The organism is Desulfitobacterium sp. (assembly GCF_034927245.1).
GTDB lineage: Bacteria > Bacillota > Desulfitobacteriia > Desulfitobacteriales > Desulfitobacteriaceae > Desulfitobacterium_A.
This window is the reverse complement of record NZ_JAYFQK010000049.1, coordinates 1-102549: the sequence shown is the minus strand read 5'-3', so window position 1 is coordinate 102549 and position 102549 is coordinate 1. Positions and strand designations below refer to the sequence as shown.

The 102549-nt window shown below is 45.1% G+C and carries 91 protein-coding genes, 1 riboswitch and 3 other annotated features; of the genes, 80 read left to right on the top strand and 11 right to left on the bottom strand.

Annotated features, from left to right (window positions below; translation table 11 throughout):
• Positions 1-405 precede the first annotated feature (405 nt).
• The 6 genes from tig (at position 406) to VB077_RS12115 (ending at position 9535) form a co-directional block, all read left to right on the top strand.
• Complete coding sequence (tig, locus tag VB077_RS12140; protein ID WP_323415511.1) at positions 406-1695, top strand: trigger factor; 1290 nt, start codon at positions 406-408, stop codon at positions 1693-1695.
• Between the two features lie 40 nt (positions 1696-1735).
• Positions 1736-3001 carry an ATP-dependent Clp protease ATP-binding subunit ClpX gene (clpX, locus tag VB077_RS12135; RefSeq protein ID WP_323415510.1) on the top strand — a complete coding sequence of 422 codons (1266 nt, stop codon included), beginning with the start codon at positions 1736-1738 and terminating at the stop codon, positions 2999-3001.
• A 396-nt stretch (positions 3002-3397) separates the two neighbouring features.
• A complete protein-coding gene (gene lonB / locus VB077_RS12130; RefSeq protein ID WP_323415509.1) occupies positions 3398-5128 on the top strand; it encodes an ATP-dependent protease LonB in 1731 nt (576 codons plus the stop codon).
• 78 nt (positions 5129-5206) lie between these two features.
• Positions 5207-7618, top strand: coding sequence for an endopeptidase La (gene lon, locus VB077_RS12125; RefSeq protein WP_323415508.1), 2412 nt, complete (start codon positions 5207-5209; stop codon positions 7616-7618).
• A gap of 66 nt (positions 7619-7684) precedes the next feature.
• Positions 7685-8287 carry a ribosome biogenesis GTP-binding protein YihA/YsxC gene (gene yihA / locus VB077_RS12120; RefSeq protein WP_323415507.1) on the top strand — a complete coding sequence of 201 codons (603 nt, stop codon included), beginning with the start codon at positions 7685-7687 and terminating at the stop codon, positions 8285-8287.
• 255 nt (positions 8288-8542) lie between these two features.
• Entirely contained in the window at positions 8543-9535 is a 993-nt protein-coding gene (locus VB077_RS12115; protein ID WP_323415506.1) for a sodium:calcium antiporter, read from the top strand.
• Here the strand turns inward: VB077_RS12115 and VB077_RS12110 are convergent.
• Complete coding sequence (locus tag VB077_RS12110; protein WP_323415505.1) at positions 9522-10382, bottom strand: DMT family transporter; 861 nt, start codon at positions 10380-10382, stop codon at positions 9522-9524. The two genes, VB077_RS12115 and VB077_RS12110, sit on opposite strands and share 14 nt — an antisense overlap.
• A 208-nt stretch (positions 10383-10590) precedes the next feature.
• Complete coding sequence (locus tag VB077_RS12105) at positions 10591-11310, bottom strand: LysM peptidoglycan-binding domain-containing protein (RefSeq protein ID WP_323415504.1); 720 nt, start codon at positions 11308-11310, stop codon at positions 10591-10593.
• A 156-nt stretch (positions 11311-11466) separates the two neighbouring features.
• Here VB077_RS12105 and VB077_RS12100 point away from each other — a divergent pair, with 156 nt between their 5' ends.
• Positions 11467-12168: a TIGR04086 family membrane protein gene (locus VB077_RS12100; RefSeq protein WP_323415503.1), complete on the top strand. Its 702-nt coding sequence runs from the start codon at positions 11467-11469 to the stop codon at positions 12166-12168.
• Between the two features lie 66 nt (positions 12169-12234).
• On the top strand, positions 12235-13632 hold the full coding sequence (locus VB077_RS12095; RefSeq protein ID WP_323415502.1) for an FMN-binding glutamate synthase family protein: 1398 nt from the start codon (positions 12235-12237) through the stop codon (positions 13630-13632).
• A gap of 94 nt (positions 13633-13726) precedes the next feature.
• Here VB077_RS12095 and VB077_RS12090 read toward each other — a convergent pair whose 3' ends face one another.
• Complete coding sequence (locus VB077_RS12090) at positions 13727-15061, bottom strand: HAMP domain-containing methyl-accepting chemotaxis protein (protein ID WP_323415501.1); 1335 nt, start codon at positions 15059-15061, stop codon at positions 13727-13729.
• A 302-nt stretch (positions 15062-15363) separates the two neighbouring features.
• Positions 15364-15587, top strand: a binding site (T-box leader).
• Positions 15588-15621: 34 nt separating this feature from the next.
• On the opposite strand from VB077_RS12090, the gene VB077_RS12085 reads away from it, so the two are divergent.
• The 38 genes from VB077_RS12085 to yhbY all read left to right on the top strand — a co-directional run bounded on the left by VB077_RS12085 (position 15622) and on the right by yhbY (position 63235).
• A complete protein-coding gene (locus VB077_RS12085; protein WP_323415500.1) occupies positions 15622-18261 on the top strand; it encodes a valine--tRNA ligase in 2640 nt (879 codons plus the stop codon).
• Positions 18262-18309: 48 nt separating this feature from the next.
• The gene (locus VB077_RS12080; RefSeq protein WP_323415499.1) at positions 18310-19653 is read left to right on the top strand and encodes a folylpolyglutamate synthase/dihydrofolate synthase family protein; all 1344 of its coding nucleotides are present in this window, start codon (positions 18310-18312) and stop codon (positions 19651-19653) included.
• A gap of 134 nt (positions 19654-19787) precedes the next feature.
• Positions 19788-20414: a DUF47 domain-containing protein gene (locus VB077_RS12075; RefSeq protein ID WP_323415498.1), complete on the top strand. Its 627-nt coding sequence runs from the start codon at positions 19788-19790 to the stop codon at positions 20412-20414.
• Complete coding sequence (locus VB077_RS12070; RefSeq protein WP_323415497.1) at positions 20407-21414, top strand: anion permease; 1008 nt, start codon at positions 20407-20409, stop codon at positions 21412-21414. The genes VB077_RS12075 and VB077_RS12070 overlap by 8 nt, the downstream gene beginning before the upstream one ends.
• A 278-nt stretch (positions 21415-21692) precedes the next feature.
• Positions 21693-22379: an SPOR domain-containing protein gene (locus VB077_RS12065; protein ID WP_323415496.1), complete on the top strand. Its 687-nt coding sequence runs from the start codon at positions 21693-21695 to the stop codon at positions 22377-22379.
• A gap of 115 nt (positions 22380-22494) precedes the next feature.
• Positions 22495-23127 (top strand): redox-sensing transcriptional repressor Rex, encoded by a 633-nt coding sequence (locus tag VB077_RS12060; protein ID WP_323415495.1) that lies wholly within the window; start codon positions 22495-22497, stop codon positions 23125-23127.
• A 161-nt stretch (positions 23128-23288) separates the two neighbouring features.
• Positions 23289-23552: a DUF4321 domain-containing protein gene (locus tag VB077_RS12055; protein ID WP_323415494.1), complete on the top strand. Its 264-nt coding sequence runs from the start codon at positions 23289-23291 to the stop codon at positions 23550-23552.
• A gap of 1 nt (position 23553) precedes the next feature.
• Positions 23554-24210, top strand: a complete 657-nt coding sequence (locus tag VB077_RS12050; protein WP_323415493.1) for a Maf family protein — start codon at positions 23554-23556, stop codon at positions 24208-24210.
• Positions 24161-24844, top strand: coding sequence for a RadC family protein (gene radC / locus VB077_RS12045; RefSeq protein WP_323415492.1), 684 nt, complete (start codon positions 24161-24163; stop codon positions 24842-24844). Before VB077_RS12050 ends, radC begins: the two co-directional genes overlap by 50 nt.
• A 124-nt stretch (positions 24845-24968) precedes the next feature.
• Positions 24969-25985, top strand: a complete 1017-nt coding sequence (locus VB077_RS12040) for a rod shape-determining protein (RefSeq protein WP_323415491.1) — start codon at positions 24969-24971, stop codon at positions 25983-25985.
• Positions 25986-26007: 22 nt separating this feature from the next.
• The gene (mreC, locus tag VB077_RS12035) at positions 26008-26877 is read left to right on the top strand and encodes a rod shape-determining protein MreC (protein WP_323415490.1); all 870 of its coding nucleotides are present in this window, start codon (positions 26008-26010) and stop codon (positions 26875-26877) included.
• Between the two features lies 1 nt (position 26878).
• A complete protein-coding gene (gene mreD, locus VB077_RS12030; RefSeq protein ID WP_323415489.1) occupies positions 26879-27385 on the top strand; it encodes a rod shape-determining protein MreD in 507 nt (168 codons plus the stop codon).
• Positions 27386-27679: 294 nt separating this feature from the next.
• Positions 27680-29758, top strand: coding sequence for a penicillin-binding protein 2 (mrdA, locus tag VB077_RS12025; protein ID WP_323415488.1), 2079 nt, complete (start codon positions 27680-27682; stop codon positions 29756-29758).
• A 134-nt stretch (positions 29759-29892) separates the two neighbouring features.
• Positions 29893-30573: a septum site-determining protein MinC gene (minC, locus tag VB077_RS12020; protein WP_323415487.1), complete on the top strand. Its 681-nt coding sequence runs from the start codon at positions 29893-29895 to the stop codon at positions 30571-30573.
• Positions 30574-30626: 53 nt separating this feature from the next.
• On the top strand, positions 30627-31421 hold the full coding sequence (minD, locus tag VB077_RS12015) for a septum site-determining protein MinD (RefSeq protein WP_323415486.1): 795 nt from the start codon (positions 30627-30629) through the stop codon (positions 31419-31421).
• A 29-nt stretch (positions 31422-31450) separates the two neighbouring features.
• On the top strand, positions 31451-31741 hold the full coding sequence (gene minE, locus VB077_RS12010) for a cell division topological specificity factor MinE (RefSeq protein WP_323415485.1): 291 nt from the start codon (positions 31451-31453) through the stop codon (positions 31739-31741).
• Positions 31742-31811: 70 nt separating this feature from the next.
• The gene (gene rodA, locus VB077_RS12005; protein ID WP_323415484.1) at positions 31812-32975 is read left to right on the top strand and encodes a rod shape-determining protein RodA; all 1164 of its coding nucleotides are present in this window, start codon (positions 31812-31814) and stop codon (positions 32973-32975) included.
• A 294-nt stretch (positions 32976-33269) separates the two neighbouring features.
• On the top strand, positions 33270-34025 hold the full coding sequence (locus tag VB077_RS12000; RefSeq protein WP_323415483.1) for a murein hydrolase activator EnvC family protein: 756 nt from the start codon (positions 33270-33272) through the stop codon (positions 34023-34025).
• A gap of 93 nt (positions 34026-34118) precedes the next feature.
• Positions 34119-34994 carry a M50 family metallopeptidase gene (locus tag VB077_RS11995; RefSeq protein ID WP_323415482.1) on the top strand — a complete coding sequence of 292 codons (876 nt, stop codon included), beginning with the start codon at positions 34119-34121 and terminating at the stop codon, positions 34992-34994.
• A gap of 96 nt (positions 34995-35090) precedes the next feature.
• On the top strand, positions 35091-36947 hold the full coding sequence (locus VB077_RS11990; RefSeq protein WP_323415481.1) for a TIGR03960 family B12-binding radical SAM protein: 1857 nt from the start codon (positions 35091-35093) through the stop codon (positions 36945-36947).
• Positions 36944-37660, top strand: a complete 717-nt coding sequence (locus tag VB077_RS11985; protein ID WP_323415480.1) for a TIGR03936 family radical SAM-associated protein — start codon at positions 36944-36946, stop codon at positions 37658-37660. The genes VB077_RS11990 and VB077_RS11985 overlap by 4 nt, the downstream gene beginning before the upstream one ends.
• A gap of 10 nt (positions 37661-37670) precedes the next feature.
• Positions 37671-38912, top strand: a complete 1242-nt coding sequence (locus VB077_RS11980; RefSeq protein ID WP_323415479.1) for an Rne/Rng family ribonuclease — start codon at positions 37671-37673, stop codon at positions 38910-38912.
• A 600-nt stretch (positions 38913-39512) separates the two neighbouring features.
• The gene (locus VB077_RS11975; protein ID WP_323415478.1) at positions 39513-40787 is read left to right on the top strand and encodes a serpin family protein; all 1275 of its coding nucleotides are present in this window, start codon (positions 39513-39515) and stop codon (positions 40785-40787) included.
• Positions 40788-41044: 257 nt separating this feature from the next.
• Positions 41045-42196 (top strand): isochorismate synthase, encoded by a 1152-nt coding sequence (locus tag VB077_RS11970; RefSeq protein WP_323415477.1) that lies wholly within the window; start codon positions 41045-41047, stop codon positions 42194-42196.
• Positions 42197-42214: 18 nt separating this feature from the next.
• The gene (gene menD, locus VB077_RS11965) at positions 42215-43900 is read left to right on the top strand and encodes a 2-succinyl-5-enolpyruvyl-6-hydroxy-3-cyclohexene-1-carboxylic-acid synthase (RefSeq protein WP_323415476.1); all 1686 of its coding nucleotides are present in this window, start codon (positions 42215-42217) and stop codon (positions 43898-43900) included.
• A 10-nt stretch (positions 43901-43910) separates the two neighbouring features.
• On the top strand, positions 43911-44723 hold the full coding sequence (gene menH, locus VB077_RS11960; RefSeq protein WP_323415475.1) for a 2-succinyl-6-hydroxy-2,4-cyclohexadiene-1-carboxylate synthase: 813 nt from the start codon (positions 43911-43913) through the stop codon (positions 44721-44723).
• Positions 44720-45565, top strand: a complete 846-nt coding sequence (gene menB / locus VB077_RS11955) for a 1,4-dihydroxy-2-naphthoyl-CoA synthase (RefSeq protein WP_416337057.1) — start codon at positions 44720-44722, stop codon at positions 45563-45565. Before menH ends, menB begins: the two co-directional genes overlap by 4 nt.
• A 772-nt stretch (positions 45566-46337) precedes the next feature.
• Positions 46338-47693 carry an o-succinylbenzoate--CoA ligase gene (menE, locus tag VB077_RS11950; RefSeq protein WP_323415473.1) on the top strand — a complete coding sequence of 452 codons (1356 nt, stop codon included), beginning with the start codon at positions 46338-46340 and terminating at the stop codon, positions 47691-47693.
• Positions 47683-48789, top strand: a complete 1107-nt coding sequence (menC, locus tag VB077_RS11945; protein ID WP_323415472.1) for an o-succinylbenzoate synthase — start codon at positions 47683-47685, stop codon at positions 48787-48789. The genes menE and menC overlap by 11 nt, the downstream gene beginning before the upstream one ends.
• A 119-nt stretch (positions 48790-48908) precedes the next feature.
• A complete protein-coding gene (locus VB077_RS11940; RefSeq protein WP_323415471.1) occupies positions 48909-57443 on the top strand; it encodes a GH36-type glycosyl hydrolase domain-containing protein in 8535 nt (2844 codons plus the stop codon).
• Positions 57444-57513: 70 nt separating this feature from the next.
• Positions 57514-57591, top strand: a sequence feature (ribosomal protein L21 leader region).
• 11 nt (positions 57592-57602) lie between these two features.
• Positions 57603-57914: a 50S ribosomal protein L21 gene (gene rplU / locus VB077_RS11935; RefSeq protein WP_323415470.1), complete on the top strand. Its 312-nt coding sequence runs from the start codon at positions 57603-57605 to the stop codon at positions 57912-57914.
• A gap of 1 nt (position 57915) precedes the next feature.
• Positions 57916-58272: a ribosomal-processing cysteine protease Prp gene (locus VB077_RS11930; RefSeq protein ID WP_323415469.1), complete on the top strand. Its 357-nt coding sequence runs from the start codon at positions 57916-57918 to the stop codon at positions 58270-58272.
• Positions 58266-58562 carry a 50S ribosomal protein L27 gene (rpmA, locus tag VB077_RS11925; RefSeq protein ID WP_323415468.1) on the top strand — a complete coding sequence of 99 codons (297 nt, stop codon included), beginning with the start codon at positions 58266-58268 and terminating at the stop codon, positions 58560-58562. Before VB077_RS11930 ends, rpmA begins: the two co-directional genes overlap by 7 nt.
• A gap of 80 nt (positions 58563-58642) precedes the next feature.
• Complete coding sequence (locus VB077_RS11920; RefSeq protein ID WP_323415467.1) at positions 58643-59164, top strand: Spo0B domain-containing protein; 522 nt, start codon at positions 58643-58645, stop codon at positions 59162-59164.
• Between the two features lie 15 nt (positions 59165-59179).
• Complete coding sequence (gene obgE / locus VB077_RS11915) at positions 59180-60454, top strand: GTPase ObgE (RefSeq protein ID WP_323415466.1); 1275 nt, start codon at positions 59180-59182, stop codon at positions 60452-60454.
• A 51-nt stretch (positions 60455-60505) separates the two neighbouring features.
• Positions 60506-61726, top strand: a complete 1221-nt coding sequence (locus VB077_RS11910) for an efflux RND transporter periplasmic adaptor subunit (RefSeq protein WP_323415465.1) — start codon at positions 60506-60508, stop codon at positions 61724-61726.
• Complete coding sequence (locus VB077_RS11905) at positions 61723-62925, top strand: ABC transporter permease (RefSeq protein ID WP_323415464.1); 1203 nt, start codon at positions 61723-61725, stop codon at positions 62923-62925. The genes VB077_RS11910 and VB077_RS11905 overlap by 4 nt, the downstream gene beginning before the upstream one ends.
• Positions 62926-62944: 19 nt before the next feature.
• A complete protein-coding gene (gene yhbY, locus VB077_RS11900) occupies positions 62945-63235 on the top strand; it encodes a ribosome assembly RNA-binding protein YhbY (protein WP_323415463.1) in 291 nt (96 codons plus the stop codon).
• 124 nt (positions 63236-63359) lie between these two features.
• On the opposite strand, the gene VB077_RS11895 is transcribed toward yhbY, so the two are convergent.
• Positions 63360-63494, bottom strand: a complete 135-nt coding sequence (locus VB077_RS11895) for a cyclic lactone autoinducer peptide (RefSeq protein ID WP_323415462.1) — start codon at positions 63492-63494, stop codon at positions 63360-63362.
• A gap of 247 nt (positions 63495-63741) precedes the next feature.
• Here VB077_RS11895 and VB077_RS11890 point away from each other — a divergent pair, with 247 nt between their 5' ends.
• The 13 genes from VB077_RS11890 (at position 63742) to holA (ending at position 77881) form a co-directional block, all read left to right on the top strand.
• Entirely contained in the window at positions 63742-64467 is a 726-nt protein-coding gene (locus VB077_RS11890) for a LytTR family DNA-binding domain-containing protein (protein WP_323415461.1), read from the top strand.
• On the top strand, positions 64468-64923 hold the full coding sequence (locus tag VB077_RS11885) for a hypothetical protein (RefSeq protein ID WP_323415460.1): 456 nt from the start codon (positions 64468-64470) through the stop codon (positions 64921-64923).
• 12 nt (positions 64924-64935) lie between these two features.
• Positions 64936-65793, top strand: coding sequence for a sensor histidine kinase (locus tag VB077_RS11880; protein ID WP_323415459.1), 858 nt, complete (start codon positions 64936-64938; stop codon positions 65791-65793).
• Positions 65794-65799: 6 nt separating this feature from the next.
• Positions 65800-66390 (top strand): accessory gene regulator B family protein, encoded by a 591-nt coding sequence (locus VB077_RS11875; RefSeq protein ID WP_323415458.1) that lies wholly within the window; start codon positions 65800-65802, stop codon positions 66388-66390.
• A gap of 193 nt (positions 66391-66583) precedes the next feature.
• The gene (gene nadD, locus VB077_RS11870) at positions 66584-67219 is read left to right on the top strand and encodes a nicotinate-nucleotide adenylyltransferase (protein ID WP_323415457.1); all 636 of its coding nucleotides are present in this window, start codon (positions 66584-66586) and stop codon (positions 67217-67219) included.
• Positions 67220-67308: 89 nt separating this feature from the next.
• Positions 67309-67563, top strand: a complete 255-nt coding sequence (locus VB077_RS11865) for an RNA-binding protein (protein ID WP_323415456.1) — start codon at positions 67309-67311, stop codon at positions 67561-67563.
• A gap of 110 nt (positions 67564-67673) precedes the next feature.
• On the top strand, positions 67674-68234 hold the full coding sequence (gene yqeK, locus VB077_RS11860) for a bis(5'-nucleosyl)-tetraphosphatase (symmetrical) YqeK (protein ID WP_323415512.1): 561 nt from the start codon (positions 67674-67676) through the stop codon (positions 68232-68234).
• A 1-nt stretch (position 68235) separates the two neighbouring features.
• Positions 68236-68580 (top strand): ribosome silencing factor, encoded by a 345-nt coding sequence (rsfS, locus tag VB077_RS11855; RefSeq protein WP_323415455.1) that lies wholly within the window; start codon positions 68236-68238, stop codon positions 68578-68580.
• A gap of 80 nt (positions 68581-68660) precedes the next feature.
• Positions 68661-68860 (top strand) — a binding site (T-box leader).
• A 53-nt stretch (positions 68861-68913) separates the two neighbouring features.
• Positions 68914-71400 carry a leucine--tRNA ligase gene (leuS, locus tag VB077_RS11850; RefSeq protein ID WP_323415454.1) on the top strand — a complete coding sequence of 829 codons (2487 nt, stop codon included), beginning with the start codon at positions 68914-68916 and terminating at the stop codon, positions 71398-71400.
• 191 nt (positions 71401-71591) lie between these two features.
• The gene (locus tag VB077_RS11845; RefSeq protein WP_323415453.1) at positions 71592-72242 is read left to right on the top strand and encodes a helix-hairpin-helix domain-containing protein; all 651 of its coding nucleotides are present in this window, start codon (positions 71592-71594) and stop codon (positions 72240-72242) included.
• On the top strand, positions 72239-74800 hold the full coding sequence (locus VB077_RS11840; protein ID WP_323415452.1) for a DNA internalization-related competence protein ComEC/Rec2: 2562 nt from the start codon (positions 72239-72241) through the stop codon (positions 74798-74800). Before VB077_RS11845 ends, VB077_RS11840 begins: the two co-directional genes overlap by 4 nt.
• Before the next feature lie 72 nt (positions 74801-74872).
• A riboswitch (Lysine riboswitch) is annotated at positions 74873-75056 on the top strand.
• A gap of 95 nt (positions 75057-75151) precedes the next feature.
• Positions 75152-76606: an amino acid permease gene (locus tag VB077_RS11835; RefSeq protein ID WP_323415451.1), complete on the top strand. Its 1455-nt coding sequence runs from the start codon at positions 75152-75154 to the stop codon at positions 76604-76606.
• 276 nt (positions 76607-76882) lie between these two features.
• Positions 76883-77881 carry a DNA polymerase III subunit delta gene (holA, locus tag VB077_RS11830; RefSeq protein WP_323415450.1) on the top strand — a complete coding sequence of 333 codons (999 nt, stop codon included), beginning with the start codon at positions 76883-76885 and terminating at the stop codon, positions 77879-77881.
• An 89-nt stretch (positions 77882-77970) separates the two neighbouring features.
• Here the strand turns inward: holA and VB077_RS11825 are convergent, their stop codons facing one another.
• The 3 genes from VB077_RS11825 to rpsT form a co-directional block, all read right to left on the bottom strand.
• Positions 77971-78309: a type II toxin-antitoxin system RelE/ParE family toxin gene (locus tag VB077_RS11825; protein ID WP_323415449.1), complete on the bottom strand. Its 339-nt coding sequence runs from the start codon at positions 78307-78309 to the stop codon at positions 77971-77973.
• A gap of 3 nt (positions 78310-78312) precedes the next feature.
• The gene (locus tag VB077_RS11820) at positions 78313-78609 is read right to left on the bottom strand and encodes a type II toxin-antitoxin system RelB/DinJ family antitoxin (protein ID WP_323415448.1); all 297 of its coding nucleotides are present in this window, start codon (positions 78607-78609) and stop codon (positions 78313-78315) included.
• Between the two features lie 269 nt (positions 78610-78878).
• Positions 78879-79151, bottom strand: coding sequence for a 30S ribosomal protein S20 (gene rpsT, locus VB077_RS11815; protein ID WP_323415447.1), 273 nt, complete (start codon positions 79149-79151; stop codon positions 78879-78881).
• Positions 79152-79394: 243 nt separating this feature from the next.
• On the opposite strand from rpsT, the gene VB077_RS11810 reads away from it, so the two are divergent.
• From VB077_RS11810 to lepA, 6 genes are all read left to right on the top strand, one after another.
• On the top strand, positions 79395-79727 hold the full coding sequence (locus VB077_RS11810; RefSeq protein ID WP_323415446.1) for a phage holin family protein: 333 nt from the start codon (positions 79395-79397) through the stop codon (positions 79725-79727).
• A 69-nt stretch (positions 79728-79796) separates the two neighbouring features.
• Positions 79797-80891, top strand: a complete 1095-nt coding sequence (gene spoIIP / locus VB077_RS11805; protein ID WP_323415445.1) for a stage II sporulation protein P — start codon at positions 79797-79799, stop codon at positions 80889-80891.
• A 93-nt stretch (positions 80892-80984) separates the two neighbouring features.
• Positions 80985-82547: a murein biosynthesis integral membrane protein MurJ gene (gene murJ / locus VB077_RS11800; protein WP_323415444.1), complete on the top strand. Its 1563-nt coding sequence runs from the start codon at positions 80985-80987 to the stop codon at positions 82545-82547.
• A 104-nt stretch (positions 82548-82651) separates the two neighbouring features.
• Positions 82652-82843 carry a hypothetical protein gene (locus tag VB077_RS11795; RefSeq protein WP_323415443.1) on the top strand — a complete coding sequence of 64 codons (192 nt, stop codon included), beginning with the start codon at positions 82652-82654 and terminating at the stop codon, positions 82841-82843.
• Positions 82844-82867: 24 nt separating this feature from the next.
• The gene (locus VB077_RS11790) at positions 82868-83020 is read left to right on the top strand and encodes a hypothetical protein (RefSeq protein WP_323415442.1); all 153 of its coding nucleotides are present in this window, start codon (positions 82868-82870) and stop codon (positions 83018-83020) included.
• 162 nt (positions 83021-83182) lie between these two features.
• The gene (lepA, locus tag VB077_RS11785) at positions 83183-84988 is read left to right on the top strand and encodes a translation elongation factor 4 (RefSeq protein ID WP_323415441.1); all 1806 of its coding nucleotides are present in this window, start codon (positions 83183-83185) and stop codon (positions 84986-84988) included.
• Between the two features lie 56 nt (positions 84989-85044).
• Here the strand turns inward: lepA and VB077_RS11780 are convergent, their stop codons facing one another.
• The gene (locus tag VB077_RS11780; protein WP_323415440.1) at positions 85045-85176 is read right to left on the bottom strand and encodes a hypothetical protein; all 132 of its coding nucleotides are present in this window, start codon (positions 85174-85176) and stop codon (positions 85045-85047) included.
• A gap of 722 nt (positions 85177-85898) precedes the next feature.
• On the opposite strand from VB077_RS11780, the gene hemW reads away from it, so the two are divergent.
• The 15 genes from hemW to VB077_RS11705 all read left to right on the top strand — a co-directional run bounded on the left by hemW (position 85899) and on the right by VB077_RS11705 (position 100696).
• The gene (gene hemW / locus VB077_RS11775) at positions 85899-87053 is read left to right on the top strand and encodes a radical SAM family heme chaperone HemW (protein WP_323415439.1); all 1155 of its coding nucleotides are present in this window, start codon (positions 85899-85901) and stop codon (positions 87051-87053) included.
• Positions 87054-87192: 139 nt separating this feature from the next.
• Positions 87193-88230 (top strand): heat-inducible transcriptional repressor HrcA, encoded by a 1038-nt coding sequence (gene hrcA / locus VB077_RS11770; RefSeq protein WP_323415438.1) that lies wholly within the window; start codon positions 87193-87195, stop codon positions 88228-88230.
• A gap of 18 nt (positions 88231-88248) precedes the next feature.
• The gene (grpE, locus tag VB077_RS11765) at positions 88249-88875 is read left to right on the top strand and encodes a nucleotide exchange factor GrpE (RefSeq protein ID WP_323415437.1); all 627 of its coding nucleotides are present in this window, start codon (positions 88249-88251) and stop codon (positions 88873-88875) included.
• Between the two features lie 26 nt (positions 88876-88901).
• Positions 88902-90761, top strand: coding sequence for a molecular chaperone DnaK (gene dnaK, locus VB077_RS11760; RefSeq protein ID WP_323415436.1), 1860 nt, complete (start codon positions 88902-88904; stop codon positions 90759-90761).
• A gap of 137 nt (positions 90762-90898) precedes the next feature.
• A complete protein-coding gene (gene dnaJ / locus VB077_RS11755; RefSeq protein ID WP_323415435.1) occupies positions 90899-92038 on the top strand; it encodes a molecular chaperone DnaJ in 1140 nt (379 codons plus the stop codon).
• Positions 92039-92105: 67 nt separating this feature from the next.
• Positions 92106-93047 carry a 50S ribosomal protein L11 methyltransferase gene (gene prmA / locus VB077_RS11750; protein WP_323415434.1) on the top strand — a complete coding sequence of 314 codons (942 nt, stop codon included), beginning with the start codon at positions 92106-92108 and terminating at the stop codon, positions 93045-93047.
• Positions 93034-93771 (top strand): 16S rRNA (uracil(1498)-N(3))-methyltransferase, encoded by a 738-nt coding sequence (locus tag VB077_RS11745; protein WP_323415433.1) that lies wholly within the window; start codon positions 93034-93036, stop codon positions 93769-93771. Before prmA ends, VB077_RS11745 begins: the two co-directional genes overlap by 14 nt.
• A gap of 534 nt (positions 93772-94305) precedes the next feature.
• Positions 94306-96207: a DEAD/DEAH box helicase gene (locus VB077_RS11740; RefSeq protein ID WP_323415432.1), complete on the top strand. Its 1902-nt coding sequence runs from the start codon at positions 94306-94308 to the stop codon at positions 96205-96207.
• A gap of 28 nt (positions 96208-96235) precedes the next feature.
• Positions 96236-96568, top strand: coding sequence for a hypothetical protein (locus VB077_RS11735; protein WP_323415431.1), 333 nt, complete (start codon positions 96236-96238; stop codon positions 96566-96568).
• A 309-nt stretch (positions 96569-96877) separates the two neighbouring features.
• Positions 96878-98209: a tRNA (N(6)-L-threonylcarbamoyladenosine(37)-C(2))-methylthiotransferase MtaB gene (gene mtaB / locus VB077_RS11730; RefSeq protein WP_323415430.1), complete on the top strand. Its 1332-nt coding sequence runs from the start codon at positions 96878-96880 to the stop codon at positions 98207-98209.
• A gap of 103 nt (positions 98210-98312) precedes the next feature.
• Positions 98313-98657 carry a histidine triad nucleotide-binding protein gene (locus VB077_RS11725; protein WP_323415429.1) on the top strand — a complete coding sequence of 115 codons (345 nt, stop codon included), beginning with the start codon at positions 98313-98315 and terminating at the stop codon, positions 98655-98657.
• 113 nt (positions 98658-98770) lie between these two features.
• Positions 98771-98947, top strand: a complete 177-nt coding sequence (rpsU, locus tag VB077_RS11720) for a 30S ribosomal protein S21 (RefSeq protein ID WP_006715885.1) — start codon at positions 98771-98773, stop codon at positions 98945-98947.
• Positions 98948-98961: 14 nt separating this feature from the next.
• A complete protein-coding gene (locus VB077_RS11715; RefSeq protein ID WP_323415428.1) occupies positions 98962-99414 on the top strand; it encodes a GatB/YqeY domain-containing protein in 453 nt (150 codons plus the stop codon).
• 128 nt (positions 99415-99542) lie between these two features.
• The gene (locus tag VB077_RS11710) at positions 99543-99998 is read left to right on the top strand and encodes a YbaK/EbsC family protein (protein ID WP_323415427.1); all 456 of its coding nucleotides are present in this window, start codon (positions 99543-99545) and stop codon (positions 99996-99998) included.
• Positions 99999-100084: 86 nt separating this feature from the next.
• A complete protein-coding gene (locus VB077_RS11705) occupies positions 100085-100696 on the top strand; it encodes an SGNH/GDSL hydrolase family protein (protein ID WP_323415426.1) in 612 nt (203 codons plus the stop codon).
• 117 nt (positions 100697-100813) lie between these two features.
• Here the strand turns inward: VB077_RS11705 and VB077_RS11700 are convergent, their stop codons facing one another.
• The 3 genes from VB077_RS11700 to VB077_RS11690 all read right to left on the bottom strand — a co-directional run bounded on the left by VB077_RS11700 (position 100814) and on the right by VB077_RS11690 (position 102452).
• The gene (locus VB077_RS11700) at positions 100814-101683 is read right to left on the bottom strand and encodes a pentapeptide repeat-containing protein (protein WP_323415425.1); all 870 of its coding nucleotides are present in this window, start codon (positions 101681-101683) and stop codon (positions 100814-100816) included.
• Positions 101684-101828: 145 nt separating this feature from the next.
• Positions 101829-102059, bottom strand: a complete 231-nt coding sequence (locus tag VB077_RS11695; RefSeq protein WP_323415424.1) for a helix-turn-helix transcriptional regulator — start codon at positions 102057-102059, stop codon at positions 101829-101831.
• Positions 102060-102452 (bottom strand): DUF6442 family protein, encoded by a 393-nt coding sequence (locus VB077_RS11690; protein ID WP_323415423.1) that lies wholly within the window; start codon positions 102450-102452, stop codon positions 102060-102062.
• Between the last annotated feature and the right edge of the window lie 97 nt (positions 102453-102549).

Sequence of the window (102549 nt, the reverse complement as noted above, 5' to 3'; positions counted from 1 at the left end):
TTTTAGGACAATATCGTTTATATTAAGCGAATAAAATGAGTAAACAGGTTTTCAACCGATAAAGTTGGCAGTTTTTAAGAAGTAAAATATTCCAGTGCCTTGGGACATCGGAAAAAATAGCTACAACGCAAAAAGCTCATCGAGCGTAATCCCTTGATTTTCCTAAGGTTGTCTGATAGAATGGTCAGGTAAATTTATGACTCGAAGGCTGCTTTTACGGGGATTAAGAATAACTTTGACGAAAAACGTCGAGTTTGTTCTTGGAAGATTCCGGTAAGAATAGAAAAGTCCCATGGGTTCAAGAAAATCTATATTTAATAACGCCTGATGTAACTGCTCTTCGCCGGACACCGGACAAAGGCGGCTTACATATATATTTAAAGGAAGTTTTAAGGGGGAGCATGCATGTCTGCTAAGATGGAGAAAATAGAGAAGAATACGGTTGAACTTGAAATCACCGTAGAATCTAAAAAGTTCAGTGCTGCAATCGCGAATCAAGCCAAAGTCCTGGCTAAAAAAGTCAATGTTCCTGGATTCCGTAAAGGAAAAGCACCACGCGCGATTATTGAGCGTTATGTAGGAACCCAAGCGCTATACAGTGAAGCTGTCGATGATTTAATCGGACCCGCATACACTGAAGCAGTAAATGAGACTGAAATTCAACCGGTTGACCGCCCGGCAATCGATCTCGTTCAAATGGAAGAGGGAAAAGATCTTATTTTCAAAGCTAAAGTAACCGTTAAACCCGAAGTTGAACTCGGCGAGTATAAAGGTTTGAAAATCGAGAAAAGTGCGGTTACCATAACGGATGAAGATGTAGAAAATGATCTTAAGCGTAAGCAGGAGCAGTATGCGAAGGTGCTGACCCTTGAAGAAGAGGGTACGGCCGTTGAAAATAAGGATACTGTGACCATGGATTTTGCGGGATCTGTAGACGGGGTTGCGTTTGAAGGCGGAACAGCTGAGGGCTATGAATTAACCGTAGGTTCCGGAACATTCATTCCCGGATTTGAGGATCAATTAATTGGCGCCCAAATCGGTAAAGAAGTGGATGTAAACGTGACGTTCCCTGAAGAATATCATGTTGAAGATCTTAAAGGTAAAGAAGCCCTGTTTAAAGTAACTGTGCATAAGATAAACAGGAAAGAGCTTGCGCCGATAGATGACGAGTTTGTAAAAGATGTCAGCGATTTTGAAACTTTAGATGAATTGAAAGCGGACATTAGTGACAAACTGATGAAAGCGGCAGAACAAAATGCTGAGAATGAGTATCGCAATGCGATCATTGCCAAGGCTGTTGAAAATGCGAGCATTGAGATTCCGGAAGTGATGATTGATTCGCGCATTGATACTATGGTCAAAGAACTGGAACAAAATCTTTCTTATCAAGGATTGGATTTAGAAACATACTACCATTTCCTTGGTACCTCTGAGAAGGAAATGAGAGAGAAATTCCGTGTACAAGCGGCGGAAAATGTCAAAACTGAGCTTGTTATCGAAGCTATCGGTAAGGTAGAAGGAATTCAGGTTGCTGAGGACGAAGTAAATGCAGCATTAGAAAAACTCGCTGAACGTTATCAAACCCCAGCTGAAAACTTAAAGCAGGCCCTCATTGCTCGTGGAGAACTCAATCTGTATGCTCAAAGTCTTATCTCTGAGAAAACAGTTGATTTCTTGGTTGAGCAAAATGCTTAATCAACGTGTAAGGGACAGCCTGCGGTAGAGAGGTGAGAGGATGGCAAAGTACAATGATGAGAAAAATCAACTCAAGTGCTCATTCTGTGGTAAAACTCAAGATCAAGTCAAGAAGCTAGTTGCTGGTCCCGGCGTATATATTTGTGACGAGTGTATTGAACTCTGCAATGAGATCATTGAGGAAGAACTTAATGAAGATTTGGGAGTTGAAATCGGAGACATACCTAAACCAAAGGAAATCCGAGCTATACTTGATCAATATGTCATAGGACAAGATGAAGCGAAAAAGGCCCTGTCTGTTGCTGTTTATAACCACTATAAACGGATCAACTTAGGGATGAAGATTGATGATGTTGAACTTCAAAAGTCCAATATTATCATGATGGGACCGACTGGATCGGGTAAAACACTTCTAGCCTCAACTCTGGCCAAAGTTCTTAATGTCCCCTTTGCCATTGCGGATGCGACATCCTTGACGGAAGCAGGATATGTGGGTGAGGATGTTGAAAATATTCTCTTAAAATTGATTCAAGCTGCTGACTACGATGTCGAGAGGGCTGAAAAAGGGATTGTTTATATCGACGAGATCGATAAAATTGCGCGCAAATCGGAAAATCCTTCAATCACTCGTGATGTTTCCGGTGAAGGTGTGCAGCAAGCTCTTTTGAAGATCCTTGAAGGTACGGTAGCGAGTGTTCCACCCCAAGGCGGCCGCAAACATCCCCATCAAGAATTTATCCAGCTTGATACGACGAATATTCTTTTTATTGTCGGCGGAGCTTTTGATGGGATTGAGAAAATCATTCAAAGCCGGATCGGGAAAAAGGTCATGGGCTTTGGGGCTGAAATCCAGAAAAAGAGCGATTTGAAGATTGGTGATACTCTTAAAGAGATTCTTCCCGGTGACCTTCTTAAATATGGTCTGATTCCGGAATTCGTGGGTCGATTACCGATTATCGTGACCCTCGATGCTCTCGATGAGGATGCACTTGTTCGTATTCTGACCGAGCCTAAAAATGCTTTAGTCAAGCAATATGAGAAGCTGCTGGAACTCGATGGCGTTTCTTTGGAGTTCAAGAATGAGGCTTTGACTTCGATCGCCGAAGAAGCGATTCGGAGAAATACCGGAGCCCGCGGTCTGCGTGCGATTGTGGAAGAGATCATGCTAAACGTGATGTATGATATTCCTTCCCGTACGGATGTGACCAAGTGTGTGATCACACAGGACGTCATTCTTAAGAAAGAGGAACCTTTCTTAGTGACGGCTGATAAGGCCAAAAAGGGTAAAAAAGAAGAAACAGCGTAAGCAGCGCTTGCGCCCGAATTATAAAAAAGGCAGTCTGCAATTTGCGACTGCCTTTTTTCAATGGACTTAAAAGACCCGAAAGCGTAGTTTCGCGCATAGAAGTGAACGATTCGCGGAGGGACGTGCAGGTGAACAAAGCTTTCGTAGCGTAGCGCAGCCAGTGGTTCACATCAGGTATTGCCCAGAGGTTTGGCTGAGCTGCTACGAAGGCAAGTGAACCAGTCCCGGAGCGCCAGAGTGAACGGATATGCGCGAAACTACTCGACCATAGACCATAGGTTTTACGACAGTCTCATTAAAATTTATTCTTAATCTATTGTTTCCGAATTCCTTTCTTGGGCAATACTAGAAAAAGTAAGAGTATGCAGTATTTGTGCAGGAGGGAAGTTTGGATTTATGGTCGGATTAAGTGGAGTTGTAATGATCGTACAGCTCATTTTCGCAATTGTTATTGGTTTATATTTTTGGGGAATGCTCAAAACTCAGCAGGGCAACAAAGTTTCGGTAGAACGTGAATCGCGCAAGGAGTTAGAGAAGCTTGAGAAGATGCGCAAGATACATTTGACCACACCCCTTGCGGAGAAAACCCGACCGCAGCACTTCAGCGACATTGTAGGTCAGCAGGAGGGCATAAAGGCTTTGCAAGCAGCGCTTTGCGGTCCTAATCCTCAGCATATCCTGGTTTACGGTCCCCCCGGAATAGGCAAGACGGCAGCAGCAAGGTTAGTTCTAGAAGAGGCGAAGAAAAACCCGCTTTCTCCCTTTAAAGAGTTTTCCAAGTTTGTCGAGATTGATGGTGCGACAGCCCGTTTTGATGAGAGGGGCATCGCCGACCCCTTGATCGGCTCGGTCCATGATCCGATTTACCAGGGAGCGGGGGCCATGGGGATAGCCGGAATCCCCCAACCTAAACCAGGCGCCGTAACGAAAGCCCATGGGGGAATTCTTTTTATCGATGAAGTTGGAGAGCTTCATCCGATCCAAATCAATAAATTATTAAAAGTGTTGGAAGATCGGAAAGTTATTTTAGAGAGCGCTTATTACAGCTCTGAAGATACTAATATCCCCGCCCATATTCATGATATCTTTCAGAAGGGGCTGCCTGCCGATTTTCGCCTGGTCGGTGCGACAACGCGGAGTCCGGAGGAAATACCACCCGCGATTCGTTCACGGTGTATGGAAATTTATTTTCGCGCCCTGCTTCCTGAAGAAATCGGGGCAATAGCCCGGGGAGCAGCTGCCAAAATGGAGATTCCGATCACTGAGGGCGCAGTCGAGGTCACGAAACAATATGCCACGAACGGCCGGGAAGCGGTCAATATTGTTCAGCTTGCAGCAGGGGTAGCTCAAACGGATAAGCTGTTTGAGATTAACGCGGCAACAGTTGAGTGGGTGGTTAATTCCGGGCATTATATGCCCCGTCCGGAACGGAAAGTTCCGACTGAAGCAGAAATTGGAGTGGTTAACGGCTTAGCTGTTTATGGACCGGATATGGGGATGCTCCTCGAATTGGAAGTGACAGCTCAACCCGTTTCCCAGGGAACCGGAGCGCTGCTTGTGACGGGAATCGTTGAGGAAGAAGAGCAAGGAAGTTCAACGAAAAAAATTCGGCGTAAGAGCATGGCACGCAGTTCGGTGGAAAATGTCCTAACCGTGCTTCGCCGTCAGTTAGGCATTGATTTTCGGAACTATGATATCCATGTTAATTTCCCCGGGGGGGTGCCCCTGGATGGGCCTTCTGCCGGAGTTGCCATTGCGTCGGCTGTTGTTTCGGCAATTCGTAAACAACGTGTCGATAATTACTTAGCGATGACAGGCGAATTATCGATCAGAGGTGCGGTAAAGCCGGTAGGGGGAATTGTAGCGAAGATTGAAGCGGCACATCAAGCGGGTTGCCGAAGAGTTTTTATTCCTAAGGAGAACTGGCAGGAGCGTTTCCAAACATTTGCTAAGGGTTTTCAGGTGATTCCGGTGGAAAGCTTATCCGAGGTTTTAAAAGGGGCTTTCTTATCAGAACCAGGTCGGGATAATATCGAGATCCAGCCCCCTATTGAAGAAATCCTGGCTCGACTAGAAATCAATTCAGTTCCGTCGGCAAATTTGCCTGAGCGGGGGCAAACATGTTAGAATAGTTCAATAAAGAAAATAGCACACTATTTTAGTGTGCTTTCACTTTTTAAGTCTATAGTCCATGGGAGGGATTGGATGAGTAATGAGAGAGAGTTGCCCTTACTTCCGTTAAGGGGTATTTTAGTTTTTCCATATATGGTTATACATTTGGATGTTGGCCGTGAACGTTCGATGGCCGCAGTGGAACAGGCCATGCTTGAAGATCGGAAAATTCTCCTTTCGGCACAAAAGGAAACTGAAATCGATTCGCCGCTTCCGGAGGATATTTTTACCATCGGTACGGTGGCAGAAATTAAGCAGCTGCTTAAACTCCCCGGCGGGACGATGCGGGTGTTGGTTGAAGGGTTGAATCGGGGAAGGCTCACCGAGTTCGTTGCCGAGGAACCCTACTTTAAAGTCCGTGTCGAAGATGTCGAAGAAGACATCACATCAGTGACACCGGAGATTGAAGCGCTGACTCATGGCGTCATTCATCAGTTTGAAGAATATGCCAATCTGAGCAAAAAGGTCCCTCAGGATACGTTGGGGACGGTGCTTGGAATGGAGGAACCCGGAAGGCTTGCGGATATTATTGCTTCCCATTTGAGCCTGAAGATTGCCGATAAACAATCAATCTTAGAGGCCCAAGGGGTTGCTGAACGGCTGGAACGCTTGACAGAGATTATTATGCGGGAAATCGAAATCCTCGAACTCGAGCGTCGGATCGGTCTGCGTGTTCGCAAGCAGATGGAAAAAGCGCAGAAGGAATATTACTTGCGCGAACAAATGAAGGCGATTCAAAAAGAGCTTGGTGATAAAGACGAGCGGCAGGCCGAGGTGGAAGAATATCGGCAAAAGATTGCCGAGGCTAAGCTTCCTCCGGACGTTGAAGAAAAAGCGCTGAAGGAGACCGATCGCTTAGAAAAAATGGCCCAGGCTTCTGCGGAAGGAACTGTCGTTCGAACGTATTTAGATTGGATTCTTGCCTTGCCGTGGAGTAAAGTGAGTCGGGATAAAACGGATCTTAACCGTGCCGAGAAAATATTGAATGAGGATCATTATGGTCTTGAAAAAGTCAAAGAGCGGATTCTTGAGTTCTTGGCCATCCGTAAACTTACGCCTAAAATGAAAAGCCCGATTCTTTGTTTCGTAGGGCCTCCGGGTGTAGGAAAAACATCTTTAGCAAAATCTGTGGCAAGAGCCTTGAATCGTCAATTTATCCGGATCTCCTTAGGGGGTGTTCGCGATGAAGCAGAGATTCGGGGACATCGCCGAACCTATATCGGAGCTTTGCCGGGGCGAATTCTTCAGGGAATGCGCACAGCAGGTACGCGCAATCCCGTATTTCTTATGGATGAGATCGATAAAATGGCTTCGGATTATCGGGGAGATCCGGCATCGGCTTTGTTGGAGGTTTTAGACCCGGAACAAAACAACACCTTTTCCGATCATTACCTTGAGGTGCCTTTTGATCTTTCCCAAACCTTGTTTATCATGACGGCCAATACGCTGGATACGATCCCCCGTCCGCTTTTGGATCGGATGGAAGTCATCTCGCTCAGCGGCTATACCGAGGATGAGAAGGTGAATATTGCCCGGAAATATCTGCTGCCTAAGGAATTGAAAATCCATGGGTTGAAGGATAAAATATTAACCGTTCCGGATGAAGCTATTCTTAAACTGGTTCAGGGATATACCCGCGAATCGGGCGTTCGAAATTTAGAACGGGAAATCGCCAATCTCTGTCGGAAAGTCGCGATGCGCTGGGTGAAAAAGGAATGGGAACCTCACCCGCTTAAGGATGCCGATATAGAGGATCTGATCGGTGCACCCCGTTACCATTTCCAAGTTGCCGCACCCGCACCGGAAATCGGAGCAGTAACGGGACTGGCCTATACGCAAGTGGGCGGAGATATTTTAACGATCGAGGTCACGCCGGTTCCCGGAAAGGGTCATTTGACTTTAACCGGAAAGCTCGGAGATGTCATGAAGGAATCGGCCTATGCCGGTTTGACCTTTGTCCGTGCCCATGCTCAGCAGCTGGGAATACCCGAGGATTTCTACGAGAAAGTGGATTTGCACATTCACGTTCCCGAAGGAGCGATTCCTAAGGATGGGCCTTCGGCAGGGGTTACAATGGTTACCGCTATGGCTTCGGCGCTGTCTAAGCGTGCCGTTCGCTCCGACCTGGCCATGACAGGAGAAATAACACTGCGCGGCAATGTTTTGCCGATCGGCGGAGTGAAAGAAAAGGTCCTTGCGGCTCATCGGGCAGGAATAAAGATGATCCTCCTCCCGGAGGAGAACCGCAAAGACTTAGAAGAGGTTCCGGAGACCGTTCGCAAAGACTTGGAGTTCCACTTTGTCAGCCGAATTGAACAAGTCATCAATCTCGCCTTACTCCCGGTAGCTGAGTCGAAAAAGTATTTGGAGAATACATTGTTCCCTTCGATTCTGGGTCAAGGTGAGATCGGGGATCCGCAAGCTGAGGAACATCCGATATCTTGAGCAATGTGCAATCAGTATTCGAAGCACCTAGAAGCATGTAAAGTGTTTCCGGAGGAGAAGATTTAGATGATTATCTATAATGCCGAATATACCGCATCAGCGGTTAATCAGAGTCAATATCCGAAGCATACAGAGCCGGAGATTGCCTTGGCCGGACGTTCAAATGTTGGGAAGTCTTCCCTTATCAATAAGTTTATTAACCGAAAAAACCTTGCACGGACAGGAAATACTCCGGGAAAAACGCAAATGCTTAACTTCTACCATATCAATGATGCGTTTTACTTTGTGGATCTGCCGGGATATGGTTATGCCAAAGTATCAAAAGAAGTGCATAACAAATGGGGAAAAATGATGCAGGAGTATTTCTCCACGCGGGAAAATTTACGTGCAGTTATTCAAATTGTCGATATCCGACATAAGCCGAGTCTGGAAGATCAGGAAATGCAAGGTTTTCTGCGGAATCGGGGAATCCCGGTTCTCGTGGTTGCCACCAAGTCTGATAAGATTGCTCGAGGGCAATGGCCGAAATATTTGAAAGCGATTGCCGAAACTCTCGAACTCCCGGATTGGCACTATATCTTGCCTTACTCCGCGGAAAACGGAGCAGGTGTGGAGGAACTGCATCAAGCGGTTGAAGAAATTTTAGACGAGGTTGCTTCGGAAGAGTAAGCCTCATTAATCCAAAAGAAGTACCAGGGGCTGTTGCAAGACAGTCCCTTTTTCATGTGTACATAATTATGGATTATTGCAAAAGACCTGGAACCACACGACTGACCATAGTTTTTGGGATAGCCCTGATTTTTGATTTTTAGGGCGTAACTTAAGCAAGCGGTGATTTTCCGTATTCTGTTAAGTCGATATTCAGAATATAAATTAAAGTATTGTGTTTAAGCGGATTAAAAATGGAATGGAGGGGCAGGAACGTTGAAAGATGCAGTGATTATGCTCTTGAGCCTGGGGCTCATCCTAGCCTCCGCTGAAGCGTTTACAAATGGTGTGGAATGGTTAGGCAGACGACTGAAACTGGGTGCGGGAGCGGTCGGTAGTATTCTGGCAGCAGTGGGGACGGCTTTACCCGAAACGATGGTCCCAATCATCGCTTTTCTCGGGACTCAAGGAGAAGAAGGTATTACTGAAGTGGGAATCGGGGCAATCCTCGGGGCGCCTTTTATGCTGGTGACTTTAGCTTTTTTTATTTCCGGTTTAGCGGTTTTGATTTTTCGACGGGGTAACCGCCCTTTAAGAATCCAGAGTGAAGTGTTTAAGCGGGATATGACCATTTTCCTTATTACGTATTCGCTGGCGATTTTCTCTTCTTTTTTGCCGTCGCCTTCTCTAAAGTTAGGGGTAGCGGGGATTCTTCCCTTAATCTATCTTATCTATGTTATTGTAACTGTGAAAAAGAGCACAGGTGTTGAAGAGCATGGAGACCTGCCCCCGTTGTATATTGCCCGTCAAACCAGGGAACCTGATCTGTTTCCGATTTTAGGGCAAATTACGTTGGCACTTTTAGGAATTGTCACCGGAGCTCATGGCTTTGTCGATTCGGTTCAATCCGTGGCGCTCATGACCGGAATTCCGGCACTCGTTTTATCGTTGATTATTACGCCGATTGCCACAGAGCTCCCTGAGAAGTTCAACAGTATTATTTGGTTAAGCCGAGGAAAGGATACGTTAGCCATAGGGAATATTACAGGAGCTATGGTTTTTCAAAGCACTGTCATTCCGGCAATCGGGCTGGCCTTAACCCCATGGGAATTAGAGCCTTTGGCTTTATTCAGCGGAATCCTGGCCTTGGCCTCCGGGTTAATTCTTTTGACAAACTACAAGCGTCAAGGTGCAGTCTTTCCGAGTATGTTAATCGTCTGTGGAGGATTTTATCTTTTGTTCATTATGATGGTGATTAATCTTCTTTAGGTCCGCTAAATTCTGCGATCAGCATGCCGATAAGGACAAGAACAGCACCGGCTAATCCGCGCGGGGGCAGAATTTCTCCCGCAAGAAGGAAGGCAAAGACAGCTGAAAAAACGGGTTCAGCCGAGCAGATGAGTGCTGTTTCAGTAGGAGTTGTAAATTGCTGCATCTTTGTTTGAATGAAAAAAGCAAGAGATGTAGCGGGTATGGCTGTTAAAAGGATTCCAAACCAGGCATATGAGGTGAATTGAAGGGACCCAGTTGGGAAAAGGAACGAAAATAGGGTGCTGAGAAGACTTACCGAAAGAATTTGTCCGGCAGCAAGCACGGTCGCATTTTCGGTAGGCGCATACCGGCCGACAAGAAAAATATGGAGTGCGAAAAAGATAGCACAGAATAAGACAATCAAATCCCCTTTATTGAATTGCAAATTATCACCGAGAGACAGCAATGCTAAGCCGACTGTTGCACTGATAATTCCGAGAACTAAGGTTAGGCGGGGGAGTTTACGCGTGGAGAGGACAACAAGAACCGGTACAAGGACGACACTTAAGCCTGTGATAAAGCCGGCATTAGAGGCTGTTGTATATTGCATGCCAATGGTTTGGGTTGCATAACCGCCAAAAAGAATACAGCCTAGAGCGAGTCCCTTGAGAATCCCTGTCCGGGTAAGATGTTGACGTTGAACCCAGACAAATGGGAGTAAGGTTAGAAAGGCAATTGCAAAGCGAATGGCAAGAAAGGGATAGGGTGCTAAATCCTCAGTAGCCCGTTTTACGACGACAAAGGTGCCTCCCCAGACTGCAGTTACGGCAAGCAAGGATAAATTAGCCCAACGACGCTGAATCAATTAAATCGCACTTCCTTTTACTTTAAAAAGCTTAAAATCAAATTTAGAAGCCGTTACTGCTGTAACGGCTTCAATTATTATTATCATTTTCTGTCTACTCTTTTACCAAAGTTGTGATTGAACTCGAACACCGCATTTTCAAGTATACCTGAAATGAAGATTCGAGAAAAGACCCAGTTTTTAGACCCTGATTTTTGCTGAGTTCATATTAGCCTTTCCCGCCCTCCGGTGCTGTCTCCGGGGGAAGGGGCATCTCAGGCCTTAACGGAGCAGTAGGTAAAGGAACGATTTCACAGCCACAGAATCGTTGTTTAGCTTCGGCGAAACAATAATAATGACGCTCTTCATCAGCGGCAATTTGCGTAAGAATGGTCTGTATTTCAGGAATGGGAATCTTTTGAGCGAGGTCACAATAGTGTTGGACAGCCGTTGCTTCATCTTCCATATTATAGTCCAGAATAGCACAAAGTTCTGTCGTATAGTTTAAAAATCGTGCACGCCAATCGACCCAGTGTCCTTTACTAAAGGACCCATATCGGGGATCAACTCCGAGAAAACGCAGTGCCCAGCCAAACTGCTCAAGGTGACGCAATTCATCATAGGCAATCGGGCGAAGGAGTTCGTCAAATTCGGGACGGTCAAGCACGACGGCTTGGTATAAGTAGGTGGTTACGGCTGAAAGCTCCGAGTCCTTGCCTGCATATACATCATAGAGCCACATCGCATAGGTAAAATTGGGTTCGGGAATTTCTCCGGGGATGGGCTGGGTAGTATCTAAGGTGGGTAGCAATAGAACTTGCCCCGGATAAATGCGATCAGGATGTTTGAGATGATTGAGGTTAACAATATCGGACATCTCAACATTGTATGCTTTAGCGATTTTGTAAATTGTATCTCCCGGCTGGACCACGTAACGCGCATAATCCATAGGGTTACATCCTCCCTTCTCAGTTTCACTTTACTATATTCCTAAAGTGCCTAAAGGTGATTGATCAGTTTTCAATAAAAGTTTGCGTTTTTGGCATGAAAGGGACAGGTTGTACGTAAAGATGAGATAGGAAAAAAGAAGAAGGGAGTACGTTCAATGGGAAATATAATTCTTCGGGGGATTAGCTCGGCGCTGGTGGTAACCGTTATTACTCTGCTGGCCGGAATGCTTTGGAGCACTATGGGATATGGTGGACTTAATCCCTCAAGTTTAGTGGATATTGGGCTGGCGGCGAGTTGTCTGGTGGCAGGTTACCGGAGTGGTAAAGAGGGCGGAGTATGGATCTGGGGAGGAGCCTCGGCACTCGGTTATGTCGGTTTGGCTATATTATTGGCCACCCTTTTTTTACCGATTAGCGGATGGGGTGCGGCCCAAATCCTGGCCGAGGGCGGACTCATGGGTGTTCTCGCCGGGGCTGTTGGGGCAGGAAAGGCTTCGGGAAAAAAGACAGGGTGGCAGAGCCCACTATTTTCCTCCCGAGTATCCCGGTGGGGTGCAGACGAGAATAAGTGGGATGTAGGGAATCGGTGGGATAGTTCTGCAGATTATGAAAATAGGGAGAGTATCAATTCCCGGGAAATCAACAATGGTGATGCTCCCGATACGGGCAGTGACGGTGAGTGGGAGGAATGGATGGGCGAAGATTTGCGTCTGAGCGGGGAGAAGAAAGAAAAAACATATAAGCAGTACCGAGATGACAAGGAAAAGGAAAGAGAAAGGGAAAAGGAAAAGGAAAAGGAAAAGGAAAATCGAATCGCACCTGAAAGAAAAAGATGGTGGGAAGAGGATGCATACTGAATATTATTGGCAAAGGGCAGCAGACTAAGAGTGTTAGACAACTTTCGGTAAAGAGAGGGAAGTTCAGTGCAGAACACCCCTGTTTTAATCTTAGTCTGTATTTTTGTAAGCATGATCGGGTTTTCTATTTTGGGTTTGTTGCTATTTTGGTTGGGCAAGCGCTATTTTCGCACCATAGTCCAGCGCCTATTCGGTTTAGTTGTTGGCCGGCTTCTTGAAGATGATTATGCCGAGAATCTGATGGAATTATGGGGTGGGATCCAACGCACCTCTGTTACCCACATTTTGGAGATTAGTCAACGGGCACAATTTGGTAAAATTATAAAGCGCCCTTTGGGTTCGGCTAGAAAATTTCCACATTATGATACCTTGTTGTTTATTCCGGCACAAATGGCGCGTCCGCCGATGGAGATTACGGTGGATATTCCGATGAAGGTGACTCTTGGTCCAAAGGCAGGGCAACCGTTAGCATTGGGGATCCCTTTGATTATTTCGGGGATGGCATATGGCGAAGCCCTGAGTGAAAAGGCGAGAATTGCTTTAGCCCGTGCCGCGAAACAGGTCGGAACAGCTCTGAATTCAGGAGAAGGACCTTTCCTATTAGAAGAGAGGCAGGAAACAGAAAAGTATATATGGCAGGTGAGCAGGAGTCCTTTTGGGAGAAATCCGGAAGCAATTGCTCAGGCAGATATGATTGAAGTCCAAATGGGGCAAGGATCGAGGGTAGGACCGCAGATTATCGAGCCAAAAACAGTAAAAGGAAAAGCACTTAAGCTCATGGGAGTCCCGGAAGACCAGCCGATTGTTATGAGTGCAGTAATACCCGGCATTAACACACCCTGGGATTGGCCAAGCTATGTAGCCGATTTGCGTAAGGAAACCGGGGGAAAGCCGATTGGGTTAAAAATAATGGCAGGGGGCAGATTGGAGGCCGATTTAGCGGTAGCGATTGAAGCGGGATTTGATGTTATCGCGATTGGCGGGGCACAAGGGGCAAGCGCAGGATCCTCTCCCTTGTTATCCGATGACTTCGGACTGCCCAGTATTGCGGCTTTAGTCCGTGCGCATCGTTATTTAGTAGAACAAGGGGTACGCAAAGAGATCAGCCTGATTGCCAGCGGCGGTTATGTTACCCCGGGTGAATGTTTAAAGGCATTAGCCCTGGGGGCAGATGCCGTTTACCTGGGAACGGCACCCCTTTTTGCCTTGGCGCATGGGCAGATCGGGAAGGTTCTGCCCTGGGAACCCTTGACACAGCTTGTCTGGTATGATTCTAAGTATAAGGACCGCTTAGATATTGATAAGGCGGCTCAAAGCGTAACGAATTTGCTGCAATCTTTTGTCCAGGAAATGCAGGAGGGAATCCGTGCCCTCGGGAAAAAATCTCTTACCGAATTAGGTCCCAATGATTTAGTGGCTTTAGATGATTGGACTGCGGAATTAACGGGGGTCAAGAGGATCTAAAAGACAAGGCCGGTGAAAACTTTGCTTGCTTATAAACAAAAAGAGAAGCGATCACGACGATCGCTTCTCTTTCGCTAAGCACTTCTTTGGCAATCTACTCTAATTTAAATCTGCGGGCCGCGCCTTGAAGTTCAAGCGCGGTCGTCGAGAGTTCTTCGCTGGATTGATTGATATCTTCCATGGAAAGCATTTGCTCAGAACTGCTGCTTGCAACTTCTTCGGTTTGAGCCGTTGTTTCTTCGGTAATGGCTGCGACTTGCTCAATTTCAGAAGAGATTTGCTGCGAGCTCACAGCGATTCCTGCGGTTAATTGAGCGACTTCCTGAATTTGTTCATTTACGGTTTGTGTGCCTTCCATAATCCGATTAAATGCTTTTTGGGCTTCCCCGATAGCGAGCGCACCATCCCGAACAACTTCTTTTTCAGCATCCATGCTCATAATTGCTTTATCGAGGTTTGTCTTGATATCTTCGATGATTTGCTCGATCTGAGCACTTGAAATGGTCGATTGCTCAGCCAGCTTACGGACTTCCTCAGCTACGACGCTAAACCCACGACCATGTTCTCCGGCACGGGCTGCTTCAATCGCCGCATTGAGCGCAAGCAGGTTCGTCTGATCGGAGATCGCCTTAATTGATTCAACAATTGTACCAATGACCGCTGATTTTTCACCTAAAGTGGAGATGATTTTCCCAGTTTCATCTACTGTTTGATGGATATGACCCATTTGAGTATTGACCTTTGTCATTGCTAAATCGCCTTCGTTGGCTACTTGTAAAGCTTGACTGGATGCGTTATCCGCAAGTTTGACATTGGTTTCTATCTGGGTTATTCCTTCGGCCATGTCCTGTACTGCGACCATGATGTTCTGCACGCTGTTGGCTTGAGACTGAGAACCCCCGGCAACTTGGTGGATTGCACTGGCGACTTGTTTGGCGGATAGAGCGGTAACTTCAGCCCGTTCGGCCAGCAATCGTGAAGAATCGGCAAAAACATCCGATCCGTGAGAGATATCTCCGACTAAAGTGCGGAAGTTACTCAGCATTGTATTGAGAGATCCGCAAAGCTTTCCGATTTCGTCTTCTTGTTCCATACAGCGTAAGTTTACCGTTAAATCTCCTTCGGCTACCTGTTCGGCAAAAGTAACACCGCGGCGTAAGGGGGTGACGATAAGAAAGGCGATGTAACAGCCGTAAAGAAAAATTACGATACTGACAATTAAGGTTAGCACAAGGATTAAACCGATGTTGTCTGCGATATTACCCTTCCGGACCAGAATGTATACCACAGCACCGGATCCAAGGGTGATCAAGGAGTTAATCCCAAAGGCCAATATCAGTTTGGTAGCTACCCCTAAATTAAACCACCAATGAACTATACGTGAATGCCTGGCAAAGAAATAACTCATACGGTCTAAAAAATCTGCCATATTAGCCTCCCTTATTTATTTAAGTAACAACAATAATAATTATAAGTATAAAGCTTATAAAAATAAATTAAAGATTTTTTATATTTTGTGCGTTCGTTTTTATTTTACCATAGTTTAGAAGTTCTAGAAATACTTTCGGAATCTTTTTGCAGAATTTATAAAATAATTTTATGGTGTTCATAGAATAATTCTATGGTTGGGCTTGCTGAAATTAAGGCTAAAATTAGGTAATATTATTCGTTCGATAGGTTTTCTTTACACAGTCACGGGGAATAGATATAATGTAATATATAATATGATCGTTAAACCCAATGAATGTGAGGAATTGCGGAAATCAACCGAGAAGAGAGAGAGGCTGCTTGCTGGGAGGCTTCTCCGGTTGACGCTTGGGTCGCACAAGAGGGGCAAGGGGGAACATGCAAGTACTCCTTGACGGGTCTGCCCGTTAAAGCAATTCAAGCCAAGACTTTAGAAATGATGAAGTCTTGGGAATATAAGGTGGTACCACGAGCTCTTCGTCCTTTGAGGATGGGGGGCTTTATTTATAGGAAGGTGGATTTATGAGTAAGGAATTAGCTAAAGTTTATGATCCGAAAGATGTAGAAGGGAAATGGTATTCCTACTGGGAAGAGAAAGGATTTTTCCATGCGGAGGCGGATGAATCCAAACCTGCGTTTAGTATTGTTATGCCGCCGCCGAATGTGACGGGGGCCTTGCACCTGGGGCATGCTATTGACGCCACGATTCAGGATATTTTGACTCGGTATAAACGGATGCAAGGGTTTAATACCTTATGGCTTCCCGGGACAGATCATGCAGGAATAGCGACCCAGGCTAAAGTTGAGGAGCAGCTTCGCAAAGAAGGAACGAATAAAGATGAACTCGGGCGGGAAAAGTTCTTAGACCGTGTTTGGGATTGGAAGAAGCAGTACGGCGGAAGAATTACCCAGCAGCTTCGTCGTCTGGGTGCTTCGTGTGACTGGTCCAGGGAGCGTTTTACGATGGATGAGGGCTGTTCCAAGGCCGTTCGCGAAGTGTTTGTCGATCTTTATAAGAAGGGACTTATTTACCGGGGAAATTATATCGTGAACTGGTGTCCCCATTGTCATACCACGATCTCCGATATTGAAGTTGAGCATGTGGATCATGAAGGCCATCTTTGGCATATCAAGTACCCGATTAAAGATAGTGACGAATTTTTAGTGGTGGCGACGACTCGACCGGAGACAATGCTCGGTGATACCGGTGTTGCTGTACACCCGGAGGATGAGCGTTATACGCATTTAGTCGGCAAAAAGGTAATTCTGCCCATAGTCAACCGGGAAATCCCGATCTTTGCGGATGATTATGTGGATCGCGAGTTTGGTACGGGAGCGGTTAAGGTTACCCCAGCCCATGATCCCAATGACTTTGAAATGGGCCTTCGTCATCACTTAGAGCAAATCCGGGTCATGGATAAAGAGGCTCGGATGAATGATAATGCCGGCAAATACCAAGGTATGGATCGGGATGAGGCCCGCAAGGCCATTGTCAAGGAATTGGACGAATTGGGTGTTCTCGTCAAAGTGGAAACCCTTCAGCATGCCGTCGGCGAATGTTATCGCTGCAGCACGGTTATCGAGCCGATGGTCAGTCAACAATGGTTTGTCAAAATGGAGCCGCTGGCCAAGCCGGCCATGGAAGTCGTGCAAAACGGTCGTTTGGAATTTGTTCCGGAGCGTTTTTCAAAGATTTATTTGGGTTGGTTAGAAAATATCAGGGATTGGTGTATTTCCCGTCAGCTTTGGTGGGGACATCGGATTCCGGTTTGGTATTGTGAGGACTGCGGTGTGGAGATTTGTGAGAAAGAAGATCCGACCGTTTGCCCGAAATGCGGTTCAACACATTTGAAGCAAGATCCCGATGTGCTTGATACCTGGTTTTCCTCAGGACTTTGGCCGTTTTCGACAATGGGATGGCCTGAACAAACACCGGAACTCAAGCAATTCTATCCGACCTCTGTTCTGGTCACCGGAAGAGATATTATTTTCTTTTGGGTAGCGCGCATGATCTTTACAGCGCTAGAGTTCATGAAAGAGGTGCCTTTCCCGAAGGTCATGATCCATGGACTGGTACTCGATGCCCAAGGGCGGAAGATGAGCAAGTCTTTAGGCAACGGGGTTGACCCGATTGAAGTCATCGAACAATACGGAGCCGATACGCTGCGGTTTATGCTGATTACCGGCAATACTCCGGGAAATGATTTGCGCTTCCATCCCGAGCGCCTTGATGCGACTCGGAACTTCGCGAATAAGATTTGGAATGCTTCTCGGTTTGTGCAGCTTAATCTTGAAGATTATCAGGAAGGGCCGCGCGGAGAACTGAAGCTTTCCGACCGTTGGATTCTTTCACGTTATGAAGCAACGGTGAGTGCAGTGACAGATGCTCTGGACCGGTTTGATCTTGGGGAGGCGGGACACCTCCTTTATGAATTTATCTGGAGTGAATTCTGTGACTGGTATATTGAACTGGCTAAGGCCCGCCTCTATGATAAGGAACATCCGGAAGCGCGTCATACGGTTCAATCGATTCTTTTCGAAGTGATTGAAGGAACGATGCGTCTCTTGCATCCCTTTATGCCGTTCCTAACGGAAGAGATATGGCATAACCTCCCGGTTCAAGGTGAGAGTATCATGATTCAGACTTGGCCAAAAGTAGGCGGCTATCGAGCAGAAGATGCGGAACAGCAGATGACGCTGGTTATGGATGTCATTAAAGCCGTGCGGAATATTCGAGCAGAAATGAATGTTCAACCGGGTAAAAAAGCAGAGATCATCCTTGTTTCTCCGGCCGCGGATAATCAAAGGGTCTTGGAACGCGGTCAAGGCGACATCATGCATTTAGCAGGCGGTTCGAAAATCGATATTGTTGCAGCATTGGCAGAAAAGCCTGCTCAGGCTGCAAGCGCCGTACTTGAGGGAGTGGAGGTTTATTTACCGCTGCGCGGACTGCTTGATCTGGAGAAGGAGGTTGCCCGGGTCGAGAAGGAAATTGCTCAAGCTCAGCAGGAATTAAAGCGTTTTGAAGGAAAACTGAACAATCCCGGTTTCCTGGCCAAAGCTCCGGAGCAGGTCGTTGCTAAAGAACGGGAAAAACTTGAGGGAACAAAGAGCCGGATCAGTGCCTTAGAAGTTCGTTTGCAGGAACTGCATGAAGCGTAAGCTTAAACTTCATAGACACCGAATGTATGGGGAAAAGAGGGTAAAGTTTTGGATAAAGAGGATGAGAATATAAAAGGACTCCAAGGGGAGCAAGCGTATCAAGCTGCCTTGGATTACCTGATCCATCTGACGAAGTTTGGGATTAACTTAGGGTTAGACCGTATCCAAGCTCTTCTCCAACGCGTAGGCAACCCGGAAAAAGCGTTGCGCGTGATTCATATTGGGGGAACGAACGGCAAGGGTTCAACCAGCATAATGGTAGCTAAGATCCTTGAGGAAGCAGGATTTCGTGTCGGGTTATTTACGTCACCGCATCTTAACGATTATCGCGAACGGATGATGATCAATGGGGAAATGATTCCCAAGCAAGAGCTTGCGCGCTTAGTGGATACCCTTCGTCCTCATCTTGAACATTTGATCCAAGACGGAGTTGAGCATCCGACAGAGTTTGAAGTGAGCACGACTTTAGCATTTTTATACTTTGCTCAACAAAAGGTTGATTTTGCGGTGATTGAAGTTGGGCTGGGCGGAGCTATCGATTCGACAAATGTTGTGCAGCCCTTGATCTCTGTCATTACGAATGTGGGAATGGATCATATGGATCTCTTGGGAAAAACACTTGAAGAAATTGCTGCGGTTAAAGCGGGGATTCTCAAGCCAAACTCGGCGGCGATTACCGCTGCCGAGCGCCCCGAGGCGTTGCGGGTGATTCGGGAACGGGCGAAGGCTCTGAATATTCCGCTTTGGGTTGTCGGAGAGAAGGTCTGCTGGAACAGTCACTGGAGCAGCGAATTGGAACAGGAATTTGATCTAAGCGGCTTACACGGCAATTATCCCCGAATCCGTTTGAGCTTGGTTGGTGCGCACCAAATTAAAAATGCGGCAACAGCAGTCACAGTTTGTGAAGTTTTGCAGTCAAAATATGGCATCAAAATTCCTCGGGAGGCCATTTATGAGGGACTCCGGAAAACGCGTTGGCCGGGTCGGCTTGAAGTGTTGTCATTAGAGCCCACGGTTTTGATTGATGGTGCGCATAATGTGGATGGTGCTCATACGTTAGCCGATGCTTTGCAACTTTTTAAGCACAAACGTTTAATCCTTTGCTTGGGAATGCTTGGCGATAAAGAACGGGAAAAAGTCGCTGAGATCTTGCTCCCCTTTGCCGATGAAGTGATTATTACCAAACCCAATTCTCCACGGGCCGGGAACTGGGAGTACCTGGGGGTGCTGGCAGCTCAAAAGGGATTGCCTGTAACAACAATTGAGTCTCCGACTGCTGCAGTGGTTGAAGGTTATCAGCGATTGAGTTCAGGTGACATGCTCTGTGTAACAGGGTCACTGTATATGATTTCTGAAGCGCGAATGGCTTTGATGGATATTTTTGGTGAATAGCTATCATAATATTTAACATCTTCATCAATTTAGCATAAATTTTTTTAAAAAGTTAACACAGATTTAACAATAAGACGCTAAGATTTTGATAAAATACAACAGGATATTGTCGAAAAGAATATGGAGGTTTAAGTATGCTAGGCATGTCACCAAAAGAAGAGAAGTTTTTTACTTTGTTTCGGCAGTGCACTGATGTTGTCTGTGAGGCTGCACAAAAGATCGAAGTATTTTTCAAACAAGATTTTGTATCAGAGGAAGACGCCGACGCGATTCATGAGCTTGAACACAAAGCAGATGATATAACTACCGAGATCATTGATCGACTTAATTCAACATTTATAACTCCGCTCGACCGTGAAGATATCTATACCTTAGCCCAAGTTTTAGACGATGTTGTCGATCATTCGGAAGGCGCAGTAGAGCGGATGATGCTCTATAAAACGAAAAAACCGTCTATTGGAACGCAGGAGCTTGTAAACCACATTGTGCTGGCGACTTTTGAAATCCAAAAAGCTTTTGCTTCTCTGGACAATATTCATTTCAAAAAAGCAGAAATATTGGCCGCTACCGAAAAGATATATGAATTGGAAAGCGCGGGAGATAGATTATATCGACATGAAGTCGCCCGTTTATTTGAATGCGAGAAAGATGCGATTGAGGTTATCAAGTGGAAGGAAATTTTAGAACACGTGGAAAACACGTTGGATCATTGTGAAACGATTGCCGATCTCCTCAAAGGAGTTGTTTTAAAATATGATTAGTTCTGGGGCGTTGCTCGTTATTGTTGTTTTTTGCGCCCTAGCTTTTGATTACATTAATGGTTTCCATGATACGGCAAATGCTATTGCAACAAGCGTATCGACCCGGGCGTTAACTCCGAAGCGTGCCGTTGTAATGGCTGCTTGTCTTAATTTTGTGGGCGCACTTGTGAGTACAGGCGTAGCGCAAACCATTGCTAAGGATATTGTTTCTCCGGAGTATGTTACTTCAGAGGTTGTCATTGCTGCTTTGATCGGCGCAATTACGTGGAATATAATTACGTGGTATTTCGCAATTCCGAGCAGCTCATCACATGCCATTATCGGCGGCATGATGGGAGCGGGGGCCGCATATGCCGGATTTGGAGTTTTGCATTGGGGCGGACTTACGAAGATTGTCCTGGCTCTTCTTATCTCTCCCATTATCGGTATTATTCTTGGTTTTATAATAATGAAGACCCTTTTCTTTTTGTTTAGAAATGTATCCCCTTCAAAGGTCAATCATGGTTTTCGGAAAATGCAAGTCCTTTCAGCTGCACTGCTTTCCTATAATCATGGATCAAATGATGCTCAAAAGTCGATGGGTATTATTACTCTGGCCCTTGTCGCCGCCGGTCTTCAGGATCCGGCCAATCTTAATCCCCAGCTTTGGGTTAAGATTGCCTGTGCGCTTGCGATGGCAGCCGGAACGTCTGTTGGCGGATGGAAGATTATTCGAACGATGGGAGCTAAGATTTTCAAGCTTGAACCGATCAATGGCTTTGCCGCAGATTTAAGTTCTTCTATTGTAATTTGGGTGGCGACTGCTTTCCCCGGTTTACATCTTCCTGTCTCAACAACGCATGTTGTTTCCGGTTCTATCATGGGAGTCGGAAGCGCCAAACGGGTTTCGGCTGTGCGCTGGGGAATAGCTCAGCAAATGCTTACAGCATGGGTTATTACTATTCCGACTTCCGCTTTGATAGCTGCAATCATATTTAAAATCATTTCGTTGGTTATCTAAAGTCATCGAATGAAATTCAATATTTTTTAAAATATAACCTTTGAAGGGGCTGTCGCAAGACAGCCCCGTTTTCGCGCGCACATAATTATGGACTATTGCCAAAGACCCGAAACTACACGACCATAGGTTTAGCAACAGCCCCTTGTCTTTTTCACAGTCCGCATGACGATAAGTTAAGGCATTGAGGTATGATCCCTTTTTTCCAAGCATAAAATTGATTTATAAGGGTTGTCCGACGACACTATTAATAGGTTGGATTAAAATAGGGAGGCTGGGGCATGAGGGCGGGAGTGCATTGGAAAATCGGGGGACCGGTTCTGATCGGATTGGCTATTCTTGTATGGATGATGGGTTATCTTGGCAATACTTACATTAGAATACTAACCGAACCCCAAACGAATGTTTCACAAGCTGCAGCCGATTCTTCAAAAGTTGAGGAACTACAGGTTACTTTGGACGGACTTGATTTTTGGATATGTCAAGTCGGTGTTTTTCAAGCAGAGGAAAATGCGAAATCAGAAAAGAGTCGTTTAGAGAAACTAGGCTGGGAAACACAAATTGTGGGTCAAAATCCTTGGACAGTAGCAATTGGGTATGCTCATGAACAAGGTGAGCTGAATTCATTACGGGAAGGGCTTAAGGAAGGTGGCGTGGTAAATGTAGTAAAGCATTTCGTCGTACCGGGACAGGCTTATAAAATTTCAGGCAGTGGAGCTGAACAAACAGCCCAGATTCTTCTCCATGTCCAGAATTTTCTTAAGACGAAACCGGGTCAACGAGGAGATACATTAAACTTATTAGAAAAAGAAATGCTGACCTCGTGGCCGAAGAAACTTAATCCATTGCAACAAGCGACTGCCCATGTCCTCGAGGCGGAGAAAAATTCGGACTCCGATTCCCAATATCAAGGGCTATTACTTCTATTCTCGGAATATCAGAATACACTAAATTCACTTATAAGATAATATTATAAAGAGAGTTCAAAAAATTGATAGGTAAGACATTTGCCTTTTTTCTGCTTAGTGATATAATTAACTTACTTTAATTTCAAATTAAGATGGTTAGAAACGAGGGATTCTGTTGAAGACATTAAAAATACCAGAAGCTACGATTATTCGTCTCTCGGTATATTCAAGATACTTAACGGAAGTGGATCGGAAAGGTATCATTACAATCTCTTCTGGTGATGTAGCTGAGGGAGTGGGTGTAAGCCCGGCACAGGTCCGAAAAGACTTGGCTTATTTCGGAGAATTTGGTACACGCGGTGTAGGTTACAATGTTAAAGATCTTCATCGGCACATCTTGAAAATTCTGGGACTTGCTCAGGATTGGAGCGTAACGCTTGTCGGTTTAGGGAACTTAGGTTTAGCCTTAACTTCCTACAAGGGTTTTAGAGAACGCGGTTTTGTAATTACGAGTCTGTTTGATAATGATCCTGAAAAGATAGGCACGATCATCAACGGTGTTGAAGTTATGCCGATTGAAAAACTTGAAGAAGTTGTCGTTGCGAATAAGACCCAAATCGGTATTATTGCCGTACCTTCATCTGTAGCTCAAGAAATTGCCGATAAGCTTGTTGCTTCCGGAGTGCAAGCAATTCTCAATTTCGCTCCCGGTGTTCTTAATGTTCCACCTGAAGTTGAACTTAGAAATGTAGACTTGGCCGTTAATCTTGAAGTTCTGACCTTTAACGTCGGAGCCCAAAGGTTATAGGGCGGGGTATTTTCGATAAGCAAACGAATCGAGGGTAAGGCTAAAAAGTCTTACTCTTTTGTTGCACTTCACCCCATAAGGTGCTAAACTTTATATTGATTTGACAACCAGCCAGGAGCTTAGTATCCTGGCTGCGTTGCTATTTGGAAGGGGGGGACAATATGCCGGCAAGTCGTACTAATTCCGGGGTGGGTCGAACCATTATTCTTATCTTCACCGGAGCTGCTCTCGGAACTCTGATTGGTTTTGGCCTTGAAAAGTATGGGATTTTCAGCCCGTTTCTTCGGCCTGCAGTCATTGACTTTCCCTCGCACACCTATTTGGATTTCTTCTTCCTTTCCCTTTCCTTTGGACTCCGCTTAAGCATTAATTTTACCACCATTTTGGGGGCACTCGGTGGGTATTATCTCTCAAGGAAGTGGTAGAATGTTGGTTCTGGCCTCGACATCACCGCGGCGTGCAATGTTGCTTAAAGAAGGGGGCTTTTCATTCGTTCTCCAGAAAGCAGATGTATCAGAAGAACTTCCCTTAAAAATTAAACCCGAGGCTGGGGTTCAAGAATTGGCTTTACGAAAAGCGCTTGCCGGTCAAAAGGCTTGGATAAATTCAGGCGGTTGTGCGGAAGATATTATCCTGGGAGCAGATACAATCGTGGCTATCGATGATCAGATTCTGGGAAAGCCCGCAGACGAAAAGGAAGCCCAAACAATGCTCCAACGGCTGAGTGGACGGCATCATGATGTTTATACAGGGGTAGCGCTGGTGAATGGAACAGGATGCCGGGAAAATACGGCAATCCGAACCCAGGTTTTCTTTCGGCCCATTACCTTAGAAGAGATAAAAGCCTATATTGCCACAGGGGAACCTATGGATAAGGCCGGGGCCTATGCAATACAAGGCGGGGCGAAGGATTTTGTAGAACATTATGAAGGATCTTTGAGCAATGTTATTGGACTGCCTATGGAATATGTGAGTGAGAGACTAAGAGCGTGGGGGATTGAGCAGGAAAATATCACCCTTCGCGAGGTGGAGGATGGATTATCGTCGGTTAAAGGATCTTTCCGAGGATTTATTGCCCCGTGAACGCTTATTTCAGTTTGGTGCGGAGACGCTTTCAAATAAAGAAATCTTAGCTATTCTTTTACGCACAGGTTTAAAAGGAGAGAATGTTCTTGACTTTGCAGAAAGGCTTCTCAGCGAAGCAGGCGGCATAGCAGGATTGGCGCGAATGAGCGTTCATGATTTGACACAACTGCATGGATTGGGGCAGGCAAAAGCAGCAGAGTTAAAAGCAGCCCTTGAACTTGGCAGGCGTTCTGTTTCCGCCGAGCCGATGACTCGCCCGGTTATTAACTCTCCCCAGGATGTCGCCCATCTTGTCATGGAAGAAATGCGTTATCTTGACCGAGAGCATTTTCGAATTGTTAGTTTATCCACGAAAAATCATGTTTTGGGTATCAGTTCGGTTTCGATTGGATCACTTAATTCTTCTCTGGTTCATCCGAGAGAATGTTTCAAAGAGGCGATTCGCCGGAATTCTAATGCCATTATTCTTTTACATAACCACCCAAGCGGAGATCCGACGCCCAGCCGTGAAGATATTGATGTGACAAAGCGGTTAGCTGACGGAGGTAAAATATTGGGAATTGAGGTTTTGGATCACGTGATTATTGGCGATAACCGGTACATAAGCCTTAAAGAACGTGGCATATTATAAAGACATGAAAAGAAGTTGTCCATTATTTGGAGGACAAAGAGCCTACTGAATTAATAATGTTGATACGTAAAGTAATTTGGGTCCCCTTTTTTAGACACGAGAGACGGAAGGAGCTTCTTACATTATGATGTTTGGTAAAGATCTTGGAATTGATTTAGGAACGGCAAATACGTTGGTTCATATTCGCGGTAAAGGAATTGTGATCCGCGAACCCTCTGTTGTAGCAATTGATGTCGAAAAGAAAACTCCGCTGGCCGTTGGGGATAAGGCAAAAGAGATGATCGGCAGGACACCGAGTAATATTGTTGCAATTCGCCCCTTGAAAGATGGCGTGATCTCTGATTTTAATGTCACTCAAAAAATGCTGAAATATTTTATTTCCCGAGCATTAGGTACGGAATCGCCTTTTGCACGCCCTCGAGTCGTGATCTGTGTTCCTTCGGGAGTAACCCCTGTTGAAGAACGGGCGGTTAGAGAAGCGGCCATAGCTGCGGGTGCCAAGGAACCGGTCATTATGGAGGAGCCTATGGCAGCGGCGATCGGAGCAGGTCTGCCGGTCAGCGAACCGACTGGGAATATGATCGTCGACATTGGCGGAGGAACAACTGAAGTCGCTGTGATTTCTTTAGGTGGAATTGTTACAAGCCTATCCATACGAATTGCCGGAGATGAGATGGACGATGCAATCGTTGCCCATATTAAGCGTCATTATAATTTGATGGTGGGATATCGGACGGCTGAGGATATCAAGATGGAAATCGGAGCGGCTTATAAGGCGGAAGCAGGACTTAATTATACTGTGCGCGGTCGAGACCTGCTCACAGGACTGCCCAAGACGATTGAAGTCACCGCAAAAGAAATCCAGGAGGCGCTCCAAGAACCGGTGATGGCGATTGTTGAAGCGGTTAAGTCTTGTTTGGAAAAAACCCCTCCTGAACTGGCGGCTGATATTATGGATCGCGGAATTATGATGGCCGGCGGAGGTTCTTTGCTTAATAATCTGGATGAATTGATTTCCGACGAGACAGGAATGCCTGTTCATCTGGCTGAGGATCCTCTTTCTTGTGTTGCTCTCGGCACCGGAAAGGTTTTAGAGGATCCGGAAGTTCTCCGCAGGATAGCCGCTTTGCAAAAGGCTTAAGGAGAACGGGGAGGAAACCTCGGTGGGGAAAAGAAAAGTTACGGCAACAGGAATCATCGTGCTCATTTTCTTCCTGATTTTGGGCGTGCTGATTAGTATTCGGTTAACAGGGATTGGAAACACTTTTTCCAATCCTGTAGGCAATGCTTTGCACCGGGTGCTAAGCCCTGTTGAAAGTGTCATATTACAAGCGGGTAACGGAATTCGCAATAATACCCGCGCGCTTTGGAATTTCCGAAGTGTGGAAGCAGAAAACGAAGCGCTGAAGAAACGGGTGGAGCAGCTTACAGGGGATAATCTGGAGCTCAAAGAACAGGTATTAGCAGGATTAAGGTACAATGCACTCGATCAGGGCCTTTTTAACAGCCCTACCTTGAGCAAATATGAAAAAAGCGGTGCAAGTATCACAAATCGCAATCCTACGGCTTGGTATCAAACGCTTACCCTAAACAAAGGGAGTAACGACGGGGTTGCAGTAAATAATCCTATAATAGCTCAGTATGGACTGGTGGGTAAGGTTGTCGCGGTTACTCCCAGCACGTGTGAAGTCCTTATGATTACGGATGGAGAAGGAAAAGTAAGCGCCTTGGTGCGTGGCAGCACAGGCAATGCAACCTTTGGCATTGTTGAAGGAACCTATAAACAGACTTCCCGACTTGATGCCAAAGGAAATTTGCAGATGCTGTTTCGCCGTGAAGATAATGTCAATATTGGTGATCTTGTGCTGACTTCAGGGCTGGGAGGGGTTTATCCCAAAGATATTCCGATCGGCAAAGTTGAACAAATTCAACTGGATAGCTCCGGACTTCTAAAAACAGCCTATATCAATCCTTTGGAGGACTTTGATTCTCTGGAAGAGGTTTATATTGTGAAGAAAGCGGAGGGGGAGTAAAATGCGTTATTTATTAATGGCTTTAATGCTTCTCCTCAGCCTGATCTTGCCGGGAACGGCGTTCTATTTTTGGTCCTGGGGTGATATTAAACCCGATCTGATTATGCTTTTCATTATCTATATGGCGTTGCACCATCGCCCTTTGTCCGGAGCGCTTTGGGGTTTAGGTGCCGGTATTATAGAGGATCTTTACATTGGCCGGCATTTCGGCATGTACTCCTTAACTTTGGCAGTTGTTGCCCTTTTAACGGGCTGGCTTGCCCAACGGTGGAATCGCGAAAACCTTCCTTTGATCATTCTCATTGTTTTCTTAGTCACATTTATGGGCCAATTGGTGATCGTATTCTTAAATCTAGGAGCGGGCACAGGGTGGACTTTTTATGCCGCACTAAGGTTAGTCGGCGGCGTTTCGCTTTATAATGCAGTTTTGGTACCGATCACTTATCCCTGGATACATCGCTCGTTTGTGAAGGGATGGCTAAAATACCGCCCCAAGTACGAACGGTAAAGAAGACTTGGTCGGTAGCGAGCAAAGCGAGGTAGCGACCTAGTCGCGCTTACCCTGCCGGACTAACCCGCATGCATCGTAGGGTAAAGTAGACTTGGTAAGTGGCGAGCGGAGCGAAGACAGTTACCTAGTCGCCCTTATCCCGCCGGACTACCCCACATGCATCGTGGGGTAAAGAAGACTTAGTCGGTAGCGAGCAAAGCGAGGTAGCGACCTAGTCGCCCTTATCCTGCCGGACTAACCCACATGCATCGTAGGATAAAGTAGACTTACTTTTTATTATTGGAGGATCTTATGGAAGAGCAAGAGCGCAAACCGTATTTGCATCGGTTAAGGGGTTTAGGTATCGTCGTATTACTGGTTTTCGCAATTCTCGCTTTTAATCTATGGCGGTTACAGATTTCGCAATCATCCTATTATGCAACTATGGCTAAGGGAAATGTGATGCAGCTCGTTACCGTTCCCCCAACGCGCGGGGATATTAAGGATTGTAATGGTACGCTGCTGGCAACGAGTGTTCCCGAATTTGCAATAACCATCGATTGGCTGGATTTACAAAAAGCAAAGAATACGGATTGGAAAGAGGTGGTTCATCGCCTTGCAGGGTATATTCAACCGTATTGGACAAATCAAGCGGAGTCGGTGGATGCCATTACTGAAGACATCTTTGCGATGATCCAAAATCAACAATGGGAGAGATATCGTCCGGTCACTGTCTTATCGAATGTTCCGGAAACGCTGCAAGCGGTTATAACCGAACATCAGGATGAACTCCCGGGAGTAAGTATTGATGCATTGCCTGTGCGTTCTTATCCTCAAAACTTCTTGATGGGACAAGTCTTGGGTTATGTTCGGGAAATCAGTCCTGAGGAGATCCCACAGTTTAATGAGCAGCCTTTAGCGAAACAATACGGCTTTACGTATACCCAAGGAGACCTCGTCGGTAAAATGGGTGTCGAGAAGAGCTATGATTATTGGTTGCGCGGTAAGGAAGGAACTCAGCAGGTTGTCGTGGACAACAGCGCGCGACCGATCAACAAAAAGGTTATCCAACCGGCCGAACCGGGTAAAACGGTGCAACTCACGCTTGACGCCAATCTTCAGCAGACAGTGCAGACCACTTTGGATCAGGTTATAGCCGAGGTTCAAAAGTCGCATGCCGATGCTAAAGCCGGAGCGGCTGTGATGATCGATGTTAAAACAGGCAAAATTTTAGCAATGGCTTCGCGTCCCTATATGAATCCTAATGATTTGATCGGTACGATATCCGAGGACGTCGCCGAGAAGTATTTTAAGAATGAAGCAGATGCGGCTTCCTATAACCGTGCGCTGTCTGGGTTATATCCTCCGGGTTCAACGTATAAAATGTTAACGGCAATGGCTGCTTTAGATTCCAAAGTGGTGACACCTAATGAGTCTTTCCGAGATGTGATGTCTTCACTGGGGTCACCCAGTGTACAGATGCAAGGAACAGAAGAATGGGGCGGCGGATTGGACTTCGGAATGGTCAATATGACGCGCGGACTTGCTCATTCTTCAAATATCTATTTCCAAATTGTCGGACGGCGTGTTTTTGAATCAAACCCCGAGCTCATGAAACAGCTGTCCAATGAGTTTGGCCTAGGGGTAAAAAGCGGGATAGATTTACCGGGCGAAGCCACTGGGATAGCTCCTTCTGCCGAATGGAAAAAGTCGTACTACGGAAAGCTTCGGGATGAAAAATTGAAAGCCATTGATACGAAATACGACCCAAAGATCTCTCAGGCAACAGACGAGAAAACGAAGCAGGACCTTCTCAAGAAAAAAGAAGCAGAAATCAGAGATGTTAATAATTGGTATAATTACGAATCCGACTGGAAGATTTATGATAGCTTTAACAATTCCATCGGCCAAGGGTATAACGTCTATACTCCTCTTCAGTTGGCTAATTATGTGGCGACTATAGTTAATGGGGGAAAGCGGATGCAGCCCTATGTCGTTGATAAGATCCTTGATCCGGTGAGCGGTGAAGTTGTCAGCCAAAACGAACCTAAGGTGTTAAATAACGTCTCAGTATCACCCGAAGATATGGAGACTGTGAAAAAAGGAATGGCTGCCGTAACGAGCGGCGAAGGAACGGCGGCATGGCTTTTCGCCGATGTTCCGGAATTCACAGGAGGGGGAAAAACCGGAACAGCCCAGCTTGGTTCAAAAGATACGATTGCCGGGAACTTATTTAATGGAATGTTTGTGGCCTTTGCTCCTTATGATGATCCGCAAGTAGCATTTGCAGGGGCTGTCGAGTACGGGGGCCATGGCGGTGAAACAGCAGGAGTTGTCGCTAAAGCCGCTTTTATGCAGTATTTTGGATGGAAATCAACTTCGGGTAGATGATCTATGCGGTAAAAATACGAAACGACGCAGAAAAACAAGGAAATTCATCCTTGTTTTTTTTCGTAGGTTAAAGGGTATTTGAACCGTTTTGTAGAACTTATTGAACAAGCATCTTATTGGGCGGGGGATTACCATTGATAGAACACATAGCCTTAAAAGGAACTAGGGATGGATTGGTTTTATATTTGGATCCTGAGGCGGAATTCTCAGTTTTGATGGATGAACTTCAGAAGCTGCTTAGTGATTCAGAACAATTTCTTCAGGGAGCAGCCGTTCGCTGTTACGGGGGAGACAGAAATTTTGCGATTGAGGAAAAAGAAGAATTAGGGCAAGCTCTAACCCAATATGGACTTACTTTAGCGGGTTGGTTAACTGCTGAGCAAGTTTATACCCCGATCCAGAATTCAAATTCTGTTAATATTGAATCGGAGAAAGCCCGAGTTTGGGATGAGGACATGGTTGAAGGTCCTTGTCTTTTTGTTGAACGGACTCTGCGCTCCGGAGCAAGTATTCAATTTGAAGGACATGTCGTTGTCCTTGGAGATGTCAATCCCGGGGCTGAAATAATTGCGACAGGAAATATAGCCGTTATGGGTTCACTTCGTGGGGTTGCTCATGCCGGAGCAACCGGGGAACGCAAAGCAACCGTTAGTGCATACCATCTTGCTCCAACTCAGTTACGGATTGCAGATGTCGTAGCTCGCTCACCGGAAGGAACGGAGGATTGGCGCGGTCCTGAAATTGCAAAAATTAAAGACAATCAGCTCATGGTTGATGGATTACAGATAATCGGGATAAGAGGAAAAGGGAGATAGAACAAGATATTCCGAGTTGATACACGAATAATTTTGGAAAGGTAGGTTTAGCTATGGGAGAAGTTATTGTCGTGACATCGGGAAAGGGAGGAGTTGGTAAAACGACCACCTCGGCCAACATTGGAACGGGTCTTGCGGCTGTGGGACATAAAGTGGTTCTGGTGGATACCGATATCGGTTTACGTAATTTGGATGTAGTAATGGGTCTGGAGAACCGGATCGTTTATGATATTGTCGATGTAACCAGCGGAAACTGCCGTTTGAAGCAAGCTTTAATTAAAGACAAGCGTTTCGAAAATCTTTATCTTTTACCGGCTGCTCAAACAAAGGATAAGTCGGCTGTTAATCAAGACCAGATGAGAGCCTTAGCACAGGAACTCAAGAATGAGTACGATTATGCAATCATCGATTGTCCCGCCGGAATTGAACAAGGCTTCCGCAATGCGATTGCAGGGGCTGACCGTGCCATTGTGGTTACAACACCGGAAGTCAGTGCCGTTCGTGATGCGGATCGGATTATTGGGTTATTGGAAGCCGCAGACCTAAGAAATCCACGCCTTATTATCAATCGGATTCGTCCTGCCATGGTTAAACGCGGGGACATGATGGATATTTCCGATATTATGGATATTTTGGCGATCGATCTCATTGGAGTTGTTCCTGATGATGAAAGCATTGTCATCTCGACAAACCGCGGAGAACCTGCGGTGATCGATTCTTCCTCTCATGCCGGTGAAGCCTATCGTCGCATTACTCGAAGAATCCAAGGGGAAGAAGTACCTCTTATGAACCTTGATGCTCCGGATGGTTTTGTTGACAAGGTAAAAAGATTCTTTGGAATGCATTAGTGTTTGGACGCAGAGAGGAGGAGTTAAGCTTGTTAGAGTTTATTAATAAGATGCTTGGCCGTGAAGATTCTTCCAAAAACATTGCAAAAGAACGCTTACGCCTTGTTCTTGTACATGATCGAGCCAGTATTTCGCCCCAGATGCTGAACAATTTGAAAGAAGATTTAATTAAGGTCATTACAAACTATATGGAAATTGATGAATCTGCTTTGGAGGTTAATCTCAGCCAAGATGATCGTGAGGTTGCTTTAGTTGCGAATATTCCTGTTGTTCGCATGAAGAGGGATTATGCAGCGAATAGGGAAAAAGTTCAGTTATAGACAAGATTTTTAGAATTCTAGTTCCTTATGTTATAATTGAATCAGAGAAATTGACAAAGGGGAACTATTCATGCTTAATCGCCGCACCTTTAAGAATCTCGATTTTTTCTTTGTGTTTATACTTCTGCTTCTTTTGGGTGCTAGCCTAGTCATCTTGAGTACGGCATCCGTAAACTTAGTTGAGTCTCAACCGTATTATTATGTGAAGAACCAGTTGATGTGGATTGTTATAGGTCTTGGTATTGCCATTGCGATCGCTTCCGTCGATTATCAGAAGTTTAGGAAGTTTAGTTGGTGGATCTATGGATTCAACATTGCTTTGCTGCTTGCCGTTTTTGTTTTTGGCAGCTCGGCTAAAGGAGCACAGCGTTGGATTCCGGTGACCGCGGGCTTTAAGATTCAGCCTTCTGAATTTGCCAAGATCTTTATCATCTTAACGTTTGCTGATTTTCTGGCTAAACGACAGGGTAAATTAAACCGCTTTCGGGATTTTATTCCACCCTTTTTATATGTAGCAGTTCCCATGGCGTTGATTTTTAAACAACCTGACCTGGGAACAACCTTAGTCTTTGCGGCGATTTTTGTAGGGATGATGTTTATCGCGGGGGCGAATCCTTGGAAATTTGGCGGACTTTTAGCAGTGGGACTCTTAATTGTTGCTTTCGTTTTATGGCTGCATTTTTCTACAGATTTACCTGGTTTTCTTAAATTTGCAGAAGGTCTTCCTTTGCCGTTCCATGATTATCAGTTGAAACGTTTAACCATCTTTTTGGACCCGATGTCAGATACCTCAGGCGATGGATATCATATTATCCAATCGATCTGGGCCATAGGCTCAGGCGGACTTTGGGGTAAGGGATATCGTGAAGGGACACAGGCTCAGCTCAACTTTTTGCCAGAGCATCATACAGACTTTATCTTTTCTGTAGTTGGAGAAGAGTTCGGATTTATTGGAACGATTACCTTGCTGTTTTTGTTTGCTATGTTCCTTTTGCGAGCCATTAATATCGCTTCAAAATCTCAAGATGCATATGGAATGCTTGTGAGCACCGGAATCGTGAGCATGTATATCTTTCATATTCTTGTCAATGTCGGGATGACTTCCGGTATTATGCCGGTAACGGGGATTCCGCTTCCGTTTATTAGTTATGGCGGAAGTGCGATGTTGACCAATATGATAGGTGTAGGCCTTTTGTTAAGCATTAATATTAGACGACAGCGACTGATGTTTTAGCGCAACTTCCCGCACATCTGTTCACTTAGCGCTCCAGGGCTAGCACATTAGCTTCCGTGGGAGCTCCGCCAAACCTCAGGGACTCGACCAGAAGTGAACCACTGGCTTCGCTACCCCACGAAAGCGTAATGTACCTTACCGCCCTTCCGCGAAATCGTTTACTTCTGTGCGTGAAGTTGCTACGAAGGTTATATATTTAGATAAAAAGAACTGCTTTGCCGATGGCAAGGCAGTTCTTTTTTTCATTCTTTGGCATAAGAATAAGTAAGTGTACGAGCTAAGGGGTGGAAAAGAATGAATCCATTTGAACGCTGGGATGACTGGGAATGGGAACGAGCCGCCCAAGAAGTCGGACGTGAACGCGGAATGAAGTTTGAGGATTGGCCTGTTAAAAGGACGCCTCCAAAACACCCGAATCGAGAAATCCTTCATTCTTGGACAGAAATGCAGAAAAAGGCAGTTTTGTCGGTTGTTTTTTTCCTTTTAATGTTTTTTGCTTCCAAAGGCCAAGATGCTATGTCCCAATTTATCTATTCGGCATATAAGGGAACTATCCAAAACGGGGATTTATATGCTCAAATGAATGATATGGCTAAGGAAGCCTTAGGTATGGGGACTATCGGAAGTAAATCAACTCCGGTCGATGCCGCAATGAAGGGCAAATTTGTTCCTCCAATATCGGGTCCGGTTATGGCCGCTTTTGGGACAATGGATGGAGGGCAGGGCAAGGGAAGTATTCATAACGGAATTGATATCGGGAGTTCGCTGGGTATCCCCGTCGTTTCCCCTTATACCGGGGTTGTGATCGAGGTGGGTGAAGATGCCCAGCTTGGCCGGCTCGTTAAGCTGGACTTTGCCAATGGTTGGATAGCAGTCCTTGCGAATCTAGGCGATGTTAAGGTTCAAAAGGGGCAAGCGATTCAGACGGGGGATATAATTGGTACTGTCGGACTTTCAGCCCCGCTTAAGAAGCCCTGGCTCCATTTTGAGCTGCGTAAAGACGGTAAGCCTGTAAATCCACTGCCTTATCTCGTGCAGACCGCGAAGTAAACCCATTTCAGCATAGCCAAAACATCGGGGATTCTGCCGGTAGGTTTATCCCGCCTGAATTGACGCGTCCGTTCTAACAGAGGGGGGTTCTGTTTGGAAGTTGTAAACATTCGCGGCCTGAGCATCAAAGTTCATCCCACATTTTTATTGGTACTGCTTGCTTATGGAGCCCTGGGGCTGATAACCCAGGCTCTTCTAATCTTTGCCCTTGTTATCGGCCATGAGCTGGCGCATTTGCTGACCGCTAAGGCGTATGGTTTTCAGGTTGTGGGACTGGAATTATTCCCGTTTGGCGGGGCTGCCTATTGTGATGATCTTTTTGAAGGACGAAAAATCGAAGAGAGTATCATGGCTCTTGCGGGACCGGTATTTAACCTCGTACTGATGTTTGCCGCCCAATCCCTACGCTGGCTGGGTTATTGGAACGGTCCGAGCGGGGAGGATTTTGTACGCATCAATTTTTGGCTGGCTGCTTTTAATTTGCTTCCCATTCTTCCCCTCGATGGAGGGCGGGTGGCCAGGGCGCTTTTTTCAGATGCGTTTGGTTTTGTCCGGACAACGAAAGTATTTGCCCGTCTCGGCCAAGTGTTTGGCGGGTTTCTTGTTATAGCGGGGCTGACTCTGCCGGGAAAAGAAAATTCTTTGGGCAGCTTGATTACATTTTTAATCTTAGCGCTCTTTTTTTTATTATCGGGAAAGAAGGAAATAGAATCCGCTCGAATTGTTTTCCTCCGTCAGCTGACCCGCAAAAAGGAGGAACTCCTCCACAAGGGGCTAATGAAAAGTAAAGTTTTAACCGCTTATGCCGAAACCCCGTTGGTGCGAATTGTGGAGGAGCTGACGCCGGATCGCTATGCTTTGATTCATTTACCGGGGAAAGATTTTCAGACGGAGAAAATGTTGACGGAAACGCAGGTCGTTGAGGGAATGCTGCAGTATGGGATCCATTATCCGGTGGGTAAACTGTGATATAGGGGCCAGTTGATGACCGGTCTGACCTGGTATATACGGACAACTTGTGTTATAATATTTAATTACAATGAAACAAGGAGGAACATCTTCAGCATGAGTGATATGACAGCGGCAGAAATACGTGAACAGGTTGAAAGATTCTTGCCGAAAGTTCAAAAGCCAAGCCGCTATTTAGGTTCTGAGTGGAATTCGATTCACAAAGAATGGGAAGAAACAGCAGTCCATATGGTTTTTGCCTTCCCTGATGTTTATGAAGTCGGAATGTCGCATTTAGGTACACGAATTTTATATGCCCTTATTAATTCTAGTGCAAATGCTCTCTGTGAACGGGTTTTCGCTCCTTGGGTAGACATGGAGGAGAAAATGAGGGAAAAGAAGATCCCCCTCTTTACCCTTGAATCTTTTCGTCCACTCCGGGATTTCGATATCATCGGTTTTACCCTGCAATATGAGATGAGTTATTCGAATATCCTGAACATGCTGGATCTTGCGGGAATACCGCTTCGGGCTAAAGATCGCGGACCGGAACACCCTTGGATTATTGCGGGGGGGCCGTGTGCCTTTACTCCGGAACCGATTGCCCCATTTATTGATTTCTTCATGCTGGGTGAAGGAGAAGAGACAGTACCGGAGCTTCTCAAGCTTCTTGAAGAGCAAAAGAAGAATCCGGTGCCGCGTGAAGAGTTCCTCTTAAAGGTTACAAAAATTCAAGGGGTTTATGTCCCGGAATTTTATGATATCTCCTACAAAGAAGATGGACGGATTGAAAAGGTGGTCGCTGATCCGAGATCCCCGGAGACAATCGAAAAGGCGGTCGTTCAAAATCTCGATGATGCCTTCTTCCCCACAAATCCGATCGTACCCTATATGGGAATCGTTCATGACCGAATGATGCTGGAGGTCATGAGAGGATGTTCAAGAGGCTGCCGATTCTGCCAGGCGGGGATGATTTATCGGCCGGTTCGGGAACGTTCTCCGGAAACGCTTTTACGCCAAACGGAAGAAATGGTGAAGGCGACCGGGTATGAAGAAGTTTCATTAACTTCACTTTCTTCGGGAGATTACACATGTGTTCAGCCCTTAATTCACGGGATTCTTGATAAATTCAGTGACGAAAAGGTAAGCGTTTCTCTTCCTTCGTTGAGATTGGATTCTTTTGATGTAGGACTCGCCCAGGAAGTCCAGAAAGTCCGCAAGTCGGGTTTGACGTTTGCTCCCGAAGCGGGGACACAGCGTCTGCGCGATGTAATCAACAAGGGAGTCACTGAGGAAAACCTAATGCAGGCTGCCGAGTCAGCGTTTAAAGCGGGTTGGTCCACGATTAAGCTTTACTTTATGATCGGACTGCCGACGGAGACCCAAGAAGATATCGATGGGATCGCTGTCCTTGCCAAACAAGTGGTTGATCTGGGGACAAAACTGGGAAGACGCAATGTCAAGGTTACGGTTTCAACCAGTTCATTTGTTCCCAAAGGTCATACTCCATTCCAATGGGAACCGCAGGAGGGGATGGCATCCCTTGAACAAAAACAAAGATATCTTAAGGAGAAGCTGAGGGATCGCCGCATAAAATATAATTATCATGATGTTGAAACGAGTTTTTTAGAAGCTGTTTTTGCCAAAGGTGACCGCCGTCTTGCGGATGTTCTTGAATTGGCCTTTAAGAACGGTTGTAAGTTTGATGGCTGGGCCGAACATTTTAAATACGATACCTGGCTGGAGAGTTTCAAGGTCCTGGGAATAGATCCTCACTTCTATGCTAACCGTGCAACGGATTACGATGATGTTCTCCCTTGGGATCACCTGGAGAGCGGCGTAACCAAGCGTTTCTTAATAGCGGAACACCGAAAAGCTTTGCAAGAAGCCAGAACATTGGATTGTAGATATGAAGATTGCACCGGGTGCGGAATTTGCCCGGGCAGAGGGGTTCAGATTGAATTGAAAGGGTGAGTGCCTTGCGGGTAAGAATCGCCTTTACTAAAGTGGAAGATGCAAAATTTATTGCTCATTTAGATTTAGCACGTGTATTTGAACGCTCAATACGTCGGGCCGGAATTCAAATGGCTTATTCTGAGGGGTTTAATCCTCATCCCAAGATCTCCTTTGGTTCGGCTCTAGCCGTCGGTGTTGAAGGGGAACGGGAGTATGTTGATATCGAATTAGCACGGGAGTTGCCGCTTAAGGAAATTCTTGGACGTCTCCAGGAACAGTTGCCGAAAGGGATCCGTTTATTGGAAGGACAGGTCATTGCTCCGGGAACCAAGGCATTAATGGCTATTTTGAATTCTGCGAGTTATCGAATCAGGGTGGCTATGGGCTTGCCTGTAACGCAGGAACGTTTGCAGGAGGCTATAGATTCATGGCTGGCCAGGGAGGAAATCCAATATTCGCGCTACAGCAAAAAGGGACGGGTTGAGAAGAATATTCGTCCTTGGGTTAAGCAATTAGAAGGTCATATCGAAGGTGACGAAGCCGTTTTCGAACTGGAAGTTGAAGTCGGAAATCAAGGCAGTGTGCGTCCTGAAGAAGTGATTGCAAGCCTATGCGATTTAGAGAACCTTCCGCTCGACTTGGATATACTCCGAACGAAACGAACGGGAATTTATGTGAGTTACCAGGGGCATAAGTATTCCCCGATGGAACATGAAGCCTTTGGGAAGTGAGGAAAGTCCCTTGAAAGAGATTATTCTGCAAGGACAGGCCCAACAAATGCGGGCTGCGGTCTTTGAAGAGGGCGAGCTTGTTGAAGTGCATGAAGAGGAAGGTGCCTTTACCCATCTGGTCGGAAATATCTACCGCGGGCGGGTGGAGAATGTCCTTCCCGGAATGCAAGCCGCTTTTGTCGATATTGGCTTAGAGAAAAATGCATTTCTCTATGTTGCTGATGCCGTGCCACCCAGCTTTGAAGATGATCCCAGATCCAAAACGAAACCCTTACCGCGGATTGAGCAGGTTTTAAAGCCGCGTCAGGAGCTTTTGGTGCAGATTACAAAAGAACCTTTCGCAACCAAGGGAGCCCGCATTACAACCAATATAACAATCCCCGGACGCTATACTGTTTTGATGCCCAAAACGGATTATATCGGCGTGTCACGGCGCATCAGCGATGAAGAAGAACGAAATCGCCTGAGAGAACTGGCTAAAAACATCAGCCCGCAAGGAATGGGTGTGATTATTCGTACGCTTGCCGAAGGAGTTGAAGGAAAAGAACTCGAGGACGATCTGAAAAAGCTTCTCGAGCTTTGGTATCATATTATCGAGAAACTACCCCATGCTTCGGTCCCGGGGCTGGTCCATGAGGATGTCGATTTATTATCTCGCATGCTTCGGGAATGGATCGACTCAAAGGTAGAAGCACTGACCGTTAACCAAACTGAGGTTGCGGACGGATTGCGGAATACCCTGCGTAAGCTGGGCCATCCCGCGGCGAATCATGTGCGCTTGGTTTATAAGGAGAATCTTTTTGAGGATTATAGCGTCGATGAGGAAATCCGCAAAGCTTTGCGCCCCAAAGTTTGGCTGAAAAGCGGAGGGTATTTGGTTATCCAACAGACGGAAGCTTTAACGGTAATCGATGTCAATACCGGAAAATATATCGGCAAGAGCTCTCTTGAACATACCGTTTTGCACACAAACTGCGAGGCAGCGGAGGAAATCGCCCGGCAGCTGCGCCTGCGCAACTACGGCGGAATCATTATTATTGATTTTATCGATATGACTTCGGAAGAAGATCAAAAGCAGGTCCTAACGACACTGGAAAAAGCCTGCGCACAGGATAAGGTGAAGTGCCAAATCATGGGGCTGACCCAACTCGGCCTGGTGGAAATGACCCGCAAAAAGGTCGGACAGACCCTGGCCGCGCGTTACGGCAAACCCTGCCCGGTGTGTGAGGGTTTGGGATGGACGCTTAAGTGAATAGATATAGTTATCCCTGCTCTTCCTTATCGATTGGTTTAAAAACAAACGTCCTTATTTCACTTTGTGAGTGTTATAAGGACGTTTGATTTTTTATCCGATGACTAACTGCCACTAAGACCCCCACTTCTAAAGTACGAAAGTATCCAGTGACGAAACCCGGGTGAGGGTTTCGCCCAAGCCGCATACTACAAAGAAAAGCTAATCGGCGCAGGTTACTTTTGCCGAACCGCAAACTACACAGAATAACTTTAGCGGTGAGGATGAGATAAGTGGCGCTAAGTCCCTGGACATAGGAAGCTTGCTTGCTTTGCAAGCTTAGCTGACTTGTCCTCTGTGGGGATAAGTCAACTAAACTTCAGAAACAAGTGCGATAGTTCCACCGGAACTATCGGGAGTCAAAACTCCACCTGAAGTAAGTTTCCTTTATAATGATCAAGAATCTTTTAGCATAGTGAAAAGGAGTAGGAATATTCCCACCAATGGAGAATATTCATCTTAAGTTCAAACGAATTATAGAAATGGAATACGCGGGAGGATTACATTCTTAAGTTTGGTGAATTTTAATTATGGCAAGGGAGTGTGCTAATGGGGATATTTATGAAACGCAAGTTCTCGCTTTTCTTGGTTGTATGTCTGAGTTTGATGCTGATGTTATCAGGATGCACAACGGGTGCGCGAACTGCAAAAGCCGCAGACTTGATGGGAAATATTCAAGCGGCCGAGAGGCCCGACCCGGGGACTCTGCCAGAGGAATTCCGCACGTCTATCCATCATTTTTCGGCGGAACTATTGAAAGCTTCGGCGGATAATACGGGGAATATTCTTGTCTCGCCGGCGTCAGCTTATCTTGCCCTAGCCATGACTTTGAATGGGGCCGATGGTGAAACAAAAACCGCCATGTTAAAAGTGCTTGCGGATCAGGGTTTAACCGTTGATCAAGTCAATCAATCTTGTCGGGATTGGACTGAACTGCTTAAGCAAACGAACAGCAAAACAACGCTGACAATAGCCAATTCTGTTTGGTACGGTCAAGATTTCAAGCCTTATAAACCGTTTCTCCAGGCTAACGCGGATTACTATTCGGCAGATGCTCGACAGCTTGACCTTCAAAATGAAAATACACCGAATATTATCAATGACTGGGTGAAGAAGGCAACCCAGGGAAAAATCAATACAATGGTTCAATCGATTGATCCTAATGTTGCTATGTATCTCCTTAACGCCGTTTATTTTAAGTCAGACTGGCAAACCCCATTTGAAAAGAATGCTACACACCCGCAAAGCTTTAATGCACCAAATGGCCCAGCAGAAGCCTCCTTTATGCATAAAAATGACCCAATGCCGTACTTTGAAGCGGAAAATGCCTCAGGTATTGCTTTGCCTTATGATGACGGACATTTTGCCTTTTTTGCCGTATTGCCTGACGGGCAGATAACACCGCGCGAATGGCTGGCCAATCAGGATCAATCCGTTCTTTACAAGACGATTTCCGAAACTCTCGCTCAAAAGTCTATGACGACAGTCCAACTTGCTTTACCAAAGTTTGAAGCCCGTTATGAAGACGATTTTGTTAATGAACTGACACGGATGGGTATGGCGATTGCTTTTGATCGAAATTACGCCGATTTCTCACAGATGAATGAACAGCACAAAAAGGATCTTTTTATCAGCAAGGTTCTACAGAAAACCTTTATTAGAGTAGATGAGAAGGGGACTGAAGCGGCTGCTGCGACCTCTGTTGAAATGAAAACGCAGGGGGCCCCTGTGTCAGGTAAAAAACTGACGATGGATCGCCCGTTCCTTTACGGAATCATGGATACGCAAACGGGACTGCCGCTTTTCATTGGAATCATGGAAAATCCAACAGTTTAGCTTTGTTAGACCCTTAATTTAGAAAAATAGTTCCAAAGGTGCATCGCTAACTCACTTAAGAGAGTATTGCGATGCACCTTTTCTTTAAATTTTTGATAAAAGTTATAGGAATTCATAAAATATGTGATATACTGAATACCAAGATATGAATTAAGGTTCATATCTTGGAGCTTCGGACAACAAAATCTCAAAATCTCAAGGTCTCAAAGTCTCAAGGCTCAAAGTATAAACTAATAACGAGGAAAAAGGCGAGAAGCATGATTTATCATCGTCAAGAACTGTATCTCAAAAGTCCGCTTTCATTTTGGCAGCATTTTGAACAAGAAGAACGCGTTTGGTTCTATAATCCCCTAAAAAAAGAACTCATCATTGGAGCAAGACGCTTAAGGACGTTTAAAGCAGGGGAAAGCTTACTTCAATTTCCGTATGTCTTTTCGACGCGAAGTTTTTTTCCCATGACTGAGGATCAAAAATGGGCGGGGCTGGGCAATGAAACGATTGCTTTTGAATTTTACTTTGTTAAGAAGGATGGGAAACAAACCTTTTATTACAGCAAAGAAGCAATTGATATTCCGGATAAAGAGTTCACAGCCCAGAAGCATGTTTACGAGATAATGAAGGATGATTACGGTCAGTGGCAAGAGTTATTCAATAATGTGAAACAAGAAATTGTCGCGGGAAAGGTGAAGAAGGTTGTCATTTCCCGAGAAGTAAAGATCGTCTGTGAGACAGACGTATCGATTGCAAGCGCCTTAAATAATCTTATGGAGAAAAATCAGAATTCCTTTATTTTTGCTTACTCCAAAGAGGGTAAAACATTCCTTGGCGCTACTCCGGAAATCTTAGTGCAAAAGGATAACGAACAAATCATCAGTTATGCTTTAGCAGGAACGATTTCAAGAGGGGATAAGGAACACGATGAAAAGCAAAAAGCGGCGCTCTTCAACGATCCGAAAAACCGCCATGAACATCAAATTGTCATAGATTACATAGCCGATGTGATGAGAAGGTATAGCGATGAGGTCAGCATCGGCGAGACAACGATTTTAACGCTTAAAAATCTGCATCATTTGCAAACACGGATTAAAGCCAAAGAAAGCGAAAACTGTGCTTTGACCGAGTGGGTATCCCGCTTGCACCCAACCCCTGCTTTAGGAGGCTATCCCGTCCAAGAAGCGCTGGCCATAATCCGGCGCTTTGAAAAGCATGAACGGGGCTTGTATGCTGCGCCGATCGGCATTATGGATGAGCAGGGAAACGGACTATTTGTCGTGGGCATCCGTTCGGCACTCATTGAAAAGAATAAGGTTTATGCCTACGCAGGATGTGGGATCGTGAACGATTCGGATTGCGAAGAAGAGTATCGGGAGACGGAAAATAAAGTGAGAACGATTGTCGAAAGTCTATAGATTTGAGGGGTGAATGAGATGACCCATTATATTGCGGCGCTAGTCGATGAGCTGAATCAGCTGGGTGTGCGTGAAGTTGTGATTAGTCCGGGGTCTCGTTCAGCCCCGCTGGCGATATTGTTTTGCGAACACGACTTTGAGGTCTATATCAGCATTGATGAACGATCCGCCGGATTCTTTGCCTTAGGGATAGCGAAGGAAAAGGAACGGCCGGTTGTCCTAGTTTGTTCCTCAGGTTCTGCCGTTACCCACTATTGGCCGGCTGTTGTTGAAGCAAAGCATTCCAAAGTTCCCTTGATCATTTTAACCGCAGACCGTCCCCCTGAATTGCGTCAAGTCGGTGCTCCGCAAACCATCGACCAAATCAAAATTTACCATGATTATGTTGTATATTTTGAAGAGCTAGCGCTCCCCGAAGAAAGGGAAGCGATGTACCGGTATGTGCGGACAGTGATGCGCAAGGCTTATGTGAGTGCGATGTCCGGCGAGTATGGGGTAGCGCATATCAATGTTCCCTTACGGGAGCCTTTAGTTCCCGATTTAAGCCAGGTGGATTTCAGTGCAGGCCGTTTAAAATACCCCTTTGAGTGGATGGGGGATGTGAGCCGGTTAACGATAGATGATTCTATTTTTCAGGACAAAAACGGAATCTTGATCTGCGGCGGAGATGCGTATGCGAATTATCATCGTGAGGTTCTGGAATTGGCAGAGCGCTTGAAGGCCCCCGTCCTAGCTGATCCCATTTCTAATTTCCGTAATTACGATCATGAGCAGATCATCGACAGCTATGACGCATTCCTCAAAAATGATGACCTAAAAAAGGAACTGAAACCGGATTACATCATTCATTTTGGGCAGACCCCTGTATCTAAACGTTTACAGCAGTTTCTGGCGATGCATCGGGATGTCTTATATTTTCAAGTCGGAAAAACTTTTCAATACCGTGCTCCTTCTTTAGCGATTAATCGCTATATTGTTGCCGATCCGAAGGCTTTTGCCCATTCGATCGGTGTCCGGAATACGAACGCCCAATACTTACGACGCTGGCAATATTATCAGAAAGAAATGCGCGGGCGGTTGAATCTCGCCCGAGAGGAAGCAGGGTTATTTGAAGGAAGATTGGTTCAAGAGATACAGGATATGCTGCCTGAAGGAGGCCGTTTATGTGTCGCCAATAGTATGGCAATCCGTGATGTCGATTATTTTTTGGAAGCGCGCCGCCAAACGCTGAAAATCCTCTGCAATCGCGGGGCGAATGGTATTGATGGAACGATTTCTACAGCGCTGGGAATTTCTACGAGTGAACATCCGACAGTATTATTGACGGGGGATTTAGCCTTTTTCCATGATTTGAATGGCCTGCTTATCGGGAAAAAACATCACCTCAACCTAGTCATAGTGGTGTTCAATAATGACGGCGGAGCTATTTTCAAATATTTACCCCATAGTGAGAACAAGTACTTTGAGCTTTTGTTTATGACGCCGCATGGTATGGATTTTAGCGGACTGAAGGCTTTATATGATGTAACCTATTTTGAACCCGATAACTATGAGTCCTTTGAGCAGGATTTCCGGAAGGCTTTAACCCTGGCTGGTGTTAAGGTTTTAAATGTGCATATTGATGCCGAAGTCAGTAAAAGACTGCATGATCTTTACACAAGTTTTAAAGATAAAAAAGATAGGAAAGATAAGAAAGAAGCTTAGGAGTAAACAAATGTTTTTTACAATTGAAAACCTCCGGTATGCTGTGACTGTCAAAGGGAGCGGCCGGCCTATCATCTGTTTACACGGCTTTGCTGAAAATTCAACAACTTGGGATCATATTCGATTGGATAACTGCCAAATGGTTTTGGTCGATTTGATCGGCCATGGTTTGAGTGACAAACCCCATTCCCTTGAACCTTATCTTTTGCCAGCGCTGCTTGAACAGCTTCATGCGCTTATTCGGCATTTAGGGTTTGATCAGTATTCCCTGCTCGGTTACTCAATGGGTGGACGTATTGCTCTAGCTTATGCTTTAACCTATCCGCGGGAAGTTCTCCGGCTTATTCTTGAAAGTTCATCCTATGGGTTGGGTGATGTCCAAAGAAAAATTCAGCGCTGTCAGCAGGATGTTTGGCTGGCGAAATCAATCCAAGAAAATGGGATAGAATGGTTTAATGATTACTGGTCCGGGCTTGAACTATTTGCTTCACAAAAAAATCTGCCCCGGGATATATGCGAAAAGATCAAGGAAAGGCGGCTGCAAAATGACCCCCATGCCTTGGCGAATACTCTGCTTGCAACGGGACAAGGCATATATCCATGCTTGCGAAATGAAGTCTCAAAATTAACCATGCCTGTTCTTTATATCAATGGCGAATATGATGAGAAATACCAAAAGGTGGGTCAAGGGTTCGCCAAGTTAAACCCTGGGATCAAGAGAGAAATTATTGTGGGGGCCGGACATAATACGCATATTGAAAACCCTCAGGCCTTTTGTGATGCGGTGCAATCGGATTTAAATTTAATAATTGGAGGGATATGATTATGAAATTTCCATGGAAACCAGCAAACCGTAACTATGAGGATATCCTTTATGAGACGTATGAGGGAATCGCGAAAATCACGATTAACCGACCGGAAGTCCGCAATGCCTTTCGCCCCAAAACCGTCATGGAATTGATCCATGCCTTTACTGTCGCCCGCGAGGACAGTGAAATCGGTGTCATTATATTGACAGGGGCTAATCATGGACAAGGTCAAGAAAAGGAAGCTTTTTGTTCCGGCGGTGATCAGCGCGTTCGGGGAAACGGGGGATATGTTGGTGACGATCAGATTCCCCGGCTGAACGTTTTAGATCTGCAGCGGTTAATACGGGTGATCCCTAAACCGGTAATTGCTATGGTCAATGGCTTTGCTATCGGCGGAGGGCATGTCTTACATATCGTTTGCGATTTAAGCATTGCCTCAGAAAATGCGAAATTCGGTCAAACCGGACCAAAGGTCGGTTCTTTTGATGCAGGTTATGGAGCTGGCTATTTGGCACGCATCATAGGACATAAAAAAGCCCGGGAGATTTGGTATTTATGCCGCCAATACACAGCCCAAGAAGCATTGGACATGGGATTGGTAAACACCGTGGTTCCCTTTGACCAACTTGAGGAAGAAACGGTTAAATGGGCAAAAGAAATTTTGCAGCATTCCCCGACAGCTTTACGCTTCATGAAAGCTGCATTTAATGCCGATACCGATGGTTTAGCCGGTCTGCAGCAATTAGCCGGTGATGCAACTTTGTTATTCTACACAAGTGATGAAGCCAAAGAAGGCCGGGACGCTTATCTTCAAAAGCGTAAGCCCGATTATCAGCAGTTCCCGAAGTTCCCGTGATCGATTCACTGTTGAAGTTTAAGAAGTTTGGGTCGTCCCCTTCAAGGATTCTGGGTCGTGTAGCTTCACGCATATCCGCTTACTTAGCGCTCCAGGGCTAGCAGAGCCTTTTCTCATCCATGAGGGCTCTGCACTAGGCACGTCCATGTGACGTCGGCACCCTTGTTTCCGTGGGAGCTAAGCCAAACCTAAGGGTAATACCTGAAGTGAACCAAGTGGCTTCGCTAACCCTCGGAAACATCGTGTACATAACCACCCTTCCGCAAAAGCGCTCACTTCTATGCGTGAAGCTACGCTCTCGGGAATTTTGAGATGTACTAGCGAAAGGACAAGTGAAACGGTTTCTAAGCGATGGTTTAAAGCAAGGGGATTGTGAATATTGGCAATGGCACACTCCTCTAAACCTAATCCGTTTACTCCCTAGACCCAAAAGAGCCTTTCGTTAGCTATGAAGGCTTTCAAGAGAGTCGTCACCAAACTTGACTTAAACTTGGGGCAGCGGCTTCAGCGGGGCGGCGCATAGGACGTGCGCCGCTGCCAACAGAGGCAGGAGCCGATTTTGGCAGCGATGACACAGGACGTGTCAAGTGTCGCGTGTGCCATGGACGGCGAAAACACGCGACGACCCCTCTCCAAATCCCAAGTTTAAGTCATTAGTTTGGTAGGCGAACGCCTCGCCTGAATAGATAACGAAAGGCCTCTTTCAAAGTCCCCTTTCAAAACAGCCCAAGTAATACGTACATACGATAACTTACAGAAACAGGTGAACATTGTGAACTGGCTTAATCAGCAAGCCCGCCAAAACCCACATAAGAGATTCCTAAATGACCTGACCTTCCAAGAAACGGATCAACGCGTAACCGAGCTGGCGCGCCGCTTATCCAAGTTTGTCAAAGGCGAACGTCGGGTCGCGCTTTATGCCCATAATTCAGTAGCGACAGCCCTTTTTTACCTGGCCTTGCAAGCCTTGGAAATCGAAGTGCTGATGCTCAATACGCGTTTAACCCAAGAGGAAATCTCACAGAAATTAAAAACGTTAAATATCCGTGTCGTATTTTCGGATGATCAGACGTTTATCCCCTTTGATGAAGTGTTGCAAAGTGAGATCGATGAAAATGTTAAGCTAGCGGATGAATATGATCCGGAACACATTGCGGTTATTATGAGCACCAGCGCAACCGGCGGTGAGTTTAAATCAGTCCCCCTGCGCTGGAAACAGTTTTATGCCCATGTCAGGGCTTCTCAACAGCGGCTGGGGGTAACGGAAGAGGATAATTGGCTGCTGGTTCTCCCGATGTACCATATCGGTGGCTTAAGTATTCTGATGCGCAGTTTATATAATGGGACTGGCATTACCTTAATGGAGAAGTTTGACGAGAAACAGACCCTAAAATGGATTGAAGACGGCACTGTCAATATGCTGTCACTGGTCCCCACCATGCTGATGAGGATTATGGATCGAATTCATCACCATCAGTTGAGGATGGTTCTGGTGAGCGGTGAATTTATCCCTAAACCGTTGGTCGAAACATGCTTAGTGAAAGGAATTCCCATTTACAAAAGCTATGGCATGACTGAGACCACAAGTCAATCCACAACGTTTTCCGTATTAGAGTATCCGCAGAAGCTGGAATCCGTCGGCCTGCCTTTGCCGGGTGTTACGATTCGCATCGATAATCCCGATGAAAAGGGAGTCGGTGAAGTTTTAATCCAAAGTCCGATGGTCATGGATGGCTATCTTGGCAAAGCGCCGCTTGAAGGTTTTATCCATACCCAAGATATTGGCTATGTCGATGAGGATGGGTTTCTTTACATTCTGGATCGCCGTAAAAACATCATTATCTCCGGGGGGGAAAATATCTATCCCCAAGAAATTGAAAATGTTTTATATGCGCACCCTGCTGTCTCGGAGTGTGCCATCGTCGGAATGAAGGATAAAAAATGGGGACAGGTTCCGATTTTATTTATTGTTTCCTTATTAGATGATGTGGGGATCCTAGATTATCTATCCGCAAAAATTGCGAAATATAAGCTCCCCCAAAAGATATTTCATCTCGATGAACTCCCTAAGAATGCGACAGGTAAAATACTGAAAAAGAATCTGGTTGAGAAGTATCATGTGGATTAAAAAAATTGAAGTCTTTCATTTGAGCATGCCAATGAAGTTTACCTTTAAGTCTTCCCAGGCCGTTCTTAATCACCGGGAGACGCTCGTGATCAAGGTAATGGATGAGCAGGGAAATGCAGGCTATGGAGAAGTCGTAGCGTTTAATGAACCGTTTTATACGCAGGAAACGCTTCCCGATTCCAAGCAAGTTCTGCTCAATCGCGTTCTTCCCTTGCTCCTGGGAAAAGACATCAAACACCCGTTTGAAATTCACCGATGGATGAATCATCTCAACGCTCCTATGGCCACAGCCGGAGTTGAGAATGCCCTATTGGATTTGTTGGCCAGGCGAGAGCAACTGCCGATTATGAAGACACTTTTTCCTGAGGAGACGAATAAGGTCATCCCAGCCGGCATTGTATTGGGCGATCTGGAGATTACAACACTGTTGGATCAAATCGAGAAGAATCTGCGGGAAGGCTATAGCCGTTTTAAAATAAAGATTAAACCGAATGACGGTTTTGCCAAATTAAAGCGTATCAGGGAAACGTATCCGGACCTAATGTTATTAGCCGATGCCAACCGAAGCTTTGGTCCAAACCAGTTATCCGAACTAAAGGAGATCGATGAATTGGGATTGCTCTGCCTGGAGGAACCTTTAGCTTCCGGTGATTTAGCAGATTATCAAAAACTGCAGGAACAGCTGGCAACGCCTTTATGTTTGGATGAAAGCATTCAAACGATAGACGATTTAAGGAAAGCCATCGAATTAAAAGCGTGTCAAGTGATCAATCTTAAAGTGGGCCGCGTGGGCGGCTTGTATTATGCAAAACAAATGATTGAGATCTGCCGCCGCCATCATATTCGTTATTGGATAGGAAGTATGATGGAAAGCGGTATCTCCAAAATTCTCCATGTTCATTTGGCAAGCCTGAAGGATAATTATATTCCCGGAGATTTATCACCATCCGCACGCTATTTTTCCGAAGATGTGATTCAACCGGAGATTACGGCGGCCAAAGGCCTTATTCATGTCCCTCAAGGAGCGGGCTTAGGGGTAGAAATCAAGGAGAATATTTTAAAGGCGTTTTCGATTGATTATAGGGTTATAGACTAGAAAAGCGAAAAGACTAGAAACGCAAAAAGTAAACTATTCCGTAAAAAATGCATGAAGTTCACTCAAAAGGAGCATAATTCGTAAAGATACGAAAAATATGCAATTTATGGAGTGGACACGTGAAAGTAAAAGAACTAACCTTGAATAATTCCTTACGTGATATTACTTTAAATCGCGATGAGCTTCTTAAGCATGCAGAAGAATTAGCAAAATTACATGCTCATTTAGGTATCGGTAAAAAGAACCGTACTTTACTTCCGCGCGTTTCCAATAATGCCGGATTTTTGAGATTTGCCCATTCTGAAATTACACGTTATGCGCAAAGCACGGATGATATTTTGCCTGCAGGAGAATGGTTTTTAGATAACTATTATCTTCTGAAAGATTTAAAAGGGGAGATCTGTAAGAACTTCCCCAGGAAATACGAACAAAAACTTCCCTGTTTAGCCAGTGGGGATTTCGCCGGATATCCAAGAATCTATGTTTTAATGATCGAACTCATTGAACATAAAGACAGTGAATTCGATAGGGAAGTCATCGAAGATTTTATCAATGCTTATCAAAGTGAGGTTCCTTTATCGAGTGCGGAGATTTGGGCTATCCCGATTATGCTGCGCATTGTTCTTTTAGAGAATATACGCCGCTTAACCGAACAAATTCTCTATACGCAACAAGAACGTGATAAAGCCGAAGCTTGGCTTTATCCTTTTATAAAATCGATACGTTCAGATGAGAAATGGGCCGAGATACTCAGCAAAACGGAGATGCCGACTTATTACTCATCTGCTTTTGCGGAACGCCTTCTCAGAAGAATTCGGGATCTGGGTATGGATGTTTTGCCGGTGACTCAATCCTTGGATAAAGCCGTGAGAAAACAGGATACGACGATGGAAAAGTTGGTGGTATTAGAACATCAACGCCAAGCCATGTGTCAAGTATCCATGGGTCATTGCATTTTAAGTATCCGCTATTTGAACATGGAAAACTGGACTCAATTTTTTGAGCAAATCAGTGTTGTCCATAAGCTGCTAGAAAAGGACCCCAGTGGGATATTTTCGCAAATGGATTTCAATTCGCGTGATAATTATCGACACCACGTAGAAGAGATTGCCCGGCGTTATAGGGTTTCCGAACAGGTTGTCGTCCAGAAAATATTGGAGAACTCAGAAGAGGGAATAAAAACGGGACTTTCGGAGTCCCATGTCGGCTACTACTTGATCAGCTCCGGACGTCAGGAATTAGAAAAAGAGATGGAGAAGGATTGGGGGAAGATTCGGAAAATCCCCTGCAGTATAAGACGTTTTCTCACCCAAAAGCCGAACAGTGCCTACTTTGGGGGCATTATCGTCAGTGTCTTATTACTGGAATATCTATTCTTATTTTTCGAAAGGTTAGCGGGGATCCGCTTAAATGGGGTTATTAGCTTTCTTTTAGCGCTTATGCCCCTTTCCGGTTTAGCTATACCCTTAATCCATGGTATTTTTACCCATGTTATCCCCCCGTTTACCTTTCCCAAACTCGAATTAAAAGAAGGTATTTCTGAGGAACTGCGGACGATGGTTGTCATCCCCACTCTTTTACCGAATGTTGCGCGGGTCAAAGAAATTCTTGAACAGATGGAAGTCTATTTTCTGGCTAACCAAGAGGCCAATCTTTATTTCGCTTTGCTGGGTGACTTCACTGATGCGACAGAGGAAGGACTCCCCACTGATCAGGAAATTATCAGTGCCGGCGAAAAGGGAGTAAGCGGACTCAATGAAAAGTATGGGAAAGAAGTATTCTATTTTTTTCATCGGAAACGTTTATGGAACCCTGCGGAACGTCTTTGGATGGGGTGGGAAAGAAAACGCGGCAAATTGATCGAGTTTAATCGGCTTTTATTAGCGGAAGGCAATACGAGTTATACCGTTCAGGTTGGGGATCTCTCCTTGCTTTCCACCATGAAGTACATCATTACGTTAGATGCCGATACGCAACTGCCCAGAGATACGGCTAAAAAGTTGATTGGGACGATGGCTCACCCCTTAAATAGACCACGGTTAAACGGCGGCGGGGATCGGGTTGTCGAGGGATATGGTGTTCTGCAGCCTCGGATCGGGGTATCCGTTTTAAGTGCCAATACCTCGTTTTTTGCCAAAATCTTTTCCGGAAAAACGGGGATCGACCCCTATACCACCGCAGTCTCCGATATCTATCAGGATTTATTTGGAGAGGGGATCTTTACCGGGAAAGGAATCTATGATCTTAGGGTTTTTCATAAAGTGACCGGTCATATTTTCCCGGAAAATACAATCCTCAGCCATGACCTTATCGAAGGGCTTTATGCAAGAGCAGGTCTTGTAACCGATATTATCTTAGTGGATGGTTATCCGGCAAAATATCATGCTTATATGCGCCGACTGCATCGATGGACAAGAGGGGATTGGCAAATCATTCCCTGGTTATTTAAACCCTTACCGGCTGTTTCAAAGTGGAAGATTATCGATAACTTGCGCCGAAGTTTAGAAGCTCCTTTTCTGGTATTGCTCATTATTTTGGGTTTTGCGATCTCGGGGCATCCATGGTTTTGGGCAGGCTTAGCCGTCATTAGCTTTATCTGGCCGATGTTCATCAATTTATGGGATCGGAAAGTTCTGTCTGGGGAACTAGGGGAACGTTTAATTCAAATATTTTTTCAACTTTCGATGCTGCCTTATCAAGCTTATGTCCAAACAGATGCGATTAGCAGAAGCTTGGTCAGGCAGTTTATCACCCATAAAAGGATGCTGGAGTGGGAAACAGCGGCCGATACAGAGCGCCGGATGGATAACCGTTTCCAAACTTCTTGGAAAATGATGTGGCCGGTTATATTAATGATGATCCTGTTTACGGCCTTAATTTTCATGAGGGGAGTTGATAAAGGGGTTGAATTTTTACCCCTTGTTCTCTTATGGCTTGTTTCACCCTGGCTGGCCTATTATTTTAGCCTGCCGTTAAACGTTAAGGAACAGTCGGTAACGAAAGAGGAGCAACTGGAATTAAGAAAATGGGCCCGCAGGATTTGGACATTTTTTGAACAATTTGTATCCGACGAGGAAAATTGGCTTCCGCCGGACAATATTCAATTCGATCCACCCAATGGTATCGCCCATCGAACTTCACCGACGAATATTGGGTTAGCATTGATCGCGAACCTTGCGGCCCATGATTTCGGATATATCTCCTTGTCAGAGCTGCATAAAAGGGTTGAGGAAACACTCGACACGATCGAGAAATTAGAAAGTTGGAATGGGCATCTTTATAACTGGTATGATACTTTAACCCTTAAACCGCTGCAGCCCTTATATATTTCAACCGTGGACAGCGGCAACCTAGCCGTGTATATGCTGACTTTAAGCAACGGTCTAAAAGAGTTGCTGGATGAGCCTATTGTCGGGAGACAAATACACGGTCTCCGAGATACCTTCGTGATGCTGGATCATTCCGGGGATAAGGGAACAAATTTAGAGTTCTTTGGAAAATCTTTGAATGAACTAAGTGCCCAGTTCGATCTTAAAAACTGGTATCGGTTCTTAAAGCATTGGACACAAAATCTTCCGGAGATAAAATTGCCGGAAGAAGCGCTTTTTTGGTATAGGTCCTTAAAAAAAATGCTCCAATCATTTTTAGATGAATTATTAGAATTCTATCCTTGGTTCGGTTTAGACGATAAAGCAGATGTTGAAGCAGATGCAGAAGAAATTGAAAAATGGTTTTCCGTTTTGTTTAAGGATCAAAGCCCAAGACAGCTCGCCGCAAGTTATACTGCGCTTCTTCAAGAGAACGCATTTCCATTTAGGGAGAGCGCGGAAACGGGCTTGAATCGACTCAACCGGTTGATTAACCGCTCGGAGGACTTACAGAAAAAGCTGCGCGCTAAAGGTTTAGCTGCAGATTTTCGGCCGCTTTTTGATGAGGAAATGCAGCTTTTTTCGATCGGGTATCGTGTTGCGGACAGGGCTTTAGATACATCGTATTATGACCTTCTGGCGTCTGAGGCGCGTCAAGCCAGTTTTTTGGCGATTGCTAAAGGGGATGTACCCCAAAATCATTGGTTTAGACTGGGACGCTCCCTGACAGAGGTTTATGGCCAAAGAAGTCTTGTCTCTTGGAGTGGAACGATGTTTGAATTTTTAATGCCGCTCCTTGTGATGCGCAATTTCCCTTCAACTTTATTCGATGAAACGTATCAGTCGGTGCTGAAAATACAAAAACGCTATGGCAAAGAAAGAAAAGTCCCCTGGGGCATTTCTGAATCCGGTTTTTCTGTCTTTGATGCCCAATTCAATTATCAATATAAGGCTTTCGGGGTACCCGGTTTAGGTTTAAAACGGGGACTTGCCCAAGAGTTGGTTATCTCACCCTACTCAAGCTTTCTGGCCTTGATGGTTTCGCCTCGAGAAGGATTAAAAAATATTCAGGAATTAGAGGGTAACGGATTGACGGGCCGTTACGGTTTATTTGAGGCCATCGACTATACGCGGGAACGGGTTCCTTTGAAAAGGAATTACCGGGTTGTCAAGAGTTATATGGCCCATCACCAGGGCATGAGTTTGCTGGCCCTGACGAATGTTGTCTTTGATCATACATTCCAGAGACGTTTTCATCTTGATCCCTTGATTCAAGCGACAGAACTCCTTTTGCAGGAAAGAGTTCCGGTTCGGAATCCCATGATACCGCCCCCGGAAGAACAACCGGCCAAAGCGGAAGAAAAGGATTCAATTTTCGAAGAGGAGAGACATGTTGTCATACCTAAGGCGGATACGGTTGTTCCGATCACTCATTTTGTGGCCAATGTGAATTATACGGTGATGTTGACCAATTCCGGTTCCGGCTATAGTCGGGTTGGCAATATATTGATCTCGCGCTGGCGCGAAGATGTGACTCGGGATCCTTGGGGGATGTATTTTTATATTCAAAACTTAAATTCGGGTGAGTTTTGGTCGGTAACGCATCAACCCTGCGGAAGTTCAGGGGAAGATTATCGTGTTTGCTATGCGCCCGATAAAATCGAGTTTCATCGTAAGGACGGGAATATCGGAACGTGTACGGAAATCATTGTATCCCCGGAGGATCAGGTGGAGATCCGGCGCATTTCTATAACGAATTATAGTGAATACAGACGTGTGTTGGAAATTACGAGCTATTTTGAAGTCGTTTTAGCCGGAGCCAATGAGGATTTGGCTCATCCGGCCTTCGGCAAGTTATTTGTGGAAACAGAGGTTTATAATCATGCCTTGTTTGCTTCACGGCGCCCCCGGAGCGAAAAACAAGAGCGGTTATGGTTAATGCATAGTGTGGCGACAGATGGAGAGGTCGTTGGGAATTTTCAGTATGAAACCGACCGGGCCCGGTTCATCGGACGAGGGAAAAGCTTAGCGAATCCGGAGGCTTTGAAGCCTAACCAACCGTTATCTAATTCAGTGGGGGCTGTCATCGATCCGATTATGAGCTTACGTCAACGCCTGAGCATACCTCCCGGACAGACGGTTCGTGTATCCTTTTCGACAGGAGTGGGTAAAAAACGAGGGGATGTCGTTCGTCTTGCGGAGAAGTACCGTGAACAAGCGGTTGTAAACCGTGCTTTTGAACTGGCCTTGACCCAGAGTCAGATGGAATTAAAGCATTTGGGCTTAACTCCGATTCAAGCAAATGAGGCCTTAAGTGTCGGAGGACAGCTGCTGTATCTAAATCCCACGCGGCGGAAATATGCGGATATACTCAAGCGTAATCGCAAGGGACAATCATCCCTATGGCCTTATGCGATTTCCGGGGATCTGCCGATCGCTCTCGTTCGTGTGAAAAAAGGGGATGATATAGACCTTGTTCGTCAATTGCTTAAAGTTCATGAATTTTGGCGGTTAAAAGGACTCGCCGTTGATCTGGTCATTTTGAATGAAGACGATAGCAGTTATTTACAGACCTTTCATGAACAGCTGCGCGATTTAATCTCGGTCGGGTATACGAGCGAACGGGTTAATCAATCCGGCGGAATATTTTTGCTGCAAAAGGCTCATCTATCCGCGGAAGAAACGGATCTTATTTTCACGGTGGCCCGAATTGTGTTTACAGGAGGGGAAGGCTCCGCTACCGCCCAAATTAGGAAAAAAGGCAAACTTGCTTTAGAAGACGATCATTTAACCCTACCGAAGAAAAGAATACGTAAGAAGAATGACGGCTTTAGGGCAGTAAACGATGAGGAGCGGGTTAAAAGACACTCAAAAATCAAAGGTCAACTCGTTTATGATAATGGCTATGGAGGATTCAGCAACGACGGCAAAGAGTATATCATTCATTTAGAGGATGAAATAATGACACCCTTACCCTGGATCAATGTCATAGCTAATCCTCAGTTCGGTTTTCAAGTATCGGAATCAGGAGCCGGCTTTACCTGGGCAAAAAATAGCCGGGAAAACAAGCTGACGCCTTGGTCCAATGATCCGATTCTCGATTCTCCGGGGGAAGTACTCTATATTCAAGACCAAGAAAACGGGACATTTTGGTCCCCCACACCGACACCGGTGCGCAGTAAGGAACCGTACACTGTTCGCCATGGGCAGGGTTATAGCATCTTCGAACACTCCTGCCACGGTATTCAACAAGAACTTCGTCTCTATGCCGCTCCGGATAAGCCTCTGAAAATCGTCTGTTTAAAACTGCGAAATGACTCGGGCAGCGGGCGCCGGCTCTCCATCATCTATTATTTGGAATGGGTCTTAGGGGTGGCTCGTGAACTGACGTCGCCCTATATCATTACCGATTTTGATGAAGAGAGAAAAGTATTGTTAGCACGCAATACTTATCAGGAAGAGTTCGCGGATCGAGTCGGTTTTCTTTGCGGCTTGGGTGGCGAAGTCATCGCCTATACCGGAGATCGTACGGAATTTATCGGCCGAAACGGGAGTCTGAGTGAGCCGCAAGCGATGGATTGTGAGCACTTGTCACATTCAGTCGGTGCCGGCTATGATCCTTGTGGAGCGCTTCAATTGCAGCTGACCCTTTTGCCGGGAGAAGAGAAAATGATTGCTTTTCTCTTGGGCGAGGAAGAAAATCAAGAAAGTGTTATTAAACTCTTAGACGAATACGGAAATATAAAGCGCCTTGAGCAAAAATTAGAGGAAGTAAAAACGTTTTGGAATTCGATCCTCGATGTCGTTAAAATTGAAACCCCGGATAAGTCGATGGACCTTTTATTGAACCGATGGCTGCTTTATCAAACGATGGTATGCCGTCTATGGGCCAGATCGGCCCTTTATCAGTCGGGAGGCGCGATTGGTTTCAGGGATCAACTTCAAGATGTGATGGCCATGGTTATTGCTGACCCGGCGTATACAAGAGAGCAAATTAAATTGCACTGTGCGCATCAGTTTTTAGAAGGGGATGTTCAACACTGGTGGCATGCGGAAAAAAGCAAAGGGATTCGGACCAAGTTCTCTGACGATTTACTGTGGCTGCCCTTTGTCTTAACAGATTATCTTGAACATACCCAAGATGATTCGATCCTTGATGAACAAATCGGCTACTTGGAAGATAGACCTTTGGGCGAAGAAGAGGATGAACGTTATTCCATCCCTCGGTTCTCCAATATTAAGGAATCGGTTTATGAGCATTGCCTGAGAGCGATTGAGCGAAGCTTGCGTTTTGGGGAGCATGGGCTGCCCTTAATCGGCAGCGGGGATTGGAATGATGGCTTTAGTCAAATCGGCGTTAAGGGGAAAGGAGAAAGTGTTTGGTTAGGCTGGTTTCTTTTCTCCATATTAAGGCGTTTTGCCGATGTCTGTGAGCGTCGCCATGATGAAGAAATTGCCCGTAAATATCGTGAGACCGCGCTGCAGCTTCAAGAAAACATGGAACGCCATGGCTGGGATGGGGGATGGTATCGTCGAGCATTTTTTGACGATGGAACACCCTTAGGTTCCGCCCAAAATGAAGAATGCCAGATTGACGCCATTGCCCAATCCTGGGCCGTACTTTCCGACGGAGCAAGGCCAAGCCGGGCGAGCGATGCGATGCTGGCTTTAGAACATTATCTATGGAAAAAAGAAGAAGGAATCCTTGCTTTATTAAGCCCTCCGTTTAATCGCTCAAAATTGGAACCGGGATATATTAAAGGCTATGTACCGGGGGTCAGGGAAAACGGAGGACAATATACGCATGCTGCTATTTGGAGCATTTTGGCCTTTGCCAAGTTAGGTGATGGGAATAAGGCTTTCGAATTATTTAAAATGCTCAACCCCATTAATCATGCGCGAACAGAGGGCGAAATCTTGCGTTATAAGACAGAACCTTACGTTATGGCAGCCGATGTGTATGCTGTTTCCCCGCACATGGGCAGAGGGGGATGGACATGGTATACCGGAGCCGCAGGCTGGATGTATCAAGCAGGTTTGGAAGGAATACTCGGATTTCGGCTGCAGGGAGATTTATTAACACTCTGTCCATGTATTCCCAGAGATTGGCCGGGGTATAAGATTCAGTACCGTTATAAATCGTCCGCCTATACGATTCAAGTCGAGAATTTAAGAGGTAAAATGTCCGGAATAGACATGATTCTCTATGATGGGAAATGCTATCCGGAATTTCCGGTAAGATTGATGGACGATGGGAAAACCCACATCATTCAAGTTTCTATGTAATTCGGATAAAGGGCATTTTAGAAATTGACAATTCATAGGGAAAGATGCTAAAATAACTAAATGTGGTGGCTTCTCACCGCAACCGCACGAATCAGGCATTGAACAAGTTTGAAAAAACTGGCCTGCACTGGCGAGTCTAGGCATTGGGAGGTGTAATGAATGTACGCAGTGATTGAAACAGGCGGCAAGCAATTCCGGGCTGAAGAAGGCAATACGCTTTACGTGGAAAAGCTGAACGCGAATGTTGGAGACACAGTAACGATCGACCAAGTTCTTTTAGTGGAAAAGGACGGCGCCGTTAAAGTGGGAACTCCGGTTGTTGATGGTGCCAAAGTTGTGCTTAAGGTGGTTGAACATGGCAAAGGAGAGAAGATTATTGTCTTCAAGTACAAAGCCAAAAAGAACTACCGCCGCAAACAAGGACATCGCCAACCCTACACAAAAGTTCTCGTCGAAGCCATCCAAGCTTAAGATGAAACAAGAAATTCATTTAATGCTTTGGTTGGATGAAGACCGGAGAATTCGGAAATTTGAACTCAGCGGGCATGCAGGATATGCGGAGTATGGACAAGATATTGTCTGTGCTGCTGTTTCTGCACTGAGTATTTCAGCGGTTAACGGTTTGGAGCACTTTCTGCCCGAGCCGCCGAAGGTCGAAGTCAGGGATTCGGACGGTTATCTAACCTGCTCTCTCCCTAAATTAGATACTCAAACCCTGGAACAGGCTCAATGGATACTGAAAACAATGGCTTTAGGGATTGAGGAAATCCAGCAAAGCTATGGTCAGGAATATGTTAAAATCACTCAGAGGAGGTGGACTCCATGTTAAAAATGAACCTGCAACTGTTCGCCCATAAAAAAGGGGTAGGTAGTTCCCGAAATGGTCGTGACAGTGCGGCGCAACGTTTAGGTGTAAAACGCGGAGACGGTCAATTCGTACTCGCAGGCAACATCATCGTTCGTCAACGCGGAACGAAATTCCATCCTGGTAAAAACTGCGGTCTGGGCAAGGATGATACCCTCTTTGCTACGATTGATGGCTATGTAAAATTTGAGCGCAAGGATCGCAAACGTAAACAAGTTAGCATTTATCCTGAGCGCCAGGTTGCTCAAGCTTAATTGACAACAGGTGATAAAAGCCCCTGGGGAATACCCAGGGGCTTTTATGCTACGTGCGCCGGTTAATGGAGGATATAATTATGCATGATGATGAGAGCCTAGATCACATTCTTTTAAAAGAGCAGCTGGAATATTATCGTTTGCTGCGTCATGATTTTCTGAATCACAATCAGGTGGTTATGGGCTATCTGCAGCTGGGAAAAGCGGATAAGGCGCTTAAGTACCTGCGGGTGATGGTTGGCGATTTTGAAGCAGAGCAAATTGCGGCACAAATTCCTCAGGAAACAATAAGTGCGATTATCTTAGGATTGATTGTTTCCTTGCGCAAGGAACAATTCCCGGTCGAATTCTATTTGGATGAGCAGATGAAAACAACTCAGTATTGGGAAGAATTTTGGCGGGAGGAATACGGACAAGCCCTATACGGGTACACTAAAGAGTGTATTCGGAAGCTCTGCGGTGAGTATTGTAATGAGGGCCCTGAACGTTCGGATGTTTTTCTTTACCTGGACGGTGATAAAGGAGTGTTTTGTTATTTAAAAGTCATGCAGGGGGAACAGACGGTTTGGGAAAACCGGCTGGCGCTATGGAAGACGGAATAAAAGGGGATTCGTGGTATGTTTTACGACCAAGCCAAAATTTATGTCAAGGGTGGAGACGGCGGTGCGGGGGCAGTAGCCTTTCGCCGGGAAAAATATGTCCCTGAAGGCGGACCGGCCGGCGGCGATGGGGGCCGGGGCGGAAACGTTATTTTTGTCGCGGATGAAGGACTCAGGACACTCGCCGATTTTCGTTATAAACGTCATTATAAAGCTGACCGAGGAGAGCACGGACAGGGGAAGAATATGCATGGCAAGGGTGCCGAGGATCTTGTTGTGCGCATCCCGGCAGGGACTCTGATCAAGGATCAGGATACGGGAGAGGTTCTTGCAGACTTAACGGAGCACGGTCAGACTGTGGTTGTTGCCAAAGGGGGCCGCGGCGGCCGGGGAAATGCACGCTTCATGAGCAATACCAATAAAGCACCGACATTAGCGGAAAACGGTGAACCGGGTCAAGAACGTTATCTGACTTTAGAGCTGAAGCTTTTGGCCGATGTCGGTCTTGTCGGCTTTCCTAATGTTGGGAAGTCAACCCTTATTTCTCGGGTGTCAGCGGCTAAACCGAAGATTGCCGATTACCATTTTACGACACTGGTGCCTAATCTGGGTGTAGTCGAGCTGGAGGACGGGAATAGCTTTGTTATGGCCGATATCCCGGGGCTGATTGAAGGGGCTCATTCGGGAGCGGGATTAGGTCATGAATATTTACGGCATACGGAGAGGACCCGTTTAATTCTCCATGTCTTGGATATTGCCGGATCGGAAGAACGCGATCCTCTCGAAGATTTTCAAATTATTCAGGAAGAGCTGCGTCAATACTCCCCAGAATTGGCTGAACGTCCGATGTTTGTTGTTGCCAATAAGATGGACATTCCGGGTGCTGAGGAAAATCTAAAACGTCTGCGGGATGAATTGGGAAGTGAAACGGAGATTTTTCCCGTTTCGGCGGCAACGGGTGAGGGACTCAAGCCGTTAGTCTATCGCATCGCCCAAGTATTGCCGGAAATTCCGGCACCGGAGATTTTTATCCGCCGGGATGAACAGCATAAGGTAACCCATGTTGAGCCTGTAGAACGTTTTGCGATTAGCAAAGAAGACGGCGTATTCGTTGTTAGCGGCAAAGAAATTGAAAAGCATGTTAAAATGACTTTATTTGAAAGTGATGAAGGAGTTTACCGTTTTCAGGCGATCTTAAAAACCATGGGTGTGGACGATGCCCTCCGAGCGGAGGGGATTAAAGAAGGGGACAAAGTTAAAATCGCTGAAATGGAGTTTGAGTGGGAGAATTAGAAAAGAGATTTCAAGTTAAATTAGCATAGCGGGTCTAAGGAGGGCACTGGTTTGAGTCGCAAAAAATGGGTCTGGAGTATCGTAGGTTTGGCGATTGTGCTGGGAGTCAGTCTAAGCGCTTGGTGGTTCGGACGAACACCCGGGGGAGTGAAAGTTAAAACCGCGGCGATCGAAAATACCTCAATTCAGCAGGAGGTGTATGCCTCCGGTACGGTTAGCCCTGTTTTGCAGCAGCAGATCACGGTGATGACTCCCGGCAAGGTTAGTAAGGTTTATGTTAACACAGGGGACAAGGTGAAAGTCGGACAATTATTAGTGCAAATGGATACCGCCCTTGCCGATGCCCAAGTGGCTCAAGCCAAAGCCGGGGTCAAGACGGCGGAAGCCAATCTTAGCAGTGCCCAAAAGACCTTAGAATCCTTAAAGAGCGCACAGGCTGTGTCCGGAGCAGCCCAGGCGTCTTTAGCTCAAATGCCAGCTCAACAGGAACCGTCTTCGGTTCCGACATTCGAGATTCCGGTAAACGCATCGGTAAGTCAATCCGAGAATACAAATAAGCTTGGTTCAGACCCTGCGGCTCAGCAAGCCGAGGCCGCCGTTTCTCAGGCTCAAGCCATGCTGCAGCAGGCCCAAGAGGGACTTAAGGTTGCTGAAGCAGCGCGGACTCAAAATGTTTATAAAGCAAGTATTGCGGGAACAGTTCTCGAATTGAACGCCCAAGAGGGAAACATGGCCTCAGTCCAATCCCCCCTGATGGTTATCGGTGATTTAAGTAAACTGCAAGTGCTGTCACAATTAAACGAGGTTGATGCCGGTAAGGTTAAGCTCGGACAAAAGGTGAGTGTCACAAGCAAAGTTCTCAGTGCACCTCTTGCGGGAGCAGTTTCCGAAATTGCCCCTCAAGCGGTGAGCAAGACCAGCCTTCAAGCGGGGAATACCCCGCCCTCAGTGGCGGTCAAAATTGATCTTAACAATGTTCCTGCCGAATTAAAACCCGGCTTTACCGTTGATTTGAATATTGCAACCGCTTCGAAAGAAAACATTTTGGCGATTCCGCAAGAAGCCCTCTTCCAAGAGGGAGGGAAGAGTTTTGTTTTCCGTATCGTGAACAACATTTTGGCAAAAACGCAAGTGAGCCTTGGAATTGCTAATGATACCTTGCAAGAGGTTACTTCAGGTCTGAAGGCGGGCGATTTGGTGGTGCTTAATCCGACAGCCGAGCTGGCGAACGGGTTACCCGTTACCGTGGATACGGGAAGTGGAACGCCATGAATTTTTTCGAAAGCTTTCGCGGCGCTTTGATCAGTTTAAAAGCCAACAAACTTCGGGCAGGTCTTACCATGCTTGGAATTATCATTGGGATTGCCGCAGTCATTACCGTTGTCACGATTGGGATGGGCGGCAAGGCAGCTGTGATGCAGGAACTGGAGAAGACCGGCGTCAATCTGTTTATTATTTATCCCAAGTCGAGTAAACAAAGCAATACATCAGAAGCCGCGAAACTGACGCAGCAAGATGCGGAAAGCTTGAAACGCGCTTTGCCGCAAGTGAAGAGTCTCATTCCCGCAAGTTCTGAATATGGAGCTTTGGAAGTCAATCAAAAAAGTACATCTGCCATTGTTGTGGGAACAACCCCTGAATTCGCTGAGGTCAGGCGCCGGGAAATTGCGATAGGCCGCTTTTTTACAGAGGATGAGATGGCGTCTAATCAACGTGTCGTTGTGATTGATCCCGAAATGGCCAATACCCTTTTTGGTGCCGGAAATCCACTCGGCCAACAGGCCATGATCAATCATGTTCCGTGTCGTGTGATTGGGGTTTTAGCAAAAGATGAATCCACGATGGCCCAGTTTGCACCTATGGAACAGCAGAGCTCTTTTGCTTATATGCCTTGGGGGACCTGGTCTGATATATTTGGAACAAGGCGAGTCGATCAATTTGAGGGGATAACCTATAATAAAGGGGATTTGGAAGGGACAACCCTCTCTGCCCAACGAATTTTAAATCAACGTCACGGGACTACGGATCAATATGAGGTTTTTAATGTCCAGCAGCTGGTCAATGCGGCTGATAAGATTACGAAGATTTTAACCAGTATTATCAGTTTGGTTGCCGGAATTTCTCTTTTAGTGGGGGGAATCGGCATTATGAATATTATGCTGGTGTCCGTGACTGAGCGTACTCGGGAAATAGGCCTGCGTAAGGCGGTTGGAGCCAAGGAACGGGATATCCTGAAACAATTTTTAATCGAAGCCTCCGTTATTTCCTTGATCGGCGGACTTGTAGGGATTGCTTTAGGCTCGATATGCGCTCTTCTGATTGCCAATCTTCTGAAATGGCCGCCTTTATTATCGATACAATCCATTATTACGGCTGTCACGTTTTCAATCGCCGTGGGTATTTTCTTTGGCTTTTATCCGGCTCAAAAAGCGGCAAAACTCGAACCGATGGATGCACTCCGGTATGAATAGAAAGTGAGGAGAGATTTTTGTGTTAACAGGTAAACAAAAACGTTTTCTTCGGGCTATGGGCAATGAAATGGATCCGATTCTTCAAGTGGGCAAAGAGGGAGTCACGGAAGCGGTCGTATCTTCGACAAATGAGGCTTTAGAGGCACGGGAGCTTATTAAAGGCCGCGTCTTGCCAAATAGCCTGGAAGAACCGAAAGCTGCCGCCGAAGATTTAGCCGGCCGCGCGGGAGCGGAATTGGTCCAAGTCATCGGACGGAATTTCTTGCTGTATAAGGAGTCTAAAAATAATCCAACTATCATTTTGCCATAATAAGACCTGCAATAGTCCATTATGTGCACATAAAAATGAAACAAAGAAGTACAGGATATTGGGTTCCTGTACTTCTTTGTTTCATTTTTGTAAAATGTTGTTGCTTATGGTTCTATATTTGCGTTTACTTTTGCAGCTTTTTTAATTCCTCCGGCAATTCCGGCTGATAAAACCATCCTATACATGCCGGGGTTACGATGGAGATTGCTCCAACCATGGCGAGAGCAGTGGCAGCGAATGTCATTAATTTTTTCAACATAATCAACTTCCTTTCTTTTCTTGTGATTGTGTCGATCCTTCTTTTATCTTACTACATTATTAACCTAAAGAGGCAAGAAAGGGAATGAAAGTACCATTTTGAGGAATGAAATTACATAAAATGATCCGTTTCGGTGATTCATGGAAATTTTTATTAAAAAATGTTATAGTAAGAAATAATTAAGATATTTTTGCACTTTATTTTCTATTGATTCTTGAAATTTCTAAGGGAGAAGAAGGTGCATAATTTGTTCGTTGCCATAGTGGAGGACGATCCTTTCTTTAGAAAAGAATTAGTAAGGCAAATCTCCGCTTTTCCGGGTATCGAAATTATGGGTTCCTTTGAGAAAGGTGAGGATTTTTTGCACCTCGTTTACAGGATTGAGCCGGATATTCTTTTTTTAGATGTCGGACTGCCGGGTATTTCCGGAATTCAAGTTGCCAAAAGGATTCGTGAGGATTTTCCTTATATGGATATAATATTTATCACGGCAGACGAGAATTACTTAAGAGATGCCTTTGAAGTTTATGCTTCAGATTATATAAGCAAGCCTCTTAATACTGATCGAGTATATAAAACGATAAAACGAATTGAAGACAAATTGCATTCTGCTAAATCAAAAATTACAATCAAATGTAAAGATTCAATTAGGATTATTAAGCAGGAAGATATTTTCACGGTTGAAGCTTTGGCCAAAAAAACATGGGTTAACTGTGTAAATGATTCTTTTATCTGCCAAGATTCTCTTAAAAAGATGGAAAATCGGTTGGATCAAAAATTGTTTTTTAGGTCTAGTCGGTCCCATATTGTTAATTTAAGTTTAGTCGAATCGATTAAACCTTCGACACGCACATTGTATGAAATATCATTTAAGGGAAAGGAGTATTACGCCTATTTGCAAAAAGAAATCTACCCTGAATTTAGACAGAGACTTAAGAGTATATGTGGTTCCTATAATGAGAAGGGGTGGTAAATGATCATCAGTATTTTTTTATTTTCAATCCCCGAGGCCCTTACTCTTTTTTATTTAGCGTATAGTCTTTTAGGAAAAAAAGCCCCGATGAAGCGCTTAGTGGTTATGAGCGTTATTTTTGGAGTAACAATTTATTTGAACCGGCAAAGCAATGATAACTATATCTTGAGTGTTATTTTTTCTTGTGTATTAAGTATCTTATTACTAAAGATAGTAGGATCTTTAGAGATTTACGAAGCAATAACTTCCGGAGTTATGTCGCTTTCCGTGTATTTAGCCATTGAATTCATCAATGTTATAACACTCCAGACTATAATGGGTATTGATCCGACTACGATGGAGACGGATTTGACAAGACGATTCCTCTGGTTTTTACCTCAGATTATAGCCACGTTAGCTTTATCTAATCTTATACGCTATTTTATTAATCATTATGGTAATCGTAAATGTATGTAAAGGAAATTGATGATGAATATTTATAAGACTGCCGTTGCTTTCTTTGCCGTTCAATCAATATTGATTGTCATATTGTTAAACAATAACTATATGAAAGATTTTTTGTATCTTCAGTCCATGGGATCGACGATGGAGTTAGTTTTAGGTATATTGATTGTTTTACTCAATCTGGTCGCAATTATCGTTATGAGAATCCTTTATCTCAGTGGATTAGAAGCAGAACAATTAAAAACAACAGCCTTAAAATATAATCATTTGGTTGAGCAGAATCAGATTTATCGCCAACACCATCATGATTTAAAGAATCATCTGACGGTGGTTCTTGGCTTGTTACAACTCGGTAAATATACAGAGCTTAAAGAGTATCTTGTGTCCTATCTTCGTACGGTCAATGATACGATGCTTAAAATAGAAACAGGGATGGATGAAATTGATGTTTTGCTCTCCGCAAAAGTCAATGAAGCCAAAAGAAAAGATACGCAAGTGGATTTAATCATCGGAAATTATATTAAAAGCAGCAGAAAGAACATCTTAGATTTGGTAGAGATTTTGGGCAATATTATCAACAATGCGCTTGAAGCGGTTCAAGAGCTTGATCCTGATGAGAGAATAATCAAGCTTACTTTTCAAAAAGATCCTCTGGACTATATTTTTGAATGTACGAATGCTTTACCCAAAAGCAGTCCAAATTCCCCCGAACTTTTTCTTCGGGAGGGTTTTAGTACGAAACAAGGGGAAGGAAGGGGCAATGGCCTTTTTATTGTCAAAAGGTTGAGCGAGCGCCTAGGGGGCAGTGTAACAATAGATACGTCTGAAGGACAATTTAGGATTAAGGTTGAGATTCCCAGACACAAATTGGAGGAGGGTTGATCGCTTTTGTTTGATCTGGAAAGTGTATCCCATCGGATGACCAATCGCTTATTAAAAGAGGTTGAGATGGACCCGATTCAAAAGGCAAAGGCAGAATATGGCTTATCTTTGGTGCTTGGGGTGGCTAGTGAACTGATCCTGACCGTTGGCGCAGCCTTCTTTCTGGGGACGGCTTTATACACTTTTATGATTATGATCTCGGCTTTAGCGTTAAGGATATTTTCCGGCGGGGCCCATTGTTCCAGTTTCCGAAGGTGCTTCGTTTTTACCTTAGTGGTTTTCATTGCGGCTTCATTGCTGATCAAAGCAATGGTTTTGAGCATGGAATTTAACAGTATTATAGGAATTTCACTCTTACTGGCCGGAGTATCCTTATTCTTGATGTGGAGGCCAAAGCGTTCGGCGATAACGGTATGGGTAGTTTTTGGTCTTGCCTTACCCATCATTGGGTTGCTGACTCCAACTTATGCGAGCGGGCTAGAGATTTTAGCGCTTTCAAGTACGGTCGGAATAACGATTCAGGCCTTTATGGGAAATGCGTATGGCGAAAAATTCGTTCTGCTCAGCGACAATTTGATGAAACAGCTGAGGATTTAAAGAGAATTGTATATATAGAATATTTAGTTAAGATATGCTAATATTAATTCAATCAAAGCTTGATTAAGGTTGCTGACGGAATAAGCGGAATCGGCAAGATAAGAGAAGTAAGAAAGGTTAGATAAGTAACATAAGTAAGATATGTAAGATATGTAATATAAATAAGATAAGTAACAGTGTAAAGAGGAATATGATGAATAAAACCCATCAGAAACCGTTAAGTCGTAAACGACTGGGAATAATGGGAGGTACATTCGACCCGATTCATTATGGGCATCTTGTTGCCGCGGAAATGGCCCGGAATGAATTCGCGCTTGAACGTGTTATCTTTATTCCAACAGGGATTCCGCCGCATAAGAGGGGGCGAAAAATTACTTGTTCCGAATATCGCTACGCTATGGTATCTTTAGCAATCGCCGATAACGAGCTGTTTGATATTTCTCGCATTGAGCTTGACCGAATGGGACTTACCTATACGGTGGATACACTTCGCTTGATGCAGGAACAATATTCAGACTTTGAGCTGTATTTTATAACGGGAGCGGATGCTTTCCGAGAGATTTTTACGTGGCATAATCCTAATGAGGTTTTAGCTTTAACCCAATTTATCGGGGCCTCGCGACCGGGGTTTGATGCCGATACCTTTTTAAAGCGAATCCAACAAGAGTATCCGGAGTTTTACGCAAGAATGCATTCCTTAGAAGTGCCGGCACTTGCTATTTCTTCGACAGATATTCGGGCAAGGGTTAAAAAGGGACAGTCGATTCGTTACCTTTTACCGGAGCCGGTACGTTTGTATATTAAGGAGAAGGGTTTATACCGTGATTAACCCCAAGGTTTGAGATGAAAACGCTTGCATAGTTCATCAGGTTTTGCCAATACTAAAAACGAATTCAGAAATAAGAGGTGACAGTACACATGTCTAAGACACTATATGTAGGAAATCTACCATGGAACACAACTACAGAAGATCTCTCCAACTTTTTCACGCAATATGGTGAGGTTGTTAGCAGCCGGATCATCACTGACCGGGAAACAGGGCGTTCGAGAGGATTTGGGTTTGTCGAAGTCGGCGATGATGATGCGGAACGTATGGCCCAGGATCTAAACGGCAAGGATTTTGGAGGACGTCCTCTCACTGTAAATGAGGCAAAGCCCAAGCAACAGTATTAAACTAAGGTTTCTAACGAGAAGACCCTTTCCGAATGACAAGTGAGAAGGGTCTTCTCGCTATTATAGATTCACTTTGTATTTTGATATTTTTGAAAGGGATTTGGAAAAAATTGAATGTCAGCGAAGCACGATCTTTAGCCCAAAAATCAATGTCACAAAAACGTTTTAAGCATACCGAAGGTGTAGCCGAAATGGCACGTAAGCTGGCTATGTTGAATGCCATGGAACTGGAAGAACCCTTGATTGCTGCTTATCTGCATGATTTGGCAAAGGAAGTTCCTCTCAAGCGGCAAGTCGAGCTTGCCCAAAACTGGGGACTCATAAAATATTCGGAAGATGAATCAGCGCCTTATGTCCTGCATGGTCCGATTGCGGCTTACTGGCTGGAAAAGGAAAAGAAGATAAGTCCGGAAATCTGCGCGGCCATAGCTCATCATACGTTAGGAACTCCCGGTATGTCGAGATTGGAAATGCTGATTTATAGCGCCGATTTGGTTGAACCCGGCCGTGATTTTCCGAAAGTGGACAAATTGCGTCAATCCTTGTATGATGATTTAGAAAAGGGAACTTTGGCTTGTATGGAACATACCATAGAATACCTTCAACAGAAAAAGCTGATTATACATCCGCTTACTTTAAAAGCCTACGAGGATTTGAAAAGGAGGATTTAATTTGCTTACAGATAAGCAATTACAAGATGCATTAAAAGTTATCGAAGAGAAAAAGGGACATGATCCTATACTCTTAAATTTACAGGGAATATCGACAGTTACCGATTATTTTTTGATTGTTACCGGTAACACGACAACACAAGTGAAGGCTATAACCGATAATCTTCTGGAGAAACTGCCTAAGTGCGGAGTTTCAGTTTTACATGTGGAAGGACTGCCTGAAGCGAAATGGGTGTTAATCGATGCCGGAGATCTCGTAATCCACGTTATGATTCCGGATCAACGTGATTTTTATCATCTTGAGCGTTTATGGGGAGATGCAAAAGAAGTTTCCTTCAGTATTTAGTTGTAATTTTGAGTCTAAGTTTAAGATTGACACATTAAGGAAGACTATACTATTATAGATATAATATGTTTGTTTAATAGTCAAAAGCGTCGAAAGGGAATAGTAATCAAGAGTTTGGGATATAGAGAGGCAGCGGATGGTGCAAGCTGCTCTAAAAGCTTGGTGAACTCACCCCGGAGCTGTGTCCAGATTATAATGGATACCGGTGCGAGCCGTTAAAAGCGATTGAAGTGGATTATAAAATTGGGTGGTACCGCGGGAGCAGGCTCTCGTCCCTTTGGGGATGAGGGCTTATTATTTTATCTTCAGTAGATTTCTAAGGAGGAAGTTTTTATGCAGGAAAAGTATTCATTTGCTGAGATTGAGCGGAAATGGCAGAAAAAATGGCTGGAAGAAAAAGCGTATAAGGCAGAAGATCATTCAGATAAACCTAAGTTCTACGCCTTAGCGATGTTCCCTTATCCCTCCGGTAATCTTCATATGGGGCATGTCCGCAATTATTCTATTGTCGATGTCCTTGCTCGTTTTAAACGGATGCAGGGCTTCAATGTGCTTCATCCGATTGGCTGGGATTCCTTTGGACTGCCGGCGGAAAATGCAGCGATTAAGCATCAGACCCCTCCGGCAGAATGGACATGGAAAAATATCGCGAATATGAGGCGACAGCTTCAGGAAATGGGAATCTCTTATGATTGGGATCGTGAAGTGACAACATGCCACCCGGATTATTACAAGTTTACCCAGTGGATGTTCCTCGAGTTTTATAAACACGGTTTGGTTTATAAGAAAAAGGCGGCTGTGAACTGGTGCCCTTCCTGTGCGACCGTTCTTGCCAATGAGCAGGTTGTGGAAGGGGCTTGTGAGCGTTGCGATACACCGGTGACGAAAAAGGATTTGGAGCAATGGTTCTTTAAAATTACGGATTATGCGCAATCCTTGCTCGATGACTTGGATAAACTGCCGGGATGGCCGGAAAAGGTTAAAACAATGCAGCGAAACTGGATCGGCCGTTCGGAAGGAACAGAAGTTGATTTTAAAGTTGAAAACCGCAGCGATAAGATCCGCGTTTATACCACGCGAGTCGATACGATTTTTGGCGTAAGCTATGTTGTTTTGGCCCCTGAGCATCCGCTGGTTAAGGAACTTGTCGCAGGAACCGAATATGAAATAGATGTTCAGGCCTTTATTGATAAAATGAAAGGTTTAAATGAAATTGCCCGAACCTCCAGCGAGACCGAAAAAGAGGGACTTTTTACAGGTGCCTACTGCATCAATCCCTATAGCGGGGAAAAAGTTCCGATTTGGATTGCCAATTATGTCCTCTTTGAATACGGAACAGGCGCGGTTATGGGGGTTCCGGCCCATGATGAACGGGACTTTGAGTTTGCAACGAAATATCAGATGCCCATTCGCCGCGTGATTTTGCCTGAAGGAAAGTCTCCGGAAGCCAAAGATGAACCTGTTAAAGAGGCAAACCATGAAGATGGAGTGATGGTGAATTCCGGGGAATATAATGGGATGAACAATAGGGAAGCCATGGTGAAAATGTGTGATAAAGCAGAGCAGGATGGCTTTGGTGAGCGCAAAGTGAACTTCCGCCTGCGGGATTGGCTGATCTCACGTCAACGCTACTGGGGTGCACCGATCCCGATGGTGAACTGTGAGCATTGCGGAATCGTACCTGTTCCCCAGGATCAACTCCCGGTGCTGCTTCCCGATGATGTTGTTTTCAAAGCCGGAGAAAATCCACTCGCGACGTCTGAGAGTTTTAAGGAAACAACGTGTCCGCAATGCGGCGGTAAGGCTCAACGTGAAACAGATACCATGGATACATTTATGTGTTCTTCTTGGTATTATCTTCGTTATACCGATCCTAAAAACAATACCCTGCCTTTCTCTCGGGAAGCTGTTGATCAATGGATGAATGTCGACCAGTATGTCGGCGGGGTTGAACATGCTATTTTGCATCTTCTTTACTCTCGCTTCTTTACAAAAGCGTTACGCGATTTTGGTTATCTTAAAGTGGATGAGCCGTTTGAGAATCTGCTGACGCAAGGTATGGTTTGCCTGGATGGTTCAAAAATGTCCAAGTCGAAGGGCAATATTGTCAGTCCGGAAGAAATTATCGGAAAATATGGCGCAGATACGGCGCGTCTCTTTATTCTGTTTGCTGCGCCGCCGGAACGGGATCTTGAATGGAGCGATCAAGGGGTCGAAGGGTGCTTCCGCTTCTTAAACCGCGTTTGGCGTTTAGTGGGACAATTTGCGGACGCTGTTCAAGGCACGAAAGGAAACCGTGAACAGAGCTTTGGCAAACTCGATGCTTCGGCCAAGGAAATGCGTCGGCAAACCCATCTGACGATTCAAAAGGTAACGTCAGATATCGGAACCCGTTTTAACTTTAACACGGCAGTAAGCTCGATTATGGAATTGGTCAATGCTCTTTATCTTTACAAAGAACAGCCAAAGGCTAATCCCGAAGTTGAGCGTGAAGCGCTGGAAACCATTATTATAACGCTGGCACCGTTTGCCCCCCATATCACTGAAGAACTTTGGGCGGGACTGGGTTATACCGAAAGTATTCATAAGCAGCCTTGGCCTCAAGTGGATGAATCGGCTTTGGTTCAGGATGAAGTTACAGTAATCCTGCAAGTGAACGGAAAGCTGCGGGATCGAATTCAGGTTCCCGCTGAGATTTCAGCTCAAGAGCTGGAGCAAACCGTACGGAACTTGCCAAAACTTCAGGAATGGACGAAGGGTAAGGAAATCGTTAAGGTGATTACGGTACCGGGTAAACTCGTAAACGTAGTTGTGAAGTAGAATAAAGAAATTAAGAAATCAAGAAGTCAAGGGTTCTGTAGTATGAACGGTAAGTTCATTCTATGGAACCCTTTGTTTGGATTGAGGTATATTCAAGGAATCGACAGGACTTTGCGAAATTCGAGGGAGGAAATCTAAGGAAAAGGAGAGAAGAACAGGATATCATGCGGGCTTTTGGGGGGGGCAAGGGTATGGAGCGGAAAATGCGATACATATGGTGGGGAGTTTTGGTCATTTTGCTTGTTGCAGCAGGTTGGAAGTTCTTCTTGCCGCATAAACCGGCAGTTTCCCTCGAAAAAACAAGTTCAAATCGGGAAATTGTGGTTTATATTGCCGGTGCCGTTGAAAAACCCGGACTTGTTCACTTGCCTGTCGATGCCCGGCTCAATGATGCTTTGGATCATGTCAAGCTTCTGCCTGAGGCTAATATCGATCTGATGAATTTGGCGGAGAAACTCAAAGACGGCCAGAAAATAAATGTTCCGTATAAACCTGCCGCCCAGCTTCCGGAAGGGCAGAATTCTACGAATCAAAGCGGTATCGGGGCAAATAGCCCAAATGGTACTAATGCAGCCAATACAGCTAATACGTCTAATGCTGCTAATACAGCAAATACTGCTAATAATGTTTCTGGAACAGGCTCAAATCTAATCAATATTAACACCGCCGGAGCTTCTGAGTTGGATAAGCTTCCGGGGATTGGCCCCGCACTGGCTGAACGGATTATCCAATATCGGAACGAGCATGGCGCTTTCAGCAAGCCGGAAGATTTACAAGGGGTCTCAGGGATCGGGGCAAAGACCTATGAAAAAATGGCTTCGATGCTGACTGTTGGCCCATGAGTGATCTTTGGACTAGGCGAATAGCCTCACTTCTTCTTGGGGGGCTTATCGGTGTCTATACCCCGGAATCCGTACGCCTTTTTGTTCTGGGGGTTTTTGTCATGCTCGCGTTGCGGATTGTTTTGTGGAGACCCCGCGATTTCTGGGGTCTCTCTTTTCGTCCGGAAATTTTGATCCTTGGTGCCGGGGTTTTAGCCGGCCTTCTCTATGGCTATATGGGAAGTCTAAATATAGAGCCGCCCCTAGTTCTGGATCGTGTCCAAGTTACCGGCGAATTAACGGATTGGAACACCGGTGAGGATGGGGCAACGGGAAGTTTTGTAATTATCGACGATTCTCAAACGACTGAGAAACAAGGGCAAGGCAATTTCCGCGGTAAGAAATATCGTCTCAAGGTTTATCCTAACGCAGGGGGTGAACTGCCTGAGGGATGGACATTGGTTCGACCCGGCGATACCCTTCGTTTTACGGCAAAAATAGAACAACCCAAACCCCCGGGAACGGCCGGACAATTTGATCTACCGCTCTATTATGCGGTACGCGGGTTTTCCGGAGGAATCACGGCCAAGGGCAATGCCGAGATTATTACACCGGGAGACCCGCCGTTCAGTTGGACCCTTCGCTCCCGGGTCCGACAATTATTGGAGCAAATTTCCTCATCGCAAACGGGGGTGTTGGAGGGAATTCTCTTTGGAGATACGAGCCGGATTCCAGAGGAGGATCTGGAACAATACCGGATTACGGGAGTTTATCATGTATTCTCGGCTTCGGGTTCAAACGTTGCTTTCCTTTTTATTTTATGCTGGGGAGTTTTAAGGTTTCTGCCGTCCCTCCCCAGGACGGGTATTACAATTCTTGTCTTAGTGTTTTACGCAATTCTGTGCGGAGGTAATCCGCCCATTCTTAGAGCTACGCTGATGGGTGTTCTGGTACTGCTTGGAAGATTAGGATCGGGTAGAAGCCATTCTTTGCGCGGGCTTTTGCTGGCTGCCCTTATTTTATTCTTTTGGCAGCCTTTGAATCTAAAAGATATCGGGTTTCAATTATCGTTTATGGCAACTTGGGGAATTATTGTTTTAAGTCCAAGGTTGATGCAGATTCAACGGATCAAAAGCTGGCCGCCAGCGTTAAAGATTGCCTTGACCACAACGTGTGCCGCCCAAATTGCAACCTTGCCGTTTCTGATCTCAACCTTTCATCGCTTATCCCTGATTGGAGTGATTGCCAATCTTGGAGTTCTTTTTATCCTTGGAAGTATTTTTCAACTGGGGATAATCGGGGTTATCTTTTCGTTTTTGCCGTTTGCGGCGCTGCCGCTTTTTCAGGTGAGTCTATGGCTGCTTGAGGTGATAAGTGGGATTCTCTTTCAATTGGCACGTATGCCTTTGGCTGATGTTTGGGTGGTTAACCCCGGTATTCTTTTTTGGGTGTGCTGGTATGGCGGAATTTCTGTTCAACTCATCGGGAAGGAAAGGGTAAGATTTACGCTTCAAGTATGGGTACGCAGCTTACGGCGGCGGCTTGGGTTCCTTGGTGTACAGATTTTCGGTATGGTAAAGAAAGTATTGCCGTTCCCGGTAGATAAGGAATTTCCCGAAGTTATAAGCCTTAAACTAGATCGAGCACTATGGGAAAAGGCTGCCTTATTCGGTTTAAAGGGAGAACGTATTGTTCTTATTTTTCTGGTTTTGCTTTTACTCTGGAGTCCTTGGAATACCCCGCATGCGCTTGAGGTTACGTTTATTGATGTGGGGCAAGGGGACAGTATTCTGATCGAAACACCGAAAGGAGCGCGAGTTTTAGTCGATACCGGGCCGAAGACATCACGCTTTGATGCGGGTGAGAGGATTGTTTTGCCCTATCTTCTGCAAAAGGGGATTAACCGCCTGGATGCGCTCATCCTCACTCACGCTCATGCAGATCATGTCGGGGGAGCGGGTGCGATTTTAGGGGCAATACCGGTTGACTGGGTGGGGATACCTGAGAATGGGGAGGATTGGCTGAGTCTCGAAGCGAAAAAAGATGCGACGAAATCCGGGGAGAAAGGCTGGGGGGAGGAAAGGGGACTCACTCCGGAACTTGTCACTCAATTAGCTCAAAAAGGCGTCAGAAAAATGACGGCCGGTGATCGCCTTGTCCTCGACTCAGAGGTTCAAATTAGTGTCCTGGCCCCCGGGGGGATCTTAGAGGGAACTCATTCTGATGAGAACAATAATTCGATTATCCTTCGTTTGGAAAGCCCATACGGTCAAAGCGTTCTGCTTACAGCCGATATGGAGGAAGAAGAAATGGAAGAGATCATGAAGACAGGGCAGGATTTCTCGGCCGATCTTTTTAAAATCCCCCATCACGGGAGTCGGTTCTCTTTGGTCACGGATTGGCTTGATCAGATTGATCCCCAAACGGTAATCATCTCTGTCGGCAAGAATTCGTTTGGCCATCCCAATTCTAATGTCCTTAAGTATTGGGAAGACCGTCAGATTCCGATTTATCGAACGGATGATATGGGAACAATTCGAGTGAGACTTGATAAGAAAGGGATTGAAGTGCTTCCATAACAATCCATTGCGTGGATGCGCGTTATGTTCTATAATCATCAAGGATATGAATATAGATACTTCCTCATTCACCGATGAGGTAGAGGCTGCGGCTTATTAGAGTAGGATAAATGAGATACCTTGGATATCAATGATTTTATTTGAAAGGATAAGTTGCCGAAGCTTGATCAATTCCTTGGCTGATCAGGCTGGTGATGGCACCGAATAGGGCCATTACTGTCACGTTTTAGTCAAAACGTGGAGGGCTATCTTCGGAAGGATTAAGCGGGTTTATAAATGATAAACAGCGTCGATCTTTTGACGCTGTTTTTTTATGCTTTCCTTCCCTAATAAATAGGAGGAATTGAATTGGTGGAAAATGTAACATTGCAGACTCATGAGACTCAGTTGAGAAGAAGTTTAAAATCCCGTCATCTGTCCTTGATCTCTTTAGGGGGAACGATTGGAACCGGTCTCTTCCTGGCCAGTGGCGGAGCGATTCACCAAGCCGGATCTGGCGGAGCACTGATTGCCTACGCAGCTATTGGCGTTATGGTTTATTATTTAATGACAAGTCTCGCGGAGATGGCTGCCTATATTCCGGTAGCGGGTTCTTTCCGCGTTTACGCGACCCGGTTTGTCGACCCAGCCTTCGGTTTTGCCATTGGCTGGAATTACTGGTATAACTGGGCGATTACTATCGCAGCCGAATTGTCGGCCGTCGTTTTAATTATGAAGTTTTGGTTTCCAGATAGTCCTTCTTTTTTTTGGAGCGGAATAGCCTTGGTTGTTATGTTTCTGCTCAATTATCTGTCTGTTAAAGGCTTTGGTGAGGCGGAATATTGGTTTGCCATGATTAAAGTGGTTACGGTTATTGTCTTTATTATCGTTGGTATTCTCATCATTCTGGGAATTATGGGCGGCAATGATCCGATTGGATTTACGAATTTCTTCGCGGATGGCGGGCCGATCCATGGGGGATTCTTTAGTATTCTTGGCGTTTTCATGGTTGCGGGGTTCTCCTTCCAAGGCACGGAACTTCTCGGCATCACAGCAGGTGAAAGTGAAGACCCGGAGAGAGATATTCCTAAAGCGATCAAATCTGTATTCTGGCGGATTCTTTTATTTTACATTTTAGCGATTTTCGTCATTGGTATGATTATTCCATTTACAGACCCTCGCCTTTTAAGTGAGGATATAGCGGTTAGTCCGTTTACCTTAGTTTTCGAAAGAGCGGGTATCGCCTTTGCTGCTTCAGTGATGAATGCAATTATTTTAACCTCTGTATTATCGGCGGGTAATTCAGGAATGTACGCATCAACGCGTATGCTCTGGGATTTAGCGCGTGATGGCAAAGCTCCGCAATTCTTAGGAAAATTGGATAACAGAGGGGTTCCGGTCAATGCCCTGATTATTACATCATTAGTTGGAACACTCGCTTTCTTGGCTTCTTACTTTGGAGATGGCGTTGTGTATATTTGGTTATTGAATGCTTCGGGTATGGCTGGATTTGTAACGTGGGTCGGTATTGCAATTGCCCATTATCGTTTCCGAAAGGCCTATCTTGCTCAGGGACGAGATTTAGAAGATTTGCCTTATGTTGCTAAAAATTTCCCTACCGGGCCGATTTTAGCTTTAGTCCTTTGCATATTCATTATTATTGGACAAGGTTATCAAGCCCTTTCAGCGGAGGGTATTGATTGGAACTCGATGTTTGTGTCCTACATTGGCTTAATCGCCTTTTTCGTTGTTTGGTTAGCCTACAAAATTAAGCACAAAACGAAATTGATTTCCCTCGAAGAAGTCGATCTTGAAGATCGTTCGTAATAGAAAGTGTTCATAATAAAGGACGTTTATAATAGAAAAATATTTATTTTCCTATTATGGTATAAAAAGCCTTATCTCGGTAAGAATAGGGAGGAACATCTCTTTTCTCCTCCTCTTTCTTTTGCCCCTTCACTTGCTGGAGGGGTTCTTTTTGTTTATACTAACAGAAAGATAAGTTTTGGGCAGATAGCATAAGTGCAACTAAGGCTTCCGCCTGCTCTAGAAGCTTGGCGCAAGCCAAGTTTTCTTTAGAATAAAGGGGGAGGGGGTAAATAAATGCGAGAAATCGAACAAATTAAGCAAGCAATCCAGACCGGCCTTCCTTCGGTTTATCTTTGGTATGGTGAAGAGCATTACCTTCTTCAGGAGGCAATTCAGCTTCTCAAAAGCTCTTATTTGGAGACGGACCCTTCCGGGAGCGGGATTGAAGTTCTGTCGGCTCGTAATGTGACACCCCTTGAAATTATTGAATCTGCCAATACGGTTTCTTTTTTTCAGGGTCGGTTGTTGATCGTTGAGGATATTCCCTATTTTCAGGAGGGACAGGGGAACAATTTAGATCCCTTTTTTGAATATTTTAAGAACCCTAATCCGGGAACATGTCTTTTGTTTTTAGCGGATAGTGTACATAAAGGACGTAAGTTCTACAAAGCCGTCGAGCAAGCCGGTGTAATTGTGGAATTCACTGCGCCGAAACGGGTTCAAGACTGGCACGTTTGGCTGGATGATGAGCTTAAGGAACGAGGGAAAAAAATGCGTTCCGATGTTAAAACGCTTTTCTTAGAATGGGCTGGGCATCAACCGGGAGTGCTAAGCCAAGAACTTGATAAACTTGTGTTATATGTCGGAGATCGGGAAATGATCCGAGCAGAGGATATTAAGGAAATTGTTCCGCAAACGTCTGAGGCCACAATTTTTGAACTTTTAGATGCTGTAGCCGCACGTTCGAGTGCACTCGCTTTGCAAAAGCTTCATCAAGTACTGCGTCAGGAGCACCCCCTTAAAGTTTTGACCCTTATGGTTCGGCAGGTGCGGATGCTTCTTGGGACTCAAGCCTTGCGGCAAAAGGGCGGAAACGTACATGACGCTCCTCGTTTATTGGGAATGAAGCCTTATGAAGCACAAAAAGTTTGGAAACAGTCTGAAAAACTGAGTTGGCAGCATTTGGTGACAGCGCTTCAGGAATGCTTAACTGCGGAATTAGGAATTAAAACAGGCAAAGGTGAGGCGACATTCCTGCTGGAATTGATGGTGGCGAAATTCTGTACCCTGTGAAATTTTAGTAAAAAGAGCAGCGAATCATTAGACACATTTTCCAAAATAAAACGAGGATGTTATCTTTTCGGATAGCTTCCTCGCTTTGTTTATTCCATATCCATCTGTGAAAGCTGATTTAGCTGGTCACGATTGCCATTAATAATGGCAGTAACCTGAACCTTAATATTTTCTTCGTCAATCCAATAGTAGACGAGAAAGTTCTTAGCTGGCATTTTATGAATTCCTAAGCTTCGCCACGGTTCGTCTTCTGTCAATGCTACCCGCTGGGGAAATTGAGATAGAGATGAAATTGCACTTTCAATTTCATCAAGCAAACGTAGGGCGGCTTTGGGAGCCTTTAACTCGGAAGCAATGTATTTAACGATTGCTTGCATTTGTTCCTCTGCCAGAGTGGTGATTTTAACAAAGTATGTCTTATCTGCCATCAATTATAATTCTCGCCTTAACTCTGAAAATACCTCTGAAGCAGGGCGAGAACGGTCTGCCTTTGCTTCGTCTAACCCTTTTTGCATGATTGCGTTAAATGTCGCGTCCATTTCATCAATCGCCATTGGAGCAGTGGGGATTGACAGAGAGAACGGAATACTCTTCGTCATGACGATTTGTTTGTAGAGCATATTGATTACAACGGAAGCCGGAATCCCCAGTTTTGACATGATCGCTTCTGCTTTTTCCTTTATTTCCGGCTCGACACGGGCAAGGACATTTGCTGTTTTAGCAGCCATAATAGCATAGCACCACCTTTCCTTTTAAATATTGTATTCTATTGTATAACGTTTAGCAATACATTATTCAGACTTGTGCATTAAGTAATAAATGATTTAGTTCTCTTCAAAAAATAATAAGAGAGAGGTGCTATCCCTTGCGGGACAACACCTCTCTTTTGCATTTCCGTATCGGTTTGGGGTATGGTTCAACAAGTTTCCCTATTAAACCGCGCCTTTAACGCCACTTTTTTTATGTCGTTTATAAATAACTTAGTTAAAAGCAATTATTAGCCGACTTGTGCGAATTGCTGCGCATAACGTTTGCATAAACGGGACTTTTTGCGGGCAGCCGTGTTTTTATGAACTAACCCTTTGGTAGTAGCTTTATCCAAAGCGCGGGTTGCTTTGCTTAAAGCTACTTTAGCGGTTTCGGCGTCTGTGCTTAAGGATTCATCAAAACGACGAAGTGTTGTCCGTAAAGTAGATTTAGCGGCAGCATTTTTAAGCGCGCGAGCTTTGGTCAATTCAACTCTTTTAATAGCGGACTTAATATTTGGCACTGGTGGTCACCCCCTTTGGATTTAAACTTTCCAACAGTTTACACAACCTACATTCTAACATCCATTAATGAATAATTCAAGAAATAATCGATTGAATCTCGAAAAACATCGAAAGGCGAAAGGTTGAAGCTAAACCTAAACTTCCGGAAAAATTCTTTCGGATAAAATAAAAGAAATTTGTTCAGACTATATTCTGAAGTCTAAGTCAAAAATTTTAGGTCAATAAAGATAGGAGGGCTTTTTATGTTAGGTATGATTGTTCGGTTTATTGTTTCTGCGATCGTTTTGCTCCTGACGAGCTACTTTGTTCCGGGTCTGAGGGTAGCCGGATTTACAGGTGCGCTGATTGCCGCTGTAGTCATTGCTGTTTTGGGTTATGTTGTCGAGCTTGCCTTCGGCAAAGAAAAGATTACACGCCTTCACCGCGGGACAATTGGGTTTATTACCGCTGCAGTTGTTATTTATCTAACCCAATTTATCGTTCCGGGAGCTATTCGAGTTTCAATCTTTGGGGCTTTGCTGGCTTCCTTGGTCATTGGAATTGTGGATAGTTTTGTTCCCACAGAACTGCGTTAAGAGAACAATCTGTTCTAACAGAGACTTGTCCTTCATATTCCTTTAATAAAGGAAAGGAGGACAAGTCTTTTGTTACACCCAAAAATTCATTTAAAATGGAAACTTTGGCCGACCTCGCGTTGGGCACGTGGAATACTTTTTGTTTTACTGGCTCTCCTCTTCTTAGGACTATTTATTTATGCATTGGAACAAGGAAGTTCTCGTCAGCTTGTTGAGTTATTGGTACAGCAGGAATTCCCGTTTGAAGCAGTTCTAATGGAAGGAATCCCGGGATATTCTGCTCCCGAACGTCCCCACCTAGATCAAGTTCGGAATCAAGGAGCATCACTGGGAATGTTCTTGTTGACGGGAGTTAATTTGTCAGATACTCGCACCTATTTCTTCAGTTATTTTACTCCACCGCCTGGGGGCCCAGCTTGGATTGGATGGGCCTATAATCCGAAGGACCCTGAATTTGAGGGATTGGATTCGGGCCCGAGTCTCGAACCTATTCCTCAGGATTCAGGGAATCATCAGGGAGATTCGCAAGATCAAACTCCTAATTCCCAACCCAGCCCGGGAAGTGCCAAGGCGCTTGTCGGCATTTATCACACCCATAATTCGGAAGGGTATACGGGAGACGGCGGTCCCGAACGACGGGAGGGCGAAAATGGCGATGTTGTAACCGTCGGGACAACGTTAAAAAAGGCACTTGACAAAAAAGGCATACCGACTCAGCAAGCTTTACAGATTCATGATGCCGTAGATTTCAATCATGCCTATAGTAAATCTATCCTTACCGCAACTCGACTTTTGCAGGACAACCCATCTCTGAAGCTGCTGATTGATTTGCATCGTGATGGACTTCCGCCCAATGTGAGTAAAGCAACAACGACGATCAATGACAAAAAAGTCGGAAAAATTATGATTGTTATCGGGCAGAAAAATCCTCACTGGAAGAAAAATCTGGAGGTTGCCGAGGGGCTGATTTCTATCGCTGAGAATAAATATCCGGGCTTATTCGATACGCGGATCAGGTACGCTTCCGATGCGCGCTATAACCAACACCTTGCCGACGGGGCCTTGCTTTTAGAGATCGGAAGTCAGCTCAATACGCCGGAGGAGGCTAATGGGGCGGCTGAGGCCTTAGCCGATGTACTCGCAGATTGGCTCAAAAATCATTAGCTTGACTCTTCTTCCCCCTTAATCTAAAAGATGGTATAATTTTAAAGTTAAGCATTATACTTTTCCGAACAACGATTGAAGGGGACAGAAGGTATGTCAGCGACAAAAACTGTAGCAAAAGCGGCCGGACTATTGATGGTGGCGCAGTTAGCCTCAAGAATTCTGGGCTTTTTCCGGGAATCGATCATGGCCGGTTATTTTGGCAAAACCAGTGCCACTGATGCTTACAATACTGCGTTTATTCTTCCCGATCTGATTTATTGGCTGCTTGTGGGCGGAGTGTTAAGCTCTGCCTTTATACCTGTGTTCTCTGAATATATCCATAAAAATAATGAAGAGGAAGGCTGGCGTGTTGTAAGCTCCGTTGTCAATCTTATCTTTATCGGTTTGGGTGTGTTGGTAGTTTTAGCCCTGATTTTCACTCCCCAATTCATTCAATTGCAAGTTCCAGGATTTTCGGAAGAAAATAAGGTTTTAGCCATTCATTTAACCCGGATTATTTTGATCCAGCCTTTGCTTCTGGCTTTAAGCGGAATTACTATGGGAGTTCTCAATTCCTATAAAATATTTTGGCCCTCTGCCTTAGGAACCGTGCTCTATAATGCTTGTATCATTCTCTTCGGAATTATTCTGGCACGACCGGACAAACCGGAAACGATCTCCGGTTTTGCAATCGGGGTTGTGGTCGGGGCATTGATGAACTTTGTTGTGCAAATTCCGGCCTTGCGCCGGGTTGGTCTACGGTATTACCCCATTATTGACTGGCATCATCCGGGAGTGAAGCGGATAGCGACACTGGCTGTTCCCATAATTTTAAGCTATGCTTTGAACCAGATTCAGGTTGTAGTCAATTCGAATCTCGGTTCGCATCTCGTTGCAGGAAGTATTACTTCAATTTGGTATTCCTATCGTTTGTTCCAGCTCCCGGTCGGAATCTTTGCATTTGCTATCGCTGTGGCAGCTTTCCCTACATTAAATGAACATGCGGCTCTTAAACATTGGAAAGAGTTCATCGCCACCTCTTCGAGCGCCGTACGAATGGTCATATTTATTACTGTACCGATTTCAATAGGGATGATCGTTTTACGCTATCCCCTAATTAGGGTTCTATTTCAGCATGGAGCCTTTACGGCAGAGGATACCTTAGCAACGGCTATCCCTCTTTTCTTTTTTTGCGTGGGCATCTCAGCTCAATCGGTCATTCAAATTCTGCCTCGAATGTTCTATGCGCTGCAGGAAACTTGGACTCCTGTTATTTTAGGGGTTATTTCGATGATCGCCAATGTTGTTTTTATGTTTTTGCTTGTTAACCCGCTTCAGGCCGGTGGTTTGGCTTTTGCCACCTCTTTAGCGGCGATCGTTAATATGATCATGCTTTTCTATGTTTTACGTAAACGGCTGAAACATATTGACGGCATAAGGATTCTGCAGACGACTCTGAAAACATTAGCTGCGTCTCTCGTCATGGGGGGTGCCGTAGCGATTTGGGCGAAATGGCTGACCCCTTATTTAGGCTCGGGTACGGTGGGGTCAATCATCATCCTGATTACGGGAACTGTCCTCGGTGCGGTGATCTTTGCCGGAGAGGCCAAGCTGATGCGGATGGAGGAATTTAACCAAACACTGGGGGTTGTTGAGAAAAAACTCCATCGTTAATCATATCCGATTTGCTTGACTTAGCTTATTACTGAATGTAGTATTGGGGTTGAACTATGAAATTTTTACCAGCCTCATGTCTTTTAAAAGGAGGGTGATAGCCAATGTCAGCACTTCACGATTATTTAAAAGGTTGTTTGGCTGACAGGACCAAAGCAGACTTATTATTAGAAGGTCAACCGCCTCAATTTATCGAAGGAGAGATAAGGTCTTTTAACGATGAGTATCTTTGGATAGAGCCGGATAAACAAATTAGCATGGAGAAAATTATCGCATTCCCCGATAGTGCAATATGAAGGCAACAACTTTGGCGGCAAGTTTTGCGGTCAGAAAGTAAGATCCTTCTTCAGGGAAAATGCGGAACCTATTATTCATTTTCTGAGGAAGAACGTTCTAAACTACTTCAGGCATACTTTGATCAAACATTAATGGCAATCGGCGATTATATTTTGATTACCGGGGAATCCGCTTGACACAGCTTAGAAGCCTGCGTCACTTTTGGGTGATGCAGGCTTTTAATATGCGCCCGGCAAGGGCGCAGCCTAAAGAGGGGGCGTGTATTTTCTTGCTGATTTCCCTCATATTCTGGTATAATAATATTTTAGATATTAAATTTACGGAATGAGGGAAAATTCGTGGCACAAGCGTCACAACGCATACGAAATTTTTCAATAATTGCGCACATCGACCATGGTAAATCGACGTTAGCAGATCGTCTGATTGAATATACCGGAGCACTTTCGAAGCGGGAGATGGAGGACCAGGTTCTCGATTCCATGGATTTGGAGCGGGAGCGTGGAATTACGATCAAACTCCAAACGGTTAAGCTGCAGTATAAAGCGAAAGACGGCCAGATTTACGAGCTGAACTTGATTGATACCCCGGGACATGTGGACTTTACCTATGAAGTGTCACGAAGTTTAGCCGCCTGTGAAGGGGCTCTATTGGTTGTGGATGCAGCCCAAGGGATCGAAGCCCAAACGTTGGCAAACGTTTATTTAGCCTTGGAAAACAACCTGGAAATTATTCCGGTGATCAATAAGGTCGATTTACCCAGCGCTGATCCTGACCGCGTTAAACAGGAAATCGAAGATGTCATTGGTTTGGATGCCAGCGAGGCTATCCTTGCCTCGGCAAAAACGGGTATTGGCATTGAGGATATTTTGGAGGCCGTTGTTCAAAGAATTCCGGCGCCGCAAGGGGATGACAGTGCCCCTTTAAAGGCCTTGATTTTTGATTCGAATTTTGATGCGTATAAAGGAGCAATTTCCCATGTTCGCGTCATGGAAGGACGCGTGGGTAAAGGAACTCAAATTAAAATGATGTCCCACAACCGAGTCTTTGAAGTGACTGAAGTCGGCATGTATTTACCCGCAATGCGCTTAGTTGAAGAATTAAAGGCGGGTCAGGTTGGATATATTGCGGCAAGCATTAAGAATGTGACAGATACTCAAGTCGGGGATACGATTACCGATGCGGATAATCCTGCGCTTTTTCCACTCCCGGGTTACCGCAAAGCAACACCCATGGTGTTCTGCGGTCTGTATCCTGTCGATTCGAGTGATTATGAGCGGCTGAAGGATGCTTTGGAAAAACTCAATCTCAATGATGCAAGTCTTGTTTTTGAGCCGGAGACATCGGTTGCTTTAGGTTTTGGTTATCGCTGCGGTTTCCTCGGACTCCTGCACATGGAAGTCATTCAAGAACGGTTGGAGCGGGAGTACGATCTTAATCTCATAACGACGGCTCCCAGCGTGGTGTACCATGTAAACAAGACTGATGGTGAAGTTGTGAAGGTGGACAACCCGACGAATCTGCCGCCTGCGGATGAGATTGTTAGCATCGAGGAGCCTATGGTTAAGGCGACAATTATGGTTCCTTCAGATTATGTTGGGGCTATCATGGAACTAAATCAGGAAAAACGAGGCACATTTCTGAATATGGATTATTTATCCGTTAACCGGGTAAGCCTCACCTATGAACTTCCTTTAAGTGAAATTGTCTATGATTATTTTGATCAACTGAAGTCTCGAACCAAAGGATACGCTTCTTTGGATTATGAGCTATCCGGATATAAAGCGGCGAATCTCGTTAAACTCGATATTCTCTTAAACGGGGATTTAGTCGATGCGCTTTCCTTTATTGTTCATAGGGATAAGGCGACCAACCGAGGGAGAAAGCTTGCGGAGAAATTACGAGAAATTATTCCGCGGCAACTGTTTGAGGTGCCGATTCAAGCGGTGATCGGGTCGAAGGTCGTTGCTCGGGAAACGGTGCGCGCAATGCGTAAGGATGTTCTCGCGAAGTGTTATGGCGGGGATATTTCTCGGAAACGCAAGCTTCTTGAAAAGCAAAAAGAAGGGAAGAAGCGCATGAAGCAGGTCGGAAGCGTGGAAATCCCGCAGGATGCGTTTATGGCGGTTTTGAAGATTGATGAGTAGGGCGAGTTGCGAGTACAGCTGCTCCGGTCACGGCGCTCGCAGAGCAAACTAATGGCTCAAACTGCCGGATGAAAGCAGGCGGGGTTCGGCGCCGGAATCGCCATCCATGGCTCTGTCGGCGCCCGGGGACATCCCTGTCCCCGCCCCACTGATGTAAGAGCAGTTTTCGCCGAGTTTGCTGGCTGCACGCTTAAAACCTTCGCATCTGTATTTGCAACTCTTTGGCTGCTTCATGGGTCTCTTGCATGATATTCTTGTATGATCCGGGAGGCAGCGTGGTCCATTCTGTACCACCGGCTGCTATGCATGCAAAGGGGAAGAACGACTTAGCAAGCAGTTACCGAAGCTTAGGCAGTGGCGACTGCTCCTAGGCAAGAGGATGCACATAGGATCGAAACCCATCACTGAAGGTTTTCGGTTCATGTCCCCGCCCCACTGATGTAAGAGCAGTTTTCGCCGAGTTTGCTGGCTGTTCGCTTAAAGCCTTCGCATCTGTACTCGCAACTCTTTGGCTGCTTCCAGGGTCTCTTGCATGGTATTCTTGTACGACCCGAGAGGCAGCGTGGTACATTTTGTACCACCGGCTGCGAATGCATGCAAAGAAGCGAGAAAGACTAGGACGTGGATTTTGATTTACGGGAGAGAACGACTAAAGCAAGCAGCTACCGAAGCTTAGGCAGTGGCGACTGCTTATAAGCAAAGGGCTGCGCACAGGACGTGCGCAGCCGCCGACAGAGTCAGGAGACGATTTCGGCGGGAACCCGCGACCCCAACAATGGAGCCAGTGCCTTAGCTTCGGTCTGCGAAGCGCCTGGAGTGAACGGTGTAAACAAAATCCACCACCCCAGATGCATTCTCAACCTTATTAGACATACAGCAAACCGCCCCATAATCAGAGAGGACTGAAATCATGCCATCACTCTATGTTCACGTTCCTTTTTGCATCCGAAAATGTGATTACTGTGCCTTCTACTCCGTGCCCTTAAGAGCCGGTGCAGAATCCTGTCAATCCGAGAACTCGTTGGTTCAGACCTACCTTAAGGGCTTAAAAAAAGAAATTGAACTGCGGAAAAAGGATGCTTCTAAAGGAGTATCTTCTCTTTTTATTGGGGGCGGAACTCCGACAGCACTTCCCGAAGCAGAGTTGGCAGAATTCCTGGCTCTGCTTAAACGGGGATTTGATATTCCTGAGGCAGCGGAACAAACGATTGAAAGCAATCCCGGGACCTTGACATCTGAAAAACTGCAGATTCTTAAGCGAAGCGGCATCAATCGGATTTCGCTGGGCGTGCAATCGTTTAACGATTCTTTACTGAAACAAATCGGCAGGATTCATACCGCTACGGATGTTCACGAGGGAGTAAAACTCATTCGTGAAGCCGGATTTCATAATCTTAATCTCGATTTGATGTTCGGACTACCGGGTCAAACATTGAAAGATTGGCAGGAAACGTTAATAAAAGCGGTTCATTTTGAACCCGAACACTTATCTGTTTATGGGTTGATGGTTGAAGAGGATACCCCGCTGGCTCGCAATCCAAAACTATTAACCATTCTGCCCGGGGATGAGCTTCAGGCGCAAATGTATGAATGGGCCGGAAAGTATCTGCGCGAGGCGGGCTATAACCATTATGAAACTTCGAATTTTGCTCGGCCCGGGTTTGAGTGCCAGCATAATTTAGGCTACTGGCGGGGGAATGACTATTTGGGTCTTGGACCGGGTGCTGTGGCTTGTACCCATAACGTTCGTTCGAAGAATATTGAAGATATTACCCAATATGCCGGGTGTTTAGACCAGAATCGTTTACCGATTGACCCAGCGGAGGCGGAAGTGCTTTCTCTGCAGAATCGAATGGCTGAACGGATCATTCTTGGGCTTCGTCTTTCTGAAGGGGTAAACCTGAGAGTCTTTAAGCAAGAATTTGGGCAGGATATTAGGGATATTTACCGGTCTGTTTTGGAACGCTATGTATTGGCCAATGTTCTGGTTATCGATGACGAAACGCTGAGCATAAACCCCGATTATTGGTTCGTAGCCAACGGAATTTTAGAGGAATTTGTTTAACAAAAATAATTTGACCTTCTCTGACTTTTCTTAGGCAATCCTCTTGACAACTAAAGTTAAGAGTGATAAGTTTATGTCATAATCCGTTAGCACTCAACAGAGAGGAGTGCTAACAAACGGTGGGAAGGCGGTAGAGCGTATGCAAATGGATGAACGAAAAAATAAAATCCTGCGTGCAATTGTTCAAGACTATATTGCTACGGCTGAACCCGTAGGCTCACGCACGATTGCTAAAAAGTTCGACCTGGGTATCTCTCCAGCAACCATCCGTAATGAAATGGCTGATATGGAAGAAATGGGACTTATTGAGCAGCCTCATACTTCTGCAGGCCGGATTCCTGTAGACGCAGGATATCGTTATTATGTCGATTGTTTGATGGAGCATCCAAAACTAAGCATTAAAGAGAAAAGCGTAATTGAGCAAGAAACGACAAAACGAATTGCTGAGATTCAAGAAGTCATTTCGAAAACAAGTAAGCTTCTCTCCCAACTTACCAGTCTGACAAGTATCGTCATTAGTCCTAATCGGGGGAAGAGCGCTTTTAACCGAATGCATTTTCTTCCGTATCAACCCGGGCAAGCCATTATGGTGGTTGTTAAGGATAATGGTGTAGTTGAGAATCAGATTGTTGATATTGGAGACAATGTAACGGCAGAGGAGCTCCAAAGGATTGCCGATGTTTTTAATAATAAGATTAAGGGACATTCAATGACAGATGTTCGTCATGATCTGCTTCATGAAATCTATAGTGAGCTTACACGTCAACGTTCACTTATTGATCATGCCTTAGAACTGCTTACCACAGTGTTTGAAGAACCTGAGGAAGATAAGAATAAGGTTTATCTTGACGGTGCCTTGAACATGCTTAATCAGCCCGAATTCCGCGATGTGGAAAAGGTCAGAAGCCTTCTGCAGGTATTTGAAGAGGATGAACGGGTTAAGAAAATCCTTGTCCCGGTTACAGACGGATTAAATGTAACGATTGGCGGAGAAAATAATGTTAAGGAACTGCAGAATTGCAGTGTTATTTCGGCAACCTATCAAATTGACGGGGAACCGGTTGGATCGATTGGTGTTATTGGACCAACACGCATGGACTACGCTAAAGCGATGGCCATGGTTGATTTTATGACTAAATCTCTTACGGAGCTTCTGTCGAAGCGGCGTAGGATATAAGGAAGGGGCGGTAAGGAAATGACCAAAAGGGGAGAGAAAACCCCAAGTATGAATCAAGAGAATAAAAAAGAAATGGATCTCCGAAATACAGATTTGACAGAGGAGAACCTTGCTGGAGGTGAAGTTCACGACGGCGGGGAGGAAGTCCTTGAAGATGTTCAAGGGGTATCCGTGGAGGAAAAAATGCTCACCTTAGAAGCTGAACTCAAACAAAGCAAAGAACAAGCCGATGATTATTATTCACGCTTGCAGCGCCTTCAGGCAGAATTTGATAACTTCCGGAAACGTTCCCAAAAGGAAAAAGAGGAAACCGTAAAATATGCTGCGGAGCGTGTCATAGAAGCCATGCTTCCGGTTCTCGATAATTTCGAGCGTGCAGTTTCATCTTCACAAACCAATCAAGATTTTAACGCGTTTTCACAAGGTGTGGAGATGATTCTCAAGCAAATGAAAATAAGCTTGGAAAAAGAAGGCCTTAAACCGATTGAAGCAGTAGGCCAGGCTTTCGATCCTAATTTACATGATGCAGTATTGCAAGTAGATTCGGAAGAATATCCTGAGAATACAGTTGTGGAAGAACTTCAAAAAGGATATTATCTTAAAGAAAAAGTATTGCGCCCTAGCATGGTTAAAGTTTCACGCTAGGCTTGATAAGGAGGAAAATAAGAATTATGGGCAAGATTATTGGAATCGACTTGGGAACAACAAATTCCTGTGTAGCAGTTATGGAAGGTGGAGAAGCAGTCGTTATCACGAATGCTGAGGGAAACCGGACTACCCCTTCTGTTGTAGGTTTCTCTAAAACAGGTGAACGTTTAGTTGGGCAGGTTGCGAAGCGTCAAGCTGTTTCCAACCCTGATAATACAGTGATCTCGATTAAGCGTCATATGGGTACCGATTACAAAGTTAAAATTGATGATAAGAATTTCTCCCCACAAGAAATTTCGGCAATGATTCTGCAAAAACTAAAAGCAGATGCCGAAGCTTATCTCGGTCAACCGGTAACCGAAGCCGTTATTACCGTACCTGCTTATTTCACAGACGCTCAACGTCAAGCAACAAAAGATGCCGGTGCCATTGCCGGGCTTGAAGTAAAACGGATTATTAACGAACCTACTGCAGCTGCATTAGCTTACGGCGTAGATAAACAAAACGATCAAACCGTTCTTGTTTTCGACTTAGGGGGCGGAACCTTTGATGTTTCCGTGCTTGAACTGAGCCAAGGAATGGTTGAAGTTAAAGCAACCAGCGGTAACAATAAACTGGGCGGAGACGATTTTGACCAACGTTTAATCGATTATATGGTTGCTGAGTTTAAAAAGTCTAACGGCGTAGACCTCAGTAAGGACCGGGTAGCCCTTCAACGATTAAAAGAAGCTGCTGAAAAAGCCAAAATTGAACTATCGGGAGTAACGACTTCCAATGTTAATCTGCCGTTTATCACAATGACTGCCGAAGGCCCTGTTCACATGGATATGAACATTACTCGTGCAAAATTTGAAGAATTAACCGCTGATCTTGTTGAGGCTACACTGGGACCGACACGCCAGGCTTTGAGTGATGCGAAATTGACTTGGAATGACATCAACCAGGTTATTCTCGTCGGCGGATCAACCCGTATTCCTGCGGTTCAAGAAGAAATCCGGAAGATGAGCGGAAAAGAACCGAACAGAAGTGTTAATCCCGATGAAGTTGTTGCCCTTGGAGCAGCGATTCAAGGGGGAGTTCTCGCAGGCGATGTTAAAGACATTATCCTCGTCGATGTTACCCCGCTTTCCTTAGGTATTGAAACTCTCGGCGGTGTCTTTACCCGCATCATTGATCGGAATACGACCGTACCGACAACGAAGAGCCAAATCTTCTCGACGGCGGCCGATGGCCAAACCTCTGTTGATATCCATGTTCTCCAAGGGGAACGCGAAATGGCTGCCGATAATAAAACGTTAGGACGTTTCCAACTTACAGGAATTGCTCCCGCCCCGCGCGGAATCCCGCAAATTGAAGTGAAGTTCGATATTGATGCCAATGGTATCGTTCACGTTTCAGCTAAAGATACCGCAACAGGGAATGAGCAGAAGGTAACGATTACTTCTTCCACAGGTTTAAGCAAAGAAGAAATCGAGAAAATGCAAAAAGATGCCGAAGCGCATGCCGAAGAAGACAAGAAGCGCAGAGAGCTGATCGATGCGAAGAACCAAGCCGATACGGTTGTTTACCAAACCGAGAAATCCCTTAAGGACTTCGAAGGTAAAGCACCTGAAAATGAAATCGCACCGATTAAGAAAGCGGTAGAAGAATTAAAAGCGGTTGCAAGCGGTGACAATCTCGAGGAAATCAAGGCTAAAACAGAAATGGTCAACAAAGTTCTTTATCCGTTTGTGGAAAAAATGTATCAACAAAATGCAGGCGCACCCGGAGCCGATGCAGGTGCGGCCGGAGCCGGAGCAGGCGGAGCGGGCCCAGATACAAAACAAGATGACAATGTTGTTGATGCGGAATATACTGAAGTAGATCCCGATAAAAATAAATAATTTTCAAAAATCTCGACAAGTTAGAGGGTGCAGGGGACAGGTCTCCCTTGCGCCCAATATTCATGTTATGATGAGAGGATCAACAAATACACGCTTTTTGAAATAACGGATGGTTAAGCAGGAGTGATGAGGGAAAAATGAAACGCGATTATTATGAGGTCCTTGGGGTTTCAAAAACCGCAAGTGAACAGGAAATTAAACAAGCCTACCGGAAGTTAGCCCGTCAGAACCATCCGGATGTTAACCCGGGGGACAAGGGAGCGGAAGAGCGATTCAAAGAGGCGACCGAAGCTTATGATGTCTTAAGCGATAAGGATAAGCGGGCACGTTATGACCAATTCGGACATGCAGGGACAGATCCGAATGCTGGAGGATTCGACGGTTTTGGTGGCTTTGGCGGCGGAGATTTCGGTGGTTTCGGTGACATCTTTGATATGTTTTTTGGCGGTGGAGGCGGCGGCCAACGCCGTAACGGACCCTCTCGCGGAGCCGATTTACGCTATGATCTAACGATTACATTTGAAGAAGCCGCTTTCGGTGTGGAAAAGGAAATCCAGGTTCCTCGCCATGAAACATGCGGTGAATGCCACGGCTCCGGAGCAGCATCCGGGACACACCCGACACAGTGTCCGGAATGTCATGGTTCCGGCCAAATCAGAGTAAGCCAGCGAACCCCTTTCGGCATGGTTCAGTCGTCCCGAACTTGCCCGACCTGTCATGGTGAAGGGCAGACGGTGAGTTCCCCCTGTAAGATCTGTAACGGTGAAGGCCAAATTCGGAATGTAAAAACGATTAAAGTCAATGTTCCGGCCGGGTCTGAGGAAAATCTGAATTTGCGTTTCAGCGGTAGCGGTGAAGCGGGTAAAAAAGGCGGCCCGGCGGGAGATCTTTATGTTATTCTCCACGTTAAATCCCATAAATTCTTTGAACGGGAAGGGAACGATGTATATTGTGAAATTCCCATCACCTTTGTTCAGGCAGCCTTAGGTGCGGAAATCGAAGTTCCTACTCTCGATGGCAACGTAAAAATGAGAGTTCCTGAAGGAACTCAGACCTCGACCGTTTTTCGGCTGCGCGACCATGGAATTCCCTATCGTCGGGGAAGCGGCCGCGGGGATCAGCATGTCCGCGTTGTTGTTGCAACACCGACGAAATTATCTGACCGACAAAAAGAACTTTTGCTCGAATTTGGTAATTCTGCTACAGAGCAGCAGCAGATGGGCAAAAAGTCATTTTTCGATAAGGTTAAGGACAATATTCGTGATGCAATGGGGTAATGAAGGTTCACACGGTATGCTGCCGTACTCATTCGGCGTAAATTTTCTGTAGAGGGGCCATGTCACAATGAATTGGCGTGAAGTTGCGGTAACGGTTTCATCAGAGGGAGAGGAGGCTGTTGCCGATCTTTTTTATCAGATCGGTTGTCCGGGAGTAAGTATCGAAGATCCAGAGCTTTTACGAAACTATATTGAATCGGGAGTTTGGGACTACCATGGTTTCGGCGAAGTTACCCTTACGGGAACATCGGTTATCAAAGGCTATCTTTGCGAAGATGACCATCTTGCCAAACGTATGGAGCAGCTCGATGAAGGACTTCGGGAATTAGTCGAGCGCTTTCCGGAATGGGTGATCCAGGTCAAAGGGATCACTGTTCAAGAGGAAGACTGGGCTACCGCTTGGAAGGCTTATTTTAAACCGACCCGCGTCGGCAGGCGCTTCGTGATCAAACCGACCTGGGAAAAGATCGAACCCGGTGCCGAAGATTTAGTGCTTGAACTTGATCCCGGCATGGCCTTTGGGACGGGGACACACGCGACTACCTCACTTTGTTTAAAGGTGCTTGAAGAGATTGTTCAGCCGGGAATGAAAGTTTTCGATTTGGGGACAGGCTCCGGTATTCTGGCTATCGCGGCGGCAAAGCTCGGGGCAGAAGTTGAAGCCGTTGATTTAGATCCTGTTGCTGTTCGTGTGGCACAGGAAAATATTGATTTAAACAAGGTTTCGGAACAAGTAACCGTTAAACATGGGGACTTGGGTTCGGTTCTTAACGGACAAGCCGATTTGGTTGTAGCCAATATTATTGCTGATGTTATTCTGCTGCTTTTGTCCGATCTCAAACGCATTTTAAAACCCGAGGGTGAATTTTTAGCTTCGGGAATTATTGATAATCGCGCTGATGATGTTGAAGCGGGAATGCGTGAAGCTGGGCTTGAAGTGATCGAGAAAAGAGAAAGTTCCGGCTGGGTACTCTTACGCGCGAGGTGGAAATCGAGTGCATCGCTTTAAAATCACAGAACTTGGGAAAAATGCCTTTTGGCTTCGTGGGGATGAACGGGATCATTTGGTCAGGGTTCTTCGGTTAGCCCCGGGGGATGATATTGTTGGCTTTGATAATTCGGGAGCAGAATATTATGCGACCATTCTCAAGATTGAGGATAAGAGTGTAACCTGCCGTATCTTAGAGACGTCTCATCCTGATGTCGAGGCTAATACGAAAATTTACCTTGCAGTCGGACTCTCTAAAGGGGAGAAGATGGAATGGGTTATTCAAAAAGGCACGGAATTGGGTATTTCCGGTGTAATTCCTTTGCGCGCAAAACGGGCTGTTATGCGGTTGGAAGGGACTAAAGCGCTTGAACGGGTGAAGCGTTGGCAGAAGATTGCCGGCGAAGCGGCCAAACAATCCCATCGTGTTCAGGAGCCTCAGATTTTTGAGGTTGCGGATTGGTCTGATCTGCCAAAGCTTTTACCCGCGAATACGCAATGGCTTATTCCCTATGAAGAAGAGAAAACGGAACGGCTGCAGACGGTTCTCGATCGTTTTGATCCGTTGCTTCCGATGGCTCTTATTATCGGTCCTGAAGGAGGATTTGAAGCCGCTGAAGTATCCTGGGCCCAGGAGTATTTGGGGGCTGCAAGCGTTTCTTTAGGTCCGCGGATTCTGCGCGCCGAGACTGCAGCTTTAGCTGCGGCAACCATGGTGTTAGCGCATTATGGGGATTTGGGGTAAAGACATATCTTGTTAGGAGATAGGCTCACTCATAATCGATAGACCAGGGGTTCAAATCCTCTCATCGGCTCTAACGCAATAACCGTGTAGTTTCACTGGCTACACGGTTTTTTTATGTAAGCAACGCATGGCTACCTGAAAGACCTGACAGACACCACCTTATAGTGAGGGAGATTTTTCGATTGTTTGCTGATGGCGTCGGTTATACACAGGAACCCTTGGGTCACGGTGCAACGGTTAAAAATAGATTGCGTATAAAGGTATACTTTGGTATGATTTTTACAAATGACTGAATTGTGCAAGAAATCTGATATAGTTTACTTTGTCGCTTTTGTCACATACTGATATCTTGTAGTAGCCCTTTTGGATCCGAACTCGACAAGGGTTATTGACGGGCAAAGAAGCGGAGACGGGGTATGGGGAGTAAAACCCTAAAGCCTAGGCTTGGGATTTTTAAGTATATTGAGTTGGATGAGCTTAGGCATTTTCACAAATTTTTTTACAAAAATTTATAAGAGAAGGAGTGTCTTGAAATTGTACAATCCTTTATATTTTCTTACAACCATCCCAAATATTGATGAAAATGAGGAATTACGAGAGCCACAGAAAATCGCATATTCAAAAGCCTATGATCACATTGTACGTGATAAAAAGACAACTCATAGTATCATCATACTTCCAACTGGAGTAGGCAAAACAGGCTTAATGGGATTACTGCCTTATGGTATTTCAAATGGAAGGGTTTTAATAATAACCCCACAATTAGTAATTAAAGATAGTGTTACTGGTTCTTTAGATCCTGAGTTTCCCGGAAACTTCTGGCTTGATAAAAAGGTCTTCTCAAGAATAGATGAGTTACCGCTTCTCATTGAGTACGAGGGTAAAGAGACCAAAAAAGAGTGGCTGGATGAAGCTAATATTGTCATTGTAAATGTGCAAAAGTTACAACCACGTCTTGTTTCAAGTCTTATTAACCGTGTTCCAAGTGATTTCTTTGATTTAATTATTATTGATGAAGCTCATCATTCGACGGCTTCAACTTGGGTAGAAACCCTTGAATACTTTTCTAATGCTAAAGTTATTAAACTAACTGGTACGCCGTTTAGATCTGACGGTGAAAAGATTGTTGGAGAAATAATTTATGAATATAGTCTTAGTGCCGCGATGGCACACCAATATGTTAAAAGTCTAGAAAATTTCACTTATATTCCAGAACAATTATTCTTGACTATCGACAATGATAAATCCAAACAATATACGGTTCAAGAAATATTAGACATGGGACTTAAAGATCAGGATTGGGTCAGCCGAACCGTTGCTTATTCAGATGAGTGTTCCGAAAAAGTAGTTATTGAAAGTATCAAAAAACTAGAGCAAAAACTTACTAATAATAACCCTATCCCTCATAAAATAATTGCGGTTGCCTGTAGTATCAAACACGCGGAACAAATAAGTGAGCTTTACAAAAAGCATGGTTACGAATCCGCAATTATCCATAGTGGTTTAGACCAATCTGTTAAGCAACAAGTCTTATCGGATATAGAGAACCATCGAGTAAAAGTTGTTATAAATGTTGCCATGCTTGGTGAAGGTTATGATCACCCCTACTTATCTGTAGCTGCAATTTTCCGCCCTTTCAGGTCGCTACTACCTTATGCTCAATTTATCGGACGAGTTCTTAGGGCCATTCCTTCTACTGATAACCCAAAAGTTGCTGATAATATAGCCGAAATCATTTGCCATCAGGATTTAAACCTTGAATCACTATGGCAATACTACAAACAGGAGATTCAAGAAAGCGAAACTATCAAATATCTTGCAAAACTAGATCTTGATAAAGACAATGAGGATGATAAAAGAAACTTAGGAAACACCGCAAAGAATATTTATGATAAAGGCTTTGGAATAGCCATTGAAAAAGGGCAAGGCTCTCTCGTAGGAGACACTTATGTAGATACTCAGTTGATAGCACAAAGAAAGAAGGAAGAAGATGAAGAGTTAAAAAATATAGAGGAAATACAACGATTGTTAGGAGTTACCGCCGAGCAGGCACGTGTCCTAATTCAACAAACAAAAGGTCTTTCATCAAGTATTAAAAGACCGGACCTGTACATAAAAAGAAAGAGAAAAGGAATTGATGCAAGGATTCGTGAGGATATGGTTCCCGCGCTTTTGAATCGATTCAACCTTGATAAAGCATCGGATGAACTTAAGAACAGTAGGGTATTTAAAGGATCTAAGTACTTTTGGATCGCTCAAAACTATGACAGCAATGCTGCTATGCTAGCCATTTACATCAATACGTGGTTAAAGCAATCTGTTGGTATGAAAAGAGAAGACTGGGGGACATCCGATTGGGATATAGCAGAAAAGAGACTTGATCAAATAAATGAGTATTTAATAAAAGTGCTCGAGGATTTCACAGAAAGGATGTAGAATATCTTAAGTAAAGGAGGAATTTACAATGGATTTGAGTATAAAACAGCTCTACGATTTAATTTTCTCACCAATAGTAACACCCTATAATCTTTTGGACAATCTTCAACTACCTAATTATGAGTATATTAACTACTCTAAGACTCAAAATGGGGTTATTGCCACAATAGGATGCACTATTGAAGAGGATTTTTTTGCCGATTTTGATTATTATTTTGATTATAATAATAATTTGCAAAAGGTAATTATGAGATCTGACGAGGGTGAAGAATTGGTATTTGAAAGGATGATTGAAACAGTAAAAATTAAAAAACGTGTCTTAGAAAATTTAAGCGATCCTATTCGCGAACCAGCAGTTTAGTCGATTGGCCTATATGCATAATTTTGCTAAACTCAACCCATAGAGCGCCTAATTACAGTAGAGGGCTTTCAGAGCCTCGCCTATTTTCATGATTAAATCAGGATGATAGGCGGGGTTTTTACTTTTTTAAAGTCTGACTGAAGGGCAAAAGCATGGTGATGACAAAAAGGTGGTTTTCCGTCAAAACCAATACATATTTCAAAGCTGATATGAGGTACAAAGTATGCGTCAGAGATTCAGGTTACTCATAATTTGGATTCAAGAAATAAATATGATAAACTATACCTTTAAACCAAAGGAGGTGACGATATGCCTTCAGATGACAGTATGGAATCCTTAAATGCAGCGCCTCAGCGCGTATGTTTCATCACCTTGGGCTGCAAAGTGAATCAAACGGAAAGTGAAGCTTTAGCCCAGTTATTTCATAATAATGGCTACGAGGTGGTGAACTCCTCGGAAAAAGCAGATGTTGTTGTTGTCAATACGTGTACTGTGACCAATACCGGGGATGCCAAGTCCCGTCAGGTTATTCGCCGCATGATTAAGGCTCACCCCGATGCCTTTGTCGTTGTCATGGGCTGCTATGCGCAAACTGCACCGGGTGAGGTTTTGAATATCGAAGGCGTGGATCTCGTACTGGGGACACAGGACCGAGCTAAAATTCTCGATCTTATCGGGCAAGTCCGGCAGGAACAAAAGCCGCTGAGCAGAGTGCATACGATTTGGGAGGCTCATGACTTTGAGGAACTCCCTTTGATTGAAGGTGAGAGTCGGACCCGGGCAACAATAAAAATCCAAGAGGGGTGCAATAAGTTTTGTACATACTGTATTATCCCCTACGCCCGCGGGCCGGTTCGCAGCAGAAAGCATGAGAATGCCCTTGCCGAGGTCGAGAAGCTTGTTGCCGCAGGATATAAGGAAATTGTCCTGACAGGGATTCATACGGGTTCTTATGGCGAAGACCCCGGGGAAGAGTGGAATTTGGCGCAACTCGTTAAAGCAATGGCGAACATTCTGGGAGTGAGACGGTTAAGACTGAGTTCGATTGAACCCATGGAGTTTACCCCGGAATTGATTGATGTTATTCTTTCCTCTCCTGCCGTCTGTTCCCATCTCCACATCCCTCTTCAATGCGGAAGTGACAAGATTTTGGCACGCATGAAAAGACCTTACACTACTTCAGAATTCAAAAACCTGATTGATGAGTTCAATCAAAAGCTTCCGGGTATAGCAATTACCACTGATGTTATTGTCGGTTTTCCCGGGGAGACAGAGCAAGACTTTCAGAATTCTCTCGAATTCGTTCGCTCCTGTCATTTTGCGGGGGCCCATGTTTTTCCGTATTCAAAACGGCAAGGTACGCCCGCGGCCAAATACCCTGAGCAACTTTCGAAAAAAGTCAAAGAACAACGGGTTAAGGCGATGATGGACGTGGCTCAGCAAAGTCATGAGGCGTATGTTAAGAAATGTGTGGGTCAAACACTTGAGGCATTGTTTGAACGTGTCGAGGAAGATGGATCAGCAATTGGCCACACGCGAAATTATATTCAGGTAAAACTCCCCCCGCGTCATGACGGGAAAGCTTGGGAAAGCGGGGAACTTGTAGAATTCGTATTTGAAGAAAGTTATCTTTGGAAATAATATGATATAATAGTCTTCGGATAAAGCAGTGGTGAAGTTTTCCATATTCTTAAACGGAACTCACTCAGGAAACTGAGCATATATCTATAAGGGAGGCTTTTTCGTGGCAGATTGCATTTTCTGTAAAATTCTTAATAAAGAACTGCCTAGTGAAGTTGTCTATGAAGATGATCAAGTGATTGTTATTAAAGATATCAATCCTATGGCACCTATCCATTTGCTCGTGATCACGAAAAGACATATTGCTAGCCTGAACGAAGTTTTACCTAAGGATGAAGGCCTGATGGGGCATATTCTCATGGTCGGGCAAAAATTAGCGCGGGAATTCGGAATTGCCGAATCCGGCTATCGCGTTGTAACGAATATTGGCAAAGATGGAGGGCAAGCTGTTCCCCACTTACATTTCCATATTCTCGGTGGAGCGGCATTGGGAACTAAACTTGCTTAAGGAAACTTGCTTAAGCCTTGTGATGATGCCTTGGGTAACTTGACGTGCCCAACTTCATCCAGTATAATCTAAGAGTATATCTGTGATGATCCAGTGGAGGGAGGGATAAGATAATGAGTGAAATTAAAGTCGGAAAAAACGAATCCCTGGATAGCGCACTCCGCCGGTTCAAGCGTACGTGTCAAAAGGCAGGCGTTATTTCGGAAGCCCGTAAACATGAGCATTATGAAAAACCGAGCGTGAAGCGGAAGAAAAAATCTGAAGCTGCTCGTAAACGGAAGTTCAAGTAAGGAGATGCTCAAAATTGTCCCTTAAGGATCGCCTCGTTGAGGATATGAAGGTAGCCATGAAGGCCAAAGAGGAGGGGAAGGTCAGACTTTCCGTCATCCGCATGGCTCGGGCCGCCATTAAGTATGGTGAAATAGACAAGAAAACTGAATTCAATGATGAACAGGTAATTGAAATTCTCTCACATGAAGTTAAAATGCGCCGAGATTCTATTGTAGAGTTTACGAAGGCGAATCGCCCCGATACTGTGAAGGCTTTGGAAGAGGAAATCTCTATTCTCATGGAGTACCTTCCTCAACAGCTTTCTGAAGGGGAAATACGCCGGCTTGCCCAAGAAACGATCGCTGAGGTGGGAGCCCAAAATCCTAAAGACCTTGGTAAAGTCATGGGAAAGCTCACTCAAAAGACCAAAGGACGCGCCGATGGAAAACTGGTTAACCAAATCGTGCGTGAACTTCTCGGGGCTTAAATCTTTTGAAGCTCTGAACTGAAAAGTAAAACTAAAAGCCTGGCTGCTGTAAAGCAGTCAGGCTTTTAACCATCCGATACATGACGGGGACATCTTTTCAGTTACACCCATTGAACAAGGAGGAAGCTATGTCTGTTCAAGCTGTAAAAGAATTTTTTGAAATGAAACATCAAAACGTTTCAATTAAGACCTTTGATGACACAAGTACGGTTGCCAAAGCGGCCGAAGCTTTAGGGGTGACACCCGGAGAAATTGCTAAGTCACTTCTATTGCAAGTTAAGGATGATTTTATTATGGTACTTATGGCAGGAGATAAACGACTCGATAATCGTAAGTTTAAGGACATGTTCAAGGCAAAACCCAAAATGCCGGAGGTAGATCAAGTATTGAAAATTACAGGTCATCCGGTGGGCGGAGTCTGTCCATTTGGCTTAAAAGAAGAGATTCCGGTCTATTTGGATGAGTCTTTGCGGGCTTATCCTACAGTCTATCCGGCTGCAGGGGCACCTAATGCTGCGGTAGGACTTAAAGTTGACGACTTAAAAACCCTCGTGGCCGCTGATTGGGTCGATGTAGCCCAGTAATTTAAAGAATAAGAAAAGGGTCATCGGTAAACAAGGTTTAATATGATATAAAGACAAGAAGAAAGCAGATGAGGTGTGGTTTAAGCGTGAACACAATTTATCTGGCCTTGGGTGACTCTATAACAACGGGTTATGGCGTTGGCACGAATCAATCGTTTGCTGCTCTTTTTTATAAAAACCTTCTTGCCTTTGATCCGGGACTACAGTATGTTAACCTTGGTGTGAATGGGTTGACAAGCATGGAATTAGCGTCAATGGTAAGACAAGAGAGGCTTTGCTCCTTGATTGCACAGGCTAAGATCATAAGTCTGACGATCGGCTCGAATGACTTGCTTGCCGTGGGTAAAGGTTTTATTTCTGGGGCAGGAGCCAATATTGACCTTGCTTTAGGAAACTTCAATCAAAATTTTATGTTTATCGGAAATCAAATCCGGGCAATCAATCCTTCGGTCTTAGTTAAGGCAGCGACGATTTACAATCCATTACCGCCGATGAACAAGGAAGTCGATGCTTATGCAATGGGTTTAGTCAAAGCGGCCAATCATCAGATTAAGCGTGTGGCAAGGGAATTCCGCTTCGTGGTTGTGCCTGTGGCTAAAGCCTTTAGCGGCCAAGAGCAGTTGCTTCTTGGGCCGGATCATTTGCATCCGAATGTTATGGGGCATCGTGTGATGGCCGACCTTTTCAGTGTGAACTAGAGTGATGATGAGAAAAAGCGAAGGGAATAATATTTGGAAAAAGAGCGGTAAATCCGCTCTTTTTTCTATACTTTCAGACTGCCATGCCGTGAAGCGGCACTACTGGCATAAGTGTGTTCAAATACACCAGTGCCTTGGGCGAATGAGTGACGCAGGTAACTTTGTGTTAATATCTCCCTTCGCCGCGTTAAGCTGAGCTTGAGTAAGAAAGATACTTTTGCTAAGGTCGGCCTCTCTGAGGTCAGCATCTCGGAAATCGGCCCCAATGAAATCAGTCCCATTCAGGTCGTTTCCCCGAAGATCTGCTGCAATAAGGTAAGCTCCTCTCAAGTTGGCCCCTCTGAGGTCAACTCTTGTGAGGTCGGCACCCATAAGGTCAGCTCCTCGACCTAAGGTCTTCTGACGTTTCGAATAAGTCCGCTTCCCTTGTCGAGCCTCGCTCCTTACGAGTTCACTGGTCTTAAGGAGCAGACGATTAACATCTTCTCGCTGTGTTGCTACGTCCAGGTCCATAAGGGCGTCAGGGCTGAGGTAAGTAAGGCGTTCTATCCGGTCGAGCATGGAGCTGAGCGCTTCATGGATAGAATGGGCCGGTTGTAACGTCAATGCTTCTGTCAGATACCAGAGTAACTCATGAAGTTGCCTCATAATTAAGAACACCTCGAACATTTGATTAGAGGATTCAGGGACTCTCCGCCAGTCACTTCCACCGTAGCTGACTTGGGCAACCTTTTGCCCGGCACCAAAGCAGTCAAATGCAATGCAACCTTTAAGACCTCGTTCCAGAAGGTTCCCGTGAACACAACATCGATAGTCCGGTTGCAGGTTGAGGCATGGCTCACCTGCGTTTTTATCGACTGGAAAACCTTCTGAAGCTGAAAAGTAGAGTGCAACACAGCACAAGCCGAAACAATGTTCGCAGTCGGCTCGCAGATCACTGTGATTTTTATCCGGGAAAGATACTGAATCTGCATCATTCTTAGACAATATTTGGTCCTCCGTAGTTCAATATTTGCTGCCACCGAAATTCCCAAGAAAAAACTATTATTCCCGGAACAACGTATAGCACCTTCTCTCCTACTTTAACTTTTCCTGAATATCATTAAGTGTTTTTCTATGTAATTGGAATTTATCAGTCAAAATGAAATAATTCCTCAAATTTTTTATCCAATGCAATACAAAGAATAAGGGCTAATTTTGCAGTGGGATTAAATTGCCCAGTCTCAATGGAACTAATTGTATTTCTTGATACACCAACCATTTCAGCGAGTTGAGATTGTGATAATTTTTGTTCTGTTCTAACTTCCTTTAAGTTATTATGCAATACCAGTTTTTCCGTCTGTTCTTTTTTAAGTCCGGCCAACTAAAACCACCCCATACCAGCTCCGATAATTGAAGCTAAACAACTAATCGCTCCAATAACTTCCAAGATTATACACACTAAATATACTTTCTTGTCACGATTATAATAATAAATCGTTCCGCTTTGCCCAATCATTGCGAGCAACAAAGCTAATGAAAATACTTTGTAATCCGCAAAAGCTTTGCCTGTTATAAGTTCTTGTATAACAAGAATTATTGATATAAGCGCAAATACAACTATTACCGTAAAATAAGAATTTTCATTTGCTGACTTTTGAATATATCGCTCACGTTCATCATTTAATAAATTTTCTTTTTTGCTTCTTGCCAAAATTTCGTCTCTATTCATATATATAGCCATTCCTTTCGCTTCGCTCAAGGCACAAAACAGCATGAAATATGTTGCCTTCGAGCTAATTTCTTACTATTCTACAGCCATAGGGATAACAGTTAACTACAAATCACGAGGAGGTGAGTGGGCTGCTCCAACC

Excerpts from the sequence above, each read along its gene's own strand:
- VB077_RS11840 (WP_323415452.1), top strand. The coding sequence starts at position 72,239 with ATGAGTGATCTTTGGACTAGGCGAATAGCCTCACTTCTTCTTGGGGGG.
- VB077_RS11795 (WP_323415443.1), top strand. The coding sequence starts at position 82,652 with ATGTCAGCACTTCACGATTATTTAAAAGGTTGTTTGGCTGACAGGACC.
- VB077_RS11865 (WP_323415456.1), top strand. The coding sequence starts at position 67,309 with ATGTCTAAGACACTATATGTAGGAAATCTACCATGGAACACAACTACA.
- hrcA (WP_323415438.1), top strand. The coding sequence starts at position 87,193 with ATGCAAATGGATGAACGAAAAAATAAAATCCTGCGTGCAATTGTTCAA.
- VB077_RS12065 (WP_323415496.1), top strand. The coding sequence starts at position 21,693 with ATGAGGGCGGGAGTGCATTGGAAAATCGGGGGACCGGTTCTGATCGGA.
- menH (WP_323415475.1), top strand. The coding sequence starts at position 43,911 with ATGTTTTTTACAATTGAAAACCTCCGGTATGCTGTGACTGTCAAAGGG.
- tig (WP_323415511.1), top strand. The coding sequence starts at position 406 with ATGTCTGCTAAGATGGAGAAAATAGAGAAGAATACGGTTGAACTTGAA.
- dnaJ (WP_323415435.1), top strand. The coding sequence starts at position 90,899 with ATGAAACGCGATTATTATGAGGTCCTTGGGGTTTCAAAAACCGCAAGT.
- radC (WP_323415492.1), top strand. The coding sequence starts at position 24,161 with ATGGATTATCGTCGGTTAAAGGATCTTTCCGAGGATTTATTGCCCCGT.
- VB077_RS12070 (WP_323415497.1), top strand. The coding sequence starts at position 20,407 with ATGATTAGTTCTGGGGCGTTGCTCGTTATTGTTGTTTTTTGCGCCCTA.
- VB077_RS11895 (WP_323415462.1), bottom strand. The coding sequence starts at position 63,494 with ATGTTGAAAAAATTAATGACATTCGCTGCCACTGCTCTCGCCATGGTT.
- grpE (WP_323415437.1), top strand. The coding sequence starts at position 88,249 with ATGACCAAAAGGGGAGAGAAAACCCCAAGTATGAATCAAGAGAATAAA.
- murJ (WP_323415444.1), top strand. The coding sequence starts at position 80,985 with ATGTCAGCGACAAAAACTGTAGCAAAAGCGGCCGGACTATTGATGGTG.
- VB077_RS12055 (WP_323415494.1), top strand. The coding sequence starts at position 23,289 with ATGCCGGCAAGTCGTACTAATTCCGGGGTGGGTCGAACCATTATTCTT.
- prmA (WP_323415434.1), top strand. The coding sequence starts at position 92,106 with ATGAATTGGCGTGAAGTTGCGGTAACGGTTTCATCAGAGGGAGAGGAG.
- lon (WP_323415508.1), top strand. The coding sequence starts at position 5,207 with ATGAGTAATGAGAGAGAGTTGCCCTTACTTCCGTTAAGGGGTATTTTA.
- lonB (WP_323415509.1), top strand. The coding sequence starts at position 3,398 with ATGGTCGGATTAAGTGGAGTTGTAATGATCGTACAGCTCATTTTCGCA.
- VB077_RS11970 (WP_323415477.1), top strand. The coding sequence starts at position 41,045 with ATGATTTATCATCGTCAAGAACTGTATCTCAAAAGTCCGCTTTCATTT.
- VB077_RS11825 (WP_323415449.1), bottom strand. The coding sequence starts at position 78,309 with ATGGCAGATAAGACATACTTTGTTAAAATCACCACTCTGGCAGAGGAA.
- mrdA (WP_323415488.1), top strand. The coding sequence starts at position 27,680 with ATGGAAGAGCAAGAGCGCAAACCGTATTTGCATCGGTTAAGGGGTTTA.
- VB077_RS12050 (WP_323415493.1), top strand. The coding sequence starts at position 23,554 with ATGTTGGTTCTGGCCTCGACATCACCGCGGCGTGCAATGTTGCTTAAA.
- VB077_RS12085 (WP_323415500.1), top strand. The coding sequence starts at position 15,622 with ATGAGTAAGGAATTAGCTAAAGTTTATGATCCGAAAGATGTAGAAGGG.
- rplU (WP_323415470.1), top strand. The coding sequence starts at position 57,603 with ATGTACGCAGTGATTGAAACAGGCGGCAAGCAATTCCGGGCTGAAGAA.
- menB (WP_416337057.1), top strand. The coding sequence starts at position 44,720 with ATGATTATGAAATTTCCATGGAAACCAGCAAACCGTAACTATGAGGAT.
- VB077_RS11735 (WP_323415431.1), top strand. The coding sequence starts at position 96,236 with ATGGATTTGAGTATAAAACAGCTCTACGATTTAATTTTCTCACCAATA.
- VB077_RS12075 (WP_323415498.1), top strand. The coding sequence starts at position 19,788 with ATGCTAGGCATGTCACCAAAAGAAGAGAAGTTTTTTACTTTGTTTCGG.
- rodA (WP_323415484.1), top strand. The coding sequence starts at position 31,812 with ATGCTTAATCGCCGCACCTTTAAGAATCTCGATTTTTTCTTTGTGTTT.
- VB077_RS11690 (WP_323415423.1), bottom strand. The coding sequence starts at position 102,452 with ATGCTGTTTTGTGCCTTGAGCGAAGCGAAAGGAATGGCTATATATATG.
- VB077_RS12105 (WP_323415504.1), bottom strand. The coding sequence starts at position 11,310 with ATGGATTATGCGCGTTACGTGGTCCAGCCGGGAGATACAATTTACAAA.
- VB077_RS11930 (WP_323415469.1), top strand. The coding sequence starts at position 57,916 with ATGAAACAAGAAATTCATTTAATGCTTTGGTTGGATGAAGACCGGAGA.
- obgE (WP_323415466.1), top strand. The coding sequence starts at position 59,180 with ATGTTTTACGACCAAGCCAAAATTTATGTCAAGGGTGGAGACGGCGGT.
- dnaK (WP_323415436.1), top strand. The coding sequence starts at position 88,902 with ATGGGCAAGATTATTGGAATCGACTTGGGAACAACAAATTCCTGTGTA.
- nadD (WP_323415457.1), top strand. The coding sequence starts at position 66,584 with ATGAATAAAACCCATCAGAAACCGTTAAGTCGTAAACGACTGGGAATA.
- VB077_RS11810 (WP_323415446.1), top strand. The coding sequence starts at position 79,395 with ATGTTAGGTATGATTGTTCGGTTTATTGTTTCTGCGATCGTTTTGCTC.
- holA (WP_323415450.1), top strand. The coding sequence starts at position 76,883 with ATGCGAGAAATCGAACAAATTAAGCAAGCAATCCAGACCGGCCTTCCT.
- rpsU (WP_006715885.1), top strand. The coding sequence starts at position 98,771 with ATGAGTGAAATTAAAGTCGGAAAAAACGAATCCCTGGATAGCGCACTC.
- rpmA (WP_323415468.1), top strand. The coding sequence starts at position 58,266 with ATGTTAAAAATGAACCTGCAACTGTTCGCCCATAAAAAAGGGGTAGGT.
- VB077_RS11845 (WP_323415453.1), top strand. The coding sequence starts at position 71,592 with ATGGAGCGGAAAATGCGATACATATGGTGGGGAGTTTTGGTCATTTTG.
- VB077_RS11885 (WP_323415460.1), top strand. The coding sequence starts at position 64,468 with ATGATCATCAGTATTTTTTTATTTTCAATCCCCGAGGCCCTTACTCTT.
- minD (WP_323415486.1), top strand. The coding sequence starts at position 30,627 with ATGGGAGAAGTTATTGTCGTGACATCGGGAAAGGGAGGAGTTGGTAAA.
- VB077_RS11975 (WP_323415478.1), top strand. The coding sequence starts at position 39,513 with ATGAAACGCAAGTTCTCGCTTTTCTTGGTTGTATGTCTGAGTTTGATG.
- VB077_RS12090 (WP_323415501.1), bottom strand. The coding sequence starts at position 15,061 with ATGGCAGATTTTTTAGACCGTATGAGTTATTTCTTTGCCAGGCATTCA.
- VB077_RS11710 (WP_323415427.1), top strand. The coding sequence starts at position 99,543 with ATGTCTGTTCAAGCTGTAAAAGAATTTTTTGAAATGAAACATCAAAAC.
- VB077_RS12000 (WP_323415483.1), top strand. The coding sequence starts at position 33,270 with ATGAATCCATTTGAACGCTGGGATGACTGGGAATGGGAACGAGCCGCC.
- clpX (WP_323415510.1), top strand. The coding sequence starts at position 1,736 with ATGGCAAAGTACAATGATGAGAAAAATCAACTCAAGTGCTCATTCTGT.
- VB077_RS12040 (WP_323415491.1), top strand. The coding sequence starts at position 24,969 with ATGATGTTTGGTAAAGATCTTGGAATTGATTTAGGAACGGCAAATACG.
- VB077_RS11905 (WP_323415464.1), top strand. The coding sequence starts at position 61,723 with ATGAATTTTTTCGAAAGCTTTCGCGGCGCTTTGATCAGTTTAAAAGCC.
- mreD (WP_323415489.1), top strand. The coding sequence starts at position 26,879 with ATGCGTTATTTATTAATGGCTTTAATGCTTCTCCTCAGCCTGATCTTG.
- VB077_RS12100 (WP_323415503.1), top strand. The coding sequence starts at position 11,467 with ATGGGAAATATAATTCTTCGGGGGATTAGCTCGGCGCTGGTGGTAACC.
- VB077_RS11920 (WP_323415467.1), top strand. The coding sequence starts at position 58,643 with ATGCATGATGATGAGAGCCTAGATCACATTCTTTTAAAAGAGCAGCTG.
- menD (WP_323415476.1), top strand. The coding sequence starts at position 42,215 with ATGACCCATTATATTGCGGCGCTAGTCGATGAGCTGAATCAGCTGGGT.
- VB077_RS11820 (WP_323415448.1), bottom strand. The coding sequence starts at position 78,609 with ATGGCTGCTAAAACAGCAAATGTCCTTGCCCGTGTCGAGCCGGAAATA.
- menC (WP_323415472.1), top strand. The coding sequence starts at position 47,683 with ATGTGGATTAAAAAAATTGAAGTCTTTCATTTGAGCATGCCAATGAAG.
- VB077_RS11880 (WP_323415459.1), top strand. The coding sequence starts at position 64,936 with ATGAATATTTATAAGACTGCCGTTGCTTTCTTTGCCGTTCAATCAATA.
- mtaB (WP_323415430.1), top strand. The coding sequence starts at position 96,878 with ATGCCTTCAGATGACAGTATGGAATCCTTAAATGCAGCGCCTCAGCGC.
- VB077_RS11990 (WP_323415481.1), top strand. The coding sequence starts at position 35,091 with ATGAGTGATATGACAGCGGCAGAAATACGTGAACAGGTTGAAAGATTC.
- hemW (WP_323415439.1), top strand. The coding sequence starts at position 85,899 with ATGCCATCACTCTATGTTCACGTTCCTTTTTGCATCCGAAAATGTGAT.
- leuS (WP_323415454.1), top strand. The coding sequence starts at position 68,914 with ATGCAGGAAAAGTATTCATTTGCTGAGATTGAGCGGAAATGGCAGAAA.
- yihA (WP_323415507.1), top strand. The coding sequence starts at position 7,685 with ATGATTATCTATAATGCCGAATATACCGCATCAGCGGTTAATCAGAGT.